An 85,373-nucleotide genomic window follows, 5' to 3' on the forward strand; every position below is an offset into this window, starting at 1 on the left:
TTAACAAAGACAAATATATAAAAATATTGTTATAACGCCCTAAAATAAAGAGATTCTAACGATTTTAAATTATTTCAAGTTTTTTCCCCACTTTAGTAAATGCATTGATAGCTTTGTCTAGTTGTTCTTTCGTATGAGCAGCTGATAGTTGAACACGAATTCTCGCCTTTTCTTTTGGTACAACTGGATAGAAAAAACCAATAACATAAACGCCTTCTTCTAACAGCATATTTGCCATAGTTTGAGATAGTTTGGCATCATATAACATTACTGGTACGATTGCAGAATCCCCATCTATAATATCAAAGCCAGCTTCCTTCATTCCTTTCTTGAAGTATTTGGTATTCCAATCTACTTTATCTCTTAAAGAGGTATCGTTCTTTAGCATATCAAAAACCTTGATGGATGCACCAACGATTGCAGGTGCTAAGGAATTTGAAAACAAATAAGGCCTTGAACGCTGACGCAAGATCTCGATGATCTCCTTTTTTGCTGTTGTATAACCGCCCATTGCACCACCCATAGCTTTTCCTAAGGTTCCGGTAATAATATCTATTCGTCCTAATACTCCTTTTTCTTCAAGAGTTCCAATCCCAGTTTCACCAATGAATCCAGTAGCGTGGCACTCATCAATCATTACCATAGCATCATACTTTTCTGCGAGATCACAAATTTGATCTAGAGGCGCCACTAAACCATCCATAGAAAATACACCATCAGTAACAATTATTTTGAAACGAGCTCCATTTTCATTTGCAGCAATTAATTGTTTTTCTAGATCGGCCATATCATTATTGTTGTAACGATATCTTGCTGCTTTACAGAGTCTTACACCATCAATAATTGAGGCATGGTTAAGTGAATCGGAAATTATAGCATCTTCCTTAGTTAATAAGGGTTCAAAAACACCACCATTAGCATCAAAAGCCGCAGCGTATAATATGGTATCTTCTGTGCCATAAAAATCGGCGATCTTCTGTTCTAACTCCTTATGGATATCTTGGGTACCACAGATAAATCGTACCGAAGACATACCAAAACCATGAGAATCTAACGTATCCTTTGCTGCCTGAACAACATCGGGATGAGAGGACAGTCCTAAGTAATTATTAGCACAAAAATTTAAAACTTTTTCACCAGTATTCAAGGTGATTTCTGCCCCTTGAGGAGAAGTAATAATGCGCTCTTCTTTGAAAAGCCCAGCCTCTTTAATTGATTCAATTTCTTGTTGTAAATGTGTTTTTATAGCTCCGTACATATCTTTTGGATTTTGAAGTTGCGCAAAGATACTATCTATAAATCACACTTCTACTACTTCGATGGCATCATTTATATAGACAAGATACTTATGCTTAATTTTGAATTTCATATCCTCTAATACTGAGGCATATGAACGAATTTGATTTTGGTGATTTGTTTTTTGTTCCCCTGTTTTATAGTCAATTATAATGACCTCATTATTTGAATTCACATTGACTCGGTCTGGTCTTAGAAGCTCACCCGATTGCATTACAATGTCTCTTTCATTATAGATTTCATAGTTGTCTGAATAATACGAGCTAAGTATAGGATGCTCTATAACACTTTCAACCAAAGCCCTTAATTCCGTCACTTCTTCTTTAATGATGTCCCCTGTTTCTAACAACTCACTCACGGCAAAGTCTAAATCATTAATAGTCTTGATTTTCGATAAAATTAAATGTACAAGATTACCGCGCTCAATGGCCTTTTCTTGTTTGGTATCCCAGAGTTGACCGGCCTTGGTAACGATCTTTAAATTGTGGTATTCCTTCGGAACAGATATAAGTTGAAGCGATTTAGAATTGACCATTGATTTTTCTTCAACTAATGGTGGTTCAAACGTGCCAAAACTGTAAGTCAGTTGCTGCTCTGTCCAAATACCCAAGGATTGCAAATAGGAAATAAACATGCCTGAAAAGGTGAGAGCATTTACTTTACCTTTTGAGTCCAAATCATACTTAGATATCACAAAAAGACATTCAACTGCTCTGGTTAGTGTCACATAGAGTAAATTGATGTTATCAAGTTCTAATTGCGATTGATGTGTGTTATAGATTTGAAGTCCGGCTTCACCAAAATGTTCAATGTCTTTATTGTAGTTAAGTAACAAGTTTTCAAATCCATTATAATCGTTTTGTTCCACAGGAAACCAAACTTTTGGCTCTAACTCTTTATAGATATTTAAGTCAGCAAATGGAAATATAACCACCGGAAATTCTAGACCTTTACATTTATGAATGGTCATAATTTGAATGGCATCAATGTCCTTTGGCGACACCACACTGAGCCTGTCTTTTTCCTTTTCAAAATAATTAGTAAAGGCGCTAAGATCAGAGTGTTGTTTCTGGGTGAATTCTAAAACAAGATCGAGGTAAAACTCGAGGAACGCATCGGAGGTATTTTCAAGATTAAAACTTCGAATGAGCTCTTCAACGAGATCATACAACGGCAAATGCAATAGGTTGGCTTTATTTATAAATATGTTGAGAGATTCTAAACTCTGAAACATGTCATCAACACTAGGTTTTAGATGGGTTTCAAAAAACAAATGTTTGTCTTCAACCTTATACTGATCTGCTAAAAAAGTTAGTATGTTAATCTTAAGGCTATCATTGTTGGGTTGCAGTAAAAGTTTCAAAATATTATCTAGGAAAACAACCTTATCAGAATTTTTCAAAAGTAGTGTTTCAGAAGATGTAATTTTAAGTCCTTTTTCGCTGAGATAATTGGCAATAGCAACTCCTTGTTTTCGTTTTCTAACGATAATACATATGTCTTGAGGGACATAACCTTTGTCATAACATAAGTTAATGGTTTCAAGAACCTTATGTGAATAGATTTCGTCATCATCGTCGTCTCTGGCTATGTTCAAAAAATCAAAATTCACGTAACCATCGCGATCATTATTTGCGTTTTGAAATGAGGCTTTGTATAAGTTAGAATAGTCTTCATTTGTAAAATAATTTTCGCTCAAAAACTGAAAGAAACCATTATTAAAATTGATGATTTCTTTCGCACTTCGGAAATTAGTACCAAGCGCTAAAATTTCGGGGTCAACCTGAAAGGGATTTGTCGTTTTATTATATAGATTAATAAATTGCTCGGCAACCCCTCCACGCCACCTATAGATGGCTTGTTTTGCATCACCCACCAACATCGCAGAGCCATGAGATGTAGAAAGCGCATTGTCTAAAAGCGGCACTAAATTCTCCCATTGCATTTGCGAGGTGTCTTGAAACTCATCAATAAAATAATGTCTGTATTTCTCACCTAAGCGTTCGTAAATGAAAGGTGTTGGCTGATCTTTAATTTCGTTGCTTACAATTTTATTGAATTCTGAAATGAGCATTTTATTCTGCTCTTCCTTGAGCTGATCTAATTCAGTCTGAATGGCATTAATAACAGAAAGCGGCGTAATATTTCTTAAGAACCCCTTATGAAGTTTGAAATCAAATATTTTATTCTTCGTTTGAAGAAAGGCCTCTGCTAATTGCGGCTGAATGCTTTCAATGGTCGAAGCAATGTTGTCGGTAACGCGCTTAGGATAAATGGTTTGACCTTCAATAAGATCATTTTGCCAAGCGGCATCAAACCGTGCATTAAAATTCTTCTGTGCCAAATTCTTAAAGTAGTTTGGTAATGATTTCCTGTTGAAATCATCATATTCTAAGCCAGCTTCTTCAATTAAGGTTAACGCAGAATTTGCTATGGTAACAAGGTCAATTTCTAACTTAGAAATGGTCTTTACAAGTTGTGTTTTTAGCGCTTTAAAGTCGTCAATACTCTTTTGCTTTAAGGTTACAATGGCGTGTAAATCATTTTCGCTTATAAGGAGTTTAGCAATTTTCTTAAAATCATAACTTATGTCCCAACTTCTATCGTCGTCTGCTTTTTCAATCGCAAAATCAATAAGTATGTTGGTTAGGGTTTTATCACTTCCGGCTTTAGAGATTAAACTATCCACCGCTTCGTTCAATAGGTTTTCTTGTTCTAGTTCTACCTCAAAATTTACAGGTAATTCTAAGTCGTGCGCAAAGGTTCTGATGACGCGGTGTGTAAAGCCGTCAATGGTTGAGATGTCAAAAGCCCCATAATTGTGCATTATGTGTTTTAAGATGTGCTTTGATCTTATATGAAGTGTTTCGGGCGAAATTGACAATTCTTCGCAAATAGCACTAAACATAGGATGCGGCTGGGTAAGACTTTTTTCGTTTGAAAACGATTTTAGCATCGTAATGATGCGCTCTTTCATTTCACCAACGGCCTTATTTGTAAAGGTTATGGCTAGAATATTTTTGAATTGCTCCGGATTTTTAGATTGCACCAATATCTTTATATAAGACTTGGCGATTGTGAAGGTTTTACCACTACCAGCAGATGCATTGAATATTTTAAAAGCCGAGGATTGCAAAAGATAAATTTTATACCAAAATAGGCAATCTTAATAATTTATTTAGAACATCTTGTTCTCAAAATCGTAAATTTGTTAAAGTTAAATTACTAATACTTAAAAACATAAAATCATGGCTTTTGAATTACCAAAATTAAAATATGCTTACGATGCATTAGAACCGCATATTGATGCACGTACAATGGAAATCCACCATTCAAAACATCACAACGGATATACTACAAAACTTAATGCTGCAATTGAAGGTACAGATTTGGAAGGAAAGTCTATCGAAGACATCTTAACAAACTTAGATATGAACAATGCTGGCGTAAGAAATAATGGCGGCGGATTTTATAACCACTCATTATTTTGGGATGTAATGAATCCTGAAGATAGAGGTTATTTATCAGGAGATCTTAAAGATGCTATTGAGGCTGAATTCGGTTCTAAAGATGCATTTATTGACGCCTTCTCTAAAGCAGCTGCAACGCAATTTGGTTCTGGCTGGGCTTGGTTGTGTGTTCATAAAGGTGGTAAAGTAGAAGTATGTTCTACACCAAATCAAGACAACCCTCTAATGCCAGGAGTAACTTGTGGCGGAACACCAATCTTAGGATTAGATGTTTGGGAGCATGCTTACTATTTAAACTATCAGAATAGAAGACCAGATTATATTGCTGCATTCTTTAAGGTGATCAACTGGAATGAAGTTGAGCGCAGATATGCTGAGGCAAAATAAATAGATAAGACTTTACAAAAAGTGAAAATCCAAGTTGAGAAGCTTGGATTTTTTTATGCTTTAAAATGAAAAAAGGTGAACAGAGAGTTCACCTTTTTTGCCCCAAATCTACCATAAACTTAACCTACTTATGTTATGGTGAATCAAATATAAGTTTACATTAATTTAACTATTAAATTTTTTGGATAAACGACCTATATATTAGTCTAAGCGTGGAAACTACTAGGATAAGCTACGATTATGCACTAATTGGATACTGGAATTGTGTATATAACTTAAAGCAATACTTTAATTAACTCCATAAAAAAAGGTGAACACTGTTCACCTTTTTTTGCCCCAAATCTACCATGAACTTAACCTACTTATGTTATGGTGATACCAATGTAAATGTTATTTGTTAAAATGATACATATAATGGATGAAATGCATTTTTCTCGGATGAAATACTTAATTTTTCGGATTAAACGTTAAATTAATACGCTCGCTCCTTGTTTCCTTCGTAGAAGTTTATAAAGGCTTTGTTCACAACGCGGTTACCTCCAGCTGTAGGATAATTACCTGTAAAATACCAATCTCCTAAATTATCCGGACAGGCTTTATGCAAGTTTTCTACAGGTTGAAAAATTATTTTTACCTCAGCATTTACAGTTTCGTCACTTAATAGTTCTGAAATTTTATCGGATATCTGTTCGTCAGTAAAGTTGTTGTAGATCTCTTTAACGTAATTGATAACGTTTTTGTCTTTATAGTTTACTTGTGAAAGACACTTCTGATAAACTTCCTCAACGATATGATACTGATTATTGTCTTTGAGTAATTCTAATGCAGCTCTGAAAGCAACTAAACTTTCAAGATTGGCCATATCAATACCATAACAATCTGGATAGCGAATTTGAGGAGCTGATGATACCACAATGATCTTCTTAGGATTTAGACGGTCCATCATCTTTATGATACTCTTCTTAAGGGTCGTTCCTCTCACGATACTATCATCAATAATAACAAGGTTATCACTCGGTTTGATAACACCATAAGTAACATCATAGACGTGAGCAACTAAGTCATCTCTACTGCTGTCTTCAGTAATAAACGTTCTGAGCTTTACATCTTTAATGGCTATTTTTTCAATACGTGGTCTCTCAGATAAAATTTCTTCAACCTTATCCGCAGATAGGGAACGCTTACCACTTAATATGGCTTGGGTTTTTTTATGATTCAGAAACTGTTCAACAGTATCAACCATTCCGAAAAATGATGTTTCAGCTGTATTTGGTATAAATGAAAAGACTGTATTTCGGGTGTCGTTGTCTATCGCTTCAAGTACTTTTGGCATTAACAGTCTTCCGAGTTCCTTACGTTCCTTATAGATTTCGGCATCACTTCCTCTAGAAAAATAGATGCGCTCAAAGGAACAAGCCTTTCGCTCTAAAGGTTCCAGAATTTGCTTTACTTCTGTTTTTCCAGATTTTTTGGTAATGATCGCATGACCTGGATCTAATTCAATTACCTCTTCAAACGGAACATTAAATACAGTTTGAATAACAGGGCGCTCAGAGGCTACCACTACAATTTCATCGTCCTTATAATAGTATGCAGGTCTTATGCCTGCAGGATCTCTAAGCACGAATGAATCACCATGGCCCAACAAACCTGCCATGGCATAACCACCATCCCAGTTTTTAGCGGCACGTTTTAAGATCTTGCTTAGTTTTAATCGTTCTGCAATAAGAGGAGAACATTCAATTTTTGAATAGCCCTCACGCTTAAGGTCTTTGTAGATTTTACCAACAGCATCATCTAAGAAATGGCCTATTTTTTCCATCACTGTAATGGTGTCGGCTTTCTCTTTCGGATGCTGACCAATATCAACAAGATTATTAAAAAGCTCGTTTACGTTGGTCATATTAAAATTACCAGCAACGATGAGGTTTCTGTGCATCCAATTATTTTGTCTTAAAAATGGGTGAACACTTTCAACGCTATTTTTTCCGAAGGTACCATAACGCACATGGCCAAGCAATAACTCACCTACATAGGGAATATGTTTTTTCTGAAGTTCAACATCATCTTTATATTCAGGATGCTGGGTCATCTCTAGATTAATGCGTTCATTAATTTGCGAGAATATATCCTGAATAGGTTGTTGTTCTATAGAACGAATTCTACTAATATAACGTTCTCCAGGTTGGGTGTCGAGTTTTATACTAGCAAAACCTGCACCGTCCTGACCGCGATTGTGCTGTTTCTCCATCATGAGGTACATTTTGTTTACCCCATAAAATGCACTACCATACTTTTCTTTGTAGTATTCTAATGGTTTTAAAAGCCTGATAAGTGCGATACCACACTCGTGTTTTATTGCATCACTCATGTTAAGTAATAAAAAAACGCGCTCAAAAAATTGAGCGCGTCATATTATGTTAGTTCAATATCAAATTGAGTTAAACTCTTAAATTGGTCTAATCGTTTGCGTATCTCTGATGTTGATAAATTTTCCATTCGTTCTGTACCGAATTTTTCAACACAGAATGAGGCTAATGTTGAGCCGTAGATAACTGCTGTTTTTAGATTATCGAAAGAATAATCACCAGTCTTTGCAATATATCCTGCAAATCCTCCGGCAAAAGTATCACCCGCACCAGTCGGATCAAAAACTTCTCTTAATGGTAATGCTGGAGCATAAAACACATTGTCCTTATTAAAAAGAAGCGCACCGTGCTCTCCTTTTTTAATTACCACATATCGCGGTCCCATTTCATAAATTTTATGGGCTGCATTTACCAATGAATATTCACCAGTTAATTGTCTTGCTTCTTCATCATTAATTGTAATGACATCGATGTGCTTCATAACCTTGTGAAGATCTTCAAGCGCATTATCCATCCAAAAATTCATGGTATCTAATATGACCATTTTTGGCTTGGTATCCATTTGTTCTAATACACTCATTTGAACACCAGGATGTAAGTTACCGAGCATTACGACTTCAGCATCACGATAGTTTTCTGGGACTTTCGGATCAAAATCTGCCAGCGTATTTAACTCAGTTACTAAGGTATCTCTCGAGTTCATATCATTGTGGTAACGACCACTCCAGAAAAATGTTTTACCGCCTTTTACAATTTCAACGCCTTCAAGATTAACGCCTTTATGCGCTAACAAATCAAGATACTCTTGTGGAAAATCATCACCTACAATTGATACTGCAGCTGAATCTACATTGAATTGAGAAGCGGCTAACCCAATAAAAGTTGCGGCACCGCCAAGAATTCTATCGGTTTTACCAAAAGGAGTTTCAATAGCATCGAACGCTACGGTTCCGACAATCACTAATTTACCCATCAAAGCAAGTTTAAATTAAGCTGCAAAAGTACATAAAATATATTCCTTATAAAATAGCCTGAATTAACTATTAGTTATGTTTACTTCCTCCCAAAATCCGCAGGGATTTCTCCCCATGCTTTGGTCTCCCATTTTACAATAGTGGTATGGTAAGTATTAGTTTTTAACCATGTTACTGCCCGATCTACCAATTGGAATAAGGGCTCATTGTTTTCAGTTCTAGCTAGTTTAGAGTTGCAGGCTTTTTTACGAATCCAACTCATGGCAGTTTTAGAATCTGTGTAAATGATTCTATCGCTTTGATGCTGTTTAAGAAATGCTAATCCGTGTACAATCGCTAAAAACTCACCTATATTATTAGTGCCCTCTTCGAACGGCCCTTGGATAAAGAGTTGTTTTTTAGTTTTGGTATCTACGCCACGGTATTCCATTTTTCCGGGGTTTCCACTAACTGCTGCATCAACACAAATGGAATTGAAGTTAGGTAGCCCAATTTTTTTAAGTTGCTCTTCGGAAAGTTCACTTTTGAAGGTCTTCGACTTCCCAATATAATCTTTCGGACCTTCTTTATATGCTTTTTTGGCAGCCTCAAATGAAGAGAAGGATTTATACTGAGCCCCTTTGAAATCCTTGATCTGAGCTTTGCAGTCATCCCATGATTCAAAGACACCGGTATTATGGCCTTTCCAAACAGTGTAATATTTCGGTTTCTTTTTTTTTGACATTTAATTAGACATGAATTTCACAAATTTTCACAAATCATTTTGTGGGTGTTTCAATCTGAACAGTGTGAAGAATCTCTTTTGAATACTTCGACAAGCTCAGTATGACATCTTAACTAATACGAATTTCACTAATATTAACTTACCACTTACAATCCAATGATCTAATCATCTAACCATCTAATTAACTTACCACTAACTTTTCAACCACCTTCGGAAAGTGTTCCATTTCTAATTCATGGATCTTAGCAGCCACATCTACTGCAGAATCGGAAGGTGAAACCTCGCATTTCGCCTGAAAAATAATGGCGCCTTCATCATAATTTTCATTCACATAATGAATTGTAATGCCTGTTTCGGTCTCCTCATTAGCAACAACAGCATTGTGAACATGCATACCATACATGCCTTTACCGCCATATTTCGGTAATAATGCAGGATGAATATTTATGACTCTATCTTGAAATTCATTCAAAATAAATTCAGGAAACTTCCAAAGAAATCCTGCTAGAACAATAAGGTCTGGTTTTGAGGTTCTTAATATATTAAGGACGTCTTCTGATTTTGAAAATGCCACACGATTGAAAGATAATGCACTGGTCTTAAGTCTTTTACACCTATCCAAAACTTTGGCATGAGGATTGTTAGTCAATACCTGAATAACAGACGCTTTATCGCTGTTTTGAAAAAACTTAATTAAATTTTCAGCATTTGATCCGCTTCCGGACGCAAAAATTACAATTCGCTTCATTTACAGTTATAATGGTTTATTATTCGAGACAAAAAAAAGAATAATAATTTACAATTAGACACAAAAAAATTGGACTTCTGCCGAAATTTGGCATTTAAGGCCACATTTTATCGGTAAAAATGTATTTTAAAATAAAGTTTTTTATTTTTGCGGTCTAATTAAAACTTAAAATTAAAAGATTATGTCAGACATTGCATCAAGAGTAAAAGCGATTATCGTAGACAAATTAGGTGTTGATGAAAACGAAGTTGTAACTGAAGCGAGCTTCACTAACGACTTAGGTGCAGATTCATTAGATACTGTAGAATTAATAATGGAATTTGAAAAAGAATTTGATATTCAAATCCCAGACGATCAAGCTGAAAACATTGCAACAGTTGGTCAAGCTATCTCTTACATAGAAGAAGCAAAATAAGACTTTATTTTTATGGAATTAAAGCGAGTCGTAGTTACTGGTTTAGGTGCACTTACACCAATAGGCAATACCAAGGATGAATATTGGGATGGTCTTGTTAGTGGTAAGAGTGGCGCTGCCCCAATCACACATTTTGATGCTGAAAAGTTCAAAACGCAATTCGCTTGTGAAGTAAAAAACTTTGAAGTTACTGACTTTATTGATAGAAAGTTAGCGCGTCAAATGGATAAGTTTTCGCAATATGCTATGGTGGCTTCAGATGAAGCTATTGCAGATTCGAAATTAGACTTAGACACAATTAATAAATACAGAGTAGGAGTAATATGGGGAGCTGGTATTGGTGGTCTTGAAACATTTCAGGAAGAAGTGTTGAATTTTGCTGCTGGTGATGGTACACCTCGATTTAGTCCACGATTCATCCCAAAAATGATCGCTGATATAGCACCAGGAAACATATCTATTAAGTATGGTTTCATGGGTCCAAATTATACCACGGTTTCGGCATGTGCCTCTTCTGCAAATTCAATGATCGATGCCTTAAACACTATTCGTTTAGGACATTGTGATGTTGTAATTACAGGCGGAAGTGAAGCTGCTGTAACCATAGCTGGTATGGGAGGATTTAATGCTATGCACGCTATGAGTACCAGAAATGATAGTCCTTCAACGGCCTCAAGACCATTCGATGCAAATCGTGATGGATTTGTATTAGGAGAAGGTGCTGGTTCAATAGTTTTAGAAGAATACGAACATGCCAAAGCGAGAGGTGCAAAAATTTATGCAGAAGTTGTTGGAGGTGGTTTATCTTCTGATGCGTATCATATGACTGCGCCACATCCAGACGGAATAGGTGTTGTTGCGGTGATGAAAAACTGTTTAGAAAATGCCGGTTTAAATCCTGAAGATGTAGATCATATTAATACCCACGGCACATCCACTCCTTTAGGCGATGTTGCAGAATTAAAAGCTATATCTGAAGTATTTGGCAGTCATGCTAAGAATATCAATATTAATTCTACCAAGTCTATGACTGGTCATTTGTTAGGTGCTGCCGGTGCGATAGAAGCCATTGCTTCAATAATGGCATTAGAGCACGGAATAATTCCACCAACAATTAATCACGAAACGGTTGACGAGAACATAGACCCTGAATTAAATTTGACTCTCAATAAAGCACAGAAAAGAGATATTAAAGTCGCAATGAGTAATACATTCGGATTTGGTGGTCATAACGCTTGTGTATTGTTTAAAAAGCTAGACTAAAACATAACTCCGAATGCGTTTCATTCGTAACATATTAAAGAATTCCCGCGCGCAAGCTGACGGGAATTTTTTTTTACAACTAAAAGAGATTCTTGGGTTTAAACCTAAATCTGAATCCCTTTACATCAAAGCCTTTACGCATCGATCTATGAATATTAAAGATGACAAAGGCAATCCTATCAACTATGAAAGATTAGAATTTGTAGGCGACGCTATGATCAGCTCGGTCATTGCAGCTTATTTGTACGAACAGGTACCACATGGTGATGAAGGTTATCTCACCAAAATGCGCTCTAAAGTAGTCAGTAGAGAGCATCTGAATGAACTAGGAAAAGAGTTAAACCTCATTGATTTAGTACAAAGTAGAATTCCTAAATCTAATTTTGGAAATAATATTCACGGAAATTTATTCGAAGCTTTAGTTGGTGCCATTTACCTTGATAAAGGATATAAAACTTGTGAAAAGTTCCTTTACCAACGCGTTATCAATCCACATGTTGATATCGAAACTTTAGAAGGTAAGGTGATTAGCTATAAGAGTTTGTTGATCGAATGGTGCCAGAAAGAAAAAAACACCTTCAATTACGAGGTCTATGAAGATACCGGAAACGATGAACTAAAGCATTTCTCTGTAAAACTGAGCATCAATGACAAGGTAGTATCAAAGGCACGCGCAACTTCAAAAAAGAAGGCTGAAGAAAAAGCCTCGAAACGTGCGTTTTTTGCATTTCAGAAAGAAATTACTAAGCATATTTAATTTGAAGCGGTCTTCCAATGGCAAAAATTATAAATTTTCCAACTACAACGTTTTCGTAAGTTTTAGAGGCTAAGATTAACCAAAAGTTCACCTAATCAACCTATTATTGTACTATATTTACCGCTCAAAGGGAGAACTGTATGGCTTTACATAAACTTCTGGTTGACGATTTTTATGACGACACCTACAAACTTATTGCTATTCATTGTGGGTTAGAAGATTACCGTTTAGCTTACTTACTCAATCAAAGTTTAGGTCTTAACCTAAAGCGGAAATCGGACGATCTCGACTTTGAATATATGAAGTCTTCGTACAGTATTTTTGAATGGAACAATGCCTCTGAATACGTTACCTGGAATTTAGTTTCAAACGTATGTAAAAAAGAAGAGGACAGTTTGTATAGTACAGGCTTATTTCAGGCTGAAGAAAAAGTAATAAAAACGTTTAATCTTGTTCCTGAATATAAAACCGTAGACTATTTCATTAAGATCTCTGAGGAGATTCAAAATATAAATGAAAAATTAATTTTGAATAAACTACAGCATATTCCGCAGATCGTTACGAGTTACTCAGTTAACCCTTCAAAAGTAAAATCAAAAGATCATTTAATTTTTTAATTGATGTCAAATAAGAAAACTAAAATAGTAGCAACATTAGGCCCGGCAACGAGTAATAAAGAAGTACTCAAGGCAATGTTAGAAGAAGGCGCTAATGTATTTAGAATCAATTTTTCGCACGCCGATTATAAAGATGTTAAAGAGCGTATAAAGATGATTCGCGAGCTCAATGAAGAACATGGTTTTAACGCGTCAATCTTGGCGGATCTACAAGGTCCGAAACTACGAGTAGGAACCATGAAAGGTGATGTTATCGTGAACGAAGGTGATGAAATAACATTTGCTACAGGCGAGCGTTTTGAAGGTACTAAAGAGCGGGTTTATATGACCTATGAAAACTTTCCTCAAGACGCAAAGCCAGGTGAGCGTATCTTGTTAGATGACGGAAAGTTGATTTTCGAAGTGGTATCAACAGATGGAGAATCTGAAGTAAAAGCTAAAGTACTTCAGGGTGGACCATTAAAATCAAAGAAAGGGGTTAACCTTCCAAATACTAATATTTCGCAACCAGCGCTTACTGAAAAAGATATTGAGGATGCTATTTTTGCAATTGGTCAGCGTGTCGATTGGATTGCCTTGTCTTTTGTGAGACATGCCGAAGACCTGATGCAGCTCGAAGAATTAATCAAAGAACATAGTGATCATAAAATTCCGATCATTGCTAAGATTGAAAAGCCTGAAGCCGTTGAAAACATAGATAAGATCGTTGCTTATTGTGATGGATTGATGGTAGCTCGTGGAGATTTGGGTGTAGAAATACCGGCGGAAGAAGTTCCTTTAATTCAAAAGCAATTGGTGTTGCGAGCAAAGCGCGCCAGAATCCCAGTGATCATCGCTACCCAGATGATGGAGACCATGATCACAAGTTTAACAGCGACACGTGCTGAAGTAAATGATGTTGCCAATTCTGTAATGGATGGTGCAGATGCTGTAATGCTTTCGGGAGAAACGTCGGTTGGTCAATATCCGGTTCAGGTGATCAAGCAGATGTCGAATATTATACGCAGTGTAGAAGATTCACCACTTATTGAAGTACCACAATCACCACCTCATATTCGTACGAAGCGATACATCACAAAGTCCATTTGTTACCATGCTGCAAATATGGCTAATGAGATCAACGCGAAAGCGATTTCAACCTTAACAAATAGTGGATATACTGCGTTTCAGATTTCGGCGTGGAGACCAAAAGCACACATTTTGGTATTTACATCTAATGAGCGAATTCTAACGCAATTGAGTTTACTTTGGGGTGTTGAAGCCTTTTACTACGACCGTTTTGTAAGTACAGATGAAACCATCGAAGATGTAAACGCCATTGCCTGTAAGAAAGGCTATCTTGAAGTAGGAGACATGCTAATTAGTTTAGCGGCGATGCCAATTAAAGATCGTGGTATGGTTAACACCTTGCGTGTTACGGAGATTGAGAGTTGTAGTTTTTAAAATCGACCTTATAAATACGACTGAAGCCATTGTCGTATTTATTAATCTCAGATAGTAATTCTTCGGTAGATTCAAATCCATTGTCCTTAGCGGTAACACTGCTTTTTCTACTTGTGAAATAGAGTGTCCCATTGAGCACAAACGGACAAAACTCCATGTATTTTGAATTGATCTTGTTACCTAGGTTTTCAGCTGTTGTCCATACGCCATTAGTATTTCTACTCATGTACATATCACCAGAGCCTAAGCCGTCAGGTCTCCGCCATCCACCAAAAATAAGATAAGACTCATCTGGTGCAATAAAGGCATTGTACTCGGCACCTTTGGTATTAACCCCTTCGCCCAAAATCGTTGGCTCAATATATCTGCCATTTTCCAATCGGCTTACATAAATGTCATCGGCAGATTCTAACTCGGGCTTAATAAGGGTAAAATAAAGATTCCCATTACTGGCTACGGATGGATAAAACTCGTCACCTGTTGTATTTACTGGTGCTCCTAGATTTTTAGGCTCCGACCAATCTGTGTTGATAGTACTGCGCTCTACATACCAAATATCCATATCCTTAATAGTGCTACTGTCTTTAGAAACAGGACGATTAGATACAAAATAGAGCTTCAAATTATCGGGTGATAAAAAGGGTTCAAGATCTGTGTATTTCCCAGAAAACGAGCTAATCTCAGGCTGCTGCCAGGTGCCTTCTTTGTTTTCCATCTTCATAATTACCGACAGTTCTCTTCCTGGACTCTGCAATGTAAAGTAAGCTTCGGTTTCTTCATTATTCATTGTAAAATCTCGCACATTGGCAAACTGAGAAAATATATTTGGGACGAATGGCTGAACACCTTCCAACAGTTCTGTAGATGCTTCAGTTTTTTCGTGGTCTGGTTTTACTTCATTGTCTTTACACGACGATATGGTGCAAAAAAACACGAAAACCAAGATGAAATTATTGACTTTCATTTTTTGATTGTTTGAGTTAGTTCTATAAACTTAAGAAATTCAAGCCGTTAAAAATCAAACTTTAACTGAGCGCTAACAGATTTTTTAGTGTCCGCCGAAGCCTTAGCGGAGGCGGGCTTTTCCGTATTCAAATTCGATAATGAGATACCTAAAAGCCTTACAGAGTTATTGAGTTTGTCTTGGTAGAGTAGGTCTTTAGAGGTTTCTAAAATCACAGATTTATCGCTGATATAATAGGGTAGCGTTTTGCTTCGTGTTTGTAGTGAAAAGTCACTATATTTTATTTTGAGAGTAACGGTTTTTCCTGCCACATTACTTTTGTCTAATCGTTTGGAAACTTCTTCTGCAATATGCTCTAGTTTTTCAAGCATAAAGATCTCAGAGGAGAGATTTTCACTGAAAGTACGCTCGGCAGCCAAAGACTTTCTTATGCGATTTGGTTTTACTTCACTTTTATGAATGCCGCGTACAACATGGTAATAATAACGACCAGATTTCCCGAAGTTTTCATCGAGATAGTCTAGACTTTTAGATTTAAGATCTTTACCTATAAAGATTCCCTTTTGATACATTTTTTCCGCTGTCACTTTTCCGACGCCATAAAACTTTCTTATGTCGAGATCTTCAAGAAATTGAATAACATCTTCAGGGTTTACGGTCTTTTGACCATTAGGTTTGTTATAATCACTCGCTACTTTAGCTATAAATTTATTAATCGAAATTCCTGCGGAAGCCGTCAATCCAATTTCTTCAAAAATCCGATGCCTTATTTTTTGGGCAATGAGCGTTGCGCTTGGGAATCCGATTTTGTTTTCTGTAACGTCGAGGTATGCTTCATCTAGCGATAAAGGCTCCACAAGATCGGTATAGTCGAAAAAAATATTCCGAACCTGTTCAGATATTTCCTTGTAACGATCAAAACGATGTTTAACAAAGATCAACTCCGGACATAGTTTCTCAGCCAACCGACCAGACATGGCACTTTTGACACCAAATTTTCGCGCCTCGTAACTCGCAGCACTAATAACGCCGCGTTTACCACCGCCTCCAACAGCAATTGGTTTACCTTTAAGTTCAGGATGATCCATCTGCTCCACGGATGCATAGAAGGCGTCCATATCAATATGAATAATCTTTCTTATTGGTAAATCGTCAATCATAATGTAAATTTAGGCATTAATAGCCTTAAATGTTAGCTGTTTTGACCGAAGAGATCGAGCGTAAATTTTTAGTAATATCAGACCAATTCAAAAATGAAGCTTTTGACAGCTATTCCATAAAACAAGGATTTTTGAATAGTCATGAGGAGCGTACCGTACGTGTAAGACTAAAAAAAGGCAAAGGCTTTTTGACAGTTAAAGGGAAGTCCTCTGAAGATGGCTTATCGCGCTTTGAATGGGAAAATGAAATTGCTTCTGAAGAGGCAGAGTCGTTACTTAAATTATGTGAGCCAACAATTATTGATAAAATTCGATATGAAGTAAGAATGAAGGATCATATTTATGAAATTGATGAATTCTACGGCGATAATGATGGTCTGATCATCGCTGAAATCGAATTAAATTCAAAAGACGAAACATTTATAAAACCTGATTGGCTTGGTGAAGAAGTTACAGGGCAGGTTAAATATTATAATTCACAATTAAGCAAACAACCTTTTAAACATTGGAAATAATGAAACAATCACTTTTAATCTTGTTACTCCTCGGAGCTTTAACGGCATGTAAAAATGAACCCAGTAAATCGATTACCGAAGAGCTTAATGAAGCGAGCGAAGAGTTAAATCTTGAGTATATCGATACCATAGAGGAGCAGTCTATTGCAGAGTTTAAAGCGAAACTCACTGAAGAAGGCTACCAAATTTTTGATTATGTCGATGAGAAAACTAAGGACACCATAATCATGCAGCAATATTTTATTGCCTTTCTGAAAACAGGACCTAACAGAGACCAAAATGAAGAAGAGGCTAATAAGATACAAGCCGAACATATGGCACATTTAGGAAAAATGTACGACTTAGGATATGCCGATATTTCTGGGCCGTTTGATGACGAGAGTGATATAAGAGGAATTACAATCTACAATGTTCCAAACTTAGCGATGGCAGACAGTTTGGCAAATGCTGATCCGGCTGTAAAAGCAGGCCGATTAGTCATTGAGGTACATCCTTGGTGGGCAGCTAAGGGTTTTGGTTTGCGATAAAAAAAGCCTATCAATTTAACAAATGATAGGCTTTAATTAATGGTTTAATTGACCAGACTATTTCTGAGCTTGTGGACCACCACTAACGATCAAAAATTCTGAACGTCTATTTTGCTGGTGTTCGTCATCTGTACAATTAGAACCACACTTTACTTTTGGCTCGCTTTCACCTTTTCCTTCTGCAGTAATACGAGATTCGTCAATACCCTTAGATATTACATATTGCTGCGTACTCTTAGCTCTACGCTGCGATAATCTTTGGTTATATGAATCAGATCCTCTACTATCGGTATGTGATGTAGCATTGATTACAAGGTCTGGATACTTATTCATTATCTGAACTAATTTATCCAATTCAAATGCAGCCTGCGCTGTGATATTGGATTTGTCGTAATCGAAGTAAATTGGATTAAGAACAATTTCTTCAGGTTTGATAATTTCTTCGATCGGATCTAAAGAGATCTGTACCGCTAGTTCTTCTTCGCTAGTACCACCAACCTGTACTTTTTTGCTTTCGAAATTTTCCATAACCACTTCGAGCTCAGAGTCTGTTTCACACTCTACAATAAACTCGGCAATACCTTCGGAATTTGTAGTCTTAGAGACAACTCTGTTGCCTTCTGCATCTATCAACGTTACAGTTGCACCGCTTAATGGCGATCTTGTTTTATCATCTAATACTGTTGCAGTGATCAGTACATCACATAAGGGTTGTAATTTTTTAAAGGCATAAACATCATCACTTCCTTGTCCGCCGTCTCTATTAGAAGACACAAAACCTTCTTCAGCTTCTTCATCTATTGTAAATGCAAAGTCGTCACCATTACTGTTAATAGGAATCCCTACGTTGCGTATTGGTGCCATTTTTCCGTCGATCTCTCGCGTGTAGAAAACATCCATTCCACCAAGGCCTAAATGACCGTTTGAAGAGAAATACAAGGTATTATTGCTACTTACGTATGGGAACATTTCCTGACCTTCAGTATTGATTTTTTGTCCGAGGTTTACAGGTGCTCCAATGGTTCCATCATCATTTATTGGTGCTTTATATAGATCGAATAATCCATAACCACCTGGCATGTTAGATGAGAAATAAAGTGTTTTACCATCTGGGCTAACCGCAGGATTCTTCACAGAATAATTCTCGCTGTTAACTGATAATGCTTCAACCGTATCCCAATCTGAACCAAGTTTAGTGGCCTTGAATAGGTATAATTGGCCAAATCTTGCATTGCTCAATGAATCTTTCTGGAAGTCTTTTTCAAAATAACTTTCTCTAGAAAAATACATGGTTGAACCATCAGGAGAAAATGACACTAAGCCTTCATGAAACTTAGTATTGATCTTATCATTCAATAAAGTTGCTGCCTGAAATGATCCATCAGAGTTTTTAGAAACTGAATAAATATCTAAAAATGGCTCTTCATTCCAACCGTAAGTTTTACGGTTATCATTTCTACCAGACGCGATATACAATTTACCATCGTAAAAAGTTCCACCGAAATCAGATTGAGGGGTATTAATACCTGCATCTTGAACATTGAACTTTTTACCTTGTTCTAAGATCTTTGGTAAATAGTTAGGGTTCTTTCTAAATGCAGTGGCTCTGTTATCGGAAGGACGCATCGAAGCAAATTTTTCCATTTGCTGATTTGATGCTTCATATTTTCCATTGGCTTTAAGCATTTCTGCATACTTGTAAATTAGTTCTGGATCTTCAGAAGATTCTAATGCTTTAGCATACCAGCGTTCAGCTTCAACCGTACTAAAAATGTTATAATAACTTTCTGCCAATTGCGCATATACATATGCATTCCCTTTACCACTATCAACTAGTTTCTGATAGCTCTCAGCAGCCTTCACAAACTCGAATCTTGCAAATTGTTTGTCTGCCTTTTTTGTGTCACTATTCTGAGCAGTTAAGCATAAACTACTCATCAACGCGATAAATAATATTGTTTTTAAGTTTTTCATAATTGTTTAGCTTAACGGATTAAAAGTATCTAGGTGAACGTGAAACGCGTTTCGGGAAATTAAGGTCGAATAACAACATAACTTCATGAGATGCTGGTGCAAATGCTTTAATGTCTGAAGACACTGCGTCATAAGCATAACCAACTCTTATCGCCGGTGACAATGCAAAATTAACTAGGCCTGAAAATGAGTCATCTAAACGATAAGAAGCTCCTATTTCAAACTTCTTAAAGAATCTGGCATTGAGGTTAACATCGAATGACGTTGGTGCATCAAATGCTGACTTCACCATAAACGAAGGTTTTAATTCTGTGTTTGGCGAAAGATCAAATACATAACCACCAGTTAAGAAATAATGTTGAGTTTCTGAACCGATCTTGTTACCATTAGAATCTAAATGAACTGATGATAACATGTTAGGTACCGATAATGATAAATAATACTTATTGGTATAGTAAAAGAAACCTGCACCAATATTAGGCGTAGTTTCGTTAATACCTATTCCGAAAAATGGATCATTAGGATCAATTACCGCAACGTTACCACTTGTTAGATTTATATCATGAAATGTTGCACCGGCTTTAACTCCGAAGGCCAAGCGATGCTCGCCACCCAATTTGAGTGTATAAGATACATCCACATAAGCATTAGTTTCTTTAACCGGCCCTATTTGATCTGATATCAAAGACACACCCAGTCCTAAGTTATTTCCAATTGGAGAATGCCCAAAGAATGTTCCAGTTTCAGGGCCTCCATCAATTCTTGACCATTGATTTCTGTATAATAATCCGAAAGATAAATTTTCGCGCGAACCGGCGTAGGCTGGGTTCACTATATTCATATTATACATGTACTGCGTGTACTGAGGGTCTTGTTGCCCATACATTTGAAATGCAAAGAGCAATACCGCTATAATAGAGAGTTTTTTCATTATATTTTTAAGTTGATTCAAGTTAGTTGATTATCTGTTAATGTATACCCAAGCACTGCGAGTCTTCGCACCACCTTCATAAACGACTGTATAGAAATATGTTCCAACAGGAAGTTCTTCACCATCATTGGTCTGTCCTTCCCATTCATCAACATAATTATCCTTAGAGTATACTAATGTTCCGTTTCTATTAAAGATTTCGAGTCTAACGACATCAAAACTACTTAAATCGAAAGTATCATTCTGCCCAGGGCTTACGCCTGGAGATATACCTTGAGGGAAAATACAAGATTCTAATTCTTCTACAAATGTTGTTATTGTATTGGTACAACCTGTAGCGTTAAATGTAATTACAGCAGAGTAATCACCTTCTACTAATACAGTTTCGAGAGTTAATCCACTACCCGCTATTGGCGATCCGTCTAATAACCAGCTTACAGAAACATCAGAAGCGGTAAAGTTATCTGGAATAATTCCTATGGTTACAGGAACTGTAGCATTCGGACAAACTTCATAATCGAAAGCAGGGTCAAATGTTGCAAGAGGTACAATATTAACGACAAGGTTGAATGACGTTGTTTCATAACATCCAGTGATGTTATCTTCAACTCTTACATAGATCGTTTCACCACTACTTGTGTACGGACTTGCTAATGCAGCTGTACCACTATCAGCATCTTCTTGCGAAGTATGGTAAGTGATAGTAACATTAGGATCTGTACTAATTTCTGGATCAATAGATGTAAGATCAAACTCAGTTGCCCCATCTACGGTACCATCAAGATCATCACAAACTATGAAATCTGCAGGCTGGTTTGCAGCTGGACGAGCATCAACAACTAAAGCAACTTCAGAAAGTTGACGACAGCCTAAGAAACCATTTGCCGCTGCATCAGAATCTTCAACTCTGATGATTAAAGTTTCACCTGATGAGGTATAAGGTGAAGCTACCGGATTGATTGCTTGGTTAGCATCAGCTGTATTGGTATAGTAAGTCACGGTAAAGCCGGCACCTAATCCAAGTGAAGCTGATAAAGCATCCAAATCAAAGTCTTCAACACCATCAGAACCAGGACCGTCACACACAGTTAAAGTCTGAGGTTCAATAGTACCAGGATCATTATAAAGATTTACAATAACAATCTGTGAAAATGCATCCGCACCGCACTGATTATCGAAAGCCTGAACTTGATAGTTGTTAGATTCTGTTACTGTAATAGATGGACCTGTCTCACCAGGCATCACAAATCCGTCTTGATACCAAACAAATTCATCTGCGAATGGAGAATCCGTCTGAATAGTTACTGAATCGAAACCACAAACAGAAACTTCATCAACCTCTGTTGGATCATTATTAGGATCGATAACTACTTCATCACTTATGATTTGAGCTTCAATTTCAGCAGTAATTTCACCACTATCTGTATCAGATATATTGGTTTGCTCAATTGTAATTGTTCCAGGGTTACCATTAAAATTGGTTACCAGTAACATGTATATTTCACCTGCAACTGCATTATCAATAGTTAAGTTTTCTACCGAAGCTGCTGAGTAACTACAGTCTACAATATTTCCAAACGGATAGAAGTTAGGGTTAGTTGTATTATTAGGACATGTAGGACAGTCTTCAAATACAATATCCATACAAGCTTGTTCAACTGAAGTAAATGGTCCCCATAGTACAAAGTCTACATCTAAACCGTTACCGTTATCATCTTGCTGATTAATTTGAATCTCAATCGGACCAGATTCACCGATTTGAAGGATGTTCCAAACTGGGTTTGGAGCTGTACCTAAACAAGCTAAATCGTTTGGATCTGGAATACCAATAATATTTGGTGTAGTTAACGCACCACCTTCAGCACAGAAGTTCTCTGCGTTTTCACAGATAATGTTTGAAGGTGCTTCTCTGATACAAAGATCAAAACTCGAAGTTTCTGCATCTCCACCACCACTAAACACTCTAATAAAGTATGTATTACCTACAACAAGCTGTGGTGTAACACTAGCATCGTCATTAGAACAATATAATTCAGTTAGGCCGTCACAACTTCCTTCGTAAACTGCATGATCTATGTTGAATGTACCACCAGTGATATTAATTATTGATATAATTTGAACTTCGCTTAAAGCAGTAAATTCAAACCAAACATCATCATCAGGGTTTCCGGTACAACTTCCATTTGGCACACCAGAAGGTGTAGCTGCTAGGATAGTTCCAGGAGTTACTTGATCACAAGAACCATCGTCATTCACTACCGCAGTTATAGCACCCTCACAATTATCATTTGCCGGAGGACAAGCCAATAACTGGATTGGCTGGCTATTGATGATACAGTTAGCGTCCTGATCGTTACTTACTGTAGCAATTACGTCAACGTTGAATGGGAAAGGCCCAATCTGATAAACACCTGTCGCTGTAACAGGAACTGTTGAAGCATCTATATTATTTGAAATCGTCAATGATGTAGCATCACCAAGACTAGTAATATTTACATCTAATAAGAACTGATCACCATTATCACAATCATCAATTACTGTATATGTAGCTTGTGGGTTAATACACGTTGCACAAGATACCGTGTAGTTAATGCCCGCTGTAAGTCCTGTACTTCCACTAGCACAACTTACCGAACCATCAGAGTTAATATACCATGAAATAGTGTCGCCAGTTGATTGGAAAGATAAGCCACCAATGTTACCCGCATTACCATAGTTTTGGTCAGCGGCTGCAAATCCTGGGAATGGTGTTCCATCAGAATCTATAACAACTAGTTCATCCCAGTTATTTTCAACATTACCAGAATTGAATACTAAGTTTAATGGCGTACCATCATTACTTGTGAAAGTGAAAATAAGTGGGTTTGCAGCACCGCCATTTTCATAACAATAGTCTTGAGTCAGTGGACCATCATTTGTACAATCTAATACAAAGTTAGTTTGTGGTGTTGTTGTAAATGTAAATGGACCAGAAAAGTCTGAAGTATCACTACCACAAATCGCCTGAACGTAAAAGTCGTAACTTGTGTTTTGCGCTAAACCACCTAAATTGAATGGATTGGTAGTAACGTTATTGATTACGGTTCCAGTACCTGGGGTAAATCCTGCTGGCCCCCATTCGATGTTCCATTCTGTAGCAGTACCGTTTTCATCCCAAGCTAGATCAGCAGAATTTTCCGTAAGGTTAATTGCATCTAAGTTAATTGGGAATGGACAAGTTGGCCCTTCTTCAATACAAACGTCTGCAGTACCTGAAGCAGTGTCTCTCCAAATTACGGCTACATAAGTATTTCCTGGAGTTAATCCTCCGATGATTCCTGAGTTATCACCAGCGTCAAAAGCGTTATTTGTACATGCTGAAACAGGTGTTCCACCACAAGCATCATAAACCTCTAAACCGATATTATCTGCAGCACCGTCAAAATTGATAATTACAGAACCAATGGCTGGTGCAGTAAAGCTTATGAAGTAACCAAAATTACCGAAAGCATCACAAGATGGGTTTTCATCATTAGCATCAATATCTCCACCATTAGCAAAATTGAATGTTACTGAATTAGTTCCGTCACAATCGGTTTCAACAGTCATTGGGAAAGCATTCGCACATGTTTCACCTGGCGTAGCTGTAATAAAGCTAGAAGGTCCTGCTAAGGTTGATGATGAAGACGCACAGTTTGTTAAAACATAGTAATCATATTCTGTACCGGCAGTTAAGCCTGTTAACATATAATTAGTAGCAGTTAAACCGTTTACCATTGTACCTGTTCCTGGAGTAAATCCTGCAGGTCCCCATTCTAAATCCCAAGTAACACCTGTTCCAGTGAGGTCATTCCATGAAAGATCGGCTGTTGTTTCTGTAATATTTTCAGCAATTAAAGAAGAGGCTGGCACACATTCTGGCGCTGCTGTTACATTTACTGTAAAGTCTGCAGTTACACCAAATGAACCATTAAAACATGGATTTGGAGTGGCCTGCCCGAAATCAGCAGATCCCATTCTCATGTTATAAACTCCAAGAGGAACATTTGGCATTACAAATGATGCATCAAATGTTGTTGGGTTAGCGTTTGTAGTTTCACCTTGAAATACAAGCTCTGTAGCATTGTCATAAACAAGGTCGTTATTAAAATCGATCCAAACATTTACATTGTATGTAAAGCCTGTTGCGAAAGTTATAATGAAATTAGCAGTTACTCCAGCTGCTAGGTCTACTGTTGGAGATGTAAAATCTTCAAATACTACATCACCGGCAGAAGTAAAGTTTTCAGTTCCTAATTGTGCGTCTAAAATACCTTGTCCATCATTTGAAGATGGATTAGATACACAATAACCTGTTCTGAAGGTAAACGGACCAACCCAATCACTTGTGTCTCCACCACCACAATCTGCTTGGTAGTAAACAAAATAATCAGTCTCCGCTGTAAGACCTGAGAATGAAACTGTTGGTGCGCCTGTTACATTTGAAGAACCTTCTTCTTCACCATTACCTGGTGTAAAGTCTGCGCCTCCGTTGTACTCTACATTCCATGCAGTTTCAGAGTCACCTGCTGTCCAAGATAGATCAACAGATGTTGTTGTCGCAGCGTCTGTCATCATTCCTAAAGGAACAACGCAAGTTGGACTTTCAAACAATGTAACTTCAATGTTTGCCCAATCAGCATCAGAACCACCAAAACTTTGATTTAGAACCAAGTCTATAAAACCATCTGTAGTAGGGTCGTATATACCAGCTAAAGTACCTTCAAAAGTCAAAGTAGTTGCGCCACCTGTGTTAGCACCTCCTGTTGTAGGAGGATCAACTGTAACAGAACCTGCTGTAGTTGTAAAGGTTAAATCGGCTTCGGAAGACCAAGGGCCTCCGCCTCCGGCCGTCCAGTCTACTGAGACTGAGAATGAATCATAAGATCCAGTGGAGGATGCAGTAACGCCAGCAGAGTTGGCGACATCATTAAGGTTAATCGTAACGGGAGCACCTGCAGCAACGTTTGTAGGTCCAGTAACAGGACTAAAAACATACTGAGCATTCGCTGTTAAAATGAACCCTAGCATGATTAGAAATAGAGTAATCTTTTTCATTATTAATCGGTTTGTTAGAAATTATATATTCCTTTATAACACGCTGATTACAAAGGAATTGAAATGTTAGTTAAGAACTTGTCTAAGATTAAGGGGTTTTTCTAAGTAAGAAGGCTTTGGTTAATAGCATTTTCACTAGAGACCCGAATATATAAAAAATGCCTATTAACAAGATGTTAACAATGTTATAATAGACCAACTACCGTATTAATCGACAAATGGATTAGGATGTTTTGAGTTGTATGTAAACAGGGAAATGGTCACTATATCCTCCTTTGTATTTTTTACCCACATATGTTCTGAAAGGTTGCCCTTTGTATTTACCGTGATACTGGGTTAAAAACCTGTCATTGAATACGTCTGCTTCATCGAAGGACAGTGAACTATTTGAGCTATCAAAAAAGTTAGTAGAAAATAAGATTTGATCGAATAAATTCCACTCAAAATCGTGATTGAGGCTTCCTTCGTCTTTGGACCAAACCGTTTTAAATGGATTAAACAAGTTGCCTTGCTTTTCAATAAGCTCTAAACTCTCGTCATTTGGGTTGTCGTTGAAGTCACCCATAACAATAATTTTGGGTTGATCGTGTTCATTTTTTAAATTCTGAATAACTGAACTTACAACCCGAGCAGCCGCTAATCGCTTGAAATTTGTTTCTTCTTGTCCCGCTCGTCTAGAAGACCAATGATTAACAATAATATGAAGTAATTCTCCGTTCAGTTCTCCCTGAACCAAAAGGATATCTCTTGTATAATCCCGTTCTCCTGTTTCAGTTTGAAGATAAACCGAGAATGTTTCAGAATTGGTAACTTTAAAATGTTCGCTTTTATACAAAAGCGCAACATCTACACCGCGTTCATCGAGAGAATCGTAATGTACAAAACTGTACTTTTCATCAGCCAGATTTTCAGAATTTACAAGGTCTGATAATACTTTCTCATTTTCAACTTCTGCAAGACCAACAATTACTGGTGCCTCTTGGTTGTTATCATTCCCTATTTTGGGGATCACAGTACCAATTTTACGCAATTTATTTTCATAGCGCTTATAAGTCCAGCGTTTGGCCGAAGTAGGTAAATAATCATCATCATTTGTTAGTGGGTCATTCTCAAGATCGAAAAGATTTTCAATATTATAAAAGGCAATGGTATGTGTAACGGATGACGGCTTCTTCATGGCAATAAATATAGGATATTTAAAGTGTATATAGAACAGCCCATTTGTTTAACTTTGCACTTTGAATTATTTATGATAGAAAAAAAGGACATAGCTTTAGAAAAAGTTGTACTTATTGGTATAATCACACAAAATCAGGATGAAGATCAGTCTAAAGAATATTTAGATGAATTAGAATTTTTAACCTATACCGCTGGTGGTGAGGTAGTTAAAAGATATACTCAAAAAATGACCATGCCCAATCCTAAGACATTTATAGGTTCTGGGAAGATGGACGAAGTGCAACAATTTGTGAAAGAGAATGAGGTAGGAACCGTAATTTTCGATGATGAATTGTCTCCCGCTCAGGAACGAAACATCAGTAAAATTCTGAATTGCAAAATTCTAGATAGAACTAATTTAATACTAGATATTTTCGCGCAGCGAGCTCAAACCAGTTACGCCAGAACACAGGTTGAACTTGCACAATGCGAATATTTACTTCCGAGACTAAAAGGAATGTGGACGCACCTTGAACGTCAAAAAGGTGGTATTGGAATGCGCGGACCGGGTGAAACCGAGATTGAAACTGACCGACGTATTGTGCGTGATAAAATTTCACTCTTAAAATCTAAGATCAAAGCCATAGATAAACAGATGGCTGTTCAGCGTGGAAACCGTGGTAAAATGGTTAGGGTAGCTCTTGTCGGGTATACCAATGTTGGGAAGTCTACCCTTATGAATGTTATAAGTAAAAGTGATGTTTTCGCAGAGAATAAATTATTTGCAACCCTAGATACTACGGTAAGAAAAGTAGTGATTGGGAATCTTCCTTTTTTGGTCAGTGATACTGTTGGGTTTATTAGAAAGTTACCAACGCAATTGGTAGAATCTTTCAAAAGTACACTCGATGAGGTTAGAGAAGCAGACCTTTTGTTGCACGTTGTAGATATTTCACATTCAAATTTTGAAGAGCATATAGAATCAGTGAACCAGATTCTTGATGAAATTGATAGTAAGGATAAACCAACGATCATGGTTTTTAATAAAATTGATGCTTACAACCCTGAGCCTTATGACGAGGAAGATTTAATGACCGAACGCACCAAGGCCAATTACAGTATTGAAGATTGGAAACGTACATGGATGTCTAATGTGGGTGACAATGCCTTGTTTATTTCAGCTTTGAATCGGGATAATTTAGATGAATTCAGAAAGCGTGTGTACAAGGAGGTGCGAGAGATTCATATCACCAGATTTCCTTATAATCATTTTCTTTATCCTGATGTTGAAGATATTGCATAAAAAAGGTTGGGTTTTGAGCCCAACCTTTTTAGTTTGATATAGTGTTTCTTAGAAACTATAGCTAACACCAACAGTGTAATAGCTTTGTATGTCGTTATCTGCATCTTCTAAGGTTGTTCCCTGGAAGTTAGCAGCTTCTTGTCTGTTACTTCTAAGACCAAAATCAAATCCAACACCAATACCTTTCCAGAAGGTGTATGCGAATGAATTGATCCACGTCCAGTTAGATAGGTTACTATCCTCATAGCTTTGGAAAGCTGATAAATTCGTTTTGAAATTAACTTTTCCTAGTTGTCTTGTGTAGTCTGCAACGATCTTAGCACCAAATGATGAATCGAAAACCGTATCACCACTTGAGAATACAAAATTGTAGTTCGCAGGGTGAATCACAACCACTAAATCGGTAATTGGCGTCCAAGTAAAACCAACACCAAGGTCTAAATAACCAGGATCATTAAAGTTGTTAAGTATAGTTGTTCTGTACTCCGCCAAACCTGAAACGGCCCATTTATCATTCAAGCGTCTACCGTATAGAGATGTTAAGTTGAATACATCTGTAGTAGGCTCAAAAGAGTCACTGTCGTTAGGATTATCTTTATTGTCTAACTTGGTCCAGTTGAAATTGGTATTCAAGCTATTTCTCCAAAAGTATTTATCCTCAATTTTGTTAGCAAAGGCATTTACAGTGAAACCAATAGCACCCGATTGGTTGTTTGGTGCTCCTTGAGCGTACCACTTACTGAAGTTCGATAAGCTACCACCAATTGTACCAAAAGCACCAACTCTCCATCCTGGAAGAGCGTCGATTTGCGCTTGAATAGCATCGGCTTCGCCCTGAAATTTGTCGGCTTCAGCTTGTTTTTCTGCTTTCTGAGCTTCTAATTCTTCCTTTGTTTGAGAATAACCAAAGGCTACAGCAAATATTAAAAGTGCTGATAAAAGTAATTTTCTGTTCATGATTAATAATTTTTAATAAACCAAAGTTGTTATTTGTTTACAAATATAAGTTTTATTGACGTCAGCGGCAGAGATAATTCCTACCAAATCATCATTACTTAGACCTCATAACTTATTGAAGGTCACAATTTATTTTCTTTTGAAAAGAGGAACAGAGGAGCAGGCTTCACCAAACATAATAGATTTAGCGTATGGTTGAAGCTTTTGAGAAAGTAATACCAGAGCATTCGGCGGTACAGGTTTATGAGAACAACCCTTGATGATCACAGGTAGATCTTGGTAAACAGATGTGTCTAATTCTGAAATAATTGAAGCATAAAGGATAGATTCCAAATGCTCTAAAGAACCCATTACCGTTAATTTAGAGATTCCTTGAAGTTGGGTTGCAATAAGCATATAGGCCCAATCAGGAACAATAGCATCTGTTGAGCAATGCAAAGCAACATAAGCGTCTTTATAAGTAGACCAATCATGGGCAGCAACTGAAACCCTAAAGTCTTTTTCTCGAAGTACTAATCCTTCAAGTAGCCAGTCCTTAATGTCAAATAAAACGCGTTGTCCTTCAGGATAGTAATCTTCGAGGTCAATGACCTTAAGTTTACTATTGGCAACTCTATTTACAATTTCTTCAGCCATATTAAAGCATGCCTAATTCTAACTTTGCTTCTTCGCTCATTAGGTCTTGAGACCAAGGCGGATCAAAAGTAATTTCAACCTCAGCATCCTTTACCTCGTTAATAGACTTAACCTTTTCTTCAACTTCGAGAGGTAAGGTTTCGGCCACAGGGCAATTTGGTGACGTTAAGGTCATTAAGATCTTTACATCGTAGTCTTCATTCACCAATACGTCGTAAATTAGTCCTAATTCGTAGATGTCCACAGGAATTTCAGGATCATAAATAGTCTTTAAAACTCTTACGATCTTATCTCCCAAAACAGTAGTATCTATAGTTGCTTCACTCATTTTAATTCAATTGTGTTTGGTATGCTATTGCATACATTTTTAATTGCTTTATCATACTTACCAGTCCATTGGCTCTGGTAGGAGATAAGTGCTCTTTTAAGCCGATTTTGTCAATAAAATCGGTATCGGCTTCAATAATATCTTTTGGGTGTTGATTTGAAAACACTCTGATCAAGATGGCAATAATCCCTTTGGTAATAATAGCATCACTATCAGCGGTGAAATTCACCTTGTCGTCCTCCATATTGGCATGTACCCAAACTTTGCTTTGGCAGCCTTTTATGATATGATCTTCAGTTTTGAATTGTTCATCGATAAGTGGAAGCGTTTTTCCTAGATCTATCATGTATTGATAGCGTTCTTCCCAATCGTCAAACATTGAAAACTCGTCGATTATTTCATTTTGAATTTCTACTATTGTCATCAGCCCTTAATTGCAATTATTATTCGTTGCAAAGATACGTCATCCCTATGGTTTGTCAAACATGGTTTTGATAGATAAAATCTTTTCAACTATATCTGAAATCATCTTTGGAGGCTTACCATGATCGAAGGTAGGTGTCATAAATTCCTCATCACCAGTATTCACTTTCAAAAATGCTGCCGGTGCGGCATCATATTGATGTGTTTTTGAAGGAGGTTTAAGGTTAGGCAGCTCCTTTATATCGATTTCGCTCAATAAAGTTTGTAAAGCTTGTTTTTCTTCCGAAGGAATAGCAAAAGTCTTGAAATCCTTCAAGTTATAATCATTCGTATATGAGATTGAATCTCCAACAATTTCAATCACTTGAAAGAACCCTCTGGTTGAAGCTCTATACGATACTTTCATATCTTTTTGAGTCATTCTCATTTCTGACTGCTCTGGTGCTACGGCGTTGGAAGTCTCGGTTTTATTATTGCAATCCTTAACCGAAACCAACATTATTAAAAAGCATACAATTAGTTTCATAATACCATACTTTAAGTTGATACTAGTAATGATACAAAAAAGAAGCCAAAGTTTAAGACAACATCATAATTGCCTTCTTCAATGCTGCAATAAAGGTATCGATTTCTGCTTTGGTATTGTAGAACATAAATGATGCTCTAATGGTACCAGGAATGTTATAATAATCCATTATTGGCTGGGCACAGTGATGACCAGTACGCACGGCAATACCCATTTTATCTAAAATAGTACCGATATCGTAAGGGTGAATATTACCAACATTAAATGAAATTACCGAAGTTTTGTGTTTGGCAGTTCCGTAGATCTTAACGCCTTCAATTTGTTGCAGAAGATGAGTAGCATGTTCTAATAATTCGTGCTCATAATTGGCAATAGTTTCAAATCCAATAGCATTCATATAGTCTAATGCTGCCCCAAAGGCAATACCACCACAAACATTGGGTGTGCCAGCTTCAAACTTATGTGGAAGATCTGCGTAGGTGGTTTTTTCAAAAGTGACTTCTGCGATCATTTCACCACCACCTTGGTAAGGGGGTAATTTTTTAAGCCAGTCTTGTTTACCATAAAGCATTCCTACACCCGTAGGACCGCAGATTTTGTGTGCGGAGCATACATAAAAATCAACATCTAATGCCTGTACATCTGGTTTTATATGAGGGCAAGATTGTGCACCATCTACTAAAACAGCCGCTCCAACAGAATGGGCTTTGCTGATGATTTCTTCAATTGGATTTATAGTGCCTAGCGCATTCGAAATATGATTCACAAAAACCAGTTTGGTGTTCTCATTGAGAAGTGCTTCAAATGCAGAGAGTTCTAACTCGCCATTGTCATTCATGGGGATGACCTTCAATTCAGCACCAGTTTTCTCACAAAGCATTTGCCAAGGCACAATATTACTGTGGTGCTCTAAAGCTGAAACGATGATCTCATCACCTTTTTTAAGAAGTGATGAAAATCCATTAGCTACTAAATTAATGCCATGCGTAGTACCGGAGGTGAAAATAATCTCGTGGGCATATTCGGCATTAAAATGCGTTTGAATTTTTCGTCGTGCTTGCTCGTACGCATCAGTGGCTTCCTGACTTAAGGCATGCACACCACGATGAATATTAGCGTTGTAGTTTGAATAGTAATCTACAATGACATCGATCACCTGCTGAGGTGTTTGCGATGTTGCCGCATTATCAAAATAGATCAGAGGTTTTCCGTTAACTTCTCGATTGAGTATTGGGAAGTCTTTTCTAATGGTTTCAACATTAAAGGTTGTATGATCTAATGTTTTACTCATTTATAGGTCGAACCCGATATTTACACCCAATTTCTGAGCGATGATCTTGGTAATTCTATTCTTTATTTCAGGAATCTTAACGGAGTCTAATACATTATTACTAAAGGCAAACATCAATAATGCTCTGGCTTCTTTCTCAGGAATACCTCGAGAACGCAGATAAAACATGGCACTTTCATCGAGTTGTCCGATGGTACATCCATGAGAACATTTCACGTCGTCCGCAAAAATTTCAAGCTGAGGCTTGGTATTTATACTTGCCTTATCGCTAATTAAAATATTGTTATTAGCCTGAAATGCATTTGTCTTCTGTGCTTCTTTTTCAACAATAACTTTTCCGTTGAAAACACCAGTAGCGCTATCATCGAAAATACCTTTGTAGTCTTGGTGACTTTCACAATTAGGCTCGATATGATGCACTAAGGTATTGTGATCTACATGTTGCTTGTTACCAATTATGGTAATGCCTTTCATTGTAGAATCTAAACGCTCTCCATTTTGAAAGAAATTCAGATTATTTCGAGTTAACTTTCCTCCGAAAGAAAACGTGTGCACCTTAGCAATACTTTCACGCTTTTGATTGATAAACGTATTATCAATTAATGAAGCGGTTTCTCTATCGTTCTGAATTTTATAATAATCTACAATGGCTCTTTTGTTAGCGAAAATTTCAGTTACGCTATTTGTGAGAACAGGGTTGTCTGTTAAACTCTGATGACGCTCAATGATCTGAACGTGTGAATTCTCATCAGCGACAATTAGATTTCGAGGCTGCAACATCAAAGCAGACTCATTTCCTGTAGAAAAATGTAAAATTTGAATTGGTTTTTCAACCAGTTTATTCTTCGGAATGTGAATGTAAGCGCCTTCGGCAGAGAATGCGGTATTTAGAGATGATAAGCCATCTTTTGTTGCGATCTTATTGAAATAGTTTTCAATGACCAATCTGTATTTTGGTTTGGTCAAAGCCGCCGACATTAAGCATACGTCAATACCATCATGAGTGGTTTGAGATAAGTGCGATGAGTACTTGCCGTCGATAAAAATGATCTTATAAGAATCAATTTCGTGAATGAAATATTTCTTTACATCCTTAAACTCTAGAGCCTCTTCATGCTTGGGAAATACACTATAATCGTGTTTCAATACCGAATTCAATGAAGTATATTTCCAAGCTTCCTGACGCTTAGTCGGGAATCCTTCAACTTCAAATTGTTTTATAGCTTCGGTTCTAATATCATGGACAGGTGAATCTATGTCGACCATATTTTCGAAGGCCATGAAAGACGATACGAGCTTCTCTTTTAATTCCATATGTTTCAGTTTTCAGTTTTCGGTCACAGTTGTTCAGCTAGTTTTATTTGATGTATCATAACTGAATACTGTTACTGCCTACTGTTTCTTGGCGCTATGCGCCTACTTCTTCTTTAATCCAGTCGTAACCTTTGGCTTCTAATTCGTGCGCTAATTCTTTTGGTCCTGATTTTACGATCTTACCATCGTGTAAAACATGAACAAAATCTGGCACTATATAATCTAATAAACGCTGATAGTGTGTGATTACTATAACCGCATTATCTTTTGATTTTAGTTTGTTAACGCCGTTAGCCACAATTCTTAGAGCATCGATATCCAATCCAGAATCTGTCTCGTCTAGAATAGCCAATTTTGGTTCTAACATAGCCATTTGAAAGATCTCATTTCGTTTCTTCTCACCACCTGAAAATCCTTCGTTGAGCGAGCGCGATAAAAACTTACGATCGATCTCTAGCATTTCAGATTTTTCACGAATCATTTTTAGCATTTCGTTAGCGGGCATATCTTCTAATCCTTTCGCTTTACGCGTTTCGTTGATCGCGGTTTTCATGAAGTTAGTAACACTAACTCCAGGAATTTCCACTGGATATTGAAACGATAAGAATACACCTTTGTGGGCGCGTTCTTCTGGGCCAAGCTCGTCAATATTTTCACCATCTAAAAGGATTTCTCCCTCTTCAACCTCATAATCTTCCTTACCTGCAACAACTGCGGCCAAAGTACTTTTACCAGAACCATTAGGTCCCATAATGGCATGAACTTCACCTGGTTTAACATGAAGATTAATGCCTTTTAAAATGGCTTTATCATCTACACTAGCGTGTAAGTTATTTATCTTTAACATTGCTTTTAGTTTGCTAATTGAATTACGTCTTTTTTATTTGGATCAGGTGCTTCCACCTTTAAAATGTCTTTAACTTCTATAATATTCTTCCATAGAATATTCTGATCAGTATTTTCTGTTCTCTTAACTCTAATTGTAACAGGGACGGATGTGTACTCGTTCGTTTTGAAGGGTTTCACCTGTTCGTGTAACGCCAACATATTGTCATCGACCACAACACCATAAATATCGCCGTTAGGCATTTCAAATACTGCAGCTTTTTGTGCCTCATCGTAAAGAAAATCACCTTTCATAGTAATAAGTCCATCGTTTTGATCGTAAGATTTTGCACGATTTTCTTCGAGGTCGATGTTCTGTTTCGACTCATTTTTACAAGCCACAACTCCCATTATCAGTAAAAGAATAACAAATACTTTTTTCATATTATTCGTTTTTATCCTACAGAACCTTCTAAACTTATTTCCAATAATTTTTGCGCTTCAACTGCAAATTCCATTGGAAGTTTATTTAGAACTTCTTTACTAAACCCATTAACGATTAGTGCAATGGCTTTCTCAGTATCGATCCCACGCTGGTTACAGTAAAAAATTTGGTCCTCACCAATTTTACTCGTTGTAGCCTCGTGTTCTATCTGTGCTGATTTATTTTTGGCTTCTATGTATGGAAACGTGTGTGCACCGCACTCATTACCCATCAATAGACTATCGCATTGGGAGAAATTTCGAGCATTATCTGCACGCGAGCTAATCTGTACAAGACCGCGATATGAATTTTGAGATTTACCAGCCGAAATACCTTTTGAAATAATTGTTGACTTGGTATTTTTCCCTAAGTGAACCATTTTGGTTCCGGTGTCTGCTTGCTGGAAATTATTCGTCACAGCAATGGAGTAAAACTCACCAACTGAATTGTCTCCTTTTAATACGCATGAAGGATATTTCCATGTTACTGCTGAACCAGTTTCAACCTGTGTCCAAGATATTTTTGCATTGGTTTCGCATAAACCTCTCTTGGTTACAAAGTTGTAAACACCACCTTTACCTTCGGCATTACCTGGGTACCAGTTTTGTACTGTTGAATATTTTATTTCCGCGTCGTCTAACGCAATGAGTTCCACAACGGCCGCATGCAACTGGTTTTCATCTCTACTTGGCGCAGTACAACCTTCGAGGTAACTCACATAACTGCCTTCATCAGCAATTACTAAAGTACGCTCAAACTGACCTGTACCAGCTTGGTTAATTCTGAAGTATGTCGACAATTCCATTGGGCACTTAACACCTTTCGGAATGTAACAGAATGAACCATCACTAAATACGGCAGAATTTAAAGCTGCATAAAAGTTATCTTTTTGAGGAACAACAGTACCGATATATTTTTTCACCAATTCAGGGTGCTCCTGAATGGCTTCAGAAATACTCATAAAGATGATTCCTTTTTCAGCTAATGTCTTTTTGAATGTCGTTGCTACAGAAACTGAATCTACCACCACATCCATGGCAACACCAGCTAATTTCTTTTGCTCATCAAGAGAAATCCCTAGCTTTTCGAAAGTTGCCAATAATTCTGGATCAACTTCATCTAAGCTATCGTATTTTGGCTTACTGTTTGGTGCCGAGTAATAAGAGATCGCCTGAAAATCTGGTTTTTCATAATGTACATTTGCCCATTCTGGTTCGGTCATTTCTTTCCAAACTTTAAAGGCTTGTAATCGCCATTCGGTCATCCACTCGGGCTCTTCCTTCTTTTTCGAAATGGCTCTAACAATATCTTCGTTTAGGCCAACAGGAAATGTGTCAGATTCTATATCTGTATAAAAACCGTATTCGTATTCTTTGGTTTTTAACTCTTCTCTTAAATCGTCTTCAGTATACTTACTCATGCGTCTTTTTTAAAGTGAAAATGATTCGCCACAACCGCAAGTGCGATTTGCATTAGGATTGTTGAATACAAAACCAGTGCCGTTAAGTCCACCAGAATATTCGAGTGTTGTGCCTATGAGGTAAAGAAAACTCTTTTTATCAACGATGATTTTTACGCCATTATCTTCAAACACTTTATCACCATCAATTTGTTCTTTGTCAAATTTTAAATCGTACGACAAACCAGAGCATCCACCACTTTTAACACCAACTCTAATGTAGTCAGTATCAGGATTAAAGCCGTCGTCATTCATAAGTTCAACGACTTTACGCTTTGCTTGTTCAGAAACTTTAATCATAATCTTAAAATAGATTAATTCTAAATTGAATGCAAATATACGATATAGCTTAGGTTAAACCATATTTGCTAACATTATATTAGCATATAAGTTAATAGAATTTTCCTATGGAATTAGGAAAACTTTGGTTTCGACAATTGTAAGTTAAGATGAAATAATTGTCTAAGGGTAGATTGAACGTCTTTATTAGCAATGCTGAACTCATCGAAATTGCCATTTTTATCCGTGGTCTCAGTTACACCACAGTGGCTACATTTCAGGTCTATGGTTTGATCAGAATTTGTTTTTGTTTTCACAAAATTATGACCAAACACAGCACAAGGGACTGCTTTGTTCGAAGTAGGTTTCATTCGTAAGATTTGGGATTGAAAATTTAGTAATTTTCACAAAAGAACATGCTAAAACACATGATTTTTCGATGAAACACACTATTTTAACGGATATTTCTTACAATATCAATTTTGAAAATCTGGATTATTTATGAATGAAGGGTCGGAAAGTGTTAGCAAAAATGCTTTGAGATCGGCTTTTTCCTGATCGGTTAATTGCACGCCGCCCTGATCTACCTGTTTCATGAGCGGATCGATGGTAGGAGAATCTTGAAGTCCTTCGCTGTAATGATCAATAACTTCATCTAAAGTAGTAAACCTGCCATCGTGCATGTAAGGAGCCGTGTAGGCCAAATTGCGTAGTGATGGGGTTCTAAATTTACCGTTGTCGTTAGGATCGCCAGTTACAGCGCCCAGACCTAAGTCAGTGAAGGTTGCATCGAGGCCATTGTTATGGAAATCATTGTTGGTCCAAAGTGGATTATTTGGATTACCATGACAATGAAAACAATCGCCTTTATCTTCTCTAAGAAAAATGTCCAATCCGTTTAATTCTTGAGCAGTCAACGTGGTTTGCCCTAAGGAATATTGGTCAAATTTTGAATTGGCCGAAATAAGCGTACGCTCAAATTGCGCGATAGCTTTTGTTGTAAGCTCTTTAGTTATAGTTGAGGTGTTGAAAGCCAATTGAAACAATTCAGGATATTCAGGATCTGCTTGTAGTCGCTCAACAACATTATCCCAATCGCTATGAAGTTCAATAGGATTTTCTACGGGTTCTTCGGCCTGTCGCTCTAAACTCAATGCACTTCCATCCCAGTTAAAACGTTTATCGTAATTCCAAGCCAAATTAAAAATAGGCATAGAGTTTCGTGTGCCGGCAATGCCATCAATGCCAACGCTCGTTATCATATTATCTGTAAAGGCCTGTTGAGGAGCATGGCAAAAGGCACAAGCTTTAGTTCCATTTGCAGATAGAATTTTATCGAAGAATAATTTTTTCCCTAGGGCTACACCTTCAACAGTCTGAGGATTGTCGGCAGGAATAACAGGGGCAATAATATTGCTAGAGAAAATCTCTGGAATATCTAAAGGCATCGCCGTTGGTTCATAGCCTCTTTCGTCATCAGAACAACTCAGGCTGCAAACGGCAAAAATCAACAATATCCATCTGTTGGCTTTCACTCTACTCCGTAATTTGGGTTACTTCACCTAAACTAAATACACTCTGTCCATTTTCAAACATTAAAATCTGAGCCGTAGAATTTGGCATTAACATCTGATTATAAACATTTAAATCCCATTGGTTTGGGTTCTTAAACCATTCAGCAATATTCATCTGAATTTCAATTTCAGTTCCGTTGGTTATCGCAATAGCTCCTAAATTCACATTGAAAAATGTGTCTTGTGGAAAAGTTGGATTAGGCCCTGGATTGTCAACCGCTCTAATTGCATGGTAGTTAAAGCCTTGTTCATCCATGCTTGAATTGATAAACTTTCCATCGAATTGCATGTAATGGTAGCCACCACCTAACATATCTGGGACATTGAAAGAAGCTGAATTGAGATCCACATAGTTTTGGGCATTGTCTTCATTGTCGAGACCGAAAGTAAATGACACATTGTTAAAATTGCCTACGGGAATAGTACTCGGTAATTCAAAGGTTAAGCTATTATCGATACTGATATCAACTAAATTATGAGCATTAGTGCTTAACACTTCACCTGAATTTGTTCTAAAAGTTATATCTGAAATCACATAGCGCAAACGTTCAATACTCAAAGTTTCGCCATTCGCATTTACAAAATTAAAACTATTCAGGTCTGCATTGGTTACAGCGGTACCATCCCAATTAAATGTAAATCTGAAGGTGGGATTTACCTGCTGCGAATTTGCAGGGTCTGAGTCATCAGTTTCACAAGCGCAAAGACATGCAGTAAAAACAAGCAACGCAATAATTTTCTTAATCATTTTAATCTCCAATTTTTATTAAAAGTAAATCTGTAAATCCTTTATTCTCTATGATGTCTCCATCATTGCTGGTGGTGTCTCCAACGCCAATAACGGTACCGTTGTTTAATTCGGTAACGCCATAGGAAAAATCTATGTTAGAACCTCCGACACTTCGCTCCCAGATGATATCTCCGTTGTCGTCTACATAAACAATCCAAGCATCGTTTTGTCCTTTATTTTCAGAAACGTCATTGTCATTACTTCGCGAGCTACCAGCTAAGATAAACCCATTGTTTTGTGATTTTGAAATAGCCCTCGCAACATCAAAACTAGAGCCACCTAGGGTCTTTTCCCAAATAATATCTCCATTTGGCGAAATTTTTATTAACCAAAGATCGGCACCACCTTTATTGTTGGAAACGTCATTATCGGTGCTTCGTGTATCTCCAGCTATTATAAAGTTACCATCATTGGTACGAATAATTCCTCTTGCTTCGTCAATTTGACTTCCTCCAAACGATTTCTCCCAAACCAACCCTCCTGTTGAAGATATTCTTATAACCCAAAAATCGTAGGATCCAAGATTTCCTGAAATGTCTGTGTCTGCGCTATCCGAACCTCCGGCAATTATAAATCCATTGTCACTTGTTTGTGCAATGCCTTCAGGTGTATCCGTGAAGTTTCCTCCGAAGTAGCGACTCCATTCTAAATTTCCTGAACTATCAATTTTCAATACCCAATAATCACCACCTGCATGTCTATCTGATTGACGTGATGTGTTGCCAGCGCCACCAGATGCTGTAACATCTAGAGTTCCTGAGATTAAATATCCTTGGTCATTAGTTTGAATGACGGATATACCAGAATCTGCCCCTTGGAAACCATATGATTTTTGCCAGGTGATATTGCCAAAGGCATCTAGTTTAGCTAACCAGAAATCTTGAAGTCCGGCATTGTCACTAACATCTCCCGAAGCGCTAAAACTGAAACCTAGAATGGCATAGCCACCATCTTGTGTTTGAATGATATTACGACCTCTATCGTCGGCATCTCCGCCGTAGGTTTTTTGCCATTCCAAGTTATCTTGCGCATCAAATTTTAAAACCCAATAGTCAAAGCTTTCATCTTGCTTATCCGTAATATCACCATCATTACTTTGCGTGAATCCTAAAATAGCGTAGCCTCCATCTGAGGTAGCTACAACAGATTGCCCACTATCATTGTTTGAACCGCCATAGGTCTTAACTATTGTGACTGGATTTGCATTGTTTTCAATAACCCCGTCATCATTACTGCAGCTTAACATGAGTAGTGAGAGCAAAGTGCAAACATAATATGACCAGGCTCTATTCATATTTCCTAGTTAGAAGGTCGGACAATAAACAAGCCGCCATTGATATCGCTGACTACAATATTTCCACTTTCAAAGAATGGATAAATATTCCAGGCGCCGTTAAAAGACACATTATTGGTAGGAATGAACGAATCAAAGAAACCCGATTCGGTCATTATTCCTGCATCAATGTTTGAAATATCTATTGCTCTAAGCCCAGCTGTATAATTAGCCATATAAAAAGTGTCGCCAACTACATAACCATTATGGTCTATAGCTGTCGTTGGACCAAAATAATCCATGTGAAAAATTGGATTGTCGAGGTCAGTGAAATCAAAAACAATTGTGCGGGTATTTCCACCGAAGTTTATTTCATCAACTTCATCACCTAATATGAAATATTCCATGTCTTCTGTAAACCAGCCTTGGTGTGTATAGCCAATATTAGAATAGCCAATGGTTGAAATTTGTGTTGGATTGGCTTTATCAGTGACATCAATTATCACTACTTCATTTTCGTTACTGCCAATATAGATTTCTCGTCCAGCATAATCAGTATCAGGACCATTATAAGTAACCACTTGCGCATCGTGAGAGTAAGAATCATCAGCATAACCTCCGGCAGCTACTGGCATGGTAGGATTTTGAATATCTACAAAATGCGGCCCGCCATTAAATGTTGTGGTTCCAACGGCATAAGCAAAACCACTGTCTTCGTTAATAACAATGTTATGGGCACTTCCAAAGCCATTGTAGTTGGCATCAGCAGTGAAGGTCACGGGAGGATTAGTTACATTTCTCAGTCGGGTGAGATCAAAAACTTGCATACCATGATCTGGAGCTTCGCTTACAATAAAGGCATGATCATTATAAACTTTTATGTCTCTCCACGGACTATTAGATGTTGCGGTAGGAAGTGTTCCTAAAAGCACAGGGTCTGAAGGGTCCGTAATATCAACAAAAGCAGAACCTGTAGTTGTGCAAACTAATGCATATTCGTTATTGTTTGTAGGATCTGTCCAACCCCATGAGTCGTTACCTTCGGCACCAGCACCACCAAGAACATTAATTGGAATGTGACTCATTAGATCAAAGCCATCACAAGGATGTCCGTTTGCCATACCATTTTCACACGGAAATTGAGGTAGAATAGTATTGTCATCACAGGCATCACCCAAACCATCATTATCCGAATCTTCTTGAGAAGGATTAGCTGTCAAAGGACAATTGTCATTAATATCTAAAACGCCATCACCATCATCATCGTCGTCGCACGCATCGCCTATACCATCATTATCGGTATCTAACTGATCAGGGTTAAATGTATTAGGACAGTTATCAGTTCCATCTACTATAGTATCATTATCAGAATCGACTGGAGCTGGAGACGTTCCATCATCATCACTTGAGCAAGAAACAACTAAAACGGTTGAAAAAACTATAGCAAATACTATAAAGTAGAATTTTTTAAGGGCGGTAGGTTTCATATACTTTTTTTAGCAATTTACGGTAATTTTTTACACTTGGCTTCGAATAATGCAGAATTAACCACAAAAATGGGACCGTTATTAAAAAAAGGGTAATATTTTTGCAGCATGATAGAGGATAAAAACCCAAAACGCACTCCCTTAAGCGAATTAGGAGAGTTTAAACTGATAGAACATTTAACGGATCATTTTGAGATCAATCAGAAATCGACTGTTAAGGGGATTGGTGACGATGCTGCAATTTTGAAGTTTGAAAATAAAGATGTAGTTATTTCTACAGACCTCTTAATAGAAGGTGTTCATTTCGATTTGAGTTATGTGCCTTTGAAACATTTAGGGTATAAGGCCGTAATGGTAAATCTTTCTGATATCTATGCCATGAATGCTATGGCTACCCAAATTACGGTATCTATTGCAGTTTCAAATCGTTTTCCTTTAGAGGCTCTTGAAGAGTTATATGCAGGGATAAGTACTGCAGCGAAACTTTACAATGTAGATGTCGTAGGTGGAGATACAACATCCTCAACATCCGGACTAATAATTTCCATTACAGCGATTGGCGAAGTGAATCAAGGAGAGCAGGTATTAAGAACTGGTGCACAGCCAAATGATTTATTAGTTGTAACAGGGGATTTAGGTGGCGCTTATATGGGTCTTCAAGTTTTAGAACGCGAGAAGGAAGTTTTTAAAGTGAATCCGCAGTCGCAACCCGATCTTTCGATGTATACTTATATTGTAGAACGACAACTAAAACCCGAAGCACGTAAAGACATTGTTGAATTACTTAAACAACTCGAAGTTAAACCAACAAGTATGATCGATATTAGTGATGGTCTTTCTTCGGAAATTATTCATATTTGTAAACAAAGTAAGACAGGTGTTGATCTTTACGAGAATAAAATTCCATTAGACCCACAGGTAATCTCTACATGTGAAGAGTTTAATATCGATAGCACGACTGTTGCCTTAAACGGAGGTGAAGATTATGAATTATTAATGACAGTTGCTCAGGATGATTATCCAAAAATTAAAGGCAATCCAAATCTAACAGTGATTGGTTATATGACAGAAGAAAGTAAGGGGATGCATTTAGTGACTAGGGCAGAAGAACGAATTCCTATTATTGCGAAAGGATGGAACGCGCTTAATAATCAATCATAAGAATTTTTTGACCCTTCTCTAAGCGTTTTTTATGAACTCGATTTAAAACAGAATTGATTTCTTTTCGTTTCGGAGTAAGAGGTGTGAATCTACCATTACCGTCAATGGTCATTTCAGATTTGCAACGCGAACATTTATACTCTTTAACATGGTAAGTTACGACTTTGGAGACTTTATAATCATGCCCAAATAATGAGCAATAAACGTTTTTCATTGTGGTTGCTATTTTTCTTAATTAGGATAAATCCAAGAAAGGGATTTAAATATAAGAAAAAGAGTTATTCACAGGTTGTTAACAATCAACAAATCGATGAAGTGAGAGATTTTTGCTTTAAACGCATAAGTTTGCTATGATAAATGCGCTCTAAGGCAGTATTTATATCTCTGTATTTTGGTGTGAGTTCTATGAGTTTACCATTGCTATCTGTGGTTAATTCTTTACCACAATTCTTACAGGTATATTCCTTAACATGATTGGTTACTTTTTTTGTCATTTCGTAATTATGACCAAAAAAATCGCAGTATAATTTTGTAGGCATAAAGTAGGTCGTTTTGGTTTAGTTTGATTTAGAGACCTAAATATAGAGATTATTTTCAATCATAAACGTTAAAACGAATTATTTTTCGATAAAACGTTTTAAAAAGTAAGATAAATCTGATTTATTCTCAATATGACTCATATGCCCTTCCGATAATTCTTCATGAATAATTTTTGAATTCTGAATCTGTTCTGAAATAAATTTAGGGTTAATCAAGGTATCTTTTTTCCCCGTAATAATCAACGCTTCGCCATTTACATTCTTGAAAACTTCCAGTCGATTTGGCCGTAAAGCCATGCCGTTGTTAGCGGCAATATAACCTTGAACTGATGTCTGTAATGCAATTTTCAGAGCATCTTCATATTCGGTCTGAAAGGTTACTCGACTTTCAGGAGCAAACAGATTAGCGAAAGACATTCGCACTAAATTCTCATAATTGGTTTTTGCGGTATCAACCGCACGTGCTCTTAATAATTTGCGGTCGTCATCATCAGCTTCAAAGGTGGAGTTCAATAAGCACAATCCGTTGATTAATTCAGGATAGTGCTCTGCCAAAGCCAGAGCCACATAACCACCCATAGAATGACCAACAATTTTAGCCTGCTTAACGTTCAAGTGTTGTAAAACATAATAAACGGCTTCAGCCATATCCTCCATAGTATGAACATAACCAATGCTATCTGTTTTTCCGTGACCTAACAGGTCGATGCAGATCACCATATGACTTTCAGATAATTCAGGAATAAAAGCATCCCACATATTTACCGTTTCCAAAAATCCATGCAATAAAACTAAAGCCGGACCTTCACCATCTATTGTATAATGAACAGTACTGTTTTTGTAGTCTACAATCATAAAAACAAAGATAGGCTTTGCGGTTGTTTTTTGAAGAAAGCGTCACAACATTTATTATATTTGAAAGCATTCATAATTAATCAATATTCAAATGATTCTCAAGCGAATTTTAAGCCTGATGGTTATTGCTCTAACCTTCTCACTTCAAGCACAAATTGAAGAGGCTCAACTCGATCAACTTATACAAGAAACACTAACAACTTTTGATGTGCCTGGAATTTCAGTCGGAATTTACAAAGACGGTAAGGAGGTTTATGCTAAAGGACATGGTGTGCGTTCACTGACCACTAAAAAAGAAATGAATTCTGAAACTTTAGTTGGTGTAGCCTCTAACAGTAAGGGCTTTACTTGCTTTGCTTTAGCCATGATGGTTGATGCCGGAAAATTAAATTGGGATGACCCTGTGCGTAAGCATATTCCTGAATTCCAATTACACGATCCTTGGGTAACCGAACATTTTACGGTTAGAGATCTCGTAACGCACCGCAGTGGCATGGGATTAGGTGCTGGTGACCTTATGTTCTTTCCTGAAGGCAATGATTTTACCGTTCAGGATGTTATTAACAATGTAAAATATTTAGAGCCCGAAACCTCGTTCAGAAGTAAATTCGCCTATAACAATAATATGTTTATTGTTGCGGGAGAAGTGCTGAAACGTGTTAGCGGTTTATCTTGGGAAGAGTTCATCGAAACTAAAATTATGAAACCCGTCGGCATGAATAATTCCAAAGCTTCCTACAACCGTGTTACCGACAAATCAAATATCATTGACGCGCATACAAGAGCAGAAGGTAAGGTGATCCAGATTCCACACGATTGGAGTGAAACGGCAAATGCCGCAGGTGGTATAGTGAGTAATGTGCATGATATGATGACCTGGGCAAAGTTCTTAATGAATGATGCGGTCACCGAAAGTGGTGAGCGCTTGTTAGATGCGCGATTGTTTCATGAGTTATGGCAATTACAAACACCTTTAAGTGTAAGACCTGGCGATTGGTACAACTCTAATTTTAGAGGTTATGGTTTAGGGTGGTTTGTAACTGATGTAAAAGGCGGTCACAAGCAGGTTTATCACACAGGTGGATTGATCGGAACGGTGACGCAATTCACTATGATTCCAGATTTAGATTTAGCCATCGTTGTCCTCACCAATCAAATGAATGGATCGGCCTTTACAACGATTACCAATACCATTAAGGATTCGTATCTAGGCTATGAGGATCGTGGTTGGTTAAACATGCTGGGTGAACGAAATACCAATTACCTCAAATACAACGATAGCCTCAAAGCGGCAGTTTATGCTCAGGTTGACAAAATGAAAAATAGTTCGCAACTTCCAAAACCAGATCAAATTTCAGGCACTTACACGGACGATTGGTTTGGAGATATCATCATTTCTCACAGTGAAAATGGTTATGCCATAAGATGTGTACGCTCCCCACGACTGTTTGGTGAATTATTACCGTATAACGCCACAACCTACGTAGCCAAATGGAACGACAGAAGTTACGACGCAGATGTGTTTGTGCAGTTTACATTTAATGAAAAAGGTGAAGCCGTTTCAGCAAGCATGAAATACATTGCGCCTATTACGGATTTCAGTTTCGATTTCCATGATCTCGAACTTAAAAAGACCAACTAGGTGAACATTCAGCGAAAGGAACTTTTAGTCACAAGCTTTGCCTTGTTCTCACTTTTCTTCGGAGCAGGCAATTTATTATTACCTCCATTATTAGGATTTAATGCTGGTGAAGACTGGCTTATTGTTACCATAGGATTTGTTATTGCCGCCGTAGTGATTCCCATTATCGGGATTCTTGCCCATGCTCGACTGCAAGGCACTATGTACGATTTTGCGAAGAAAGTTTCGCCTTTGTTCAGTTCTATTTATTGTGTTATTATTTATATCATTTCTGTTGCAATTCCGTCGCCCAGAACAGCATCAGCAACACATGAAATTGCCGTCCATCCTTCCTTCGGAACTGATCCACTACTCACAAGTTTTATTTATTTCGCTCTGGTTCTGGTTTTTGTTTTGAACCGCTCTAAAATCCTAAATCTCATCGGAAAGTTTTTAACGCCACTTATTGTCATTATGCTTTTGGTGGTGATAGGGATTGGTTTAAGTTCTTCTTCATTCACAACCGGAACGCCAACTTTTGAAACTCCAATCGTTTCAGGAATACTAGAAGGTTATCAGACGTTCGATGCTATAGGTGCTGTTGTGGTTGGTGCAGTGATTATTGTTTCATTGAAGTTCAAAAATATGAAGGTGAGTGCTTTTGAATCGAAACGAAAACTTATAAGAAATTCTGGTTTCATTGCAGGTACAGGACTCTTCATTATCTACGCCGGACTCATAGCAACTGGTGCTTACTATGGCTCCGAAATTGAGGTTAATGCCGACCTTAGTACTGATATGCAGCGCGCCAATTTATTGAGTGGTATAAGCATCGCCGCATTAGGAAATTTTGGAAATACGGTTCTCAGTATTTTAATTTCTTTGGCCTGTTTTACCACAGCTGTTGGGATCGTGGCTGGTACGGCCGATTATTTTAGAGGCTTGTTTAATAAATCGCAAGTGGCTTACATAACTACAGCCGTTATAGCTTGTGCTGCAGGGATAATTGTGGGGCAATTGAATTTTCACGATATCATTGTTATCGCTTATCCGGTGCTTCTATTTATTTATCCAATAACGATTGTTTTAATTCTTTTGAATGTACTTCCTGAACGAATTGCCACGCCACTAATGTTCAGAGCGGTGGTTATTGTGACATTCCTTTTTAGTATTCCTGATGTTATTGGATTTATAAGTCCATCTGAAGGATTACAAAGCATGATGAATTATATTCCGCTAGCCTCGTACAACTTGGGTTGGGTGTTACCAGCTGTTGTGGTTTTTGGGGTGAGTGTTTTGTTAAATGTAAAAAGGCCTAATTAAAAAAAACTCATGCATAAAGTCTATAGAAATTAGATTAATGAAATTTTGTACTTTTCTACTTGTTTATTCCAATTGTTATCTGTTAAAATTGTGTCAAACGGATTTTGCTTCATTATAGGCTGGTAATTTTCATTTCTCATTTTACTTCTATTTACTAAGTAAATCCAATATTTATCACCTTTAAGTTTGGCTACTTGGTATTCATTTCTTGACCAATAAAAATAGGCTTTTGGACCATCATAAGACTTTACTTCAATAAAGCGATTCGGTTGTTCATCTTCTATTTCGTTATAAGAAGCTATGTCGTAACCTTCATTGACAACGTATTCAGCAACCCAATCAACTTTCTTTTTGTTTTCAAGTCTTTCCGTTTCAAATTTTAGAACAAATTTTTCTGCTTCTTCACCATATATCTGTTGTTGTTCCATTGATTTTCGAAACTCTTCAATTCCTATTTTTCTTTTCTTAATCTCTGGTAATACAGACTTGTCAAATAGTTTTTTGTATCGCTGATTTATAATGTAACTTTTGAATTCAGGTGTGGGATGCTCACCAATGGCATTAAAGTCTAACAGCAATTGCTTGAAATTCGAATACTTAAATCCGAAAGCGGAATTGTCAATCTGTAAAGATTTGTAAATAACATCATGTGATAAGTACTTAGAACTAAAAATATTAAGAAAATCAGTATCGTTTTTAAGCGACTCAAACAGGAGTTGATTAAAACGATCAATCATTTGAGGAACACTGTTCATGTAGTTTTCAAAATCTGAATTTAATTGAAAGCTAGTTTCGGATTGTTGTAAGACATTCATTCTCAATGCCAATTCAATTCCGCCATCTATGATTGGTCGATCATCAATTACTCTATTGAAAAAGAGCTTTTCTAAATCAGGACGTTGCCAAATACTACTGGGGTTACTTTTTAAGGTGCTGAATAGCTCGAAAAAGTAATTAGGAGTACCTAAACAATCATATTTTCTAAGATCGTTTAGCATAATTGGCAATGAGATCTTTTATTATGTCTGTTTCATCGGTATCATTAATTCTGGCAAAAAGAGGAATATCATCATTAATAATTTCTTCCATTCGTCTGATTTTTAGATTTAATCTGTGGTTTATGACTTCATCAATTGAGTCTCTTGAAACAAAATAGTAGTAGTTAGTTATTTGACCATCTGGTAACCCAACTCTATGAATACGGTCTTTTGATTGGAGAAAATTAGAACAGTTGTAATCTCTTTCCATGTAAATGGCATTGTGACATCCTTTGTGCAACGAGATTGATTCAGCAACCGAAAAAGGGTTAGCAATTACAACTTGAAAATCTTGATTTTTAGGGTCATTAAATTTTTGAATAGTTGCTTCTCTTTCTACTTGACCAATTTCACCAATTAATAGCTTTGATTCGATATTAATGGAATGTAGATACTTTTTTAAATCCTTTGCATTTTGAATAAAAATTGTCCAAATAATCACTTTTTCTTTTTGAGCAATTATTTTTTGTTCAATAAGATTTTTTATGGCAATAAACTTTGCCGGAGTTTCTTTGAACTGATAATCACAGATTTTCTTAAAGAACTCTGAATCATTTACTATTACATCTGTATCTGTAGTAAACTCGCTATTTGGATCATAATAGTATTCACCACTTTCTAAAGCATCTTTTAAGGGTTTATTCAACAAAGCTGGATTTGTCGAAGCTTGTCTTAGTCTGATTAACTTAGCTTTATTTAAAGTGTCTTTTACAGTAGCGGAACTATTTTCTTTAAAGTCAGGAATATATTTTGCTTCAATGAAATCATAAATTTCTCTTTGATATTTATTCATTTCAAGGCTAACCAACTCTTCTTTTATTTCGGGTAAACCAAGATCATCTTTTTTAATTCGAATGAAATAAGGAGAAAGATTCTCTTTCAGGTTTTGTACTCTTTCAGATTCTGGCTCACTATTCTGGGTCATGTCTTCAAGGTTGTGGTAGTGAACGCCTAGAATTTCCTTGAATTTAAATGGGTAAATAAACTTGTATAAGTTGTAAATATCTTGGTATCCGTTTGGCACAGGCGTACCTGTAAGGATTACTCTGGCAACAGCTTCTTTTGATATTTCTGTTACGCTTTTACCCCAAACTCCTTCATGGTTTTTTATTCTATGTGCCTCATCAACTACCACAAGAGTTTTATTCTTTTTTAAAAAGTCTATGATTTGAGATTCAAAGTTTGGAACCCCGCCATGAAAAATAAGAGTTAGCTCATCAGGGTTTCCTGAATAAAGGTGTTGTTTCTTTAACTCCCTAGAAATCTCAGCATTTCCTGACATTCTAAACGAAGTAGGTAATACTCCAAAGCATTCTTCGTATTCGTTTTCCCAAGGAGCAAAAGAAGATAATGGACCTATGACCAATAACTTGTCTACATGTTTTGGGTTGGTGGGAGGTAGGCTTTTAAGATAGGCATAAGCACCATAAACAATTGAAGTTTTACCTGCTCCTGGAACAGCAAAATTACAGGAGTTTTGACTAAAAGCCATGTGAAAGGAAGAGAGCAACTGTAATGGATATAGAGTTCTTTTAAGTTCCTTTTTGAGTACTGACTGAAATTCGTCAAATTGTGAAACGAGTTCTGGATTATCGTGAAATTCGTCATTTCTTATTTTTTTTGCATTCTTAGAAAAGATATCAAATTGTTCTTCTTCTCGTTGATAGCTTGCTAGTTCTTGGGTAGTGTTTTCTTTAAGTGAGACTTCAAATTGAAATTTTGAGAGTATTCTTTTAAGTTCATTTAGGGTTTTTACTTGGGTTTCTTTTCTGAACGGGATTTGAATTGTATCTCCTACTATTTCATAGCCGAGTCGCCTAAAACGTAATAAAAGTCGCCTGTTACCTGTAATGAAGTCAATTTCACCATTAAGTAAAAAAAGGTTTTTGTCAATATTTACATCAATTGAGATAGTCACTATTTGTAAATTGGATAAAGAAGTTTGTTTATTTCTTTTGCTGTTTTTTGTACTTCATCTAATTCTGATTTAGGGACACTATCTATTTCGATTGATTTTACAAGGATTTCAATGTGTTGTAGAAGTCTCAATGGAGATTTTTGAGACATGGAGGTTGTTACCTGCATAGCTAAATCTTTGACTAAATTCTGAACTTCAACTTTAGAATAAGCTTTATGATTTTGCTTTATCGCTGAAAACGCTTGTGATGCTTTTTTAACTAATTTTTCGGGCGCCTCTGCTTCTCGATTGTAATAAATGTTTTGCTGATGATCTTTCAGGTTTTCAATAAAGGCGCTATTTTTTCCATCAAATTTAGAAGCATCAAAATATTTGTTGTCTCTATCATCTAAATGGCTTTTTAAATCATTGGAATTAAAATCAATTTCTGGTTCTTCTGAAATTTTGTCTCTAATTTCATTATGTTTATTAGAGAAACTATCCCAAATATCCTTGTTGCCAAAAAAGTGGTTTTCCTTTTGACCATCTGCCAAGTTTCTGAATTCCTTACCGTCATATTTGTTTCTGATTCTTAGGTAATCGAAAGCTATATCTCTCAGGTCATCAACATCATCATCAGTATATCCGTCAAATGCCTTTTTACTTCCTTCTCCGTAAAATGTATCAAGCCATTTAGTTAATGATAAAAACTGATCTTCACGGTTGTCTAATTGAGTGTAAATTCCGTCATATCCAACATAGAATAAGTACTCATCCATAATGAGCATTGTACTCAAGTATTTCTTGATTTCAGACTTTTGTTCGCCCATCCAATCTGAAATTTTAGTTATGGCGTTTTCGTCAATGTTGTTAGAAGAAAACTCTTTTCCCAAAGTTAGTCGGCTATAAAGTTCTTTTGCTTTTAGGTACTTTTCAGTTGCATTGTAACCTAATTTCTGATCTTCACCCATTTGAAAAGAAGTTTCTAACTTTTCAATTTCAAGAGGGTTTTCGTTAAGTGTAACTGGTAATATTACTGCTTTAAAGTAATCGTACTTCTTTTCAAATTTTTTGCCTGATAATTTCCCTTCGTTTTGAATGTCATTCAATAACATTGCTCTACGGTTACCATCAATGATAATTCCGTCTTTTGTGATTATTCCAATCTTTTGTTGACCAAAATCGGCAATGTTTTTTTGTGTTTTTCTATTTCTATCTGGTTTAGAATCCCACAAAAGACGTTCTATTCTTTTTTTCCCTTCTACACTGTATTCATCAATTGTGTGACTTTGAGTTTCTAGTGATTTTGTACGACTAAGAATCCTTCCATTGTATTTGTTATACACCAACAAATCAAGAGGAATCTTGTAAACATTCATGGTTACCAAGTCATCTTCCCAAGGAATCTCGATTTTATTGAAAGGATTGTCCTTGTTACGATTTATTATTTCTTCTATTTTTTGAATTCTAGTTTCTTTGTTCATCTTAATTACTGTTTGCGATTGAAGCAATTTTGTTAATTCCATATAATGCAAATACTTGCTTCAATGGTACTTTAGTCTTATGCTTAAAGGCATCTACTTTTTCGTTAATAGTAGATTTTGATTGATTTAGTGATTTGATAATCTCTTTTAACTCCTCAATGAGTTCAGTAGGATCTTTTTTACCATCAATTTCAGTCTGCTTTTCAAATAGGTATTGAAGTTCTTTTTTAGAACCTATTTTTTCAGAGAATCCATTATTTACAATATCAAGAAATAATTCACCATTTGAATGCTTTTTGATAATCGGTTCTAATTTTTCGAACGTATTGTCTCTAACTAAATGAGAAGGATAGCCTTCTCCATTACCGTATTGTATGGAAGTAAACCATTTATTTTTTGAGGTTTTGTCTTTTCCAATTCTGAAATTAGAAAGAGTGACGGTTAGGTTTCCGTCCTTGAAAGAGTGCCATCTACATTTTGCTCCTTTATTTTTAACTGGTGGTGAATCAAATATTTTTGTTGAAAATGTATTTAGATTTTCAATTCCTTCAATTCTAGCCTTTTTCTCAATATTAATTTTATTCGGAATTGGTAAATCCAATTCTTGAAGGACAGTTTTAGCAAATACTTTACTCACAGAGGAACATACAGCATTCCCAACCAAACGCCATTTAGTGTATTCTGAACCTTTAAATTGAAAGGTAATGGGGAAACCCATATAAATTGCGGCTTCTCTCACTGTTGGCAACCGAAACTCTCCATCACCTTTTCTTGGTATTTCTGATTTATAGATTATAGATTCTCTGGAATTTGAAATTTTAGTTGCTGTGATTGTCCTACTTGGCTTATCTTCATTTTCTGGAAATGCCATTTTACCCATGTATGGGTGATTCACTTTCCAATGCCTTGAAAACTTTGCGTCAACTGCATAAATTCCCGTATCATAAAAATGATCTGTAAGTTCTGACTGTCGAATTGAAACGTCAAATTGAGGGTCTTTAATAAAGGAATCATTCATTGAGTCAAATGGAGTAGGAAACATTTTTTTCATTTGACCAATTGTTTTATGCTTTGGTAATGGCACATCCGCCTTGTTGGTGTGAGTATGTTTAGGTTTAATCAATTTTCCTTTGCTCATTATTTCTCCTGAAATAACCCTTTTTCTTGCCTGAAGTGAACCAAAGTCAGCTGAATTGATTACTTCGGTATTTTCCAACAATTTGATAGCAGTTTTATGTGGGCTAATTTTATTTTTTTTTGCCCACTCTTCGAGTTTTAAGTCTTTAAATGTGTATTCTGGTTGTAGGTAACGTTTTGAGTTAACGACATTTTCCATAAACCATGCTTTAAGAACAGAGTCCTTTTTGTGTTTTTTGACCGCAATTATTCTTAAAAAACATTCCGTCAATTGAACACCTAATGATTTGTCAGCTTTACCTGAATTATTAGAACTAGAGAACGAAACGCAAGGTGGAGATCCTAGAATAATATCTGTGTCAGGAAGAGATTCTATTTCTTCAATACTATAAAAATCTAAGATATTTTTGACTTTCGATTTCGTTCCAAAGTTATGATTATAGGTGTCTATAGCAGGTTTCCAATAGTCATATCCCTGAACAATTTTAAAACCCATTTGCCTAAATCCTTCAGAAAAACCACCGGCTCCACAGAAGAAATCAATCACGGTTAATTTTGACATGTTAAGGTTAAATTATTGATATACACAAACTTAATTAATGATTTGGTTATTGCACTACGTAGTTCTACGTATTTTCAAAAGTAAGAAAAACATTACAAATAGTTAAAAATTATTTATTGTATTAATTCATCAACTCCTCAATCTCCTCAGCTTCAATAGGAATATTTCCCATCAAATTAAATGGCTCACCAGATTCCTGAATTACCACATCATCTTCTAATCGAATACCAAAACCTTCATCTGGGATATAGATTCCTGGTTCAACCGTAAATACCATATTGGCTTGCATAGGTTCGTGGAGTAAACCATAATCGTGAGTGTCTAAACCGATATGGTGAGAAGTGCCATGCATAAAGTATTTTTTATACGCTGGCCAATCAGGGTTTTCATTCTGAACATCCGCCTTATCAATCAATCCAAGACCTAACAATTCCGAAGTCATTAGTTTGCCAACTTCAACATGATATTGCTCCCAAAATGTGCCGGGAACTAGCATTTTTGTCGCTTCGTCTTTCACACGGTTAACAGCATTGTAAACTGCTTTTTGTCGATCTGTAAACTTTCCAGAAACCGGAATGGTACGCGTCATATCACTCGAGTAGTTAGCGTATTCAGCACCAACATCCATTAAGATAAGGTCGCCAGCCCTACACTGCTGATTGTTTTCTATGTAGTGAAGTACATTGGCATTATTACCGGCGGCAATAATCGGTGTATATGCAAAACCTTTCGAGCGATGATTTAAAAACTCATGCATATATTCGGCTTCAATATTGTATTCCCAAACCCCTGGTTTTACAAAATCAAGGACACGTCTAAATCCTTTTTCAGTAATATTACAAGCGGTCTGCATAAGCTCTAATTCAATAGGGTCTTTTACTGAACGTAAGCGCTGTAAAATAGGATTGCTCTTTGCTACAGAATGCGCTGGGTATTTATTTTTCAACCATTTGCTGAAGCGATCTTCTCGCGTTTCGGTTTCTACATTAGCTCTGTAATGTTCGTTGGTATTGATGTAAACTGTATCGCATTGGGTCATTAACTCGAACATCACTTTTTCCATATCCTGAAGCCAATACACGGTTTTAATACCAGACGTTTTTAAAGCCGCTTCCTTGGTGAGTTTTTCGCCTTCCCAGATGGCAATATGTTCGTTAGTTTCTTTCAAGAAAAGAATCTCACGATGCTTTTCTTTTGGGCAATCAGGAAACATAACCAATATACTTTCCTCCTGATCAACGCCACTCAAATAAAAGATATCTCTATGCTGTGCAAACGGCAAAGTACTGTCTGCGCTAACGGGATAAATGTCATTTGAATTAAATACCGCCAAACTATTAGGCTTCATTTGAGCCATGAAATTTTTACGGTTTTTGATGAAGAGTTTCGAGTCTATTGGATGGTATTTCATTTGTCAAAAAATTAGAACTATAAAGGTACAAGAATCTGTTAAACTTTGTCGTCAAATTTTGAACTTATAGGGATTAATCAGTAATTTCATGCGACTTAAAACTAACCAAAATGTCGTATTCAAAATTACTCTCGTTTCTATTATGTCTTAGTGTTTCATTTGTGTTTTCACAGCAACCAGCTACCTCTGCTGAAACTGTAAAACAAGCCTTGGAGCAGAAAAGCAAGATGACTGAAACTTCAATTGTAAAGAATGTTCCGTTCAAAAATATTGGCCCAACAATAATGAGCGGTCGTGTTGTTGATCTTGAAGTCAATCCGGAAATGCCTTCAGAATTTTACGTAGGCTACGCATCGGGTGGTGTTTGGCATACTAATAATAATGGAACCACATTTACACCGATTTTAGACAATTCAGACACGCAGAACGTTGGCGATATTGCTGTTCATTGGCCAACTCGAACAATTTATGTAGGTACTGGCGAGAATAATTCATCGCGCTCTTCTTATGCGGGAATAGGTCTTTTGAAGTCTACCAACAATGGCGAAACATGGACCAACATCGGTTTAATGGACGCACATCATTTTGCACCGATATTAATTCACCCTGATAATCCAGATGTGATCACGGTTGGCGTGACTGGGCATTTGTACTCTCCAAATAACGAACGCGGTGTTTACAAGACTACCGATGGTGGTAAGACTTGGAAGCAAACGCTATTTGTTGATAATATGAGTGGCATTATCGATTTACAATCTAGCCCTGATAATTATAATGTGATGTATGCGACTTCTTGGACCAAAGACAGAAAAGCTTGGAACTTTACAGGAAACGGAACTAACTCAGGAATTTATAAAAGTACAGACGCTGGTGAAACATGGACCAAGGTATCTACCGCTAGTAGCGGTTTTCCAACGGGCGATGGTGTAGGTCGAATTGGTATTGCCGTTTTTAATGATGATGTAGTTTATGCAGTACATGATAGCCAATTTAGAAGACCAAGCGAAAAAAGAACAGAAGAAAGACGAGGACTCTCAAAGGACGATTTTAAAACCATGTCTACAGAAGATTTTCTAGCTCTAGATGACAAAAAACTAAATTCATTTTTAAAGACGAATGGCTTTCAGGAAAAATACAGAGCTCAGAATGTGAAACAAATGGTACGCTCCGGAAATGTGAAACCAATTGATCTGGCTAAGTACTTAGAAGATGCCAATTCACTGTTGTTCGATACGCCGGTCATTGGTGCTGAGGTTTATAAAAGTACAAATGGTGGAAAAACCTGGAAGAAAACCCACGACGATTATTTAGACGGTATTTACTTTAGCTATGGCTATTATTTTGGACATATTCATGTATCACCTGCCAATGAAGATCACATTTATATATATGGTGTACCAATTGTAAAATCAAAAGATGGTGGAAAATCTTGGACTTCCATAAGCGCAGAAAATGTTCATGCCGATCACCATGCGCTGTGGATCAATCCAAAAAACCCCAATCATTTAATAGACGGAAATGATGGCGGTGTCAATATCACCTATGATGATGGCAAAAATTGGATTAAAAATAATTCACCTTCAGTAGGTCAGTTCTATGCCATTAATATCGATCATGAAGAACCGTATAATGTCTACGGCGGCCTTCAGGATAATGGGGTTTGGAAAGGCGCCAACAATGCACGCGAAGATAAAAGCTGGCATCAACAAGGGCAATATCCTTGGAAAGCTATAATGGGTGGTGATGGTATGCAGGTTCAGATCGACAATAGAAATACAGATATCGTTTATACTGGTTTTCAATTCGGAAATTATTACCGTTTGAATCTCGAAACAGGCGACAGAAAATATATTCAACCGAAACATACGCTTGGCGAAACACCATACCGATTCAATTGGCAAACACCTATTCTTTTATCGCCTCACAATCAGGATATCTTGTATTTAGGTGGTAATAAATTGATGCGTTCTATGAATCAGGGAAACACTTGGGAAGCCATAAGTGATGATCTTACCAAAGGTGGAAAGAAAGGAAATGTGGCTTATGGTACATTGACTTCAATCAGTGAAAGTCCTTTTCAATTTGGATTAATTTACGCCGGAAGCGATGATGGTTTATTGCATGTAACAAAAAATGCAGGTGGAAGTTGGACAAACATTTCTAACACATTTCCGAAAGATCTATGGGTAAGTCGAGTTGTAGCTTCCAAACATAAAAAGGAACGTGTTTATGCTACATTGAATGGTTATCGCTGGGATGACTTCAAAGTCTATGCTTATATGAGTGATGATTATGGGCAAACCTGGAAATCGATCAGTGGAAATATTCCGGCATCACCTGTGAATGTCATTACTGAAGATTCTGAAAATGAAAACATTCTCTATCTAGGAACTGATAATGGCGCTTATGTATCTTTCGATATGGGTAATTCTTGGGAGATTTTTTCAAACGGATTGCCGAATGTTGCGGTTCATGATATTGTGGTTCAACCTAAGGCAAAGGACCTATTATTAGGAACGCACGGGCGAAGTATTTACAAAGCAAATATTGCTCCGCTTCAAATGATGAATGCTGATATGAATACTTCTGCCGTTTCAATTTTCGAGCTAAGTCCTGTGCGCTATTCGAGCCGTTGGGGAAGTGCTTGGAGCAAGTGGTTAGATGCGTATGAACCAAATAAAACCATTCAGTTTTACAGTAATTCTTCAGGAGAAAAAACCATAAAGGTTTTGTCAGAAAAGGGCGCAGAATTACAAAGCATGAAAGTTAATGTTGATAAAGGATTCAACTATGTGGATTATAATTTAGAGCTTTCAGAAAAAGGTCGAAAAGCCCTCATGAAAGAAAATACAAGTATCGATATCAACAAGGCGAGTAACGGAAAATATTATTTGCCTAAAGGCGTTTATACTATACAAATTGGCGATGCAAAAAAGGAGCTAAATATAAAATAACAGCTTTTAACCTAAATCAACAACTATGAAAAAACTTATCCTACTAACTTGTGTTTTGGCAGTATCGATGTCTTGTACTGACGATAATAATGATAATCCATCCGCGGAACCAAACCTGATTATTAAACTCAATTTTGATCCTAACCAACAACGCTTAGATAATTTGGGTCAGCCCGCAGTTATTCCTGTTGGAAATGCTGCACAGACGCCAACGATTCGCAGAATGAGTGCTAATTACATTGAATTGGCTCCATCGGCAACGACGCTTTTAGGAGATGGTGAAATTATTTATGAAGGTCCTGAAACCACTGCAGGCGGCGAAATGGCCATAGATTTTCAGCAATCAATTTTTGGTGGAAACGGCGATGTGTTTCTGAGCATTCCATTAAGTGAAGTTACTGCTGGCACATATAATTGGGTAAGGGTGTCATTAGCCTATCAGGAAGGCGACATTCAGATATTGACGGACAATGTAGGCGAGATTTCTGGTCGACTAGCCAGTTTTGTTGGCTATAATAATTACATCACTTCGTTTGATCTCAATGGAAGTACGATCAATGTGAACGATGACAAGCTACAAGGATTTTGGGCATTTGAAGCCTTAGGTTTTACCTCAACAGGTCAAGCACCTGAAGGCGCAACAACAGTCCCTAATCCTTTGTTCAATACGTCACCTGTACCACAGGGATCTTGTGTTGTAACTGGTCAGTTTACAAATGCCTTTACCATTAATGGCAACGAAACTGAGGACGTTACGGTGACTTTATCTTTTTCAATAAATAATAGTTTCGAATGGACCGAAGTCAACGCAGATGGAAAGTATGAACCTACCGCAGGAGAGGAAGTCGTAGACATGGGATTAAGAGGTCTGATTCCGAGTTTTTCTAACTAAATATTTTGCATTCATTTTACATTTTTTTGACATCTTTTGAATCGAATTAGACTAGTTTGGCTGAAAACTTAGTTGTTAAAAATACTATAATACTTTTTGTGCGTTTAGTTTTATAAGGATATTTACAAAGCACAACTAATCCATCAATCAAATCATGCCGAGGTATTTTCTTATCTTTTTTCTTTTCATTTTTAGTTTCAGTTTTAGTCAAACCAATATCACAGACCAAGTCAGTATTTTTTTAGACTGTAGAGTTTGCGACAGCGAATTTTTACGTCAGAATTTAGGGAACACTCAATTTGTTAGAGACCAATTTTTAGGTGATGTACATGTCTTTGTAGTTACGCAAAGAAATGGTGCGGGCGGCAGAAGTTATGAGATGGAATTCATAGGGAAAAAGGAATTTGAAGCGATAAGCTATAAGCTTACTTTTTCTACTGATGCTAACATGACCAGAGATGAAGAACGTAAACGCGTTCTTGAATATCTCAAACTAGGATTGGTGAGATATTGGATCGCCAATGGCACTATCGATGACGTGAAGGTAAGTGTGCCTGTCCCAAATGCCGAAGAAGAGGAGGTTGAAGAGGATGACCCATGGGATTATTGGTTATTTCAAGTTGGTGCCGGCGGATTTTTTGACGGACAAGAACAAAGCCGATTCAGCAATATCAATGTGAATTTCTCTGCACGACGTGTAACTGAAAAGAATAAATTTTCGCTTCGTGCGCGGTTCAGTGAAAGTCGAAATATATTCGAGTTTGAAGGTGAAGAGATCGTTGGAATTAACGACCGTAAATTTTTAAATGTCAGTGATATTTTGAGTATCAATGATCACTGGTCTTATGGATTTTTTGGAAGTATTGGCTCTTCAACATTTAATAATACCGATCTGCAATGGACATTCAGACCGGCTTTAGAATATAGTTTTTTCAAATACGAAGATTCAGCTAAAAAACAATTGACCATCTCCTATAGAAATGGTGTTCGGTTTAATGAATATATCGAAAGAACCGTGTTCAATAAAACAGAAGAATATTTATGGGAACACGGTGTGCAAGTTGGGGGTAGAATTAACCAAGAATGGGGAAATTTCAACGCTGAAGTTTCCTATAACCAATTTCTCAACGAAGAGAATTTATACGCTATCAACTTTTTTATAGGCACTAGAATACGCTTGTTCAAAGGGTTCAACTTTAATGTAAGCGGCAGTTATTCCATTACCAGAAACCAGATAAACCTTCCTGGTGGTGACTTATCACTTGAAGAATTATTATTACAGCAACAACAATTACAATCGGGTTACAATTACTTCGTAAACGTAGGCTTTAGTTATGCCTTTGGGTCAATTTATAATACGATAGTAAATCCAAGGTTTGATTTCTAATTAAAACCATTCTAAATAAATAATTATGACAACCGTCAGTTGTTATTACGTGCTTTGTAGTGTATTTTTGCAAGACTAAACAAAAAGATTAGATCTACAATGAGCGGAATTCTGAATTCTTCGATTGGAAGAAAGTTTGCCATGGCACTTTCGGCACTCTTCCTAATGATTTTTCTAGTAATGCATGTTTCCATAAATTTTACTTCAGTTTTTAGTGAAGAACTGTTTAACAATTTATCCCATTTTATGGGCACGAATCCTTTGATTCAAGGTGTTATGCAACCAATATTGATTATTGGAGTTATTTTTCACTTTGTGATGGGCTTTGTACTAGAAGCCAAAAACAAAGCGTCTAGAGGTGTTAAATATGCTAGTAACTCGGCAAAAGACAATTCAACCTGGATGTCTAGAAATATGTTATTAACCGGCGTGGTTGTGTTGGCCTTTTTAGGTTTACACATGTACGATTTCTGGGTACACGAAATGACCGTAAAGTATGTTGAGGGCGATATGAGTGGTTTAATAGACCCTAACAATGCCGATTCTGGATTTAGATATTACGAAGAACTTCGTGAAAAGTTTGTTAGTCCGGTAAGAGTAGGAATCTATGTAGTAGCTTTTGTGTTATTAGCACTTCACTTATTACACGGGTTCAATTCATCTTTCCAATCGATAGGTGCCAATAATAAATACGTTAAAAGCCTCAAAGGTTTTAGCAAAGTTTATTCAATCGGAATCCCTGCGTTGTTTATTTTCATTGCAGTCTTCCATCACTTTACCCATTAAAAAAAGATCACTATGTCAATATTAGATTCTAAAATACCAGAAGGTCCTTTAGCGGACAAGTGGACAAAACATAAAAACGATATTAACCTCGTTAACCCAGCCAACAAAAGATTGATAGATATTATCATCGTTGGTACTGGTTTGGCCGGTGGTTCGGCTGCTGCAACACTTGCAGAATTAGGGTATAACGTAAAAGCATTTTGTTTTCAGGATTCACCAAGACGCGCACACTCTATTGCCGCACAAGGTGGTATTAATGCTGCAAAAAATTATCAAGGTGATGGTGATTCAACCTACAGATTATTCTATGATACTGTAAAGGGAGGCGATTACCGCTCACGCGAAGCTAATGTTTATCGTTTAGCTGAAGTGTCAACAAATATCATTGACCAATGTGTTGCTCAAGGCGTACCATTTGCAAGAGAGTACGGAGGATTACTAGATAACCGTTCTTTTGGAGGTGTTTTAGTTTCAAGAACTTTCTACGCGAAGGGTCAAACAGGTCAGCAATTATTATTGGGTGCCTACGCAGCAATGAACCGTCAGATCGGTCGCGGAAAAATCAAAATGTATACCCGTCATGAAATGCTAGACGTCGTTATTGTCGACGGAAAAGCTCGAGGTATCATTGCACGTAATTTGGTAACCGGAGAAATTGAGCGTCACTCAGCTCACGCAGTTGTACTAGGAACAGGTGGTTACGGAAACGCATTCTACCTTTCTACCTACGCAATGGGTTCTAACGTTACTGCCGCATGGAAAGCACACAAACGTGGAGCTTTCTTTGCAAATCCATGTTACACACAAATTCATCCAACATGTATCCCAGTTTCAGGAGATCATCAGTCTAAATTAACTCTGATGTCAGAGTCCTTAAGAAACGACGGTCGCATTTGGGTACCAAAACATAAGAAAGATGTTGAAGCTATTCGAAATGGTAGCTTAAAACCAACAGATCTTGCTGAAGAAGATCGCGATTATTACTTAGAGCGTCGTTACCCTGCGTTTGGTAACTTGGTTCCAAGAGACGTGGCATCAAGAGCGGCAAAAGAGCGTTGCGATGCAGGTTATGGTGTTAACCAAACAGGCGAAGCGGTGTATCTAGATTTTGCCTCTGCAATTGAGCGCTATGGTAAAGAGCAAGCCTATGTTAAGGGTCTCGATACGGAGGACATGAAAGTAGTGACCGATTTAGGTAAAAAAGTAGTGGAGAATAAATATGGAAACCTTTTCCAGATGTATGAAAAGATCGTGGATCAGAATCCATACGAAACGCCGATGATGATTTATCCTGCTGTACATTACACCATGGGTGGTCTTTGGGTTGATTATAACTTAATGACAACTGTACCTGGTTTATATGCTATTGGTGAAGCAAACTTTTCAGATCATGGCGCTAACCGTCTAGGAGCGTCAGCATTAATGCAAGGTTTAGCAGATGGATATTTTGTGTTGCCTTATACGATAGGTGATTACTTAGCACACGATATTAGAACCGGACCAATTTCAACAGAGACCAAAGAATTTGATGAGGCCGAGAAAAATGTAAGAGATTCAATTGATAAACTCATCAACAACAAAGGGACGAAATCTGTAGACCATTTCCATAAGCGATTAGGTAAGATCATGTGGAATAAATGCGGAATGGCAAGAAATGAAAAAGAACTTAAGGAAGCCATCAAGGAAATTGCTGAATTAAGAGAAGAATTCTATAAGGATGTATTTGTTCCTGGTGAACAAAATGAATACAATGAAGAATTGGCCAAAGCAGGACGCGTCGCTGATTTCTTAGAGCTCGGCGAACTATTTGCTAAAGATGCCTTAGAACGAAATGAATCGGCTGGTGGTCACTTTAGAGAGGAGTACCAAACTGAAGGTGGTGAGGCGCTTAGAGTAAAAGAATATCAATACGTTTCTGCTTGGGAGTATAAGGGCCAACCAAGTGATGCAGTGCATCATAAGGAGCCTTTAGAATATGAAAATATTGAAGTGAAAGAGAGAAGTTACAAATAAAAAAGCTATGATGAATTTAACATTAAAAATATGGCGTCAGAAAGACGCTAACGATAAAGGAAAGATTGTTGACTATCCGGTGAGCAATATTTCCCCAGATATGTCATTTTTAGAAATGCTAGATGTACTTAATCAGGAGCTCATTGAAAAAGGCGAATCGCCAGTGGCTTTTGATCATGATTGTAGAGAAGGCATCTGCGGAACATGTTCGCTATACATTAACGGTAGAGCTCATGGTCCTCAGACTAAAATTACAGCATGTCAGTTACACATGCGTAGTTTCAAAGATGGCGATACTATTTATATAGAACCATGGAGAGCAAAGGCATTTCCAGTTGTAAAAGATCTGATTGTAGATCGTTCGTCATTCGACCGTATCCAACAAGCAGGTGGTTTTATTTCCGTGAATACCTCGGGTAATACACAAGATGCTAATGCCATTCCAATCGAAAAGGAAAATGCAGACAAGGCATTCGATGCAGCAACATGTATTGGTTGTGGTGCTTGTGTTGCAAGTTGTAAAAACTCTTCGGCGATGCTGTTTGTATCAGCGAAAGTATCGCAGTTTGCATTATTACCACAAGGACAAGTAGAAGCTACGAGCCGTGTTTTAAATATGGTGAAGCAAATGGATGAAGAAGGCTTCGGAAACTGTACCAATACCGGTGCCTGTGAAGTAGAGTGTCCTAAAGGTATTTCTTTGGAAAATATCGCGAGAATGAATCGTGAATATTTAGCGGCGAGTTTAAAAGGCTAAATATCCAGAATATAGTTTTTGAAAATCCTAGGCTATGCTTAGGATTTTTGTTTTATTTGAAAACAAATCCCTAACATGAAAAAATACTATTTAATCCTGTTTCTTACAGCGATCTCTTTGTCGGGTTGTGCACAAGAACCATCCAAGGAAGCTTATAAGTTTGATAGCGATAAGCTGCTTGAACGCTGCGAAATATTAAGTTCAGATAAATACGGTGGTCGTGAAACCGAGAAAAGCGGAAATGATTCTGCACGAGCTTATATAATAAATGAGTTTAAGAAAATTGGTGTAACGGGCTACGATGGTAATTTTGAACAACCATTTTCGTTTAGCTCAAGAAATAAAATGATTAATGGGGTTAATATTTTAGGCGAAATTAAAGGGAGTGAACATCCCGATAAATACATTGTTGTAAGTGCACATTACGATCATGTGGGTACAAGAAATGATATTATTTATAATGGTGCTGACGATAATGCATCAGGTGTATCTGCCTTACTAAGTTTTGCCGAATACCTTAAAGCAAATCCACCGAAACATTCTGTTTTATTTGCTGCTTTTGATGCGGAAGAAATGGGTCTTCAAGGGGCCAAGTATTTTGTGAAAACCATAGAAAAAGAAAAGGTTCTTCTTAATATTAATATGGATATGATAAGTCGTAGTCCTAAGAACGAATTATATGTTGTAGGCGGAAGATATCATCAACCCTTGGAAAATATCATCGCAGAATTTGACAACCCTACATCAACCAAACTTCTAGTAGGACACGATGGATCTGATGGTAAACAAGACTGGACCTGGTCTTCAGATCACGGTCCGTTTTATCAAAAAGGAATCCCCTTTTTATATTTTGGTAACGAGGATCATAAAGACTATCATAAACCCTCCGACGATTTTGATAAGATTACACTGCAATTCTATAAAAATGCAGTAGAAATTATTTTATCTATCTTACTGCAGATTGATGAAATTGGTGTTTAATTCTTATGCACAACCCAAAGAAATTCTATAAAGAGCTAGTAACTTATAATAAAACAGAGGCCAAACGTATTTACAAGCAGATGGGCCTGCTCAGTGTTATACGCCTTGCGGTATTTGCCTTAACAACATTTGGTATTTATTTAAGCATTTCAAATTGGAAAATTGTTATACCCATTGCGGTTGTTGGTATCACCCTTTTTCTTTTGTTACTTTCGAGATATACCGATTTAAAAGCTAAAAGAGCACTTCACAAACGCTTGGTAAGAATTAATAAAGATGAACTGAAAATTGCATCAGGTGATTTTCATGATAGAGCAGATGGATTAGAATTTCAAAACGCTAAGCATGCTTTTAGTTTAGATATTGATCTGTTCGGGCGAGGTTCCTTCTTTCAATTTATAAACCGAACTTCAATAAAAGAAGGCACACAAACCTTAGCAGAACATTTACTTGCAAATAATATTTCTAATATAGAGGACAGGCAAGAAGCAATAAAAGAACTCTCAGCCCTTCCGAAGTGGAGACAACAATATGCAGGAATTGCCCAAGGTGTGGATATTCAATATTCAGCACAGTCAATTATTAGCTGGCTGAAAAACTATACACCCTTTTTAAATAGAACGATGTATTGGATAACCATTGGCTTTACCATTGCTTCTGTTGCTTTAATTGTATTAGGAATTCTTGAAATTCTGCCTATCGATTATGCGGGTTATTGGTTGTTATTTGGACTTGCAATTACTGGGCGATTTTTGAAATCCATAAATAAAGTTGCAGAGAATACAGGGAAGGCTAAGGATACCTTCAGGCAATATGCGCTACTGTTGGAGCAAATCGAAAATCAACAATTTAATTCAAAACTCCTCAAAACACAACAAGAGAAGATTCAGTCTGAAGGCATTAAGGCATCTGCTATTTTTTCAAAATTCTCAAAGGCATTAGATGCTTTAGATAACAGGAATAATTTAATCTCGGCGATTTTTGGTAATGGCTATTCGCTTTGGGATATACGACAAACTTTCCATATCGAACAGTGGATTGAGCAGTATGCAGATAAAGTTGAAGACTGGTTTGAAGTGGTTACTTTTTTTGATGCTTATAATAGTTTTGGCAACTATGCCTACAATCATCATGGTTTTAGTTACCCTGAGATTACTGATCAACATGAAACCATAAAGGCAACTGCTCTTGGACATCCTTTACTTAAATCAGAGAAACGTATTACTAGTGATGTAATTTTGAATGAAGAACAATTCTTTATTGTAACTGGTGCTAATATGGCTGGAAAAAGTACCTTTTTAAGAACCGTCGGGCTCCATATTGTCATGGCCAATGTAGGATTGCCAGTTTGTGCAGAAGAGAGCCGATATAAGCCAATAAAGTTGATCACAAGTATGCGCACTACAGATTCACTCACCGATGACAGCTCGTACTTTTTTTCTGAATTGACCCGTTTGAAATTTATAGTTGATACCATTGAAAACCACAATAATTATTTTGTGATTTTAGACGAAATATTGAAAGGCACCAACAGCACAGATAAAGCTATTGGTTCTAAGAAATTTGTTGAGCGATTAGTAAATTTAAAGGCCACAGGAATAATTGCAACCCACGATCTTAGTTTAACGGAGATCGCCTCTGAATTAGACGCAGTAGAGAACTACTTTTTTGATGCACAGATCGTCAATGATGAACTCTATTTTGATTATAAGTTGAAGCAAGGTGTTTGCCAAAACATGAATGCTAGTTTCTTATTAAAAAAGATGCGAATAGTAGATCAATAAAAAACCCTTTCTATTTTTAGAAAGGGCTAATATCTTAAGAAGTTCTGTGTCTTAAGCCTCAAACGGCGCTATAGAAACATACGACTTATTGTCTTTCTTCTTAGTAAATTGTACAATACCATCAACTTTAGCATGTAAAGTGTGGTCTTTGCCTTGGTATACATTTTCACCTGGGTGATGCGTATTACCACGTTGTCTTACGATGATGTTCCCAGCAACTGCAGCTTGTCCACCAAAAATCTTAACACCTAAGCGTTTCGATTCTGATTCTCTACCGTTTTTAGAACTACCAACTCCTTTTTTATGAGCCATTGTCTTTAGGTTTTAATGTTAATATTTTAGCTTAAAGCAGCAATAAGGTCGGCTTTCTTCATTGAAGAAATTCCTTCGATTCCTTTAGCCTTTGCCATCTCTTTTAATTGAGCTACTGTAAATTTACTTAAGTCTTGAGTTCCCTCTTCAACTTTTGCAGCTGGCTTGGCTTCTGCTTTTGGTGCTTCTTTTTTCGTTGTGTCAGCTTTAGCTTTAGCGCTAGCTGATTCTTTTTTTGCAGCAGCTTTATCATCTTTAGCTTTAGCCGTAGTTGATTTTTTAGCTCCTGATGCTGTGATGCCTTCAATAACGATTTCAGTTAAAGGTTGTCTGTGTCCGTTTTTCACACGGTAACCTTTACGTCTTTTCTTTTTGAAAACGATCACCTTATCACCTTTAAGGTGCTTTAAGACTTTTGCACTAACTTGTGCTCCGTCTATAGCTGGGGCGCCTAAAGTAACATCGTTACCATTTCCTATTAGAAGAACATTATCGAAATTTACTTTCTTACCTTCTTCAGTAGATAAACGGTTAACAAAAACTTTCTGGTCTTTCTCAACTTTAAATTGATGCCCTGCTATCTCTACAATTGCGTACATAGCGTAACGTTTTTATTAATTTGTTTATTAATCAAAATTGCTTTTCTCTGAAAGCGGATGCAAATATACTCCTAAATTCCTAATCTACAAACGATTTTGGGCTTTTCGGCAAGTATATTGCATAATTAAAGTTTTGTGATGTGTGGAATAAACTAAATAATGGAGTTTTTACATCTTATTATGATAAAAAAGAGCAATCATTCCTTATTTTTGCTAGACTTTGTGTAACAATTCGCACAAAGGGTAGTCAAACACTAGAACAATTTTAATTTAAACACATTTAATAATGAAAAAAAGCTTATTCGCTATGGCACTCTTGTTGTTCATTGGTAGCTATTCCAATGCACAGCAAGTAGAATTTGAAGAATATGATTTGAATAACGGATTGCACGTTATTCTGCATCAGGATAATTCGGCACCGGTGGTTACAGTTGGCGTCATGTATGATGTTGGAGGTAAAGACTTAGGTGGAAGTCCTGAAACTGGTTTAAGAACCGGATTTGCTCATTTCTTTGAGCATCTTTTATTTGAAGGAACAAAAAATATTAACCGTGGAGAATGGTTCGAGATTGTGTCTTCAAACGGTGGAAGCAACAATGCTAACACATCGCAAGACAGAACTTATTATTACGAAGTATTCCCCTCTAACAACCTAGAATTAGGGTTGTGGATGGAATCTGAGCGTATGCTTCACCCAGTAATTGATCAGGTTGGCGTAGATACTCAGAATGAAGTTGTAAAGGAAGAAAAGCGTCTTCGTTATGACAACTCACCTTACGGACAGATTTTATTCGCTATAAATGAGGCCTTGTTCGACAAGCATCCTTATAAGTTTAAGAATATTGGTGAAATGGAAGACTTAGATGCGTCTACACTTGCAGAATTTCAGGCATATTTTAAAAAATGGTATGTACCAAATAATGCCACTTTAGTAGTAACTGGTGATATGGATGTTGAAGAAACTAAGGCTATGATCGAATCTTATTTCGGAGAAATTCCGAAAGGAGAAAAACCAGTGCGTGTAGTTCCTAAAGAAGATCCTATCACCGAGACTATTAAAACAAAATACTACGATCCAAATATTCAAATACCAGCTATTATCGCAGCATATAGAACACCTGGTTATGGTACAAGAGATTCATATATTTTAAATATGGTGTCTTCGTATTTAAGTGGTGGTAAGAGTTCTGTTTTATATAAGAAATTAGTAGATGAGCAAAAACAAGCTCTAGCGGTTCAGGCTGTAAATATTGGGCAAAGAGACTATGGTGTTTATGCGTTATTCGGATTACCACTAGGTGACGTGTCTCTCGCGACACTTTTAGCCGAAATGGATGAAGAAATCGTAAAAATGCAAAATGAATTGATTTCTGAACGCGATTACGAAAAACTTCAAAATCAGTTTGAAAATCAATTTGTGAATTCAAACTCAAGCATGCAAGGTATTGCTAGTTCATTGGCAACGTATCAAATGCTTTACGGCGATGTAAATCTCATCAACAACGAAATAGAAATATATCGTTCAATTACTAGAGAAGAAATTCAGGCTGCGGTGAAGAAATATCTTAATCCTAACCAACGTGTTGAATTAGAGTATTTACCAAAAAAGAATGAGCAATAAAATCAAATGAAAAGAATTATGAAAACTAAAATATCGGCATTTATTGTATTGTTTTTTATTGCAATCGGTGTAAATGCACAAATCGACAGATCGCAGCAACCAAAACCTGGTCCTGCACCAAAAATCACCTTACAAAAACCAGGTGAGTTCAAATTAGATAATGGTATTGAAGTACTCGTGGTTGAAAATCACAAATTACCAAGAGTATCTTATTCATTAAGAATAGACAACCCACCAATCGCAGAAGGAAACAAAGCTGGTGTTTCTAGTATACTGGCTGCTATGTTAGGTAACGGAACTACAAACATTCCGAAGGATGAGTTTAATGACGAAATAGACTTTTTGGGGGCTAACCTTAGCTTTGGATCTAGTAGTGCTTTTGCAAGTGGTTTAGCAAAATATGGTGACCGTATTCTAGAACTAATGGCTGACGCTGCAATAAATCCTTTACTTACTGAAGAAGAATTTCAGAAAGAAAAAGAAAAAGCTATTGAAGGCATTAAAGCCGACGAAAAAAGTGTTGACGCAGCCGCAGGTAGAGTAGGCTCAGCATTATCGTACGGAAGTAAGCATCCTTACGGTGAGTTCGTTACTGAAGAAACATTAAAGAACATTGAGTTTGCTGATGTTTTAGCTTTTTACGATAAATACTTCAACCCAAATAATGCCTATTTAGTGGTTGTAGGTGATGTTGATATAGCAGATATAGAAAGAAAGATCAAAACTTACTTTAGCCCTTGGAAGAAGGCTGCTGGAACAACAATGACATTGCCTAAAGTAAATCCAAATGTTCAATATACTCAGATCAATTTTGTTGATATGCCAAATGCGGTCCAATCAAATATCTCATTGACAAACAATGTTGATCTTAAAATGAAAGATGAGGATTATCATGCAGTGTTAATTACTAATAAGATCTTAGGTGGTGGTTTTAACAGTTACCTTAATATGAATCTTCGTGAAGAACACGGATATACCTATGGCGCAAGATCTAATGTGGGTACTAGCCGTTATGGAGCGTCGCGTTTTACGGCAGGTGCTGCAGTAAGAAATATGGTTACAGACAGTGCGGTTGTTGAGACTTTAAAAGAAATCAACAGAATAAAAACCGAACCAGTGGCGGCAGATGCACTTGCTAATGCGAAGGCAAAATATGTAGGTGATTTCGTTTTAGCTTTAGAACGACCACAAACTATTGCAAGCTATGCGCTTAATATTAAATTAAACGATTTACCAGACGATTTTTATTCTAAGTATTTAGAAAAGATCAATGCGGTCTCTGCAGACGATGTAAACCGTGTTGCGAACAAATATTTTAAGACTGAAAACGCAAGAATTGTTGTTGTCGGAAAGGGTAGTGAGGTTTTAGAGAATCTCGAAAAAACAGGTATTCCGATCATGTACTATGACAAGTATGCGAATAAAACTGAAAAGCCAAACTACGACGTTGACGTACCAGAAGGTGTTGATGTAAGTACAGTGATCAATAAATATTTTGAAGCTGTTGGTGGAAAGTCTAAGATCGATGCTACAAAATCTATCTTAGTCTCTTATGAAGCGTCGGCTATGGGTGCTACAATTGTTAGTGAAGAAAAGCGTATTGACGGAAAAGCATCACAGAGTATTTCTATGAACGGAAACGTTATGATGGCTGTTGTTATGACGAAAGACAAAGTAACAATGAATAAGAACCCATTACCAGAAAACATGGCAAATGACATGCAAACATTATCTGGGTTATTTCCTGAGTTAAATATTTTGAATTCTGAAAAAGCTAAATTTACTGGCGTAGAAGCTGTTGATGGTAAAGATGCTTATAAGATCGAAGTACCTGGAGAGGTGATCACGCTAACCTATTTCTACGATGTTGAATCTGGATTGAAAGTAAAAGAAATTCAGACGACGAACATGCAAGGTCAGACGCAAAGCCAGGAAACATTCTTGAAGGACTATCAAGAATTTGGAGGATTAAAATTCCCTGGAGTTAGATCAGGAACACAAATGGGTCAGGTGATCGAATTCAAATTAAAAGAAGTTAAAATTGACGAAGGTGTTTCAGACGCTGATTTCGATTAATTTTAATTCCCATAATATTGAAAGAACCGAAGCAATTGCTTCGGTTTTTTTATGCCTTACGTTTATGAGATAAATAAACCCCAAATAATATTAGGAGTGCTGCCAACCCCTGTATTATACTAAATGATTCACCATCTAGAACGCCCCAGATTAAAGCTATAATTGGCATAATATAAGTTACGGAAGATGCAAAAACAGGTGTTGAAATCTGAATGAGTTTATTAAAAACCACCTTAGCCAGTGCGGTACCGAATATAGATAGAATGGCCACATAGATCAGAGAACTCACCATAAATGGATTATTTAGTCTTTCTGAGGTGAAAAAATCTGTGAACAATAAAATAATCACTGCCGGAATTAAAATAAACACGTAGTTTCCTGCCGCTATTGCAAGTGGTTTTACATCTTGTAAATAGCGTTTAATTATATTCACGTTAGTGGCATACATCAATGTAGATGCGATTACAAAACCAGCGTATAGATAATTTTGGTTGGGGTTGAGGTCAGAGCCCTTCAGAATTAAAACAGCAGTACCAATAAATCCAATTATAACACCGATCACCTGGCGTTTGGTCGACATAATTTTGAAAACTGCAAACCCGAGTAAAATAGTATTTAGGGGCACCAACGAATTAAGTATAGAAGCTACAGCACTATCGATCTCAGTTTCGGCTATGGCAAAAAAGAAGGCAGGAATAAACGATCCTAAGAGCCCTGAAATTCCAAGCCATTTCCATTTTGACTTCGGAATATCTTTTAAATGATGAAATCCCCACGTAAGAAGAATAACGCCCGTTATGATCGTTCTTAAGGCTCCCAATTGATAAGGATCGAGACCTAAAAGCGCTTTCTTAATGAGAATAAATGAACTTCCCCAAATTACGGAAAGAATAAGAAGGAATATCCACTTAATATTAGGGTTTTTCATACAAATGATATCTCAAAGAATCACAAAAATCGTTAATTCCTTCGCAAGAAATGGCAATATTTATTAGATTTAGCCAAAATTTAATAGTTTATATCTATGAAGACATTAAAGAATATATGTATTGTTGCGATTATGGCATTAGTGTTTGCGTCTTGTAAGAACGACAAGCAACCAGAAGTTAAAACAGTAGATGTAGAAATTGCTAAAAATGATGTTTCTGAAACACTAGATCCTAATGCAACTTATGCTAAAGTAGAGTTTGGTATCGATGGAATGACTTGCGCAATGGGATGCGCAAAAACCATTGAAAAGAAAATGGCTAAGATGGATGGTGTTAAGTCTGCAAAAGTAGATTTCGATAAGCGTTTAGCTATGGTTGAATATGACGAGGCCAAAGTAACTCCTCAATCTTTAGAAGAAGCTGTTGCCAAAGTTGGTGATGTTTATAAAGTGAAAGACATGAAGGTTGTAGACAACTTTGGTGAAGAAAAAATGTCTAAAGAAGACTGTGTTAAGGCATGTTGCGAAGGCAAGACTGATGCTGAAAAGAAGGCTTGTGCAGAAGACTGTAAGAAAGCGTGCAAGGAAAAGGAAAAAGCAGCAGAATAAAATATTTACCAAACCTTTGGTTACTGAAACGTCATCTTTTTAGATGGCGTTTTTTTATTGCACCTGTAATAAGGCCAATGCAATAATAAGGCTGCCAATTGGTAAACACCACAATAGATAAATTGAATTTACTTTACCTTTTAGTTTAGCATTTAAAACATGACGTCTTTTACCATTGTAGCGCATCCAGTTTTTAAAAATGACAACAAGAGCTATGAGGATATAGATGGTCCAAAATTTTGAGGTAGACACCGTTAGAAATTTCATTTGATTTGCAAAAGCCATAAAAAAAGCGGCCAGAGCTAAGGTTATAGAAAGCTCTAATAAGTTGATATAGAACAAGGCAATATTAAGACTGCGCTTACCTAATCTCTTTTTGTAATAATTGAAAACTGAAATATAATAGCGATCTAACATAGAACTAAAAATATAAAAGCCGCTGCATTTAACCGCAGCGGCTTTTGATTTATTATCAAGGAAATGTTCTTAGTTTCCTGTTACAATTACATTATCAACGTGATATCTTGTCGTAGCACTTGGGTCAGAACCTTCGTAGAAGAATCCAATAACCATATCACCGTCAACACAAGAAATATTGATAGGACCAACCGTTTCAAAATTACCAAAGGTACTTGCAGGTCCAACCGGGATGGTTGCATCTAAAATAGTCCATGTGGCCGTTGTTGGGTCACCAGCATAATCTGTAGATACCCATGCCGATAAGTTAGTACCATTGTCAAAATTAGCCTGTACGTCGAATGATAATTCCTCGCCAGTAGTACCATCCATATTGATAGAAGGTGTTACTAACCAAACATCCGCTTCGGTATTTCCTGAGCTAAATGCAGAAATTCTAGAGTAGAAGTTTCCACTGAAACTGCTTATAAACCAATCAGTATCAGTACCGCTGATATTGATATTGTCCCAGCCTTCAGATGCATAAGTTCCGAAGCCTTCAAAATCTTCTTCGAAAATGGCAGCACCACCTCCAGAAGCTCCGGTACACTCTAAGAATTCTGGATCACAACGATCAGTACTAGTTAGGTTAACATCTTCAGGAGTGTTTACATTGATATTGAAAACTTCACCAAAGAAATCTTTAGATAAAATAGCATCGATATTTCCTCTTCCGGCAGGTAACGTTAAACCTTTAAAATCAGCAAATGTACTTGTGCTGAAAATGACTGAAGAAGAACCTGCACAGCTTTCTAACGTACGCTCGCCGTCAAATTCATCCGAAGGCTCAGATGCATAAGTTAGTGCGTTGTCACCAACAATATTTCTGTTGAATTGTACATCTTGTAATTGTACAAATAGGTTAGTCTTGTCGTCAGCAAAATCAGCAAAAGCCAAAGGCATTGGTACTAAAGTTTGAACTTCAGCAGATCTGAAAATAACATCATTTTCTAAGGCTGAAGGAATTTTATCAACCTCATTTCCATTAAGTGCTCCAAGCGATAATACACCGTTAGTGATACCCACAGCAAGTCCGTTTAGTTTTACATAAACTTTTCTACCTGGCTCGTAGCGAATAAATAATGGATTTACATCAATTAATAATTTGATTCCAATAGTTGGGTTCTCAAAATTATCTTGAATAATGATCTCTTCGAAGAAATTTCCGCCTTCATCAGAAGAAACTACATAACCTTCCATAAATAGGTCATTTTCATTGAATGTATATGAGAAAGTCGTTTCTTCATCGGTGTAGTCTAAACTACCGTTACCTTGCTCTTGAGCAAGTTCGCCAGCTAAAGAACTAATTTGAACTACAGGACCAGTTAATACTGGCTCTTCAACTGCTGTATTTGGTGTATCAAAGTCATCATCTTCAACACAACTATTAAATACTATTAAGCCTACAAATAATAGTATTAGTTTATTAATTTTTAAAGTTTTCATTTTTAATATTTTATTTTGATCTAACATAGCTTTTTTAAAATCTTACATATACGTTTAGGTAGTAGGTGGTTCCATTACCAAAGAAATATCTTGGGCCAAATACTGGTCCGTTTGCTCTGGATTGGTCTTCACTCATACGTCTAAAATTGGCTAAACGCGATTGCTCAAAACCACCAGTAATGTAGTCTTCATCTAACACATTGTTAATGGTTGCAAAGAACCCTACAAAGTAGTCATTTATTTTCCAAGACTTACCGCCAATTATGTTAATCAGCATGTAGTCGTCAAATTGTTCTTGTCTTAAAAGATCTCTAGCTTCATCAGGGTCGTAATCATTAAAAGTATTACCGTCGAAGTCTGAAGTGAAGTTTGCAGATCTCGCCAAGTTACTTACGTCTATATAAGCATTTGAAAAGAAGTTACTTGTAATTCCGATATTCCAGAAGTCTGGATCTCTATATTCAAATCCGATCTGGAAGGCGCGCTCAGGTCCACCAGCAACATGGTAACCATCTAATTGAGTTGTACCATCACCAAATCGTACTTCACTACCGATATCACTTCTATTCTGAAAATCAACACTGGTTAAGTATAAATTTGGATTATTCTGGAAAGTATATTGACCAACAGAAGCGGCACCTTTTAATTTGATGGTTGGTGTTACTTGAGCTTCAATACCTAGTTCTACACCAACATGGCGTCTTTCAATATTTGTTAGAATCTCTTGCACGAAGGCATCGCCCGTATCAACTCCTAATCCGGCTAAGTCTTCTGTAAAATAGAATCCTATATCAGATCCATCCTGAAAGCCAGTATAGAAACCTGTAACTCTTGCCTTAACAATCGGTGATCTAAATATATAACTCGCGTCTACCGATTGGATTTTTTCACTTTCTATTCCAATCACCTTGGCATTAGACTGACGAGCATTACTAAATACATTTCTTATCGGTGGAGCTTTAGTAAAATAGCTGGCGTTAACATCGATAAGGTGCTTACCTGTAACTTTATAGGTAAATCCACCCTTCACACCAAAGTTCGAAAACTCTAATTTATCACTATCGCCAAACGAACCGTCATTTCCTCCACCTTGGAAGAATCCGTTTTCGTAAAGACCTGTTCTCTGGTATGAGGTTTGTGAAATATTTGCACCAACGTAGAAATCTACTTTATTGTATTTAAACTGTGCTTGTGCAAATCCACTAACGACATCAGCATTGATTTCGTAGTTGTATTTATATCTGTCACCTTCACGAGCAATTCTGTTCGGATTACGCACATCACTCTGAGCGAGGTTAGCTGCAACTTCATCACTAATCGTAGAATTGTCATCTTCTTCAGCAAAGAAATCTACATCTAAATAACCCGTTCCACCAAGTAGATCTTCTACTCGCGCAAAGTTTTCACTTTTCAGGTTTCTGTAGTTAACCGAAGCATTAAGTCTAATATTGTCAGCTAATTCAGCATCTAATATAGAATTGAAAGTAAATTGTTGATCCTTCACAACGTCAGCTTGTACAGCATACAATGAGTTTCCGCCCTGAGCTCTTAATGTGGCATTCCCTTCATAAAGTGCATTCCAGTCCCACTGACCATCATTAATAAAAGCCTGTTCCGCTAAATAAGCTTGCTGGAAATCGTAAGCTGTTGGGTTGGCATCTTGTAAAAAGAAGCTTGGAAGGTTTTGGTAATAGGTTGGGTCTGGATTACGAGCACCACCTAAGTAGGCGTTTTCACCATTGATTGTAACTAATCGTGTTCCACCATTATCTATTCTTGTATTGGCGATCTCACCAAACTGATAAGCAACATTTGAGTTTAATCTCACTTTTAGAGAAATATCCCAATAGTGATTCAACATTAAAATTGGCTCTTCAATTTCTCGTACTCTTGAGTTACGTTGTTCACCATTCTGAATACCCCAAAATGGGTTATACTCTCTTCCTTTTAAATTGAAAACTTCTTCAGTGATTGCAGTAGAACGACCACGTCTGTTCTGCGCATAGATCCCTGTAAAGTTTAAACTGTGTTTATCATTAATTTGTTTTTCTACAGCAATGAAGAATGAGTTGGCGTCGTAAAGTGTACCGTCTCTAAATCCTTCTTCACCAAATCTTCTAGAACCTAATACTGAGTAAGACCAGCCACCTTCTAAAAGACCAGAGCTATAACTTGCCATTACTCTACCTTGGTAACTTCTGTTGGCAGACGCATAAGAAATTCGGCCACCTCTACGGTATTTAGAAGCTCGCATTATAATGTTATTGGTGCCTGCAAGATCTCCAAAATTGTAATCGTTAGCAGACATTCCCATAGAGAATTCCTGGTTACGCTGAACGTCATTAAGTCCACCCCAGTTACCCCATTGTGGTCTACCGTTGAATTGCTTGTTCATCTCTACACCATTGATAAGAACTTTACCATTGGCATTATCTAAACCACGTGGTCTAAAGAATGTAGCACTAAAATCGAATGCTGCTGCACTGAGAAAAACATCTCTTGAGGCTTGTAACAGACCCGAGATATTGTCTGTTATACCATCGTCTTCACTATTCAGGTTATCATCAGAAATTGAAATAATGAATAGATCTTTTTTGTCACTAGTATCAAAATCGAGGGTCATTCCGCTGATATCAACGGTTTGTCCTTCATTGACAATGATAGGGTAACGTTTTGTAACATAGCCTACTTTTTCGATTTTCAGAACTTGCTCCCCTAATGGGACGTTCTGAGTGAAACTAAACTCACCCTTCGCATCTGTCTTCAGGGTTTGGCCAGTTTCTTCAATAGTAATTGTTACATCAGGAATAGGTTCTCCTGTAGTTCCATCCAAAACACTTCCCTTTATGGTAGTTTGTTGTGCAAAACTGAATAAAGAAAAGGCAATTCCGAACAGAAAGAGTAAAAAACTTTTTTTCATGCCTAATTTTAAATTGATTGTTACAGTAGATTAAATAATAGTTATTTAAGGCGTGCAAATGTACTATATTTATAATTATTACATACTTTTGGCAAGCAATTTGCACTGGATATAACAATTAGATAATATATCAATCATGAAACTAATTAAATCTCTTATTCTCTTGCTTGTTTTGATATCCGTATCAAATGCTTGGGCACAAGAAGAAAAGCGCTTCAAAATTCATACAGTAGCGTTCTACAATTTAGAAAATCTCTTCGATACTATCAACGATCCGCTAAAAAATGATGAGGCGAGTCCAATTATGGAGATGAAAGCCAATCGTTCTGAAGTATACAAGAAGAAAATTAAGAATATGGCAAGAGTAATTGCCAATATAGGATCGGACAAGGCTAATAATTCGCCAGCGGTACTTGGTGTTTGTGAAATTGAAAACAGAGACGTACTCGAAGATCTTGTAAACGACCCATTATTATTGGGCAAAGATTACGGGATTATTCATTTCGACGGCCCAGACCGAAGAAGTATTGATGTTGCGCTACTCTATCAGAAGAAATTATTTGAACCCGTTAGTTCTAGCTCTCACGAGTTATTAATTTACGATGATGTTACACGAAAGCGTGTATTTACAAGAGACCAATTATTGGTAAGTGGAAAGTTAGACGGTGATTTGATACATATTTTGGTTAATCACTGGCCGTCGCGAAGTGGTGGTGAGGCGAGAAGCCGATCCAAGCGTGTTGGTGCTGCTAAGTTAAATAAGCACCTTATTGATTCGTTACAATCTATAGATCCTTACGCTAAAATTTTCACTATGGGTGATCTTAATGATGATCCAACAAACGAAAGTGTAAAGAAAGTACTTAAGGCAAAAAAAGATAAAAAGAAAGTACCGTTTAAGGGCATCTACAATCCGTACGAAAAAATGTTTACAGAAAAAGGTTGGGGAACTACAGCTTATAGAGATGCTTTAAGTTTATTCGATCAAATTATGATGACCAAGCCCTTGCTAGATGACGATTACTCATCCTTCAGATTTTGGAAGGCAGGAATCTACAATCCGTCATTTATGTTTAACAAGCGCGGACGTTATGAAGGCTATCCATTCAGAAGTTTTGCCGACGGAGGATTTACAGGTGGATTCAGTGACCACTTCCCAGTTTACGTTTACTTAATTAAAGAAGTAGATGATGACGAAGCGGAAGACGAAACAAAAGGAGAATAAAAAATAAATACTACAAAAAAGGCGCAAATATTATTTGCGCCTTTTTTATTTAACTAAACCAAAGTTTCCAAGGTATTTTTGCTAATACCAAAATTAAAGCAAGCGTGTAAAAAATGGCCAGCATCTTAAATTTTGGCTTAGATACTAATTTCTTTTTATGCTTAGAGTAGCCAATAGTTACCAAGGCCACAGCAATAATCATTGTCGTTGGATGTTCAACAATAAGGTTTCTTAGTTCAGAATTTTTCATCACTTCACCCATGCCACCAACTTCTTTGATCGTAGTGAAATAGTCCTTTAAGAAGAATAAAATAATTCCAATCAACAGCTGAATATGCATCGTTATTAAGGCAAATAACGAAATTCTAAAGTCTTTGGCGTCAAATTCTTTATTGCCAAAAAACTTGAAAAGTGCATTGAACGTAGCGATGATTAAAACCAGTAAAACGATGTATGCCCAGCCAGAATGTATAAATTGAATTGTACTCATTGCGATAAATTAATTGACTACAAAAATATGAATTTGAAAAAGAATCGAGTTACTCTGAAATAGTTATTTTATGCTTCAGTTCATTCCCTAATTCATCAACGACAGTAATTGTATGTTCGCCTTCACTGGGTAAAATAGCCATATCATGAATGTCTTTTGTGCTTCCAATAAATCGCTCGTCGATATACCAATACAGCTGCAACTCTGGTTTAGAATGTGCCACTTTCAGCACCAGATCATTGGTGTTACCATCAAAATCCTTAGGTAGAAAAATCGTATTCTGTTGGTTTGGGTAAATAAACTCCATCCGCACTAATGAAGATTCTGAACAATCATTTCTAAAAGGAGGCAGCTCTTTATAAAATGGATTTTTATGTTTGAAATAATACGCCTGCAATGGTGGTAATACAAACCAGGGTTGGTTTTTAATGTTTGAAATATTTTCGCATGATGAATTCACCTGAAAGCGTCCTGAGCCATCCAAATGTACCAACTGATGAAAGGGGCAAGGTTCAGTTTTTTGTCCACTTATCTGAATGTACCTAAGTTCGGTATCATCACAGATCGACGAAGCTCGAAATCCACTTTTTTTGCAGATCTTGGCTTCTAGCATTTCGTCATATGGCTTCGCAAACCATTCACTTTTGGGTAAAAGATCAAAGACATCAAAAAGTATAGGAGCAGCTGTTTGTACGCCCACTAAACCAGGGCGACCTTCACCATCGGCATTGCCAACCCAAACACCAACCACATAATCTTTTGTTGTGCCAATGGCCCAAGCATCTCTAAAACCAAAACTGGTTCCGGTTTTCCAGGCGATGTCTTGAGACGAGTCGTAAAACTCCCAACTTTCATCACTTTCAGGTCGGTTAACCTGTTTCATACTTTCAAAAGTGAGATATATTGAGGCTGCATCAAAAACATGTTTTTCATCGGTAAGCTTTCCGAAGTCAATAGTCTTATTCGAATTGTAAATGAGTTGAACAAATTCATTTTTATAATACTGGCTTGAGGTAGAATTAAAATGATTCAAGGTAGACGCCATTGCAGCATAACTTTTGCAGAGATCCCATAGGTTACTTTCAGCACCACCGAGCACTAAAGAAAGCCCGTAATGATTGGCATTAAACCTGATATCTCGCAACTCTAATTGTTTGAGGTAATGATAAAACCGGTCTAACCCAAAATCTTGAAGCATTCGAACCGCCGGAACATTCAATGATCGCGATAAGGCCTCATTGGCATGCACGGCGCCGTCATAGGATTTGTCAAAGTTTTCAGGTTGGTAATTACCAAATTGTGATGGAATATCGGCCACCAAAGTATGCGGCAGAAGATCACCTGCATCGAGCATAGAGGCGTAAAGAAAGGGTTTCAAAATACTGCCTGTACTTCGGGGTTTATCAATGATATCTACGCTTTTCTGATGTGCATTATCTGTTGGAGAATTACCAATATAGGTTAGGACTTTACGCGTGTTAACGTCTAAAACCAATACCGAAATATTGTAGATTTCATTTTGCTTTAACTTCAGATAATGTTGTTCAATTACACCGTTCGCCTGTTCCTGCAATTGAATATCTAATGTGGTTTTGATGGATTTGCCCTTTTCTGTTTTCGAAATTTTCTGAAGTAAATGTGGCGCAATCTGAGGAAGTGGAAATGGCTTTTGAGGTAATCCTTCAACAATTGAAAGTTCGTAGGTAAGTTCATCAATGGTTCCGTTCTCGTAAAGCTTTTTTAATAGCCGATTTCTTTTTTTCAATAAGCGCTCTTGATTTTTCCCAGGGTAGATCAAACTAGGAGCATTCGGTAGAACAGCCAAAGTAGCACTTTCAGCCCAGGATAAATTTGAAGCATTTCTGTTAAAATACCGCCAGGCCGCTGCATCGATACCAACTACATTTCCACCGAAAGGAGCGTAACTAGCATATAGTTTTAGAATGTCTTCTTTAGACGATCGCAATTCTAACCGAGTGGCTAAAATGATTTCTTTAACCTTCTCGAGGTATGTGCGCGATTGCCCTTTTCGAGATAGGCGAATCACCTGCTGCGTAATAGTACTACCGCCACGTTTAACCGAACCCGAACTTAGATTTTCTTTTAAGGCCTTAACTATTGAAATGGGATTAAATCCCGGATGCTTGTAAAAATATTCATCTTCAAAAAGCAAGATGCAAGTCTTAAATTTTTCAGGAACTTGAGTAGTTTCTGGAAATCGCCACTGGCCGTCATCCGCAATTAAAGCGCCTAATAACTGATCGTTTTCACTCGTTATAACCGTTGCAGTAGGATCTTCGAATAATTCCTTTGGAAGACAGAAATAATAGGCAACAAGTAAAATGAAAACAATAATTGATTTCATTTTGTGTTGTTTAATAAACCGTATTAATCTATACATCAGCTATACAATTACTATACACGGACTAAATTATAAGTCTTTTTCTGTAAGAAACAATTATCTTCACAAATCTAACTCTATAATTAATTAAACGTGCGAAACCCACAATTAGATTTTAGATACGTCTTAATTTTATGTTATTGTTTTTTTAGTACTGAAATTTATGCACAATTAGGTTTTTGTCAGGGAAATTCTGGGGATCCCATTTTTACTGAAAACTTCGGAACAGGATCCGTAAACAACAGTCTTCCGGCAGGGACAACGACTTACAATTTTACGGGAGATTTTCCAGATGACGGATTTTATACTGTTTCTAATGGTTCCTTCGGAAATCCATTCGATTGGCATGAAGTAGAAGATCATACGCCAGATGATACTGATGGTAAATTTTTAATAATTAATGCCGATTTTGTAGAAGGTGAATTCTATAGAACGACCATAACAGGTTTGTGCGAACGAACTACGTATGAATTTTCAGCATGGCTCTTAAACTTGCTCAAGGTTTCAGGGTTATGTGTACAACAAAACATAGAAATCCCCATAAATGTTAGTTTTCAAATTTGGGATAGTACAGATACAAATTTGCTGGCCAGTGGTGATACTGGTGACATTTTCGCAACAGAAAACCCTACTTGGGGTGAGTTTGGTTTAGTATTTCAAACCTTAGAAGATCAGAATTCGGTTATCTTAAAAATGCTAAATAACGGTCAAGGTGGTTGTGGTAACGATTTAGCCATTGATGATATAGAATTTAAATCTTGTGGCGATTCCGTTATTGTTGTTGACGAAAGCAACAATACTTCCGTGACAATCTGTGAGGACGAAACGCCATATACAACAGTTCTTTCTGCAGTGCCCGATTTTTCAGTTTTTAACTCACATTTTTATCAGTGGCAGGAAAGTGCAGACGGCATGAATTGGACAGATATTTCAGGCGAAACAACTGAAAACTTAAGTGTAACTACTTCATCATCTGGTTTCTTCAGAGCGAAGGTAGCGGAGTTTGCAGAGAATTTGTCTAATGATCAATGTATTTTATTGTCTGAAGTTTTTCAGATTACCGTAAACCTGAGTCCAGATGCTCCAATTAGTAATGGTGATGTACTATTCAATTGTAATTTGAATGAGGCACTTCTCGAAGTTAGCGTTCCAAACGGAATTTCTGTTAATTGGTACGATTCACCCGCAGATGGCAATTTGTTAGCGCAAAGCACTACGTCATTTACAACAAACGCTGAAGGTGTTTTCTATGCTGAGGCCGTCGATGATATAACAGGATGTATCTCAATCTCAAGAACAGAAGTGAATGCAGTTATTGTAAACCCAGTGCCACCTTCAGCGGGAGGCGATGTTGGAATTAATTGCGAAACAAATAGTGCAGAATTAATTGCATTTGCTGATTCTAATTCAACTATTAATTGGTACGATTCTGAAGTTGGAGGCAATCTATTAGCAACTGGCGATACCTTGATCGTTTCTGAAGTCGGAACCTACTATGCTGAAGCTGTTGATCAGATTACTGGTTGCGTTTCAAGCACCAGAATACCTGTAAGTGTTCTTGAAGAATTAGAATTTGGGGAATGTATAATTCCTCAAGGTATATCTCCTAATGTATCACCTGGTCTTAACGACAGCTTCGATCTAAGCAGTTTTGGTGTAACGCAGATTAAGATCTTTAATCGACATGGTGTATTGGTGTATTCACGTGGGGATTACACTGATGAGTGGCGTGGGCAAACAAACGATGGTGAAGAATTACCAGTCGGCACCTATTTTTATACCATGATATATCGAAATGGCACCCAAAGCAGATCGGGTTGGGTTTATCTGAATAACTAATTTATTGAATTCAAAAATGGACAGCTTATTAACTAAAGCCGATATATATACCTCCTCATCGAAAATAGAAACGCATCAGACAATAAATCTATATATTTAAACGTGCAAAACTCCAGATTATATACTAAGCTACTTATAGGTTTCTGCGTATTCCTTTTTACAGGGAAAATATATGCTCAACTCAATGCTACAACAATAGGTGATGCTTCAGATCTTGGAGGTAATTGTTATCAGATTACTCCCGATTTACTCAATCAATCAGGTGGAGTTTGGTACGATAACCCTATAGATTTTGATGAGGATTTCACTATTTATTATCAAAATAATTTCGGAACCAAAGATGCCAATGGAGCAGATGGTATGGCTTTGGTTTTTAAAAGAACAGAAACACCGGTTATTGGCGGTCTTGGAGGAGGACTCGGTTTTGATGGAATTGCTGAATCACTTATCGTAGAGTTCGATACCTATTTCAATGGCGAAAACAATGATCTAACTTCCGATCACGTGGCCATTTTAAGGGATGGTGTTCCTAACCATGGCGTGGCATTTAATAATTTGGCAGGCCCGGTGCAGGCAAGTCCAACCAATCCAAATATTGAAGATGGTGTAGATCACGATATAAAGATTCAGTGGAATGCCACAACTCAAATTTTTGATGTTTATTTTGATTGCGACCTACGACTTAGCTTGAATTTAGATATCAAAGCGAGTGTTTTTAGCAATGATGATACAGTATATTTCGGTTTTGTAGGTTCAACGGGTGGATTATCAAATTTACATGAGGTATGCTTCAATAGCATTTCATTTATTGATAATTTATTGTTTGAAGATCAGGACATTTGTTTTGGTGATGGTTATAATGTTGATGCCACTGTGCCTAGTGGCTCCACATATTCTTGGAGCCCGACAGCAGGTGTAAGTAATCCTAATATTCCAAATCCCACTTTATCACCATTAGTGACTACAACTTATACCGTTACGATTAGCGATAACTGTGGCGAATCTACAACGGAGGAAATAACGATCAACGTATTTCCGAATGAAACACCCTTATTCGATCCAATAGCCCCTATTTGTGAAGGCGATGCCTTAGCACCTTTACCAATAACATCAAATAATGGCATCACCGGAAGTTGGAGCCCAGCACTTGACAATACAACAACGACAACCTATACATTTACACCAGATAATAATGCATGTGCGCCAGAAGTAACTTTAGAGATAGTTGTAAATCCTAATATTACTCCAACCTTCGATGCTATAGCACCAATTTGTGAAGGTGATGTATTGGCACCATTACCAACAACATCTAACAACGGAATTACTGGAACTTGGAGCCCAGCTATAGATAATACAGCGACAACAACCTATACTTTTACACCAGATGCAGGACAAGGATGTACATTAGAAACTACTTTAGAGATTATAGTTAATCCTAATATTACGCCAACCTTCGATGCAGTGGCGCCGATTTGTGATGGTGATGCTTTAGCGCCTTTGCCAACGACATCTAATAATGGCTTTGTTGGAACATGGAGTCCTGCTTTGGATAATACAACAACGACAACGTATACATTTATCCCAGATGCTGGTCAAGGTTGTATTTTACAAACGACTCTCGAAATTGTAGTTATCCCAAACATATTACCCACTTTTGATGCAGTTGCGCCAATTTGTGAAGGTGATGCGCTGGCACCTCTGCCAACGACGTCTAATAATGGGATTACTGGAACTTGGAGTCCTGCTTTAGATAATACAGCAACGACAATATATACGTTTATCCCAGACGCTGGTCAAGGCTGTATTTTAGAATCAACACTTGAAATCATTGTAATACCGAATACAATTCCAAGTTTTGACATCGTCGCACCTATTTGTGAAGGCGATATGTTAGCACCATTGCCGACCACATCCAACAATGGAATCACAGGAACTTGGAGTCCTGCTTTGGATAATACTACTACAACGATTTACACATTTACACCAGATGCTGGTCAGGGATGTGTTATAGAAACTACTTTAGAAATTACCGTCAACCCCTTACCGGTAGTTGTTGTTCCGTTTGCTTTGGAGGTTTGTGATGATGGTATCCCTGATGGAATAACGGCCATAGATTTAAGTTTGAAGAACTCTGAGATCAGTGGAGGCAACCC

70 protein-coding genes are annotated in these 85,373 nt (G+C 37.0%); 26 read left to right on the forward strand and 44 right to left on the reverse strand.

Going from position 1 to position 85,373, the window contains the following annotated elements:
• Nucleotides 1-64 precede the first annotated feature (64 nt).
• Entirely contained in the window at nucleotides 65-1,258 is a 1,194-nt protein-coding gene (gene kbl, locus DDY94_RS06835) for a glycine C-acetyltransferase (RefSeq protein ID WP_111683297.1), read from the reverse strand.
• Nucleotides 1,259-1,300: 42 nt separating this feature from the next.
• The gene (locus DDY94_RS06840; protein WP_111683298.1) at nucleotides 1,301-4,432 is read right to left on the reverse strand and encodes a UvrD-helicase domain-containing protein; all 3,132 of its coding nucleotides are present in this window, start codon (nucleotides 4,430-4,432) and stop codon (nucleotides 1,301-1,303) included.
• Between the two features lie 112 nt (nucleotides 4,433-4,544).
• On the opposite strand from DDY94_RS06840, the gene DDY94_RS06845 reads away from it, so the two are divergent.
• Nucleotides 4,545-5,153 carry a superoxide dismutase gene (locus DDY94_RS06845; protein ID WP_111683299.1) on the forward strand — a complete coding sequence of 203 codons (609 nt, stop codon included), beginning with the start codon at nucleotides 4,545-4,547 and terminating at the stop codon, nucleotides 5,151-5,153.
• Nucleotides 5,154-5,625: 472 nt separating this feature from the next.
• On the opposite strand, the gene DDY94_RS06850 is transcribed toward DDY94_RS06845, so the two are convergent.
• From DDY94_RS06850 to purN, 4 genes are all read right to left on the reverse strand, one after another.
• Nucleotides 5,626-7,524, reverse strand: a complete 1,899-nt coding sequence (locus DDY94_RS06850) for an amidophosphoribosyltransferase (protein WP_111683300.1) — start codon at nucleotides 7,522-7,524, stop codon at nucleotides 5,626-5,628.
• A 44-nt stretch (nucleotides 7,525-7,568) separates the two neighbouring features.
• Nucleotides 7,569-8,495: a PfkB family carbohydrate kinase gene (locus DDY94_RS06855; protein WP_111683301.1), complete on the reverse strand. Its 927-nt coding sequence runs from the start codon at nucleotides 8,493-8,495 to the stop codon at nucleotides 7,569-7,571.
• A gap of 80 nt (nucleotides 8,496-8,575) precedes the next feature.
• Complete coding sequence (locus tag DDY94_RS06860) at nucleotides 8,576-9,220, reverse strand: ribonuclease H1 domain-containing protein (RefSeq protein ID WP_111683302.1); 645 nt, start codon at nucleotides 9,218-9,220, stop codon at nucleotides 8,576-8,578.
• A 181-nt stretch (nucleotides 9,221-9,401) separates the two neighbouring features.
• Nucleotides 9,402-9,968: a phosphoribosylglycinamide formyltransferase gene (gene purN, locus DDY94_RS06865; protein ID WP_111683303.1), complete on the reverse strand. Its 567-nt coding sequence runs from the start codon at nucleotides 9,966-9,968 to the stop codon at nucleotides 9,402-9,404.
• Nucleotides 9,969-10,149: 181 nt separating this feature from the next.
• Between purN and DDY94_RS06870 the strand changes: the two genes are divergently transcribed.
• The 5 genes from DDY94_RS06870 (at nucleotide 10,150) to pyk (ending at nucleotide 14,463) form a co-directional block, all read left to right on the forward strand.
• The gene (locus tag DDY94_RS06870) at nucleotides 10,150-10,383 is read left to right on the forward strand and encodes an acyl carrier protein (RefSeq protein WP_008269813.1); all 234 of its coding nucleotides are present in this window, start codon (nucleotides 10,150-10,152) and stop codon (nucleotides 10,381-10,383) included.
• Between the two features lie 12 nt (nucleotides 10,384-10,395).
• Nucleotides 10,396-11,646, forward strand: coding sequence for a beta-ketoacyl-ACP synthase II (gene fabF, locus DDY94_RS06875; RefSeq protein WP_111683304.1), 1,251 nt, complete (start codon nucleotides 10,396-10,398; stop codon nucleotides 11,644-11,646).
• A gap of 13 nt (nucleotides 11,647-11,659) precedes the next feature.
• Nucleotides 11,660-12,403: a ribonuclease III gene (gene rnc, locus DDY94_RS06880; protein WP_111683305.1), complete on the forward strand. Its 744-nt coding sequence runs from the start codon at nucleotides 11,660-11,662 to the stop codon at nucleotides 12,401-12,403.
• Between the two features lie 140 nt (nucleotides 12,404-12,543).
• A complete protein-coding gene (locus tag DDY94_RS06885) occupies nucleotides 12,544-13,020 on the forward strand; it encodes an IPExxxVDY family protein (protein WP_111683306.1) in 477 nt (158 codons plus the stop codon).
• On the forward strand, nucleotides 13,021-14,463 hold the full coding sequence (pyk, locus tag DDY94_RS06890; protein ID WP_111683307.1) for a pyruvate kinase: 1,443 nt from the start codon (nucleotides 13,021-13,023) through the stop codon (nucleotides 14,461-14,463).
• Here pyk and DDY94_RS06895 read toward each other — a convergent pair.
• A complete protein-coding gene (locus tag DDY94_RS06895; RefSeq protein WP_111683308.1) occupies nucleotides 14,435-15,427 on the reverse strand; it encodes a TolB family protein in 993 nt (330 codons plus the stop codon). The genes pyk and DDY94_RS06895 overlap by 29 nt on opposite strands.
• A gap of 47 nt (nucleotides 15,428-15,474) precedes the next feature.
• Entirely contained in the window at nucleotides 15,475-16,587 is a 1,113-nt protein-coding gene (dinB, locus tag DDY94_RS06900; RefSeq protein ID WP_111683309.1) for a DNA polymerase IV, read from the reverse strand.
• Nucleotides 16,588-16,616: 29 nt separating this feature from the next.
• Here dinB and DDY94_RS06905 point away from each other — a divergent pair, with 29 nt between their 5' ends.
• Both DDY94_RS06905 and DDY94_RS06910 read left to right on the forward strand, forming a co-directional pair.
• A complete protein-coding gene (locus DDY94_RS06905) occupies nucleotides 16,617-17,102 on the forward strand; it encodes a CYTH domain-containing protein (protein WP_111683310.1) in 486 nt (161 codons plus the stop codon).
• The gene (locus DDY94_RS06910; protein WP_111683311.1) at nucleotides 17,102-17,629 is read left to right on the forward strand and encodes a YciI family protein; all 528 of its coding nucleotides are present in this window, start codon (nucleotides 17,102-17,104) and stop codon (nucleotides 17,627-17,629) included. The genes DDY94_RS06905 and DDY94_RS06910 overlap by 1 nt, the downstream gene beginning before the upstream one ends.
• A gap of 57 nt (nucleotides 17,630-17,686) precedes the next feature.
• Here the strand turns inward: DDY94_RS06910 and DDY94_RS06915 are convergent, their stop codons facing one another.
• The 4 genes from DDY94_RS06915 to DDY94_RS06930 all read right to left on the reverse strand — a co-directional run bounded on the left by DDY94_RS06915 (nucleotide 17,687) and on the right by DDY94_RS06930 (nucleotide 26,787).
• Nucleotides 17,687-19,603, reverse strand: coding sequence for an OmpA family protein (locus DDY94_RS06915; RefSeq protein WP_111683312.1), 1,917 nt, complete (start codon nucleotides 19,601-19,603; stop codon nucleotides 17,687-17,689).
• Between the two features lie 19 nt (nucleotides 19,604-19,622).
• Complete coding sequence (locus tag DDY94_RS06920) at nucleotides 19,623-20,534, reverse strand: PorP/SprF family type IX secretion system membrane protein (RefSeq protein ID WP_111683313.1); 912 nt, start codon at nucleotides 20,532-20,534, stop codon at nucleotides 19,623-19,625.
• 30 nt (nucleotides 20,535-20,564) lie between these two features.
• Nucleotides 20,565-25,610, reverse strand: coding sequence for a fibronectin type III domain-containing protein (locus tag DDY94_RS06925; protein ID WP_111683314.1), 5,046 nt, complete (start codon nucleotides 25,608-25,610; stop codon nucleotides 20,565-20,567).
• A 223-nt stretch (nucleotides 25,611-25,833) separates the two neighbouring features.
• Nucleotides 25,834-26,787, reverse strand: coding sequence for an endonuclease/exonuclease/phosphatase family protein (locus DDY94_RS06930; protein WP_111683315.1), 954 nt, complete (start codon nucleotides 26,785-26,787; stop codon nucleotides 25,834-25,836).
• Nucleotides 26,788-26,859: 72 nt separating this feature from the next.
• Between DDY94_RS06930 and hflX the strand changes: the two genes are divergently transcribed.
• Nucleotides 26,860-28,071: a GTPase HflX gene (gene hflX / locus DDY94_RS06935; protein ID WP_111683316.1), complete on the forward strand. Its 1,212-nt coding sequence runs from the start codon at nucleotides 26,860-26,862 to the stop codon at nucleotides 28,069-28,071.
• Between the two features lie 48 nt (nucleotides 28,072-28,119).
• Here the strand turns inward: hflX and DDY94_RS06940 are convergent, their stop codons facing one another.
• The 16 genes from DDY94_RS06940 to DDY94_RS07015 form a co-directional block, all read right to left on the reverse strand.
• Nucleotides 28,120-29,028: a DUF3078 domain-containing protein gene (locus tag DDY94_RS06940; RefSeq protein WP_111683317.1), complete on the reverse strand. Its 909-nt coding sequence runs from the start codon at nucleotides 29,026-29,028 to the stop codon at nucleotides 28,120-28,122.
• A 129-nt stretch (nucleotides 29,029-29,157) separates the two neighbouring features.
• Complete coding sequence (locus DDY94_RS06945; RefSeq protein ID WP_111683318.1) at nucleotides 29,158-29,664, reverse strand: DUF2480 family protein; 507 nt, start codon at nucleotides 29,662-29,664, stop codon at nucleotides 29,158-29,160.
• Nucleotide 29,665: 1 nt separating this feature from the next.
• The gene (locus DDY94_RS06950; protein WP_111683319.1) at nucleotides 29,666-29,992 is read right to left on the reverse strand and encodes a DUF59 domain-containing protein; all 327 of its coding nucleotides are present in this window, start codon (nucleotides 29,990-29,992) and stop codon (nucleotides 29,666-29,668) included.
• Nucleotide 29,993: 1 nt separating this feature from the next.
• Nucleotides 29,994-30,416 carry a SufE family protein gene (locus tag DDY94_RS06955; protein WP_111683320.1) on the reverse strand — a complete coding sequence of 141 codons (423 nt, stop codon included), beginning with the start codon at nucleotides 30,414-30,416 and terminating at the stop codon, nucleotides 29,994-29,996.
• 45 nt (nucleotides 30,417-30,461) lie between these two features.
• Entirely contained in the window at nucleotides 30,462-30,941 is a 480-nt protein-coding gene (locus DDY94_RS06960; RefSeq protein WP_111683321.1) for a hypothetical protein, read from the reverse strand.
• A 52-nt stretch (nucleotides 30,942-30,993) separates the two neighbouring features.
• Nucleotides 30,994-32,232, reverse strand: a complete 1,239-nt coding sequence (locus tag DDY94_RS06965) for an aminotransferase class V-fold PLP-dependent enzyme (RefSeq protein ID WP_111683322.1) — start codon at nucleotides 32,230-32,232, stop codon at nucleotides 30,994-30,996.
• Nucleotides 32,233-33,546 (reverse strand): Fe-S cluster assembly protein SufD, encoded by a 1,314-nt coding sequence (gene sufD, locus DDY94_RS06970; protein WP_111683323.1) that lies wholly within the window; start codon nucleotides 33,544-33,546, stop codon nucleotides 32,233-32,235.
• A gap of 94 nt (nucleotides 33,547-33,640) precedes the next feature.
• Complete coding sequence (sufC, locus tag DDY94_RS06975) at nucleotides 33,641-34,393, reverse strand: Fe-S cluster assembly ATPase SufC (protein ID WP_111683324.1); 753 nt, start codon at nucleotides 34,391-34,393, stop codon at nucleotides 33,641-33,643.
• A 5-nt stretch (nucleotides 34,394-34,398) separates the two neighbouring features.
• On the reverse strand, nucleotides 34,399-34,815 hold the full coding sequence (locus DDY94_RS06980; RefSeq protein ID WP_111683325.1) for a hypothetical protein: 417 nt from the start codon (nucleotides 34,813-34,815) through the stop codon (nucleotides 34,399-34,401).
• Nucleotides 34,816-34,826: 11 nt separating this feature from the next.
• Nucleotides 34,827-36,275 (reverse strand): Fe-S cluster assembly protein SufB, encoded by a 1,449-nt coding sequence (sufB, locus tag DDY94_RS06985; protein ID WP_111683326.1) that lies wholly within the window; start codon nucleotides 36,273-36,275, stop codon nucleotides 34,827-34,829.
• 9 nt (nucleotides 36,276-36,284) lie between these two features.
• Nucleotides 36,285-36,614: a HesB/IscA family protein gene (locus DDY94_RS06990; protein WP_111683327.1), complete on the reverse strand. Its 330-nt coding sequence runs from the start codon at nucleotides 36,612-36,614 to the stop codon at nucleotides 36,285-36,287.
• A gap of 113 nt (nucleotides 36,615-36,727) precedes the next feature.
• Nucleotides 36,728-36,964 carry a hypothetical protein gene (locus tag DDY94_RS06995; protein ID WP_111683328.1) on the reverse strand — a complete coding sequence of 79 codons (237 nt, stop codon included), beginning with the start codon at nucleotides 36,962-36,964 and terminating at the stop codon, nucleotides 36,728-36,730.
• A 105-nt stretch (nucleotides 36,965-37,069) separates the two neighbouring features.
• Nucleotides 37,070-38,128: a cytochrome-c peroxidase gene (locus DDY94_RS07000; RefSeq protein WP_394347012.1), complete on the reverse strand. Its 1,059-nt coding sequence runs from the start codon at nucleotides 38,126-38,128 to the stop codon at nucleotides 37,070-37,072.
• Nucleotide 38,129: 1 nt separating this feature from the next.
• On the reverse strand, nucleotides 38,130-38,915 hold the full coding sequence (locus tag DDY94_RS07005; RefSeq protein ID WP_111683329.1) for an MbnP family protein: 786 nt from the start codon (nucleotides 38,913-38,915) through the stop codon (nucleotides 38,130-38,132).
• Nucleotide 38,916: 1 nt separating this feature from the next.
• On the reverse strand, nucleotides 38,917-40,251 hold the full coding sequence (locus DDY94_RS07010) for a hypothetical protein (RefSeq protein ID WP_111683330.1): 1,335 nt from the start codon (nucleotides 40,249-40,251) through the stop codon (nucleotides 38,917-38,919).
• 5 nt (nucleotides 40,252-40,256) lie between these two features.
• Entirely contained in the window at nucleotides 40,257-41,717 is a 1,461-nt protein-coding gene (locus DDY94_RS07015) for a choice-of-anchor B family protein (RefSeq protein ID WP_111683331.1), read from the reverse strand.
• A 108-nt stretch (nucleotides 41,718-41,825) separates the two neighbouring features.
• Here DDY94_RS07015 and thiL point away from each other — a divergent pair, with 108 nt between their 5' ends.
• The gene (thiL, locus tag DDY94_RS07020) at nucleotides 41,826-42,878 is read left to right on the forward strand and encodes a thiamine-phosphate kinase (RefSeq protein WP_111683332.1); all 1,053 of its coding nucleotides are present in this window, start codon (nucleotides 41,826-41,828) and stop codon (nucleotides 42,876-42,878) included.
• Here the strand turns inward: thiL and DDY94_RS07025 are convergent.
• The 3 genes from DDY94_RS07025 to DDY94_RS07035 form a co-directional block, all read right to left on the reverse strand.
• A complete protein-coding gene (locus DDY94_RS07025; RefSeq protein WP_111683333.1) occupies nucleotides 42,862-43,092 on the reverse strand; it encodes a hypothetical protein in 231 nt (76 codons plus the stop codon). The genes thiL and DDY94_RS07025 overlap by 17 nt on opposite strands.
• Nucleotides 43,093-43,177: 85 nt before the next feature.
• A complete protein-coding gene (locus DDY94_RS07030; RefSeq protein WP_111683334.1) occupies nucleotides 43,178-43,417 on the reverse strand; it encodes a hypothetical protein in 240 nt (79 codons plus the stop codon).
• A 78-nt stretch (nucleotides 43,418-43,495) separates the two neighbouring features.
• The gene (locus DDY94_RS07035; RefSeq protein ID WP_111683335.1) at nucleotides 43,496-44,272 is read right to left on the reverse strand and encodes an alpha/beta fold hydrolase; all 777 of its coding nucleotides are present in this window, start codon (nucleotides 44,270-44,272) and stop codon (nucleotides 43,496-43,498) included.
• A gap of 91 nt (nucleotides 44,273-44,363) precedes the next feature.
• On the opposite strand from DDY94_RS07035, the gene DDY94_RS07040 reads away from it, so the two are divergent.
• Nucleotides 44,364-45,914: a serine hydrolase gene (locus tag DDY94_RS07040; RefSeq protein ID WP_111683336.1), complete on the forward strand. Its 1,551-nt coding sequence runs from the start codon at nucleotides 44,364-44,366 to the stop codon at nucleotides 45,912-45,914.
• The gene (gene brnQ / locus DDY94_RS07045; RefSeq protein WP_111683337.1) at nucleotides 45,915-47,216 is read left to right on the forward strand and encodes a branched-chain amino acid transport system II carrier protein; all 1,302 of its coding nucleotides are present in this window, start codon (nucleotides 45,915-45,917) and stop codon (nucleotides 47,214-47,216) included.
• Between the two features lie 29 nt (nucleotides 47,217-47,245).
• On the opposite strand, the gene DDY94_RS07050 is transcribed toward brnQ, so the two are convergent.
• From DDY94_RS07050 to DDY94_RS07070, 5 genes are all read right to left on the reverse strand, one after another.
• Entirely contained in the window at nucleotides 47,246-48,214 is a 969-nt protein-coding gene (locus DDY94_RS07050) for a DUF3883 domain-containing protein (protein ID WP_111683338.1), read from the reverse strand.
• Nucleotides 48,198-50,171: a DEAD/DEAH box helicase gene (locus DDY94_RS07055; RefSeq protein ID WP_111683339.1), complete on the reverse strand. Its 1,974-nt coding sequence runs from the start codon at nucleotides 50,169-50,171 to the stop codon at nucleotides 48,198-48,200. The genes DDY94_RS07050 and DDY94_RS07055 overlap by 17 nt, the downstream gene beginning before the upstream one ends.
• Nucleotides 50,171-51,634 (reverse strand): hypothetical protein, encoded by a 1,464-nt coding sequence (locus DDY94_RS07060; protein WP_157957268.1) that lies wholly within the window; start codon nucleotides 51,632-51,634, stop codon nucleotides 50,171-50,173. The genes DDY94_RS07055 and DDY94_RS07060 overlap by 1 nt, the downstream gene beginning before the upstream one ends.
• A gap of 1 nt (nucleotide 51,635) precedes the next feature.
• Nucleotides 51,636-53,318, reverse strand: a complete 1,683-nt coding sequence (locus DDY94_RS07065; protein ID WP_232817835.1) for a DNA cytosine methyltransferase — start codon at nucleotides 53,316-53,318, stop codon at nucleotides 51,636-51,638.
• Nucleotides 53,319-53,454: 136 nt separating this feature from the next.
• Entirely contained in the window at nucleotides 53,455-54,744 is a 1,290-nt protein-coding gene (locus DDY94_RS07070; protein ID WP_111683342.1) for an aminopeptidase P family protein, read from the reverse strand.
• Nucleotides 54,745-54,854: 110 nt separating this feature from the next.
• On the opposite strand from DDY94_RS07070, the gene DDY94_RS07075 reads away from it, so the two are divergent.
• From DDY94_RS07075 to DDY94_RS07110, 8 genes are all read left to right on the forward strand, one after another.
• Nucleotides 54,855-57,698 (forward strand): WD40/YVTN/BNR-like repeat-containing protein, encoded by a 2,844-nt coding sequence (locus tag DDY94_RS07075; protein WP_111683343.1) that lies wholly within the window; start codon nucleotides 54,855-54,857, stop codon nucleotides 57,696-57,698.
• Nucleotides 57,699-57,723: 25 nt separating this feature from the next.
• Nucleotides 57,724-58,590: a hypothetical protein gene (locus DDY94_RS07080; protein WP_111683344.1), complete on the forward strand. Its 867-nt coding sequence runs from the start codon at nucleotides 57,724-57,726 to the stop codon at nucleotides 58,588-58,590.
• A gap of 154 nt (nucleotides 58,591-58,744) precedes the next feature.
• A complete protein-coding gene (locus DDY94_RS07085) occupies nucleotides 58,745-59,977 on the forward strand; it encodes a hypothetical protein (protein ID WP_111683345.1) in 1,233 nt (410 codons plus the stop codon).
• Between the two features lie 99 nt (nucleotides 59,978-60,076).
• Entirely contained in the window at nucleotides 60,077-60,763 is a 687-nt protein-coding gene (locus DDY94_RS07090; RefSeq protein ID WP_111683346.1) for a succinate dehydrogenase cytochrome b subunit, read from the forward strand.
• Between the two features lie 12 nt (nucleotides 60,764-60,775).
• Complete coding sequence (locus DDY94_RS07095) at nucleotides 60,776-62,776, forward strand: fumarate reductase/succinate dehydrogenase flavoprotein subunit (RefSeq protein WP_111683347.1); 2,001 nt, start codon at nucleotides 60,776-60,778, stop codon at nucleotides 62,774-62,776.
• 10 nt (nucleotides 62,777-62,786) lie between these two features.
• Nucleotides 62,787-63,533: a succinate dehydrogenase/fumarate reductase iron-sulfur subunit gene (locus DDY94_RS07100; RefSeq protein ID WP_111683348.1), complete on the forward strand. Its 747-nt coding sequence runs from the start codon at nucleotides 62,787-62,789 to the stop codon at nucleotides 63,531-63,533.
• A gap of 75 nt (nucleotides 63,534-63,608) precedes the next feature.
• Complete coding sequence (locus tag DDY94_RS07105) at nucleotides 63,609-64,514, forward strand: M20/M25/M40 family metallo-hydrolase (RefSeq protein WP_111683349.1); 906 nt, start codon at nucleotides 63,609-63,611, stop codon at nucleotides 64,512-64,514.
• 5 nt (nucleotides 64,515-64,519) lie between these two features.
• On the forward strand, nucleotides 64,520-66,298 hold the full coding sequence (locus tag DDY94_RS07110; RefSeq protein ID WP_111683350.1) for a MutS-related protein: 1,779 nt from the start codon (nucleotides 64,520-64,522) through the stop codon (nucleotides 66,296-66,298).
• Nucleotides 66,299-66,349: 51 nt separating this feature from the next.
• Here DDY94_RS07110 and rpmA read toward each other — a convergent pair whose 3' ends face one another.
• Nucleotides 66,350-66,610, reverse strand: a complete 261-nt coding sequence (gene rpmA / locus DDY94_RS07115) for a 50S ribosomal protein L27 (protein WP_076618949.1) — start codon at nucleotides 66,608-66,610, stop codon at nucleotides 66,350-66,352.
• Between the two features lie 26 nt (nucleotides 66,611-66,636).
• A complete protein-coding gene (rplU, locus tag DDY94_RS07120; protein WP_111683351.1) occupies nucleotides 66,637-67,209 on the reverse strand; it encodes a 50S ribosomal protein L21 in 573 nt (190 codons plus the stop codon).
• A gap of 286 nt (nucleotides 67,210-67,495) precedes the next feature.
• On the opposite strand from rplU, the gene DDY94_RS07125 reads away from it, so the two are divergent.
• Both DDY94_RS07125 and DDY94_RS07130 read left to right on the forward strand, forming a co-directional pair.
• A complete protein-coding gene (locus tag DDY94_RS07125) occupies nucleotides 67,496-68,830 on the forward strand; it encodes a M16 family metallopeptidase (protein ID WP_111683352.1) in 1,335 nt (444 codons plus the stop codon).
• Between the two features lie 18 nt (nucleotides 68,831-68,848).
• On the forward strand, nucleotides 68,849-70,906 hold the full coding sequence (locus DDY94_RS07130) for a M16 family metallopeptidase (RefSeq protein WP_111683384.1): 2,058 nt from the start codon (nucleotides 68,849-68,851) through the stop codon (nucleotides 70,904-70,906).
• 49 nt (nucleotides 70,907-70,955) lie between these two features.
• On the opposite strand, the gene DDY94_RS07135 is transcribed toward DDY94_RS07130, so the two are convergent.
• Nucleotides 70,956-71,834, reverse strand: coding sequence for a DMT family transporter (locus tag DDY94_RS07135; protein ID WP_111683353.1), 879 nt, complete (start codon nucleotides 71,832-71,834; stop codon nucleotides 70,956-70,958).
• A 96-nt stretch (nucleotides 71,835-71,930) separates the two neighbouring features.
• Between DDY94_RS07135 and DDY94_RS07140 the strand changes: the two genes are divergently transcribed.
• A complete protein-coding gene (locus DDY94_RS07140) occupies nucleotides 71,931-72,443 on the forward strand; it encodes a heavy-metal-associated domain-containing protein (RefSeq protein ID WP_111683354.1) in 513 nt (170 codons plus the stop codon).
• Between the two features lie 54 nt (nucleotides 72,444-72,497).
• Here DDY94_RS07140 and DDY94_RS07145 read toward each other — a convergent pair whose 3' ends face one another.
• The 3 genes from DDY94_RS07145 to DDY94_RS07155 form a co-directional block, all read right to left on the reverse strand.
• Nucleotides 72,498-72,860 (reverse strand): hypothetical protein, encoded by a 363-nt coding sequence (locus tag DDY94_RS07145; protein ID WP_111683355.1) that lies wholly within the window; start codon nucleotides 72,858-72,860, stop codon nucleotides 72,498-72,500.
• Nucleotides 72,861-72,929: 69 nt separating this feature from the next.
• Complete coding sequence (locus DDY94_RS07150) at nucleotides 72,930-74,345, reverse strand: DUF5689 domain-containing protein (protein WP_157957269.1); 1,416 nt, start codon at nucleotides 74,343-74,345, stop codon at nucleotides 72,930-72,932.
• Between the two features lie 34 nt (nucleotides 74,346-74,379).
• A complete protein-coding gene (locus tag DDY94_RS07155) occupies nucleotides 74,380-77,265 on the reverse strand; it encodes a TonB-dependent receptor (protein WP_111683357.1) in 2,886 nt (961 codons plus the stop codon).
• A gap of 136 nt (nucleotides 77,266-77,401) precedes the next feature.
• Between DDY94_RS07155 and DDY94_RS07160 the strand changes: the two genes are divergently transcribed.
• Nucleotides 77,402-78,490 carry an endonuclease/exonuclease/phosphatase family protein gene (locus DDY94_RS07160; protein WP_111683358.1) on the forward strand — a complete coding sequence of 363 codons (1,089 nt, stop codon included), beginning with the start codon at nucleotides 77,402-77,404 and terminating at the stop codon, nucleotides 78,488-78,490.
• Between the two features lie 49 nt (nucleotides 78,491-78,539).
• Here the strand turns inward: DDY94_RS07160 and DDY94_RS07165 are convergent, their stop codons facing one another.
• Nucleotides 78,540-78,980 (reverse strand): hypothetical protein, encoded by a 441-nt coding sequence (locus DDY94_RS07165; protein ID WP_111683359.1) that lies wholly within the window; start codon nucleotides 78,978-78,980, stop codon nucleotides 78,540-78,542.
• Nucleotides 78,981-79,029: 49 nt separating this feature from the next.
• Entirely contained in the window at nucleotides 79,030-81,345 is a 2,316-nt protein-coding gene (pbpC, locus tag DDY94_RS07170) for a penicillin-binding protein 1C (RefSeq protein ID WP_232817836.1), read from the reverse strand.
• Nucleotides 81,346-81,474: 129 nt separating this feature from the next.
• Between pbpC and DDY94_RS07175 the strand changes: the two genes are divergently transcribed.
• Both DDY94_RS07175 and DDY94_RS16220 read left to right on the forward strand, forming a co-directional pair.
• Nucleotides 81,475-83,220 (forward strand): gliding motility-associated C-terminal domain-containing protein, encoded by a 1,746-nt coding sequence (locus tag DDY94_RS07175; protein ID WP_111683361.1) that lies wholly within the window; start codon nucleotides 81,475-81,477, stop codon nucleotides 83,218-83,220.
• 102 nt (nucleotides 83,221-83,322) lie between these two features.
• On the forward strand, nucleotides 83,323-85,373 hold a 2,051-nt coding region (locus DDY94_RS16220; protein ID WP_111683362.1), incomplete at its 3' end, for an L-type lectin-domain containing protein.

Origin of the sequence: Winogradskyella tangerina, from assembly GCF_003260205.1 — a bacterium.
GTDB classification, from domain to species: Bacteria; Bacteroidota; Bacteroidia; order Flavobacteriales; family Flavobacteriaceae; genus Winogradskyella; species Winogradskyella tangerina.

Excerpts from the sequence above, each read along its gene's own strand:
- DDY94_RS07030 (WP_111683334.1), bottom strand. The coding sequence starts at position 43,417 with ATGCCTACAAAATTATACTGCGATTTTTTTGGTCATAATTACGAAATG.
- DDY94_RS06895 (WP_111683308.1), bottom strand. The coding sequence starts at position 15,427 with ATGAAAGTCAATAATTTCATCTTGGTTTTCGTGTTTTTTTGCACCATA.
- DDY94_RS06915 (WP_111683312.1), bottom strand. The coding sequence starts at position 19,603 with ATGAAAAACTTAAAAACAATATTATTTATCGCGTTGATGAGTAGTTTA.
- DDY94_RS07005 (WP_111683329.1), bottom strand. The coding sequence starts at position 38,915 with ATGATTAAGAAAATTATTGCGTTGCTTGTTTTTACTGCATGTCTTTGC.
- DDY94_RS07060 (WP_157957268.1), bottom strand. The coding sequence starts at position 51,634 with ATGAACAAAGAAACTAGAATTCAAAAAATAGAAGAAATAATAAATCGT.
- DDY94_RS07085 (WP_111683345.1), top strand. The coding sequence starts at position 58,745 with ATGCCGAGGTATTTTCTTATCTTTTTTCTTTTCATTTTTAGTTTCAGT.
- DDY94_RS07070 (WP_111683342.1), bottom strand. The coding sequence starts at position 54,744 with ATGAAATACCATCCAATAGACTCGAAACTCTTCATCAAAAACCGTAAA.
- DDY94_RS06965 (WP_111683322.1), bottom strand. The coding sequence starts at position 32,232 with ATGAGTAAAACATTAGATCATACAACCTTTAATGTTGAAACCATTAGA.
- DDY94_RS07095 (WP_111683347.1), top strand. The coding sequence starts at position 60,776 with ATGTCAATATTAGATTCTAAAATACCAGAAGGTCCTTTAGCGGACAAG.
- DDY94_RS06845 (WP_111683299.1), top strand. The coding sequence starts at position 4,545 with ATGGCTTTTGAATTACCAAAATTAAAATATGCTTACGATGCATTAGAA.
- DDY94_RS07125 (WP_111683352.1), top strand. The coding sequence starts at position 67,496 with ATGAAAAAAAGCTTATTCGCTATGGCACTCTTGTTGTTCATTGGTAGC.
- DDY94_RS07130 (WP_111683384.1), top strand. The coding sequence starts at position 68,849 with ATGAAAACTAAAATATCGGCATTTATTGTATTGTTTTTTATTGCAATC.
- purN (WP_111683303.1), bottom strand. The coding sequence starts at position 9,968 with ATGAAGCGAATTGTAATTTTTGCGTCCGGAAGCGGATCAAATGCTGAA.
- DDY94_RS06855 (WP_111683301.1), bottom strand. The coding sequence starts at position 8,495 with ATGGGTAAATTAGTGATTGTCGGAACCGTAGCGTTCGATGCTATTGAA.
- thiL (WP_111683332.1), top strand. The coding sequence starts at position 41,826 with ATGATAGAGGATAAAAACCCAAAACGCACTCCCTTAAGCGAATTAGGA.
- DDY94_RS07105 (WP_111683349.1), top strand. The coding sequence starts at position 63,609 with ATGAAAAAATACTATTTAATCCTGTTTCTTACAGCGATCTCTTTGTCG.
- DDY94_RS06995 (WP_111683328.1), bottom strand. The coding sequence starts at position 36,964 with ATGAAACCTACTTCGAACAAAGCAGTCCCTTGTGCTGTGTTTGGTCAT.
- DDY94_RS07040 (WP_111683336.1), top strand. The coding sequence starts at position 44,364 with ATGATTCTCAAGCGAATTTTAAGCCTGATGGTTATTGCTCTAACCTTC.
- sufD (WP_111683323.1), bottom strand. The coding sequence starts at position 33,546 with ATGGAATTAAAAGAGAAGCTCGTATCGTCTTTCATGGCCTTCGAAAAT.
- DDY94_RS07080 (WP_111683344.1), top strand. The coding sequence starts at position 57,724 with ATGAAAAAACTTATCCTACTAACTTGTGTTTTGGCAGTATCGATGTCT.
- DDY94_RS06920 (WP_111683313.1), bottom strand. The coding sequence starts at position 20,534 with ATGAAAAAACTCTCTATTATAGCGGTATTGCTCTTTGCATTTCAAATG.
- pbpC (WP_232817836.1), bottom strand. The coding sequence starts at position 81,345 with ATGAAATCAATTATTGTTTTCATTTTACTTGTTGCCTATTATTTCTGT.
- DDY94_RS07050 (WP_111683338.1), bottom strand. The coding sequence starts at position 48,214 with ATGCTAAACGATCTTAGAAAATATGATTGTTTAGGTACTCCTAATTAC.
- DDY94_RS06990 (WP_111683327.1), bottom strand. The coding sequence starts at position 36,614 with ATGATTAAAGTTTCTGAACAAGCAAAGCGTAAAGTCGTTGAACTTATG.
- DDY94_RS06940 (WP_111683317.1), bottom strand. The coding sequence starts at position 29,028 with ATGAACAGAAAATTACTTTTATCAGCACTTTTAATATTTGCTGTAGCC.
- DDY94_RS07025 (WP_111683333.1), bottom strand. The coding sequence starts at position 43,092 with ATGAAAAACGTTTATTGCTCATTATTTGGGCATGATTATAAAGTCTCC.
- DDY94_RS06910 (WP_111683311.1), top strand. The coding sequence starts at position 17,102 with ATGAAACAATCACTTTTAATCTTGTTACTCCTCGGAGCTTTAACGGCA.
- DDY94_RS07035 (WP_111683335.1), bottom strand. The coding sequence starts at position 44,272 with ATGATTGTAGACTACAAAAACAGTACTGTTCATTATACAATAGATGGT.
- DDY94_RS06955 (WP_111683320.1), bottom strand. The coding sequence starts at position 30,416 with ATGACAATAGTAGAAATTCAAAATGAAATAATCGACGAGTTTTCAATG.
- DDY94_RS06980 (WP_111683325.1), bottom strand. The coding sequence starts at position 34,815 with ATGAAAAAAGTATTTGTTATTCTTTTACTGATAATGGGAGTTGTGGCT.
- rpmA (WP_076618949.1), bottom strand. The coding sequence starts at position 66,610 with ATGGCTCATAAAAAAGGAGTTGGTAGTTCTAAAAACGGTAGAGAATCA.
- DDY94_RS07100 (WP_111683348.1), top strand. The coding sequence starts at position 62,787 with ATGAATTTAACATTAAAAATATGGCGTCAGAAAGACGCTAACGATAAA.
- DDY94_RS06960 (WP_111683321.1), bottom strand. The coding sequence starts at position 30,941 with ATGAAACTAATTGTATGCTTTTTAATAATGTTGGTTTCGGTTAAGGAT.
- rnc (WP_111683305.1), top strand. The coding sequence starts at position 11,660 with ATGCGTTTCATTCGTAACATATTAAAGAATTCCCGCGCGCAAGCTGAC.
- DDY94_RS07110 (WP_111683350.1), top strand. The coding sequence starts at position 64,520 with ATGCACAACCCAAAGAAATTCTATAAAGAGCTAGTAACTTATAATAAA.
- sufC (WP_111683324.1), bottom strand. The coding sequence starts at position 34,393 with ATGTTAAAGATAAATAACTTACACGCTAGTGTAGATGATAAAGCCATT.
- DDY94_RS07160 (WP_111683358.1), top strand. The coding sequence starts at position 77,402 with ATGAAACTAATTAAATCTCTTATTCTCTTGCTTGTTTTGATATCCGTA.
- dinB (WP_111683309.1), bottom strand. The coding sequence starts at position 16,587 with ATGATTGACGATTTACCAATAAGAAAGATTATTCATATTGATATGGAC.
- DDY94_RS07010 (WP_111683330.1), bottom strand. The coding sequence starts at position 40,251 with ATGAATAGAGCCTGGTCATATTATGTTTGCACTTTGCTCTCACTACTC.
- sufB (WP_111683326.1), bottom strand. The coding sequence starts at position 36,275 with ATGAGTAAGTATACTGAAGACGATTTAAGAGAAGAGTTAAAAACCAAA.
- DDY94_RS07165 (WP_111683359.1), bottom strand. The coding sequence starts at position 78,980 with ATGAGTACAATTCAATTTATACATTCTGGCTGGGCATACATCGTTTTA.
- DDY94_RS07135 (WP_111683353.1), bottom strand. The coding sequence starts at position 71,834 with ATGAAAAACCCTAATATTAAGTGGATATTCCTTCTTATTCTTTCCGTA.
- DDY94_RS06870 (WP_008269813.1), top strand. The coding sequence starts at position 10,150 with ATGTCAGACATTGCATCAAGAGTAAAAGCGATTATCGTAGACAAATTA.
- kbl (WP_111683297.1), bottom strand. The coding sequence starts at position 1,258 with ATGTACGGAGCTATAAAAACACATTTACAACAAGAAATTGAATCAATT.
- rplU (WP_111683351.1), bottom strand. The coding sequence starts at position 67,209 with ATGTACGCAATTGTAGAGATAGCAGGGCATCAATTTAAAGTTGAGAAA.
- DDY94_RS07090 (WP_111683346.1), top strand. The coding sequence starts at position 60,077 with ATGAGCGGAATTCTGAATTCTTCGATTGGAAGAAAGTTTGCCATGGCA.
- DDY94_RS07155 (WP_111683357.1), bottom strand. The coding sequence starts at position 77,265 with ATGAAAAAAAGTTTTTTACTCTTTCTGTTCGGAATTGCCTTTTCTTTA.
- DDY94_RS06885 (WP_111683306.1), top strand. The coding sequence starts at position 12,544 with ATGGCTTTACATAAACTTCTGGTTGACGATTTTTATGACGACACCTAC.
- DDY94_RS06950 (WP_111683319.1), bottom strand. The coding sequence starts at position 29,992 with ATGAGTGAAGCAACTATAGATACTACTGTTTTGGGAGATAAGATCGTA.
- DDY94_RS07140 (WP_111683354.1), top strand. The coding sequence starts at position 71,931 with ATGAAGACATTAAAGAATATATGTATTGTTGCGATTATGGCATTAGTG.
- DDY94_RS06905 (WP_111683310.1), top strand. The coding sequence starts at position 16,617 with ATGTTAGCTGTTTTGACCGAAGAGATCGAGCGTAAATTTTTAGTAATA.
- DDY94_RS06925 (WP_111683314.1), bottom strand. The coding sequence starts at position 25,610 with ATGAAAAAGATTACTCTATTTCTAATCATGCTAGGGTTCATTTTAACA.
- DDY94_RS07015 (WP_111683331.1), bottom strand. The coding sequence starts at position 41,717 with ATGAAACCTACCGCCCTTAAAAAATTCTACTTTATAGTATTTGCTATA.
- DDY94_RS07150 (WP_157957269.1), bottom strand. The coding sequence starts at position 74,345 with ATGAAAACTTTAAAAATTAATAAACTAATACTATTATTTGTAGGCTTA.
- hflX (WP_111683316.1), top strand. The coding sequence starts at position 26,860 with ATGATAGAAAAAAAGGACATAGCTTTAGAAAAAGTTGTACTTATTGGT.
- DDY94_RS07075 (WP_111683343.1), top strand. The coding sequence starts at position 54,855 with ATGTCGTATTCAAAATTACTCTCGTTTCTATTATGTCTTAGTGTTTCA.
- DDY94_RS07145 (WP_111683355.1), bottom strand. The coding sequence starts at position 72,860 with ATGTTAGATCGCTATTATATTTCAGTTTTCAATTATTACAAAAAGAGA.
- DDY94_RS06850 (WP_111683300.1), bottom strand. The coding sequence starts at position 7,524 with ATGAGTGATGCAATAAAACACGAGTGTGGTATCGCACTTATCAGGCTT.
- DDY94_RS06860 (WP_111683302.1), bottom strand. The coding sequence starts at position 9,220 with ATGTCAAAAAAAAAGAAACCGAAATATTACACTGTTTGGAAAGGCCAT.
- fabF (WP_111683304.1), top strand. The coding sequence starts at position 10,396 with ATGGAATTAAAGCGAGTCGTAGTTACTGGTTTAGGTGCACTTACACCA.
- DDY94_RS06930 (WP_111683315.1), bottom strand. The coding sequence starts at position 26,787 with ATGAAGAAGCCGTCATCCGTTACACATACCATTGCCTTTTATAATATT.
- DDY94_RS06945 (WP_111683318.1), bottom strand. The coding sequence starts at position 29,664 with ATGGCTGAAGAAATTGTAAATAGAGTTGCCAATAGTAAACTTAAGGTC.